Below are 115,343 nucleotides of genomic sequence, written 5' to 3'. Positions count from 1 at the left end.
GCTCACTGTCACCGCTGGGCGCTGCGTCGAAGGCTTGGTCCCAGGTATCGTTTTTCCGGGTGGGCGACGCCTCGAAGCGGGCCTTGCGAGTGGCCGGGTTCTTCAGGATTTCACTGAATGAGCGTTCGCCGCCAAGGTAATAATGCAAGGCGCTCATGCCCACGCACAGGGTCAGTGTGCCGTTGCCCTCGGTGCGCTGGAAACTGCGCTCGGCAGCTTCGCCCCAGGCGGCTTGCAGATGATGCAAGGTGTCGGCGCTCATGCCGGCCGGTACCGTCAACGTCGACTCGACCGGTTGCGCCAAGTGGGTGGTAATGGCACGCACCAGCGGCTGTGGGTCGAAACCCAGCAGGGTGGGTTGCTGTTCCGCCCGGAATTTCGAGCGGTAGCGCGGACCGACATCCAGCTGCGGCGCGACCGCGAACAGGCTGGAGGCGGTCACGGCCGGGTCCAGCTTGACCCCTTGGCTCCAGGGTTCGAGCACTTCGGCCAATCGGGCAATCTGGCTCTGGCGCAATTGGTTGCTGCGCGAGGCGCCCAGCAATAGCGCGACGACGTAGGTTTGCTCGACGTTCAGTTGGTGAACCTGACTGGCCAGTTCATCGCTGACGGCCAGGTGCTGCAGTTTATGCTGGCAAGCGATCCGGTACAGCTGATGCAGATCGAGCCAGAGCCCCTCGGGCACAGGGCTGTACAACTGGCTGGAGCGTAGCAACGTGCTATTGAGCGCGTGGACTGCCCGTTGCGCTGCGGTAGCCAGCAGGCGCGCCCGGTCCTTGGAAAATTTCGACGAGATACGCCCGACGATCTGTTTGTAGCCCATCGCCAGGTGGGCTTGCAGGGCCTGGCACAGGTTGACGATCTTGCGCGATCGCTCATCCAGCACGATGGCCTGCTGCAGGAAGTGCCGCTCAAGGTGCTTGCAGACGTAATAAACCTCTGGTCGCAGCAGCTCCAGCAGTTGCAGGCGATTATCGCTGGGGGTCAGCAGTTGGTTCAGCTCGCCGAGTGCCTGGTACAGCAGGCGAGCGGTTTCGCCGATGTTGGCCTTGGGCAGGTTGGCGATCCAACGCTTGAGGTCGCGTGGCGCGGCATCGCAGAAAGACAGGCGCGACTGGGTCGGTGTCAAGACGCGCAGTAGCTGGAGAGGGCTGGTCTCATTCATGCCGTGGACGGGCTCCGGCGGGAAATGAAAAGGATGTTTCCAACTCTAGCAGCTGTAGGCGAAAGAGGTGCTCTGTGATTGTCGGATACCCAGTGGGAGCGAGTTTGCTCCCACTGGGTGAGCTTTTGGATCAGGCGTTCGGCAGTGCCAGGGCCTGGCCCATCTGCACCGGCGAGCCCGCCACGAGGTCTTCGGCCCATTTCACCTGGTCTGGTCCAAACAGCACGATAGCGGTTGAACCCAACTTGAACCGGCCCAGTTCGGCGCCTTTTTCCAGGTGGATCGGCGCGCGAGCGGCCTCATCGTAGCGGAAAGTCTTCAACTCGCGCTTGGGCGGTGTCACCAGGCCGGCCCAGACGGTTTCGATGGAGGCGACGATCATCGCGCCCACCAGCACCACGGCCATCGGCCCGCGCTCGGTGTCGAAAATGCACGCGACGCGTTCGTTGCGGGCGAACAGCTCCGGGACGTTTTCGGCGGTGGTCTGGTTGACCGAGAAAATCCGTCCTGGGATGTAGACCATTTCCCGCAGGGTGCCGGCCAGCGGCATGTGTACGCGGTGGTAGTCCTTGGGCGACAGGTAGATGGTAGCGAAGTCGCCGCCCATGAATGGCGCCGCGTTGGCCGCATCCCCGCCCAGCAGTTCCAGCACGCTGAAACTATGGCCCTTGGCCTGGAACACCCGGCCATGCTCGATCGGGCCGAGCTGGCTGACGGCGCCGTCGGCGGGGCTGAGGATCGCGCCGGGCGTTTCGTCCAGGGGACGCGCACCGTCTTTCAATGCGCGGGTGAAAAACGCGTTGAAGTGTTCATAGGCAGTGAGGTCTTCCACCAGCGCCTGGGACATGTCCACCTGGTAACGCTTGGCGAACCAGGCCGTGAAGGCGTTCTTGAACCAGCGAACGCGACACTCGGCGATGCAGCCGGCCAGCCGCGACAGCAGGTGGTGCGGCAGCAGGTATTGGGAGAGGATGAACAAGCGGTTTTTCATTAACTGTCCTTAAATCTTCAAAGCTCGATGGGCGTGTCGGGATGATTGCCCCATTCGCCCCATGAACCGGCATAGCCCTTGACCCGCGGATAACCGAGCGCCTTGGCCACCAGATAGGTGAAGCCAGAGCGGTGGTGGGTCTGGCAGTGGGTGATGACTTCTTTATCGGGCGTGATGCCCAGCTGTTCGAGAATCTGCGGCATGTCCTTGCGGATGCGCAGGCTGCGCGCAGGATCCATGCCGGCCGTCCATTCGAAATTGACCGCGCCGGGGATGTGTCCGCCCCGGGCCGCCACGACTTTTTCACCGGAATATTCCAGCGGGCCGCGCGCATCCCAGATCGCCAGGTCTTTCGAGCCAAGACGGCTTTGCAGGTACTCGCGAGTGGCGGTGGGTTCGTCGTGCAGCACCAGGCTGACATCGCCGGCGGCCGGCGCCGGGGTGTCGATCGACACCGGCAGGCCCTGGTCCAGCCAGGACAACAGCCCGCCGTCGAGATAGTGGTAGTTGGAGTGCCCGATCACGTCGAGCAGCCAGATAAAACGCCCGGCCCAGCCGCCGCCTTCGTCGTCATACACCACATAGACCGCGCCAGGGTTATGCCCGAGTTCGCCGAACAGCGTTTCCAGGTCGGCCTTCGCCGGCAACAGTCCCGGCGCCGGGGGCTGGCCCAGTTGCGTGCGTTTGGGATCGACGAAGCGCGCGCCAGGAATATGGCCGGTGCTGTAGCGCGCCGCGCTGGTCAGGTCCACCAGAATCAGATTGGGAGCATCGAGGCGCGGCAAGAGCTCGTTGGGCTCGATTACCAGCGGCAAGCCAGAGAAGTCAGGCATGTGAGGTCTCCTGGGGCGCAAAGGGAAGGGATTGTAGCAAGTTCAGCGGCCACGGTTGGTAAAGCTGTGCAGGGCCCTTTCGATGCATTGCACGGTTTTGCCGAAAGCCTGAACGGTCACGTCCGAGAACGGACCGCCACCCTGGTCCGCGACCACTAGCATGATCACCCGTCCATTACACGTCAGTGAGCGCAACAGCAGGTGCTCGCCCCGGAACAGGGCGCGAAGGGCCGGAGGCAGCAAGGCGGAGAACTGGGCGTTGTTCTCTGGAGTCAGGCGAACCTGGGCCTGTTGAGCCAGTAGCCGCTGCAAGACCTTGCTTTGGCTGATGGAGAAGCTCATCGCCGCTGCTTCCTTGGGCAGGCCGGCGGTCTGATGTACACGAACACTGGTCTGGCTGCGATCGGGCATTAAAATCATCACCCGGCGCATGCCGCACGCCACCAGGGTATCTCGCGCCGAAGTGGTCAGGTGCATGGCGTTGCTGAAAGGGCTCGGTTCCACCAGCAGCGCGGCGCATTGCTTGCGCCATTGGGACAGGTCCTGGGCGCTGGGCGGGGCGGAGGGCAACAAGCCGGGATGCACGCGGCGGCTGCCCAGGGGCCAGATCAGTGCCACGGCGGGGTGCCAGAGGTCCGGCATGGTGTGCTGGCGAGCACTGTTGGCGGCTTGTTGGTGCAGTTGCTGCTGAAGTTCGTCCATCTGCATCTGTAGATACAGGCTGGTGAGGTATTGCCAGCGAGCGCTGTGCGGGCTTTCCCAGGCCTCTTGCGCCGACAGTGCCAGACCATTGGCCAGCAGCACTGTATTGGCGGGTTGATTGAGCCAGCGCCGCAGCGTCGGGTCGTCGTCTAGGCGATTTTGCTGGCGTAGCGGATGTTCGCTGTCGCGGGCGATGCGCAGCACTTTCATCAGTTCGCGGCGTTCATTCAGCAGCAGGCGATAGCCTTGCGCCACCCAGATGGGCAGGCGCCACGCCTCCACCAACGCGAGGCAGATGTTCAGCAGGCTGACGCCGAACAGTTCGCGCTCGACCTGTCTGGCCGGCTGGCGTTTATGGACGACCCGCAGCTCCCATTCCGCCAGCAGGCGTGGATGGGTCAGGGCCAAGGGCCAGAGCGGCGACAGGAACAACAGGCTGCCCCAGTGGATGTCCTGCCACAGCCGCGCCAGGCGGCTGGCGAAAAAACCATTGGCCTGTTGTGTGGCGTGCTGGCTGATCAATTGCAACTGGCGCAGGGCGACCGGTATCTGGTGCGCCGGTAGCGAAGGCAGGCGCGCGAGCAATTCCTCGGTGCGCTTGAGGCCGAGGCGGTTGATCGCCACTTCGAGGTTCTCAGCCGGCTCCGCCAGGCTGCCGTGGGTGTGATGGTTGGCTTCGCGGATGACGCTCAGGGCCAGCGCGGGGCTGTCCTGCATCAATTCGGCGATGTCGCGCAACGAGCGGCGGCTGTCGGAAATGGCCTTGCAGACCAGGTCATGACTGGCCTGGGGCACCGGTAAATGGACGCCTTCGAGCAGCTTTACCCAGCCTTCGATCGTGGTCGGTCTTGGAGTTGGAACGTTCGTTTCGTTAGCCATGGTTGGACGTGATCTTCGCATGAGGTATCTACGCCCGGAACGGGGCAAATTGGCTTTTCGCCGGAACTGGCTATAGTCTGGCGCAGTTTTGCCGATAAGTAGAAGAAGAGATTTTTCAGCTTCCGAATATGACCTTGAACCCGACTTAAATAAGTACTTTCTATCTATGGCTAAAATTATCGGCATCATTGTCGTGTTCGCGAGCGTGCTCGGCGGATACGTGCTTTCCCATGGCAAGATCGCTGCGCTGATCCAACCGTTCGAGGTGATGATCATCGGCGGTGCGGCTCTTGGCGCATTCCTCCAGGCGAACCCTGGCTATATGACCATGCATGTGCTCAAGAAATCCTTGAGCATGTTCGGCTCGCGCTTCAGCCACACCTTCTATCTTGAGGTGCTGGGGCTGGTCTACGAGATCCTCAACAAGAGCCGCCGCGAAGGCATGATGGCGATCGAGGGCGACATCGAAGACGCCGCCGCCAGCCCGATCTTCGCCAAGTACCCTTCGGTGCTGAAAGACGAGCGCATGACCGCGTTCATCTGCGATTACCTGCGCATCATGTCGTCCGGCAACATGGCGCCCCATGAGCTGGAAGGCTTGTTCGACATGGAGCTGTACAGCCTCAAGGAAGACCTGGAGCACCCATCCCACGCAGTCAACGGCATCGCCGACGGCATGCCCGGCTTCGGTATCGTTGCGGCGGTATTGGGTATCGTGGTGACCATGGCGTCCCTGGGTGAAGGCGACCAGGCTTCCATCGGCCTGCACGTGGGTGCGGCACTGGTGGGTACCTTCTTCGGTATTTTGGCCGCGTATGGTTTCTTCGGCCCGCTGGCCCACTCCCTGGCCCATGACGCCAAGGAAGAACTCAATGTCTATGAAGCCATCAAGGCTTCCCTGGTGGCCTCGGCCTCGGGCATGCCACCGTCCCTGGCGGTGGAGTTCGGCCGCAAGGTCCTGTACCCGGCGCACCGTCCAAGCTTTGCCGAGCTGGAACAAGCGGTTCGCGGTCGATAGTGCTCTGCTTTGCAGATACGTTCCTTTTTTGGCGAGTGACTGTTGCTGCCAGACAAGGCGCCGCGACGAGTCATAGCCCGCTATGGCGAGGAGCGGCAATACAGTATGGCAGCAACAGGCACCGTCAAAATGGAACAGTATTTGTGAAGCAGAGCACTCGTTATGGAGAATAACCAACCGATCATCGTCAAGCGCGTCAAGCGTATAGCTGGCGGGCATCACGGCGGCGCCTGGAAAATCGCTTTCGCTGACTTTGCCACGGCGATGATGGCGTTCTTCCTGGTGCTGTGGCTGCTGTCCACGGCGACGCCGGAACAGAAGATCGCGATCGCCGGTTACTTCAAGGACCCGGTGGGTTTTTCCGAGAGCGGCACGCCGTACATCATCGATCTGGGCGGCTCGCCTGTCCTGGCACCGGAAAATACCCTCAACCCCGAGGTCAAGTCCCAGCCCCAGCCCGACAAGGCGACCGTCGACGCCAATGAGGCCGAGGGCATGGCCGAGCAGGTCGAGCGCGAGCGTCTGGAATTGCTCCTGCAAGAGTTGCAGAACAAGGTCGAAGAAAATCCCGAATTGCAGAAGTTCAAGGACCAGATCCTGTTCGAGATCACGCCGAACGGCCTGCGCATCCAGATCATGGACGCCGACAACCGGCCGATGTTCGACTCTGGCAGCGCGCGGCTCAAGCCGTATTTCGAAGACATCCTGCTGGCCATGGCCGACACCATCAAGGCGGTGCCGAACAAGATCAGTATCAGCGGCCATACCGATGCCAAGCCGTACGTGGGCAAAGGCGATTTCGGTAACTGGGAACTCTCGGCCAACCGCGCCAACGCGGCACGTCGCGCCCTGGTGGCGGGCAGCTATCCGGATGAGCAAGTGGCGCGGGTGGTCGGTTATGCGTCTTCGGCACTGTTCGATCGCCAAGACCCTTTCAATCCGGTCAACCGGCGTATCGATATCGTGGTGTTGACCAAGAAGGCCCAAAAAGCCATCGAGGGTTCACAAGCAGACGATTCGGTGCCCGATTCGGTGCCCGGTTCGGTGCCCGATTCGGCCCAAGGCGAGGGCGCGCCAGGTGAAGTGTCGGTGCCACCGGCCGCGCCAGGTGCAGCGGTCGATCCGAACGCCTTGCCGGCGGACCAGCAGCCGGTGCCGGCCCACGAGTTGCGCGAACGCCTGAACCTGTTCGACGACGCCGCACCGAAACCGGCCGAGCCGCCGGCGCAGTGATCCACAAAAAAGCCGACATCATTGTCGGCTTTTTTGTGGGTATCGGTTTACTTGAGACTCGTCACCATAGTGATCAGCTGTCAGTAACTGCTTTCCGGCAGGCTGGCAATGATCGAGCGGTAACTGTTCATACGTTGCTGGTGCACGCGGCCTTCTTCCAGTGCCTTGAGCAAGGCGCACCCGGGTTCGCGATCATGCTTGCAGTCGCGGAAGCGGCAGGTGCCGATCAGCTCGTTGAATTCGATGAAGCCGGCTTCGACATCCGCCCGGCTGACGTGGCCCAGGCCGAATTCGCGGATGCCCGGCGAGTCGATCAGTTCGCCGCCGCCGGGAAAGTGGAACAGCCGCGCGGTGGTTGTGGTGTGTGTGCCCTGGCCGGACAGCTCGGACAACGGCCCGACGCGGGTCTCGACCTCCGGCAGCAGGCTGTTGACCAACGAAGACTTGCCGACGCCGGACTGGCCGACGAACACGCTGATGCGTCCGTCCAGTTGCCGCTGCAATTGTTCCATGCCGTTGCCGTGATGGGCCGAGACCTCCAACACTGGGTAACCCAGGTCCCGATAGACCGACAGCAGTGCGTTCAGCGCCGGGGCGTTGTGCTCATCGATCAGGTCGAACTTGTTGAGCAGCAGCAGCGGACGGATGCCGGCGTGTTCGGCCGCTACCAGGTAACGGTCGATCAGGTTGGCGTGGGGCTCGGGCAACGGAGCGAACACGATGACGATCATGTCGACGTTGGCGGCCACTGGCTTGAGTTGGCCCCGGCTGTCGGGACGGCACAGCTCGGTGTGCCGGGGCAGTTGCGCGACGATCACGCCGATGCCCTGGTTGCCGGCACGCCAGACCACTTGGTCGCCGGTCACCAGCGCTGGCAGGTTGGCGCGCAGGTGGCAGCGGAACACCTGGCCGGCCAGTTCGCCTTCCTGGGCCTCGACCTCGACCTGCACACCGAAGTGAGCGATCACCAGGCCGGTCTGCTCGGGGCCCAGGTCGCCGCCTTCCAAGGCTTCGACAGCGCTGGATTCGCGCTTGGCGGCACGGGCGGCACGCTCGCCCTGGATCTTTTCGATGCGCCAGTTCTGACGACGATTGAGTTGGCGTTTGGCCATGGGTGTTCCGTATGAAGAAATACATCGATTGGTTTAAAACGGCGGCGAGTTTAGCACGCCCAAGGGGCTGCCTAAGCTAAACTGCGCAGCTAAGCCGAGGAGCTCCCCCATGCAAAACCTGCAAAACCCGCAGAACCTGATCTGGATCGACCTGGAAATGACCGGTCTGAACCCTGACACCGACGTCATCATCGAAATGGCCACCATCGTCACCGACAGCGATCTCAATACCTTGGCCGAAGGGCCGGTGATCGCGATCCATCACAGTGACGAGATCCTGGCCGGCATGGACGAGTGGAACACCCGCCAACACGGCGGCTCGGGCCTGACCCAACGGGTGCGCGAGAGCAAGATCAGCATGGCCGAGGCTGAAGCCCAGACCATCTCTTTCCTCGAGCAATGGGTGCCGAGGGGCAAGTCGCCGATCTGCGGCAACAGCATCTGCCAGGACCGTCGCTTCCTGTACACCCACATGAAATCCCTGGAAAGCTATTTCCATTACCGCAACCTTGACGTCTCCACGCTCAAGGAACTGGCCGCTCGCTGGGCTCCCGAAGTGCGCGACAGTTTCCAGAAAGGCAGTACGCACCTGGCCCTGGACGACATCCGCGAATCCATCGCCGAGCTGAAGCATTACCGCAAGCACTTCATCAAGTTCTGAGCCAACCCCAAGCGATCGGCGGGCAAGCTTTTGTGGCGAGGGGATTTAGCGAAACGTCGCACCGCCCCGTTGGGCTGCGGAGCAGCCCCTTGACCTGATGTCTGGTTGTGTCAGGCCGGTCGGTGTTGGTTGTATTTGGGGCTGCTTTGCAGCCCAGCGGGGATAAATCCCCTCGCCACGCTCCGGCAGCCGGCGGATCTTGCCCTCTTTTGGTGCCCGCCCAAACTGGCTAGACTGCGCGCCTTCCCGCAAGGACCGCCACCATGTTGCTGATGCTGTATCTGATCGCCATTACCGCCGAAGCCATGACCGGCGCGCTATCCGCCGGGCGGCGTGGCATGGACTGGTTTGGTGTGGTGCTGATCGCCTGCATCACGGCGCTGGGTGGTGGCTCGGTGCGCGACGTGTTGCTCGGTCACTACCCGCTCACATGGGTCAAGCATCCGGAATACCTGGTGCTCACCACCGCGGCTGCGATGCTCACGGTGTTCCTGGCGCGCTGGATGCGTCACCTGCGCTCGCTATTTTTGGTGCTCGATGCCGTGGGGTTGGTGGCATTTACGCTGATTGGCTGCATGACTGCGCTGGAAATGGGCCATGGCATGTTGGTCGCCTCGGTGAGCGGCGTGATCACGGGGGTATTTGGCGGCATCCTGCGGGATATCTTCTGTAACGATATTCCGCTGATCTTCCGTCGCGAGCTCTACGCCAGCGTCTCGTTTGCCGCCGCGTGGTGCTATTTGTTATGCGTCTACCTGCAATTGTCCAGCGAGCAGTCGATCCTCATCACATTGTTTGGCGGTTTTCTGCTGCGGCTCCTGGCGATTCGTTTTCACTGGGAAATGCCTAAATTCGTCTATAACGACGAAGTCTGACGCGTGGCGTGCTGGCGCAGCGCCCATTCCACGTGTTCGCGCACCAGTTCCGACGGATAATCGCGCCGCGCCTCCAGCGCTTGCAGCACGGGAATCGTTGACGGCGCGTTGCCCAGGCCCACCGCCAGATTGCGCAGCCAACGTTCGTACCCAGCACGGCGCAACGGTGAACCTTCGGTACTGCTGAGGAATTTTTCCTCGTCCCACATGAACAGCTCCGCCAGCCCGGCGTTGTCCAGGTTGTGCCGTGGCTTGAAGTCGCTTTCGCCGGATGGCCGGGCGAAGCGGTTCCATGGACAAACGATCTGGCAGTCATCGCAACCGAACACCCGGTTGCCGATCAAGGGCCGCAGATCCTCCGGAATGGCGTTCTTCAACTCGATAGTGAGGTATGAAATGCACCGTCGGGCATCCAGTACATAAGGGCCGACGAAGGCATTGGTCGGACAGATGTCCAGGCAAGCGGTGCATTTCCCACAATGCTCGGTGCCGTGGGGCGGGTCCACCGGTAAAGGCAGGTCGACAAAAAGCTCGCTGAGGAAAAAATAACTGCCGGCCTTGCGGTTCAGGACCAGGGTGTTCTTGCCGATCCAACCCAGGCCGGCCTGTTCGGCAATGGCTTTTTCCAGCACCGGCGCGCTGTCGACGAAGGCGCGATAGCCGAAGGGGCCGATGGCCTCTTGGATTTTTTCCGCCAGTTGCTGCACGCGCTTACGGATCAATTTGTGGTAATCGCGGCCCAACGCATAACGCGAAACGTAGGCTTTTTCCGGTTCGCCAAGTAATTGGGCCATTTGGGTGTCGCCCGCCAGGTAATCCATGCGCAGCGACACCACCCGCAGCGTGCCGGGCACCAGTTCTTCAGGGTGCGAGCGTTTGCTGCCATGGGCGCCCATGTAGTCCATTTCGCCGTGGTAGCCGGCCTCGAGCCAGCGTTGCAGATGTTGTTCATGCTCGGCCAGGTCCAGGCCGCTGATGCCGACCTGCTGGAAACCCAGCTCGCGGCCCCATTCCTTGATGGATTGGGCGAGGGTGGCAAGGTCTGTGGGAATGGCAGGCATGAGGCGAGAGAAACCGGAGCTGAGATGCGTATAATTCTGCCAGACATCGGAGCCCGAAGACGCATGCCGCAGACTAAAGATGATTTTCCCGACGCGCTGTACAGCGCCGCGCAGGTCCGGGCCTTGGATGCACAGCTGATCGCGGCAGGCACCAGCGGCTTCGAACTGATGCAGCGTGCCGCCCGCGCCACGTGGCGAGCAGTCGTGCGACGTTGGCCGCAAAGCGCTGAATTGACCGTGCTGGCGGGGCATGGCAACAACGCCGGCGATGGCTACCTGGTCGCTGCCCTGGCCCGCCGAGCCGGCTGGTCGGTACGGGTCCTGGCCGTGGGCGAGCCCCGGCGCCTGTTGGGTGATGCCGCCAATGCCCATGCAGAGGCCGTGGCCGTGGGTGTGCCGGTGGAGCCTTGGTCGGACGATAGCGAGCTGCGGGGAGTGCTGCTCGACGCGCTGCTCGGCACCGGGACCACCGGCGAAGTGCGCGAGCCTTATATCCGGGCGATCGATACGGTCAATGTCAGCGGTTTGCCGGTCGCGGCGGTGGATATACCGTCGGGGCTGTGTGCGGACACCGGCCGAGTGCTCGGGACCGCCGTGGCGGCTGACCTGACCGTGACGTTCATCGGCTTGAAGCTTGGCTTGTTCACCGGAGATGCGGCGGATCGAGTCGGTGAGTTGGTGTTCAACGACCTGCACGCCGACCCTGACATTGTTGAGTCGGCGCCTTCCAGTGCCCGCCTGCTCCTGCCTGTTAATCTGCCGCGCCTGACGCCTCGCCCGCCCACGTCCCACAAAGGCAAGTTCGGTCACGTGCTGTTGATCGGCGGCGACCGGGGTTTCGGCGGCGCGATCCAGATGAGCGCCGAAACTGCGCTGCGCTGCGGCGCGGGCATGGTTTCGATGGCCACCCGCAGCGAGCACGTCGCCTCGGCGCTGGTCCGTTTGCCTGAGGTGATGGTGCAGGGCACTCATTCGGCCAATCAATTGATGGGCTTGCTCAAGCAGGCCAACGTCCTGGTGGTCGGCCCGGGCTTGGGCCAGGCTGCCTGGGGACGCAGCCTGCTGTCGGCGGCGGCCAATGCTGCGCTGCCCCAGGTGTGGGACGCCGATGCTCTGAATCTGTTGAGCCTTGGCGCGGTCAGCCTGCCCGAACATTGCGTCATTACCCCGCATCCGGGCGAGGCGGCGCGATTGCTGGGGATATCCACGGCTCAGGTGCAGGCCGACCGCTCGGCGGCGGCCCACGCGTTGAGCCAGAAATACACAGCTACCGTGATCCTCAAGGGGGCCGGCAGCTTGATCGCCAGCCCGGACGGCCGCCTGGCGGTTTGTACCCAAGGCCACCCGGCCATGGCCACCGCCGGCCTGGGGGATGTGCTCGCCGGGGTCGTCGGCGCGTTGCTGGCCCAGGGGCTGGAAGCGTTCGAGGCCGCATGCCTGGCGGTCTGGCTGCATGCCAGCGCGGGCGTCCAGTGCGGTCGCTCGGGCCGGGGATTGGCGGCGACCGATCTGATCCCGGCCATTCGTCAGTTGTTGGAGGAGCATTCACCGTGTCTGAAGTAACCCTGTACTTGGCGGACGAACAAGCCATGACACAATTTGGCGCGCGTATCGCGCAAATCACCGCAGGGCATGGCTTGATCTTTCTCGAGGGCGACCTCGGCGCGGGAAAAACCACCTTGTCCCGTGGCATCATCCGTGGTCTCGGGCACGTCGGCTCAGTCAAGAGCCCTACTTTCACCCTGGTCGAGCCCTACGAGATCGGCGACATCCGAGCGTTTCATTTCGATCTGTATCGGCTGGTCGATCCCGAAGAGCTGGAGTTCCTCGGCATCCGTGATTACTTCGAAGATGACGCCTTGTGCCTGATCGAATGGCCCCAGAAAGGTGCAGGCTTTTTGCCAAAGCCGGACCTGACCATTACCATTGGCGCGCAGAATGGCGGGCGTTCGCTGAAACTGACACCGCAAGGCTCGCGTGGCGAGTCGTGGTGTGCCGCCTTGGCTTTGGAAACTAATTAAATGATGGGGTTTGGTATGCGCTTTCGCGCGGTGGTTGCTGTCGTAGGACTGTTGCTTACGGCACTGGCCGTCGATGCTGTGGCTGAGACAAAGGTCAACAGCGTTCGCCTCTGGCGGGCGCCGGACAATACCCGGCTGGTGTTCGACCTGACAGGCCCGGTGCAGCACAGCGTATTCACCCTGACCGCCCCGGATCGCCTGGTGATCGACATCAATGGCGCGTCCTTGGGCGCGCCGCTGAACGTGCCCACCGCCAACACTCCGATTACCGCCATGCGCTCGGCCCAGCGTACGCCGACCGACCTGCGGGTGGTCGTCGACCTGAAACAAGCGGTGACCCCGAAGAGCTTCACCCTGGCGCCCAACGCCCAGTACGGCAACCGGCTGGTGGTGGACCTGTTCGATAACCCGGCCGATGCCGCGCCGACACCGCCGCCGCCGACCAAAGTCGCCACGGTGCCCGCCGTGCCGGTCACGCCCACTGAACCCGCGATCAAGCTGCCACCGGCCCCGGCCGGCAAACGCGACATCATTGTGGTTATCGACGCCGGCCACGGTGGCGAAGACCCTGGCGCCTCGGGTTCGCGCGGGCAGCGTGAGAAGGACGTGGTGCTGTCCATCGCCCGCGAACTGCAACGCCAGGTCAACGGCATGAAAGGCTTCCGCGCCGAACTGACCCGCACGGGCGACTATTTCATTCCCCTGCGCGGACGCACGGAAATCGCCCGCAAGAAGGGCGCGGACCTGTTCGTCTCGATCCATGCCGACGCCGCACCCTCCAAGGCTGCGTTTGGCGCCTCGGTATTTGCCTTGTCCGACCGTGGTGCCACTTCCGAGACCGCCCGCTGGCTGGCCGACAGTGAAAACCGTTCCGACCTGATCGGCGGTGCTGGCAACGTCAGCCTCGACGACAAGGACCGGATGCTCGCCGGTGTGTTGCTGGACTTGTCGATGACCGCCTCGTTGACCTCCAGCCTGAACGTCGGCCAAAAAGTGCTGAGCAACATCGGCCGCGTCACGCCATTGCACAAGCAGCGGGTCGAGCAGGCCGGGTTCATGGTGCTCAAGTCGCCGGACATCCCGTCGATCCTGGTGGAAACCGGGTTCATTTCCAACGCCAACGAAGCCTCTAAACTGTCGTCGTCAAGCCACCAGCAGGCCTTGGCCCGATCCATCAGCAGTGGCGTGCGGCAGTTCTTCCAGCAGAATCCACCGCCCGGCACCTACATCGCCTGGCTGCGCGATTCGGGCAAGATCGCCCAGGGCCCGCGCGACCATCGAGTCAACCCGGGCGAAACCCTGGCTATGATCGCCGTGCGCTATCAGGTGTCGCCCGCGACCTTGCGCAGCGCCAACAATCTGCAAAGTGACGAGCTGAAGATCGGGCAGACCCTGACCATTCCTGGCAACGAAGTGGCGGCCAAGCAATGAGCGATGACGTGATCGACAGCACCGCCCGCATCGAACTGCTCAGCCCTCGGCTGGCGAACCAGATCGCCGCCGGCGAAGTGGTCGAGCGCCCCGCGTCGGTCATCAAGGAGCTGCTGGAAAACAGTCTCGACTCCGGGGCCAGGCGTATTGACGTCGATGTCGAGCAGGGCGGGGTCAAGCTGTTGCGGGTGCGCGACGACGGTCGCGGCATTCCCGCCGATGACCTGCCGCTGGCCCTGGCGCGTCACGCGACCAGCAAGATTCGTGACCTGGAAGACCTCGAACGGGTCATGAGCCTGGGGTTTCGTGGCGAGGCGCTGGCGTCCATCAGTTCGGTGTCGCGCCTGACGCTCACGTCCCGCACCCGAAACGCCGATCAGGCCTGGCAGGTCGAGACCGAAGGCCGCGACATGGCTTCCCATGTGCAACCCGCCGCTCATCCGGTGGGCACGTCGGTTGAAGTACGGGACTTGTTCTTCAATACTCCGGCCCGGCGCAAGTTCCTCAAGGCCGAGAAAACCGAATTCGATCATTTGCAGGAAGTCATCAAGCGCCTGGCCCTTGCACGGTTTGACGTGGCGTTTCACCTGCGCCACAACGGCAAGACCATCCTCAGCCTGCACGAGGCCAACGATGATGCGGCTCGCGCCCGGCGTGTGGGCGCGGTGTGTGGCGCGGGTTTTCTGGAGCAGGCCTTGCCCATCGAGGTGGAGCGCAATGGCTTGCACCTGTGGGGTTGGGTCGGCTTGCCGACGTTTTCCCGCAGCCAGGCGGACCTGCAATATTTCTACGTGAACGGCCGTGCGGTGCGCGACAAATTGGTGGCCCATGCGGTGCGCCAGGCCTACCGCGATGTGCTGTTCAACGGTCGGCATCCCACCTTCGTGCTGTTCTTCGAAGTCGACCCATCGGTGGTGGACGTCAACGTCCACCCGACCAAGCACGAAGTGCGTTTCCGTGATGGACGCATGGTCCACGATTTCCTCTATGGCACGTTGCATCGAGCCCTGGGCGATGTTCGGCCGGAAGATCAGTTGGCGGCCCCGGCGGCCGTGGCCGGCATGGTCCGGCCGACCGGGCTGGAGGCCGGCGAGTTTGGCCCCCAGGGGGAAATGCGCCTGGCGGCCCATGCCCTGCTGGAGCAACCCCAGCCCCAACCAGCCTACGCCACAGGCGGAAGCGGCGCTGGCAGCGGTTATCAGTATCAATACACGCCGCGCCCACAATCCAATGTGCCGGCAGCCGAGGCCCAGGCCGCGTATCGCGAGTTCTTCAAGCCTCTGCCTGAAACCGCTGCGGCGACATTGCCCGACGGTCAGGGAGATATACCACCGTTGGGTTATGCCCTGGCGCAGCTAAAAGGCATCTACATCCTTTCCGAAAACGCCCAGGGCCTGGTCCTGGTGGATATGCACGCCGCTCACGAGCGGATCATGTACGAGCGATTGAAGATCGCCATGGCCAGCGAAGGCTTGAGCGGCCAACCGTTGTTGGTTCCCGAATCCCTGGCCGTCAGCCAGCGCGAAGCCGATTGCGCTGAAGAGCACATGAGCTGGTTCCAGCGCCTGGGCTTCGAGCTACAGCGCCTGGGCCCGGAAACCCTGGCGATCCGGCAGATCCCGGCCTTGTTGAAACAGGCCGAGGCCAATCGCCTGGTCAGCGACGTGCTGGCGGACCTGATGGAATATGGCACCAGCGACCGGATCCAGGCGCACTTGAACGAATTGCTCGGCACCATGGCCTGCCACGGCGCGATCCGCGCCAACCGGCGCCTGGCCTTGCCGGAAATGAACGGCCTGTTGCGGGACATGGAAAACACCGAACGCAGCGGTCAATGCAACCATGGCCGGCCGACCTGGACTCAACTGGGCCTGGACGACCTGGACAAACTGTTCCTGCGCGGTCGTTGATGAGCCAGTTGCCACCCGCGATTTTCCTGATGGGGCCGACGGCCGCCGGCAAGACCGACCTGGCCATCGAACTGACCAAGGTCTTGCCCTGCGAGTTGATCAGCGTCGATTCGGCGCTGGTCTACCGGGGCATGGACATCGGCACCGCCAAACCGTCGAAAGCTTTGCTGGCTGAATATCCACATCGACTGATCGACATCCTCGACCCGGCCGAAGCCTATTCGGCGGCTGATTTTCGGCGTGATGCGCTCCAGGCCATGGCCGAGATCACTGCGCGAGGCAAGATTCCGCTGCTGGTGGGCGGTACGATGCTGTACTACAAAGCCCTGGTCGATGGCCTGGCGGACATGCCGGCGGCCGATCCCGAGGTGCGCGCACAGATCGAAGAAGAGGCTGCGCGCCTTGGCTGGCAAGCGCTTCATGAACAATTGGCGGTGATCGATCCTGAATCGGCGGCGCGCATTCACCCCAACGACCCGCAGCGGCTCAGCCGGGCCCTGGAGGTTTATCGGGTGAGCGGCCAGAGCATGACGGCCCTGCGGCAGCGACAATCTGCGCAAAGTACTGAAGCAGCCGCTTCGGGACTGCAACAATTGCCCTATACTGTCGCGAATCTGGCCATCGCTCCGGCGAACCGGCAAGTGCTGCATCGGCGAATTGAACAAAGATTCACATTAATGTTGGAACAGGGATTCATAGACGAGGTCGTAGCCCTGCGTGAGCGAAGTGACCTGCATGCCGGGTTGCCGTCTATACGTGCGGTGGGTTATCGACAAGTCTGGGACTACCTGGACGGCAAGCTGACGTCAGCCGAGATGCGCGAGCGTGGAATCATTGCCACGCGCCAATTGGCGAAACGCCAGTTCACCTGGCTGCGCAGCTGGACTGACTTGCATTGGCTTGACAGCCTTGATTGCGACAATCTGCCACGCGCCTTGAAATACCTCGGGACCATCTCCATATTGAGCTGAGTCCTTGCAATTGCCGTCTATCCTTGGGGGTGTGACGGCCCAAGCCATCTGAATTCCGATTTTTATAATTGATCCTTAAAGGAGTGCGGCACATGTCAAAAGGGCATTCGCTACAAGACCCTTACTTGAACACTTTACGTAAAGAGAAAGTTGGGGTGTCCATCTATCTGGTCAACGGGATCAAACTGCAAGGCACGATCGAGTCGTTCGACCAGTTCGTCATCCTGCTGAAGAACACCGTCAGCCAGATGGTCTACAAACACGCTATCTCGACAGTGGTGCCGGTTCGTCCGATTCGTCTGCCTAGCGCAACCGAATCCGAAGGCGGTGACGCTGAGCCGGGTAACGCTTGATAGGAGCCTCCTTTGTTCTTTGAGCGCCACGGTGGTGGTGAGCGGACCATTCTCGTTCACTTGGAAGGACAGGACCCTGAGGCGCGCGAAGATCCGCAGGAGTTTCAGGAATTGGCAATTTCGGCCGGCGCCGAGACCGTCGCGTTTTTCAACGTGCCGCGTCATCGGCCAACCGCCAAATTCCTGATCGGCAGTGGCAAGGTCGAGGAGTTGCGCGACCTGGTCAAAGCCGAGCACATCGATCTGGTGATTTTCAATCACATCCTCACGCCCAGTCAGGAACGCAACCTCGAACGTGTCTTCGAGTGCCGCGTGATCGACCGCACCGGGCTGATTCTCGATATTTTCGCCCAACGCGCGCGTACCCATGAAGGCAAGCTCCAGGTCGAACTGGCCCAGCTTGAGCACATGAGCACGCGGCTGGTCCGCGGCTGGACTCACCTTGAGCGCCAGAAAGGCGGTATCGGCCTGCGGGGCCCAGGTGAAACCCAGCTCGAAACCGACCGGCGCCTGCTGCGGGTTCGCCTGCGCCAGATCAAAGGGCGGCTGGAGAAAGTCCGCAGCCAGCGCGAGCAATCGCGGCGCGGCCGCAAGCGGGCCGACATCCCGACGGTTTCACTGGTGGGTTATACCAACGCCGGCAAATCGACCCTGTTCAACAACGTCACCCAATCCGATGTCTATGCCGCCGACCAGTTGTTCGCCACGCTCGACCCGACCTTGCGTCGGCTCGACCTGAGCGACCTCGGGCCCATCGTGCTGGCCGATACCGTGGGTTTCATCCGGCATTTGCCGCATAAGCTGGTCGAGGCTTTCCGGGCTACGCTCGAAGAGTCGAGCAACTCCGACCTGCTGCTGCACGTGATCGATGCCGCCGAACCGGACCGGATGCTGCAGATCGAACAGGTCATGGTGGTGCTGGGAGAGATCGGGGCCCAGGACTTGCCGATCCTCGAGGTATACAACAAACTCGATTTGCTCGAAGGCGTGGAGCCGCAGATCCAGCGCGATGCTGACGGAAAGCCGCAGCGGGTCTGGCTTTCGGCCCGTGATGGCAGTGGCCTGGACCTGCTCAAACAGGCCGTGGCGGAACTGCTGGGCGATGACCTGTTTGTGGGCACCTTGAAGCTGCCGCAGCGTTTTGCCCGGCTGCGTGCGCAGTTTTTCGAGTTGGGGGCGGTGCAGAAAGAAGAACACGACGAAGAAGGCATCTGCCTGCTGGCCGTTCGCCTGCCTCGGTCGGAACTGAACCGGCTGGTCAGTCGCGAAGGGCTCCAGCCGATGGAATTCATCGAGCAACACACTTTGCAATAAAAGCCTGAGAAAGCTGTGTCAGGCATTCTGTAGCATTGGCCGGCGCGCCGTGGGTGCGTCTTTGCTTTATCAGATGGAGAGCGCTATGGCTTGGAATGAGCCGGGTGGCAACTCGAATAACCAGGATCCCTGGGGCGGCAAGCGTCGTAACAACGGCGACCGCAAGGGACCACCGGATCTCGACGAGGCCTTCCGCAAGCTGCAGGACAGCCTGAACGGTTTGTTCGGTGGTGGTAGGAAACGCGGTGACGATGGCGGCAGCCGTCCGGGCAAGGGCGGCGGTTTCGGCCTGCTCGGCATCGGCCTTGTCGTGCTCGCGGCTGTCTGGCTGTACAGCGCGGTGTATGTCGTGGACGAGCAGGAGCAGGCCGTGGTGCTGCGCTTCGGCAAATACTACGAAACCGTCGGCCCGGGCCTGAACATCTATTTCCCGCCGATCGACCAGAAGTACATGGAGAACGTCACGCGCGAGCGTGCCTACTCCAAGCAGGGCCAGATGCTGACCGAAGACGAGAACATCGTCGAAGTGCCGCTGACCGTGCAGTACAAGATCACCAACCTGCAGGACTTCGTGCTCAACGTCGACCAGCCGGAGATCAGCCTGCAACACGCGACTGAAAGCGCCCTGCGCCACGTGGTGGGTTCCACCGCCATGGACCAGGTGCTGACCGAAGGTCGTGAGCTGATGGCCAGCGAAATCAAGGAGCGCCTGCAACGGTTCCTCGATACCTATCGCACCGGTATCACGGTCACCCAGGTCAACGTACAGAGCGCAGCGGCACCGCGCGAAGTGCAGGAAGCCTTTGACGACGTGATCCGCGCCCGTGAAGACGAGCAACGCTCGCGCAACCAGGCCGAAACCTATGCCAACGGCGTTGTGCCGGAAGCCCGTGGTCAGGCCCAGCGCATCATCGAAGATGCCAACGGTTATCGCGACGAAGTGGTTTCCCGCGCCAAGGGTGAGGCTGATCGCTTCACCAAACTGGTAGCCGAGTATCGCAAGGCGCCTGAAGTCACGCGCCAGCGCCTGTACCTGGACACCATGCAGGAAGTCTTCAGCAACACCAGCAAGGTCCTCGTTACCGGCAACAAGGACGGCCAGAGCAATCTGCTGTACCTGCCGCTGGACAAGATGGTCGAGAGTGGTCGCAACACCGGCACACCGCCAACCGGCGCGGCGGCAGCCGCCAGCAATGAAGCCAATGCCCGCGCGGCGGCGGACCTGCAGCAACAGCAAGCACGTACCAGGGAGAGTCGCTGATGAGCAATAAATCGCTGATCGCCCTTATTGTCGGCGTCGTCGTGGCGATCGCTGCCTGGAACTGCTTCTATATCGTGGCTCAGACCGAGCGCGCGGTGTTGCTGCAATTCGGTCGCGTGGTCCAGGCTGATGTCCAGCCAGGGCTGCATGTGAAGGTGCCGTACGTTAACAAGGTGCGCAAGTTCGATGCGCGCTTGATGACGTTGGACGCACCGACGCAGCGCTTCCTGACGCTGGAAAAGAAAGCCGTGATGGTCGATGCCTACGCCAAGTGGCGCGTGAAGGATGCCGAGCGCTTCTACACCGCGACCTCTGGTCTCAAGCAGATCGCCGACGAACGTTTGTCCCGTCGCCTGGAGTCGGGCCTGCGTGACCAGTTCGGTAAACGTACCCTGCACGAAGTGGTGTCCGGTGAGCGCGACGCGCTCATGGCAGACATCACCCGCTCGCTGAACGCGATGGCGGAAAAAGAGCTGGGTATCGAAGTGGTCGACGTGCGTGTCAAGGCCATCGACCTGCCGAAGGAAGTGAACCGCAGCGTGTTCGAGCGCATGAGCACCGAGCGTGAGCGTGAAGCCCGCGAGCACCGCGCAAAAGGTAACGAGCTGGCCGAGGGCATCCGTGCCGACGCCGATCGTCAACGCCGCGTGCTGCTGGCCGAAGCCTATCGTGAATCGGAAGAGGTCCGTGGTGATGGTGATGCCCAGGCCGCTGCGATCTACGCCAAGGCCTATGGCCAGGACCAGGAGTTCTACGCGTTCTACCGTAGCCTGCGTGCCTACCGTGAAAGCTTCGCGAACAAATCCGACGTCATGGTCCTGGACCCAAGCAGTGACTTTTTCCATTACCTGGAAAAGGCCAAGCCTTGATGCGACGTTGACCTGAAGCACTCCGCCCGGCGGCTAAAACGTCGGGCGGGGTGATCCTTTGGGAAAACGTGTGTATGATGCGGCAGCCGGGAAATTCCCGGCTTTTTTGCGTCTGCGCGTTCGATTGTGGTTTATACGGTGCAGGCGTCGGGTTGAATGGCCCGACAGGTTTTTCGAGGAAAGTGCTTGGCGAGGCCGATCCAGGGCCATTCGTCACGTCGCCCTTGCGCGTTGTTTGCGGTTTTTCGCATGACGCGGGCATTTTCTGCTTCACTCAAGGCCAGCCCGAAAGCTGGCCGCCCGGACCATAGGGGAATGGCGTAATGGCAACGGTAGACCGCTGGCTGCTGCCAGATGGCATCGAAGAAGTACTGCCACCGGAAGCCGCGCGTATCGAAGTAGCGCGTCGGCAGGTGTTGGATCTGTTCCAGAGCTGGGGTTACGAATTCGTCGTTACCCCGCATATCGAGTACCTGGAATCCTTGCTGACCGGCGCGGGCCAGGACCTGGATTTGCGCACCTTCAAGGTTATCGACCCGCAATCGGGCCGGCAGATGGGCTTTCGGGCCGACATCACGCCACAAGTGGCACGCATCGATGCCCACACCTTGCGCCGCGAAGGCCCGAGCCGTCTGTGCTACGCCGGCAGTGTCCTGCATGCCCAGCCGCGTGCCTTGTCGTCTTCGCGCAGCCCGATCCAGTTGGGCGCCGAACTTTATGGCGACGCCAGCCCAGTCAGTGACGTGGAAGTCATCAGCCTGATGTTGGCCATGCTGCAACTGGCCGACGTGCCGGATGTCCACATGGACCTGGGCCATGTCGGCATCTACCGTGGCCTGGCCCGTGCGGCCGGTTTGTCCGGTGAAGTGGAGCAGCGGTTGTTCGACGCCTTGCAGCGCAAGGCCATCGATGAAGTCATCAGCCTGACCGAAGGGCTGCCGAGCGACCTGTCCGGCATGTTGCGGGCATTGGTGGATCTTTGCGGCGGCCGTGAAGTGCTGGGCGCGGCCCGCGAACGCTTGGCCGGCGCGCCGGCACCGGTGTTGGCGGCGCTGGACGACCTGTTGGCGATTGCCGAGCGTCTGTCGGTGCGTTTCCCTGAGTTGCCGCTGTATTTCGATCTGGGTGAGCTGCGCGGCTATCACTATCACACTGGCGTGGTGTTCGCAGTGTTTGTACCGGGCGTTGGTCAGTCCATCGCCCAGGGCGGTCGCTACGACGACATTGGCGCCGACTTCGGTCGCGCCCGTCCGGCGACCGGCTTCTCTACCGATTTGAAAACCCTGGTGACCCTGGGGCGTGCTGAAATCGAGTTACCGTCCGGCGGTATCTGGATGCCTGACAGTACGGATGCGGCACTCTGGCAGATGGTCTGCCAGTTGCGCAGTGAGGGTCAGCGTGTCGTCCAGGCCTTGCCTGGGCAACCTTTGGCCGCCGCCCGTGAAGCGGACTGCGACCGGCAATTGATTCAGCAGAACGGGCTTTGGCAAGTATTGCCGCTGGCTTCTTGAGTTTTCCTGCCGGCCTGGAGCCGGCACCAAGTTTGCGCGAATGAGGACAAGTGTTATGGGTAAGAATGTCGTAGTCCTGGGCACCCAGTGGGGTGATGAGGGCAAAGGCAAGATCGTTGATCTGCTGACCGAACATGCTGCCGCCGTAGTGCGCTACCAAGGTGGCCACAACGCCGGTCACACCCTGGTGATCGACGGTGAAAAAACCGTTCTGCACCTGATTCCATCGGGCGTGCTGCGCGAAGGCGTGCAGTGCTTGATCGGCAACGGTGTGGTGGTGGCGCCCGACGCCCTGCTGCGGGAAATCATCAAGCTGGAAGAGAAAGGCGTACCGGTGCGCGAGCGCCTGCGCATCAGCCCGTCCTGCCCGCTGATCCTGTCCTATCACGTTGCGCTGGACCAGGCCCGTGAAAAGGCCCGTGGCGAGCTGAAGATCGGCACCACCGGCCGCGGCATCGGCCCGGCCTATGAAGACAAGGTGGCCCGTCGTGGCCTGCGGATCGGTGACCTCTTCCACCGTGAGCGTTTCGCCGCCAAGCTGGGCGAGTTGCTGGATTACCACAACTTCGTGCTGGTCAATTACTACAAAGAGCCGGCCATCGACTTCCAGAAGACCCTGGACGAGTGCATGGAATACGCCGAGTTGCTCAAGCCGATGATGCTCGACGTCACCGCCGAGCTGCACGAGCTGCGCCGCGCCGGTAAGGACATCATGTTCGAAGGTGCCCAGGGCTCGCTGCTGGACATCGACCACGGCACCTATCCGTACGTCACCAGCTCCAACACCACCGCTGGCGGCATCGCCACCGGTTCGGGTTTTGGCCCGATGTACCTGGACTACATCCTGGGCATCACCAAGGCCTACACCACCCGCGTCGGTTCGGGGCCGTTCCCGACTGAGCTGTTCGACGACGTCGGTGCGTTCCTGGCCAAGCGTGGCCACGAGTTCGGTGCAACCACCGGTCGTGCCCGTCGTTGCGGCTGGTTCGACGCCGTCATCCTGCGTCGCGCCATCGACGTCAACAGCATCTCGGGCCTTTGCCTGACCAAGCTGGACGTGTTGGACGGCCTGGAAACCATCAACATCTGCGTGGGTTACAAGAACCAGGACGGCGCTGTCATCGACGCACCGACCGACGCCGACAGCTACATCGGCCTGGAGCCGGTTTACGAGCAGATGCCAGGCTGGACCGAGTCCACCGTGGGTGCCAAGACCCTGGAAGAGCTGCCAGTGGCCGCGCGCAACTACATCAAGCGCGTCGAAGAGTTGGTCGGCGCGCCGATCGACATTATTTCGACGGGGCCGGACCGCAACGAAACCATCGTTCTGCGTCATCCATTTGGCTGATAAGTCGTTGATGTAACAAGCAAAGGGCTCCGTATGGAGCCCTTTGTCGTTTCTGCCTGTCGGGCGGCATGACACTTGCTACGCATCTCCATTAAGGCACCCTTCCAGGCGTGCCATCAAATTAATGGCGTTTGGTAGAGGGATTTCACGTGTCGGCCGTTCTCTCACTGTTACAAAGCCGTTTGCTGCGGCCTGTTTTCGTTACCCTCGGTATCGCCCTTTTGGTGCAGGTGCTGGTGGCCGTTGCGCTGACCCGAAGCACGGTCACCGCGCTTGAGTCCGACCTGGGCGCGCGCCTGGGCGTTGACAGCCAGAAACTGGCGGGTGAGTTGGAGCAGGCTGGGCGAGAAGTCACCTCCAGCCTGGACAGCTTGTCCACCAGTACCCGCCAGCGATTGACCGCGGGGTTGTCTTCCCGTCTGAAGGAAGAGCAGGCTCAACTGCGTGCGACCCTGGAAAAAGACCTGAGGGATTCCGCCAATGATATGGCGCAGCTTCTGGCCTCGGTCGCGCCCCGGGCAATGTGGGACAGCGACGTGCCCACCCTGTCCGAATTCGCCCGTCGGGCCCAGCGCAATCCCAATGTACTGTTCGTCATCTATGACGACGCCGCAGGGGAACACCTGACTCGCTACCTGAACCGGGAAAATCCGATCAACAAGGCCCTGCTGGAAAAGGGCAAGGGCGATCGGGCGTTGGATAAAGTATTGGATGCGGCGAAGAACGATCCATCGGTTTATTACCTCGAAGCGTCGATCAACCCCAATGGCGTCGAGATCGGCAAGGTGCTGATGGGCGTTTCCACCGCCTCGGTGGAAACCGACCTCAAGGCGCTCGACCAGCGCTTCTCCGCGCTGATTGCCAGCAGCGATCAATTGGTGGGCGACAGCCTCAAGGGCGCGGCTGCCGACAGTGCCGCAGCCATGCGTGGCCGCCTGGGCTCGGCGCAGGCCACCGCCACCGATATGCAGACCAATACCGCCGTCACGGTTCAAGAAGCCGCAGAGACCTTGCGTTGGCGCATCGGCCTGGGCCTGGCGTTGGTAGGGTTGGGCGTGTTGGTGTTGTTGGCCGTGGTGCTGGGGCGTCGGGTGGTCAATCGCTTGAAGTTGTTGATCGCCGCGATGAACGATCTGGCGGCGGGCGAGGGTGACCTGACCAAGCGCGTGCAAATCAACAGCAAGGACGAAATCGGCGACATGGCTTCGGCGGTCAACCGCTTTGTGGATAAATTGCAACCCATCGTGCGCGAGGCGGGCGATGTGGCCCAGCGTACCGGTCAGGAGATCGGCGCGATGACGCTGCGCAACTCGGGCGCCGACGCGGCGGCCGGCATGCAGCGCGATGAAGTGGCCGAAAGCCTGCGTGCGCTGTCGCAGATGGCCGATGAGGCTCAATCGGAAAGCCAGGCGATGCAGGCGGCCTTGCAACAGGTAGCGGAGATCCGTCAGGCCACCGATGAAACCACCCGCACGTCAGCCAAGGTCGGCGGCTTGATCGAAGCGTTGGCCGGGCAGGTCGACACGGGGGCGAAAGTCATCGAACGGCTGGCCCAGCAGAGCGAGCAGATCGAAGTCGTGTTGACGGTGATCCATGGTATTGCCGAGCAAACCAACCTGTTGGCCCTGAACGCGGCCATCGAGGCGGCGCGCGCCGGGGAGACCGGACGCGGCTTCGCGGTGGTGGCGGATGAAGTGCGGGCGCTGGCAAGCAAGACCCAGAGCTCGACGGGCGATATCCAGGCGCACATCGTGGCCTTGCAACAAGGCGCGCGCGAAGCCGTGGCGGCAATCGGCCAAGCGGGACGGCAGGCCAATGAAGGTCTGTCAGTGTTGCGTGACAGCGCGCGGCTGCAGCAGTCGGTGCAGGCGTCGGTCGAGCAGGTTCACGCGGCCATCGGCTTGGCGACTCAAGCAGCCGCGCATCAAGCCCAGGGCGCGCAAGCGGTACGCGGCCGGGTTGAGACCATCCATGCCCAGGCCGAGAAGGCTGCCCAGGCGGTGGTCGAGACCACGGCCAGCGGCAAGGTGCTGGATAAACTGGCGGCGCAGTTGAAGGCCAGCCTGGGTCAGTTCAGGGCTTGATTCGAGGTTGTGGCGGGCCCTTCGCGAGCGGGCTCGCTCCCACAGGTTTATTGCCGTTTACAAAACGGGTGTCCACACCAACTTTGTGGGAGCGAGCCTGCTTGCGAAAGCGGACTCAGCGACTCAGATACATCCGCGTCGTCAGCAAATAGACTGGCAACCCCGACACCAGAATCAACAGCGCCGCATAGGGCGCCGCCGCTGCGAATTCCACATTCGACGTATGTGCCCAGACCGCCGTCGCCAACGTATTGAGTCCGGTCGGGCTCAGCAACAGCGTCGCGGTCAATTCCTTCATCGCATCCAGGAACACCAGGGCGAACGCCGCGCCCAGGGCCGGGAAGATGATCGGCAGGGTCACCCGACAAAACGCTCCGAACGACGAAGCCCCCAACGTCCGCGCCGCTTCTTCCAGTTGTGGGGCGGCCTTGTTCAGCGCCGTACGCACCGGTGCTTGGGCCAGCGGCAGGAAAAGCAGCGCATAGGCAATCAGCAGCAGGCCGGAAGTCTGGTACAGCGCGGGCACGTAGTGCAGGGCGAAATACACCAGGCTCAGGGCGATGACCAGGCCCGGCAGCGCGTGCAGCAAGTAGGGCAGGCGCTCGGCCCAAATCGCCAGCCGCCCCTTGTGGCGCACCACCAGCAGGCCCACCGGTACCGCCAATACGAGGCAGAGGGCGGCGCCGCCCAGCGAAAGCGCCAGGGACGACAGCAGCGCTTCGCCGATCTCGCCCGCCGGGAACGCCGCGGAAGTGCCCACGGCCAGCCAATACGCCAGCATTCCCAGCGGGATACCGCTGCCGATGATCGCCAACGCCAGGCAATACAGTTGACCGCAAAGCATCCACCGGCCCAGGCGTACTTGTTCGGCCTGGCGTGCCGCGCCTTGCCCGGTGCGCACATGGCGCCCCTTGCCGCGCACCCGCAGTTCCAGCCACAACAGGACCAGGCACAGCGTCAGCAATACCGCCGACAACATGGCGGCATTGGCGTTACTGAATTCCAGCTCGAATTGTTGATAGATGGCTGTGGTGAAGGTCTGCAGCCCGATGATTGACAGTGCGCCGAACTCCACCAGCATGTGCAGGGCAATCAGCAACGAACCGGCCAGCAGCGAAGGCCAGAGCAGCGGGAGCGTGACGCGAAAGAACACGCCCCAGCGATTTTGCCCCAGGGTGCGGGCAGACTCTTCGAGGGACGGGTCGAGGTTGCGCAGCGTTGCGGCCACGGGGAGGAAAATCAGTGGGTATTTGGACAGGGTCATCACCAGGATTGCCCCGCCCAATCCCTCGAATTGCGCACTGAGGGATACCCAGGTGAAGCTGCTGACAAACGCCGGCACGGCGAACGGCAGGCACAAGACAACGCCCCAGATACGACGCCCCGGCAGGTTGCTGCGTTCCAGCAGCCAGGCCAGGGACAGGCCGACGATGCCGCAGGCCAGCGTGACGCCGGCCATCAACGCCAAGGTGTTGCGCAGCAAGCCGAATACATAGGGCCGCCACAACAGATGCAGTGCCTCGGTCCAGCCGGCCTGCCAGGTCTTGGTGACGACGTAGAGCAGTGGCAGCAGGCTCAGCAAAACGAGCAGCAGCACGGGCAGCAGCAACCCGATCGAGGGGCGCTTGCGCCGGGGCACGTAGACCCCGGCTGGAGGAGAGGCGCTCAGCGACGACATCATCAGTTCAAGCCGACTTCACGTTCCAGCTCCAATGCTTCTTCGGCGTTACCCAGGTCGGCGGGCGTCACTTTTGGCGGCTCCAGTTCATTGAACGGCTTGAGGCCGCGATCCGACGTCATGCCCTTGTGCAAAGGATATTCGGCGGACGTCTGGGTAATCACCCGCTGCCCCTCCTCGCTGGCCATATAGGCAAGCAACTGTTGGGCCTCCTTGGGGTGTTTGCTGGATTTCAGTGCCGCGGCGCTGGAGACGGTGACCAGGCCACCGGCATCACCGCCAGTGAAGTAATGCAGCTTGGAATCCAGCTGTCCCTTCTCCCGCTGCAGGGCGAACCAGTAGTAATTGTTCACCAGGACCGTCGCCACTTCACCGTTCTCCACGGCTTTGAGGGCGACCATGTTGTTGCTGTAGACCTTGCCGAACGCACGTAGCCCGGTGAGCCATTCTTCGGCGGCTTCCTTGCCGTGCAATTTGATGATCGCAACGGCTTGTTCCTGGAATGCGCCGCTGGTCGGTACGAAGCCGACCTTGCCTTGCCATTGTGGCTGGGCGAAATCGAGGACGGTTTTCGGGAGGTCCTTTTCATCGATCAGTTTGGGGTTATAGGCAACCACGCGAACGCGAGCGGTCACGCCCATCCAGGAGCCGTTGCTGGCGACATAATCCTTGGGAAGCACGTTGAGGGTCGCATCGTCGATCTTCGCCAGCAGACCTTGTTCACCAAGTTTGTTCAGCGGCGGCGATTCTTCGGTATAGATCACATCGGCCGGGGAGCGGTCGCCTTCCTCGACGACTTGGCTGGCGAGCTGGTTGCTGCTGCCCTTGCGAACGTTGACGTGGATACCAGTCTTGGCTTCGAAGGCCTTGGCCAGTTCATCGCCGACTTCTTTGTGTTGGCCGTTATAGAGTGTCAGTTCAATTTTGTCGGCGGCTTGGGTGAGGGGTATTGCGAGGGTCAGGCCGAGCAGGGTGCAGGTCAGGGCGCGGCGCAGGGTGGTTCGAAACATCATTCGCGGGGTTCCTCACTGTCGTGTAGCAAAAACTTGTAACAATGATAAACGATATTGTTTCTCATGTGCGTTGTGGCGAGGGAGTTTTCGGGTGCCGGAAACGCAAAAACCCGCTTTCGCGGGTTTCTGTGAGGTTCAAGGCGTATAACCTTGAAGCTTGAATTTGGTGCCCAGAAGAAGACTCGAACTTCCACGACCTTGCGGTCACCAGCACCTGAAGCTGGCGTGTCTACCAATTTCACCATCTGGGCAGCATCTGCAGCGTTGCCGCTGTTGATGTGGCGCACTATACGGAGCGCGTTTTGATCTGTAAACCCCTGTTTTTATTTTGATAATTGCCAAACACATTCCAGGGGCCTGAAACGCAAAAACCCGCTTTCGCGGGTTTTTGTGAGGCTGGCAGGCCGTTGACCTGCTGCTCGAAATTGGTGCCCAGAAGAAGACTCGAACTTCCACGACCTTGCGGTCACCAGCACCTGAAGCTGGCGTGTCTACCAATTTCACCATCTGGGCAATATCGGCAACGTGAGTGCGTCGTCGATGGCGCGCACTATACGGAGCGTGTTTTTAACTGTAAACCCCCAGGAACAAAAAAAACGCTAAATTTCACGAGCGGTGCAATCAGGGGCTTCAAAGGCCGGTCGAAAGACTTTAGAAAAGGCATCTGCTGCTTGAAATTTCCCGTTTCATTACGCCTATGCCAAACTAACCCGCATATAGACAAGGTGAAAACTCTCTAATGGCCGATTGGCAGTCCCTCGATCCCGAGGCCGCTCGTGAAGCGGAAAAATATGAAAACCCTATTCCTAGCCGCGAACTGATCCTGGCGCATCTCGCCGATCGGGGTTCGCCTGCTAGCCGTGAGCAGCTGGTCGAAGAGTTCGGCCTGACCACCGAGGACCAGCTCGAAGCCCTGCGCCGCCGTCTGCGTGCCATGGAGCGCGATGCTCAACTGATCTACACCCGGCGTGGCACTTATGCTCCGGTCGACAAGCTCGACCTGATCCTGGGCCGTATCGCCGGTCACCGCGACGGTTTCGGTTTCCTGATCCCCGACGATGGCAGCGACGATCTGTTCATGAGCCCGGCGCAGATGCGCCTGGTGTTCGATGGCGACCGTGCGCTGGCCCGGGTGTCCGGCCTGGACCGGCGCGGGCGCCGTGAAGGCGTGATCGTCGAAGTGGTGTCCCGTGCGCACGAAACCATCGTGGGGCGTTATTTCGAGGAAGGTGGCATCGGCTTCGTCGTCGCCGACAACCCGAAGATCCAGCAGGAAGTGCTGGTCACCCCAGGTCGCAACGCCAACGCGCAGATCGGGCAGTTCGTCGAGGTGAAGATCACTCACTGGCCAACCCCGCGCTTTCAGCCTCAGGGCGATGTGGTGGAAGTGGTCGGCAACTACATGGCGCCGGGCATGGAAATCGACGTTGCCCTGCGCACCTACGACATTCCTCACGTCTGGCCTGAAGCGGTCCTGAAAGAGGCCGCCAAGCTCAAGCCGGAAGTTGAAGAGAAGGACAAGGAAAAGCGCATCGACCTGCGTCACCTGCCGTTCGTCACCATCGACGGTGAAGACGCCCGGGACTTCGACGATGCGGTCTACTGCGAAGCCCGGCCCGGCAAGTTGCGCCTGTTCTCCGGCGGCTGGAAGTTGTACGTGGCCATTGCCGACGTTTCCAGCTACGTGAAGCTCGGCTCGGCGCTGGACGCTGAAGCCCAGGTGCGCGGCAACTCGGTGTATTTCCCCGAGCGCGTCGTGCCGATGTTGCCAGAGCAACTGTCCAACGGCTTGTGCTCGCTCAACCCCCATGTCGATCGCCTGGCCATGGTTTGCGAGATGACCATCTCCAAAGCCGGCGAGATGACTGACTACTGCTTTTATGAAGCCGTGATCCATTCCCACGCGCGCCTGACCTACAACAAGGTCAGCGCGATGCTGGAAACTCCGAAGCTGGCCGAGTCGCGCAAGCTTCGTGGTGAATACACGGATGTGCTGCCGCACCTCAAGCAGCTCTATTCGCTGTACAAGGTATTGCTGGCGGCGCGTCACGTACGGGGCGCGATCGATTTCGAAACCCAGGAAACCCGGATTATCTTCGGTACCGAGCGCAAGATCGCCGAAATCCGGCCGACCGTGCGCAACGATGCCCACAAGCTGATCGAGGAATGCATGCTGGCGGCCAACGTCGCTACCGCCGAGTTCCTGAAGAAGCATGAAATCCCTGCCTTGTACCGGGTCCACGACGGCCCGCCGCCGGAGCGCCTGGAAAAATTGCGGGCCTTCCTCGGTGAGCTTGGCTTGTCCCTGCACAAAGGCAAGGAAGGTCCGACGCCGAAGGATTACCAAGCCCTGCTGGCGAGTATCAAGGATCGTCCGGACTTCCACCTGATCCAGACTGTGATGCTGCGTTCTTTGAGCCAAGCGGTGTACAGCGCCGATAACCAGGGCCACTTCGGCCTCAACTACGAGGCGTACACCCACTTCACGTCGCCGATCCGTCGCTATCCCGATCTGCTCACGCACCGGGCCATCCGCAGCGTGATCCATTCGAAGATGAACACCCCGCACGTCAAGCGTGCCGGTGCGATGACCATTCCGAAGGCGCGTATCTACCCGTACGACGAAGCGGCTCTGGAGCAACTCGGCGAGCAGTGCTCGATGAGTGAGCGGCGCGCCGACGAAGCGACTCGCGACGTGGTGAACTGGCTCAAGTGCGAGTACATGAAGGATCGCGTTGGCGAGTCGTTCCCGGGCGTGATCACCGCCGTGACCGGGTTTGGCCTGTTCGTCGAGTTGACCGATATCTACGTCGAAGGCCTGGTGCATGTCACCGCGCTGCCGGGTGACTACTACCACTTCGACCCTGTGCATCACCGCCTGGCCGGCGAACGCACCGGTCGCAGCTTCCGTCTTGGCGATACCGTCGAAGTACGGGTGATGCGCGTCGACCTGGATGAACGCAAGATCGACTTCGAGATGGCGGAAAAAACCATCAGCGCACCGATCGGCCGCAAGAAGCGTGGCGCCGAAACCACAGCGCCTGCCGCCAAGACCGCCGCCGAGCCCGCACCGTCCAAATCCGGACGTCGCGGTCCGGCCAAGGAAAAGGCCGGCGAAGCCTATCGTCCGAGCGATGCGGCGGCGAAAAACGCCGAATTGCGTAAGAGTCGCGAAATGAAACAGGCCTTGCTGGCCGAAGCCAAGAGCGGCGGTAAAGCGGCGTCCGGGGGCAAGGCCGGCCGGTCGGCTCCGGAGAAGGCGAGCAGCAAGCCGAGCAAACACCGTAAAGGCCCGCCGAAAGCAGGCTCGGCCCCTGCCAAGAGTGGCGGGGCGCGTAAACCCAAGGCCAAATCATGAGTCAGTTGGAAAAAATCTACGGCGTGCATGCCGTGGAGGCGTTGTTGCGTCACCACCCCAAGCGGGTCAAGCAGATCTGGTTGGCGGAAGGTCGTAGCGACCCGCGGGTCCAGACCTTGGTCGAGCTGGCCGGCGAAAACCGCGTTGCGGTCGGTCAGGCCGAGCGGCGCGAGATGGACGCCTGGGTCGAAGGGGTGCATCAAGGCGTCGTGGCCGAGGTCAGCCCGAGTCAGGTATGGGGCGAGGCGATGCTCGACGAGCTGCTCGATCGCACCGAAGGCGCGCCGTTGTTGCTGGTACTGGATGGCGTGACCGACCCGCACAACCTCGGCGCCTGCCTGCGTTCGGCGGACGCCGCCGGTGCGTTGGCGGTGATCGTGCCCAAGGACAAGTCCGCGACATTGACGCCGGTCGTGCGCAAGGTCGCTTGTGGCGCTGCGGAAGTTATCCCGTTGGTGGCAGTGACCAACCTGGCGCGCACCCTGGAAAAGCTCCAGCAGCGCGGCTTGTGGGTTGTCGGCACGGCGGGCGAGGCCGAGGTCAGTATTTATGACCAGGACTTGACCGGCCCTACCATCCTGATCATGGGCGCCGAAGGAAAGGGCATGCGCCGTCTGACCCGCGAGCATTGCGATTACCTGGTCAAGCTGCCGATGGCCGGCAGCGTCAGCAGCCTCAATGTCTCGGTCGCCACCGGTGTGTGCCTGTTCGAGGCCCAGCGCCAGCGTGGCGCCAAGTCGGCCGCCAAAAAGCCCTGATCCAGACGCGGTCAAAATGTGGGAGCGAGCTTGCTCGCGATGACGGTGTATCAGTGACGGAAATGTCGACTGACACGGCGCTATCGCGAGCAAGCTCGCTCCCACAGTGTTTTGTGTAGGGCCAGGAACGGCGCTGTTCAAATAATCACCAATTGCCTTGCGCCGCCCTCGGCCCTTCTCTACAATTGCGCCCCTTGCTGTGATGGCAGGCACTTATGTGTCTAGCGTCCTCAAGTCCATAAGTGTCATTCACTCCTTGTCTGACCGTTTTTGAGCGGCAGGCTACAACCCGTAAGGAGCATTCATGCGTCATTACGAAATCATCTTTTTGGTCCACCCGGATCAAAGCGAGCAAGTCGGCGGCATGGTTGAGCGTTACACCAAGCTGATCGAAGAAGACGGCGGCAAAATCCACCGTCTGGAAGATTGGGGCCGTCGTCAACTGGCCTACGCAATCAACAATGTTCACAAGGCTCACTACGTGATGCTGAACGTTGAGTGCACCGGCAAGGCCCTGGCCGAGCTGGAAGACAACTTCCGCTACAACGATGCAGTGATCCGTAACCTGGTCATCCGTCGCGAAGAAGCCATCACTGGCCAATCCGAGATGCTCAAGGCTGAAGAAAACCGCAGTGAGCGCCGTGAGCGTCGCGACCGTCCTGAGCATTCTGACAGCGCCGAAGGCGATGACAGCGATAGCGACAGCGACAACAGCGATAACGCTGACGAGTAATCCACGGACCTTTTAAGGAGCCAATCACATGGCACGTTTCTTCCGTCGTCGTAAATTCTGCCGCTTCACCGCTGAAGACGTGAAAGAGATCGATTACAAAGATCTCAACACTCTGAAAGCCTACGTATCCGAGACCGGCAAAATCGTTCCAAGCCGTATCACCGGTACCAAAGCTCGTTATCAGCGTCAGCTGGCCACCGCTATCAAGCGCGCCCGCTTCCTGGCCCTGCTGGCCTACACCGACAGCCACGGCCGCTGAGACCGGGCAGTCGACAAGTAGTAAGGGATTGAATGCATGCGCGCCTTAGCTGACTTCATCATGCGGGGACGTATGCAGGCCACTCTTGTAGTGGCTGGATGTGCGGCATTGCCGTTGTTGTACTGGTTGGGTGCTGCCGCCGGGAGTCTTGTACTCCTGCGGCGCGGATTGAGGGACGCCTTGGGCGTTCTTGCTCTGGGACTTCTGCCGGCCTTGCTCTGGTGGATGTATTCCGCGGACCCGCGTGCAGTCATGGTGCTGCTGGGGTCTTCGGCGCTGGCGTTGGTGTTGCGCGCCAGCGAATCCTGGAACCGCGTGCTGCTGGTCAGCATAGCGATAGGTGTGGTGTTTTCAGTGGTGCTCGGGGTGGCTTTTGCGCCCCAGATCGAGATGCTGTCGCAGGCTTTGATAAAAATCCTGCCCGAGGCACTCGGTGATCTCTACCAACGGATGTCGGTAGAAGAGCAGGCGCGTTTCGCGTCCCTGATCGCCCCCGTCCTGACCGGACTGATTGCGGCCTTGTTGCAGATCGTCAGTGTGCTGAGCCTGGTTATCGGGCGCTACTGGCAGGCGTTGTTGTACAACCCGGGTGGTTTTGGTCGCGAGTTTCGCGCCATCCGTTTCCCGCTTGGGCTGGCGATGTTGCTGTTGGCGGGCATGCTTCTGGGGCCGAACTTCGGTCCGCAGATGGCAATGCTCACGCCGTTGTGCAGTGTACCGCTGGTCTTTGCCGCCCTGTCCCTGATTCACGGGCTGGTGGCGCAAAAGCGACTGGCCAGATTCTGGCTGGTGGGGTTGTACGTCACGTTGCTGCTGTTCATGCAGCTGATCTATCCGTTGCTGGTGGTCCTGGCCATCGTCGACAGCCTGATTGATTTTCGCGGTCGTATGGCGCCGAAAGACGCCGACAACGCGAACGGTGAAGGTTAAAAGTTAGAGGATTTTCACATGCAACTGATCCTTCTGGAAAAAATCGCCAACCTGGGCAACCTGGGCGACAAAGTAAACGTTAAGGCCGGCTACGGTCGTAACTACCTGCTGCCTTTCGGCAAGGCCACCGCTGCGACCGCTGCCAACCTGGCTGCGTTCGAAGAGCGTCGCGCCGAGCTGGAAAAAGCCGCCGCAGACCGTAAGGCATCGGCTGAAAGCCGTGCTGCCCAACTGGCCGAGCTGGAAGTGACCATCACTGCCACCGCTGGCGACGAAGGCAAGCTGTTCGGTTCGATCGGTACTCACGACATCGCTGACGCACTGACCGCCTCCGGCGTTGAAGTTGCGAAAAGCGAAGTTCGTCTGCCGAACGGCACCATCCGCAACGTAGGCGAATTCGACGTAGCCGTGCACCTGCACGCCGAAGTTGAAGCCACCGTACGCGTTGTCGTGGTAGCAGCCTAAGCAACACCTGTCGGCTGGCACCCTCGGGTGCTTGCCGGTAACATCGGGCACGATCCTGTCTACAGGTCGTGCCCTTTGTCTTTCTGCAATTGCTGAATTTCATAACCAGACGTGGCCATGAACGAAATCACCGCCCCCGAGCAATATGATCTGCAAACCGCTGCCCTGAAGGTGCCTCCACATTCCATCGAGGCCGAACAGGCCGTGCTCGGTGGCCTGATGCTGGACAACAACGCCTGGGAGCGTGTGCTCGATCAAGTTTCCGACGGCGATTTCTACCGGCATGACCACCGCCTGATTTTCCGCGCGATCGCCAGGCTGGCCGACCAGAACATGCCGATCGACGTCGTGACCCTGGCCGAGCAATTGGACAAGGAAGGGCAGACGTCCCAAGTCGGCGGCCTCGGTTACCTGGGCGAACTGGCGAAAAACACACCGTCGGTCGCCAATATCAAGGCGTACGCACAGATCGTGCGCGAGCGGGCAACCTTGCGTCAGCTGATCGGCATCAGCACCGAGATCGCTGACAGCGCGTTCAACCCGGAAGGACGCACCGCCGCCGAGATCCTCGACGAAGCCGAGCGGCAGATCTTCCAGATCGCCGAGGCACGACCGAAAACCGGCGGCCCGGTGAGCGTCAACGACCTGTTGACCAAGGCCATCGACCGCATCGACACCTTGTTCAACACCGACAACGCCATTACCGGTTTGTCCACTGGCTACACCGACCTCGACGAGAAGACCAGCGGCCTGCAGCCGTCCGACCTGATCATCGTCGCCGGCCGTCCGTCCATGGGTAAGACGACCTTTGCGATGAACCTGGTGGAAAACGCCGTGCTGCGCAGCGACAAAGCGGTGCTGGTGTACTCCCTCGAGATGCCAGGCGAATCGCTGATCATGCGTATGCTCTCGTCCCTGGGGCGTATCGACCAGACCAAGGTCCGTTCCGGCCAACTGGAAGACGACGATTGGCCGCGCCTGACCTCGGCGGTCAACCTGCTCAACGACCGCAAGCTGTTCATCGACGACACGGCGGGGATCAGCCCATCGGAAATGCGCGCCCGGACCCGCCGCCTGGTGCGTGAGCACGGCGACATCGCGCTGATCATGATCGACTACCTGCAATTGATGCAGATCCCCGGGTCCAGCGGTGACAACCGGACCAACGAGATTTCCGAGATCTCCCGTTCCCTCAAGGCCCTGGCCAAGGAATTCAACTGCCCGGTGGTGGCCCTGTCCCAGTTGAACCGCTCGCTGGAACAGCGTCCGAACAAACGCCCGGTGAACTCCGACTTGCGGGAATCCGGAGCGATCGAGCAGGACGCCGACGTGATCATGTTCGTCTACCGTGACGAGGTGTATCACCCCGAGACCGAGCACAAGGGTATCGCCGAAATCATCATCGGCAAGCAGCGGAACGGCCCGATCGGCTTTGTTCGCCTGGCCTTCATCGGCAAATACACACGCTTCGAGAACCTGGCGCCGGGTAGCTACAATTTTGATGATGACGAGTAAGTTCTTCGTCGCCTGATCCGCCCCTATCGCGAGCGGGCTCGCTCCCACCCTGGAATGCATTCCTCTGTGGGAGCGAGCCTGCTCGCGATAGGAGCGCCACCAATTTCCGACCATAGCCGTCGGAATTGGTTATTTTTTGTGCTATATTCCGCGCCCGCGATTTTTCATCCTTTATACCGGTCATCGACATGCAAGCAGCCAAGCCGTTATTTGACTATCCCAAGTACTGGGCCGAATGTTTCGGCCCGGCGCCGTTCCTGCCCATGAGCAGGGAGGAGATGGATCAGCTCGGCTGGGATTCGTGCGACATCATCATCGTGACCGGTGATGCCTACGTCGATCACCCGTCGTTTGGCATGGCGATCATTGGTCGTTTGCTGGAAGCCCAGGGCTTTCGTGTCGGTATCATTGCGCAGCCGAACTGGCAGTCCAAAGACGATTTCATGAAGCTCGGCGAGCCCAACCTGTTTTTCGGTGTCGCGGCCGGCAACATGGACTCGATGATCAACCGCTACACCGCCGACAAGAAAATCCGTTCCGATGACGCCTACACCCCAGGTGGCCTGGCGGGCAAGCGGCCGGACCGTGCGAGTCTGGTCTATAGCCAGCGCTGCAAGGAAGCCTATAAGCACGTACCCATTGTGCTGGGCGGTATCGAAGCGTCCCTGCGCCGCATTGCTCACTACGATTATTGGCAGGACCGGGTGCGCAACTCGATCCTGATCGACGCCTGCGCCGACATCCTGCTCTACGGCAACGCCGAGCGAGCGATCGTCGAAGTCGCCCAGCGCCTGTCCTACGGCCACAAGATCGAAGACATCACCGATGTGCGCGGCACCGCCTTCATCCGCCGTGACACGCCGCAAGGCTGGTATGAAGTCGATTCCACGCGCATTGACCGTCCGGGCAAGATCGACAAGATCATCAACCCGTACGTGAATACCCAGGACACCGCTGCTTGCGCCATCGAGCAAGAGAAGGGGCCGGTTGAGGACCCGAGCGAAGCCAAGGTCGTGCAGATCCTGGCGAGCCCGAAGATGACCCGCGACAAGACCGTGATCCGCCTGCCGTCGGTGGAAAAGGTCCGTGGCGACGCGGTGCTCTACGCCCACGCCAACCGTGTGTTGCACCTGGAAACCAACCCGGGGAACGCCCGTGCGCTGGTGCAGAAGCACGGCGAAGTCGACGTCTGGTTCAACCCGCCGCCCATTCCGATGACCACCGAAGAAATGGATTACGTGTTTGGCATGCCTTACGCACGTGTTCCTCATCCAGCGTACGGCAAGGAGAAAATCCCGGCCTACGAGATGATCCGTTTCTCGGTGAACATCATGCGCGGCTGCTTTGGTGGCTGCACCTTCTGCTCGATCACCGAGCACGAAGGGCGGATTATCCAGAACCGTTCCGAAGAGTCGATCATTCGCGAGATCGAAGAGATCCGCGACAAGGTTCCAGGCTTCACCGGTGTCATCTCCGACCTCGGCGGCCCGACCGCGAACATGTACCGCATCGCCTGCAAGAGCCCGGAAATCGAATCCGCGTGCCGCAAGCCGTCCTGCGTGTTCCCCGGCATCTGCCCGAACCTGAACACCGACCATTCTTCGCTGATCCAGCTGTACCGCAGCGCCCGGGCCTTGCCTGGGGTGAAGAAGATCCTGATTGCCTCCGGCCTGCGTTACGACCTGGCGGTCGAGTCGCCGGAATACGTCAAGGAGCTGGTGACGCACCACGTCGGCGGTTACCTGAAGATCGCCCCGGAGCATACCGAGGAAGGCCCGCTCAACCAGATGATGAAGCCGGGCATCGGCAGCTATGACAAGTTCAAGCGGATGTTCGAGAAGTACACCAAGGAAGCGGGGAAAGAGCAGTACCTGATTCCGTACTTCATTGCCGCCCACCCAGGCACCACCGACGAAGACATGATGAACCTGGCGCTGTGGCTCAAGGGCAACGGCTTCCGCGCCGACCAGGTGCAGGCGTTCTATCCGTCGCCGATGGCCACGGCCACCGCCATGTATCACTCGGGCAAGAACCCGTTGCGCAAGGTGACCTACAAGAGCGACGCGGTGACCATCGTCAAGAGCGAGGACCAGCGCCGTCTGCACAAGGCCTTCCTGCGCTATCACGACCCGAAAGGCTGGCCGATGCTGCGCGAGGCGCTGACCCGCATGGGTCGCGCCGACCTGATCGGGCCGGGCAAGCATCAGTTGATCCCGCTGCATCAGCCTTCGACCGACAGCTACCAGAGCGCTCGTCGCAAGAACTCGACGCCGGCTGGCAGCCACAAAGTGGGCAAGGAAACCACGAAGATCCTGACCCAGCACACCGGCCTGCCTCCGCGCGCCAGTGATGGCGGCAATGCCTGGGACAAGCGCGAGCAGGCCAAGGCCGCCGCGTTCGCCCGCAACCAGAAGGCCGCCAAGGAGCGCAAGGACGCGGCCAAGGGCAAGGGGCCCAAGCCGGCGCGCAAGCCTGTCGTGCCGCGCTGATCATCCGCCACCTAAAACGCCAGCTTAAATGCTGGCGTTTTGCTTTCTAGCGGGCGTGCTGGCTGTTTGTTATCGTGGCGACCGCCAACGGCGTGACGGCGGATGCATAGCTTTTTGTGGCGAAGGAGCTTGCTCCCGCTGGGCTGCGAAGCGGCCCCAACAATCCCATGCAATGTTCCCAGGCAGACCGTGCCGGCCGGTTTACGACGGCTTCGCCGCCGAGCGGGAGCAAGCTCCCTCGCCACAGGGGTTCTGTGTGGAAAGAATTAAATCCATCAATTTTCAAGGACGATTCATATGAGCAGCGCTACAACGGGCATCGGCATGGACCTGAACTTCTCCCAGTTCATGGCCCGCAAACGCATTGAAAGCCAAGTCAACCTGCCACGTCTGTTCGCCGCCATCGATGCCGACCCCAACATTGCCGGGGCGGGCGTGGTGTACATCGATTCCGAGTACAACGTAGTGACGCTGCGCGAATTCAAGCCGATTTGCAGCATCGCGCCCAAGCGAATCATCTTGCGCGAGGCCAAGAAGTACATCGCCCCGCAGCAATTCATCGATCAGGTAAAAAGCAGCCCGCGTGAGTCAAAGCTCGGGACTGAGTCGATGAATGCCGGTTTTTCCTGTGTCGCCGCTGTCATCGGTTGGGTGGTGGTGTTCAGTGGGAGCGTCGCTGTGCCGTTTACGGCGGGGGCCAGTGCCTTTGTCGTTGCGCTGGGCGCCGCTGCCGCGACGGCCAGTACCGCGCAATGCGTCATAGGCGGGATGCGGGTGGCGAATGAGTTGACCAATCCTACTGGCAACGATGAGATGAACGACGCCGATTGGTACAACATCGTAAGCCCCATTCTTGACGGTGTTTCCCTTGTCGGCGTCGGTGGCTCGGCTCTCACGACTGTTCGGCTGCTAAAGGCCAGCAAAGCAGCGGGCACCGGGAAGAGCTGGTATCAGTTGCTCAAAGGCCTGAGTCGTCAGGAGCGCAGCAAACTGACAAAGGAATTGTTGACCCTGAAAGATCCGAGTCTTACCGCCAAGCTGCTTAAACTGCAGCAACGAGCGGGCGCCTTGCCCAAGCGTTATTCCTCCGCTGAAATCAGGCATGCCACGCTGACTCAGATAAAGGATTCTCTCGGCGGCGCTTTGGGGATCATCGGCAGTTATACCGGTGATGGCGCCGTGAAGACTGTTGCCGTCGGGCTGTATGAGGAGTTCACGGAATGATCGGCGGCGGATCACTGAGGCAGTTCCTCGCCCGTTATTTTCCGGTGTTCATGGGGGCGATCTTTCTGGGCTGCTTTTCCGGGTCTACGCTGCTCGTTTTGTGCGCAGGTACTTATTGGCGTGCCTTGGAGCCTTCCGTCAGGAGCAACTACGTTGGTCTCGGCACTTTGGCTCTAGTAAGTGTCCTGGTCTTGGGCAATCTCATGATCGCACGCGGGCGCGCCTGGGCGATCTGGTGCGTGGCGGGTTATTTCCTCGCTTGCCTGGCGGCGGTGCTGCCGACGTTCGCTTATGGACCGCACCAAGGTGTTTACGTGTTTGCAGTGCTGTTGCCGCTACTGGGGCTATTGCTGCTCAATAGCAAACGCCACCGGGAAATGCGCAGCGAACTCATCGAAATCCGTCACCAACGCGAACGCATCATCCAGTCCGCCAAGGCCTCGCGCCCGCGCCGCTGAGTCGATTCGCTACCCTCTGCGCCGCATTTATGTGCGGCCTTCGCAGATCAATACAGGCATCGCGCGGTTTTAGTGCTCTACTGCCCTGAGTAGAGGTTGAAAGTGTCCGGCCTGCCTGCATGGCATAAGTCTTGCGCCGCTTTCGATAACGCCCAGGCTCCGCAGGAGGCACGCCGTGTCGATCCATGTCGCTTTGCACCATGTCACACACTATCGCTACGAGCGCGCTGTCGAACTCGGTCCACAGATCGTTCGCCTGCGTCCGGCGGCCCATAGCCGCACGCGCATTCTTTCGTACGCGCTGAAGGTTTCCCCCGATCAGCATTTCATCAATTGGCAGCAGGATCCCCAGGGCAATTACCTCGCGCGGCTGGTGTTCCCGGAAAAGACAGATGAGCTGCGGGTGGAGGTCGATCTGGTCGCCGAGATGGCGGTGTTCAATCCGTTCGATTTTTTCCTCGAGCCTTACGCCGAGAAAATCCCGTTCACCTATGCGGCTGACGAAAAACACGAGCTGATGCCCTACCTGGAAAAGCTTCCGCTGACGCCGAAATTCAAGGCGTATCTGGACAGCGTCGACCGCACGCCGTTGCCAGCGGTGGACTTTCTGGTGGCGCTCAACCAGCGCTTGAGCGAAGACATCAACTACCTGATCCGCATGGAGCCGGGCGTGCAGACGCCGGAGCATACGTTGGAGCACGCGTCCGGCTCCTGTCGCGACTCGGCCTGGCTGCTGGTGCAGCTGTTGCGTCACTTGGGCCTGGCGGCGCGTTTTGTCTCCGGTTACTTGATCCAGCTGACCGCCGATGTGAAAAGCCTCGACGGCCCGTCCGGTACGGAAGTGGATTTCACCGACCTGCATGCCTGGTGCGAAGTGTACCTGCCCGGCGCCGGATGGATCGGCCTCGATGCCACGTCCGGGTTGTTCGCCGGCGAAGGGCATATCCCATTGGCGTGTAGTCCTGATCCGTCCTCGGCGGCGCCCATCAGTGGCCTGGTGGAACCGTGCGAGTGTGAGTTCAGCCACGAGATGTCCGTCGAGCGAATCTGGGAAGCGCCACGGGTCACCAAACCCTACACCGAAGAACAATGGCTGGCGATCCAGGCGTTGGGTCGGCAGATCAATGCGGACCTGCAGGAAGGTGACGTGCGCCTGACCATGGGCGGTGAGCCGACCTTCGTTTCCATCGATGACCCGGACGGCGCCGAGTGGAACACCGCGGCGCTTGGACCGGACAAGCGCCGCCTCAGCGCCGAATTGTTCCAGCGCATGCGCGAACATTACGCGCCGCAGGGGCTGGTGCATTTCGGCCAGGGCAAGTGGTACCCCAGCGAGCAATTGCCGCGTTGGTCGCTCAACTGCTATTGGCGGCGTGACGGGGTGCCGATCTGGCACGACAGCGCGTTGATTGCCGACGAGAAAAAAGACTACGGCGCCGATGGCGAATTGGCTGGGCGTTTTCTGGCGAGTGTCGCTGAACGCTTGAAAATTCCCACGCAATTCGTGTTTCCCGCCTACGAGGATAATTTCCATTATCTCTGGCGCGAAGGCTCGTTGCCTTCGAACGTGACGGCTGAGGATTCCCGTCTGGAAGACCCGTTGGAGCGGGCGCGATTGCGCAAGGTCTTCAGCCAGGGGCTGGGCAAGGTGATCGGTCAGGTCCTGCCGCTGGCACGCACCGCCAAGGGCGACCAATGGCAAAGCGGGCGCTGGTACCTGCGCGACGATCATTGCCGGCTGGTGCCGGGGGATTCGCCACTGGGCTACCGCCTGCCGCTGGCGTCTCAGCCGTGGGTGACGGCGGCCGAATATCCGTTCATCCACCCCACCGACCCGAACCAGGATTTGCCCGAGCTACCCGACACCGAGCAGTTGAAGCATCACGGCGAGCCGGCGCTGGAACAGGAGCGCGTGCCAAAGGTCGACGAATCGGCCGATTGGCTGACCCGCACCGCCTTCTGCGCAGAGGCCAGGGAAGGGCGGCTGTACCTGTTCATGCCACCGCTGGAGCGGGTCGAGGATTACCTGGAGTTGGTCAGCGCCATCGAAGCGACGGCGCAGGAACTGGGTTGCCCTGTTTTGTTGGAGGGCTACGAGCCACCGAGCGATCCGCGCCTGAGCAATTTTCGTATCACGCCAGACCCAGGTGTCATCGAGGTCAACGTGCAGCCTTCGGCAACTTGGGAAGAATTGGTCGAGCGCACCGAGTTTCTTTACGAGCAAGCGCGACTGAACCGGCTGACCACCGAGAAATTCCTGATCGATGGCCGGCACACCGGTACCGGTGGCGGTAACCATTTCGTACTGGGCGGCGCGACACCGGCAGATTCACCGTTCCTGCGGCGCCCGGACTTGCTGCGTAGCCTGATCAGCTACTGGCACAACCACCCGTCATTGTCCTACCTGTTTTCCGGATTGTTCATCGGCCCGACATCCCAGGCACCGCGCGTGGACGAGGCGCGCAACGATGCGTTGTATGAGTTGGAAATAGCCTTTGCGCAAATGCCACAGCCTGGCGACGAATGCCCGCCGTGGTTGGTGGATCGGCTGCTGCGCAACCTGCTGATCGACGTCACCGGCAACACCCATCGCGCCGAGTTTTGCATCGACAAGCTCTATTCGCCGGACGGCGCCACCGGACGGCTCGGCTTGCTGGAGCTGCGCGCTTTCGAAATGCCGCCCCACGCGCGCATGAGCCTGACCCAGCAATTGCTGTTGCGGGCGCTGGTGGCGCGGTTCTGGCGCGAGCCCTATGCACCGGCCAAACTGGCGCGCTGGGGCACCGAGCTGCATGATCGTTTCCTGTTGCCGCACTTCATCGAGCAGGATTTTGCCGAGGTCATCGAAGAGTTGAATGGCGCCGGCTACCCGCTGCGTGCCGAGTGGTTCGCCGCGCACCTGGAGTTTCGCTTTCCCAAAGTGGGCGACTACGCAGTCAACGGTGTCGAGCTGCAGTTGCGCCAGGCGCTGGAGCCTTGGCATGTGCTGGGGGAAGAGGGCTCGGCGGGCGGCACGGTGCGTTATGTGGACTCGTCCCTGGAGCGGTTGCAGATCAAGCTTACGGGGCTGGCGCCACAACGTTACCTGCTGACCTGCAATGGCGTGCCGGTGCCGTTGCAGCCCACCGGCCGGGTGGGGGAGTTTGTCGCCGGGGTACGTTTCCGTGCGTGGCAACCGTTCAATTGCTTGCAGCCGACCATCCCGGTCCATGCGCCGTTGGTCTTCGATGTGCTCGACACCTGGATGCAGCGCTCCCTGGGCGGCTGCCAATACCACGTGGCGCATCCGGGCGGGCGCAACTATGACAGCCTGCCTGTCAACGCCAACGAAGCGGAGAGCCGGCGGATGGCGCGATTCTTCCGTATCGGACATACGCCCGGAAAATTGCCGATACCCAGCCTTGCGGTGGATGACGAGTTTCCCTTCACGCTCGATCTGCGACGCTTTCACCGGACCTCAAAAAGCTAGCTGGACCTTGTGGCGGGGGATAAATCCCCTCGCCACGATTGCACTCTGAAAACCCAGGTCGGATCCAACACAAACACACCTATCCGGGCGTCATGCGCTTGCGCTAGTCTCACCTATCATCGCTGTCCTGCCGAGCTTTCCATGCCTGACCTGCTTGACCGTTACCCGCTGACGACGGGGACCTATCACGAACTGCTGGACGGCAGCGGCGCGGTGCGTGCGCACTGGCAACGGCTGTTCGACCAGTTGCAGCGCAGCACGCCGGGCCAATTGGTCCAGCGCCAGGCACTGCTGGCACGGCAGATCCAGGAAAACGGTGTCACCTATAACGTCTATGCCGACCCTAAGGGCGCCGACCGGCCGTGGGAGCTGGACCTTCTGCCCCACGTCATCGACGCCCAGGAATGGAAGCTGTTGTCGGCCGGCATTGCCCAGCGCGCGCGTTTGCTCAATGCGGTACTGGCCGACCTGTACGGACCGCAGCGGCTGATCAGTGAAGGGCTGCTGCCAGCGGAGCTGGTCTTCGGACACAACAATTTCCTCTGGCCTTGCCAGGGCATCGCTCCGCCGGACGGTGATTTCCTGCACTTGTATGCCGTGGATCTGGCGCGTGCGCCCGACGGCCGCTGGTGGGTCACCGCCGATCGGACCCAGGCGCCCTCAGGGGCGGGTTATGCGCTGGAAAACCGCATGATCGTCTCTCGTGCCTTTCCCGATCTCTATCGCGACCTGAAGGTGCGGCATCTGTCCGGTTTCTTCCGCACCTTGCAGGAAACCCTGGCGCGACAGGCCCCCAGCGATGGCGAGCCGCCGCTGGTGGTATTGCTCACGCCGGGACGATTCAACGAAAGCTATTTCGAACATCTCTACCTGGCGCGCCAACTCGGCTATCCCCTTGTGGAGGGCGGTGACCTGACCGTTCGGGACGCCACGGTGTACCTCAAGACCCTCAGCGGCCTGCGCCGGGTTCACGCGATCATGCGTCGGCTCGACGACGATTTCTGCGACCCCCTGGAGTTACGCACCGATTCGGCCCTTGGCGTACCCGGATTGCTGGACGCGGTGCGCCAGGGCCGGGTATTGGTGGCCAATGCCCTGGGCAGTGGCGTGCTGGAATCGCCAGGTCTGCTGGGCTTCCTGCCGCGGATCAACCAGTATCTGTTCGGCGAAGAACTGCTGCTGCCCTCCATCGCTACGTGGTGGTGCGGCGAGCCGCCGGTGCTGGCCCAGGCGCTGGAGAAATTGCCCCAGTTGTTGATCAAGCCGGCGTTTCCTTCCCAGAGTTTCGCACCGGTGTTCGGCCGCGATCTGAACGAGGAGCAGCGCGGCCAGCTGGCGGCGCGCATGCAGGCGCGGCCCTATGCGTATGTCGCGCAAGAGTTGGCGCAACTGTCCCAGGCTCCGGTGTGGCAGGCCGAACACGGCCAGCTCCAGCCCCGGGCGATCGGCATGCGCGTGTATGCCGTAGCGGGAAAAGACGATTATCGGGTCTTGTCCGGCGGCCTGGCCCGAGTGGCCGCCGAGGCCGATGCCGAAGTGGTATCGATGCAGCGCGGCGGTGCCAGCAAGGACACCTGGGTGCTTGGAGAGCAGGCACCCGGCGGCGAGCAATGGAAGGCCCAGCGTACCGTGGGTGTTCACGATCTGGTGCGGCGTGATCCGTACCTGCCCTCCCGGGTGGTGGAAAACCTGTTCTGGTTCGGTCGCTACTGCGAGCGTTGCGATGACAGTGCGCGTCTTTTGCGGATCATGTTGGCGCGGTACGTCGATGGCGATGACCCCCAGGCCTTGCAATCGGCGGTGTCTCTGGGCGAAAGCCTGATGTTGTTGCCTGAGGAGGGGGCATTGCCCGAGCGCTTGCTGGCTGCGGTCCTGGGGGATGACTGGTCGTTCAGCCTGCGCTCCAACCTGCAGCGCTTGCAGTGGGCGGCCTCGCAGGTGCGCGGCAAGCTGTCACGGGAGAACTGGCAGGCACTGGTGGAGTTGCAGCGGGAAGCCATGGAGCTGGAAACCAGCGAGCCGGATTTCGGCGAGCTGTTGGATTTCCTCAACCGCCTGGTGATGTCCCTGGCCGCATTGTCGGGGTTCGCCCTGGACGACATGACGCGCGACGAGGGTTGGCGTTTTCTCATGATCGGCCGACGCCTGGAGCGCTTGCAATTTCTCAGCAGCAGCCTGGCGGCGTTCCTGCGGGGCGAGGCGGTATTCGATCAGGCCGGGCTGGAATGGTTGTTGGAATTGGGCAACAGCAGTATCACGTACCGCTCGCGCTACCTGGCGGTGGCGCAGTTGATTCCGGTGCTCGACCTGTTGTTGCTGGACGAACAGAACCCCCATGCGGTGCTCTTCCAATTGAAACTGGTGGCACGCACCCTCAAGCGCTTGAACGATGATTTTGCCGCGCCGAGGGAAACCGCCCTGCCGGAGTTGGTGGCGCGCCTTTCGCGGTTCGACTTGCGGTGCCTGGAGAATCCGCTGTTCGGTGAGGCCAGCTTGCGCGCGGCGGTCGATGGCCTGGCCGATCTGTTACAGGAAGTCGCCGACGTCAGCGCCCAGGTCTCCGATCGCCTGGCCTTGCGACACTTCGCCCACGTTGACGATGTCAGCCAACGCACGGTATCCGTCTGATGAGTGCCCGTTACCAGATCCTCCACGACACCCATTATCACTACGACAGCCCGGTGTCCCTCGCGCAGCAACTGGCTCATCTATGGCCGAGACACTGCGAATGGCAGCGTTGTACCGAGCAACAGCTGTCCATCAGCCCGGAGCCGACGACCCGCCGTGACGAACACGATGTATTCGGCAACCCGCTGACCCGCCTGGCTTTCGAGCGGCCTCACGATGAGCTGCTGGTCAACGCCCGGCTGAGCGTCGAGGTGCTCGCGCGGCCCGCGCTGGATTTCAACCTGTCGCCGGCCTGGGAGTCGACCGGTAACGCCTTGACCTACAGCGGCCGGCCCCTGACGGCACAATGGATGGACGCGTGCCGCTACCGTTTCGAATCACCCTACGTGCATCTCAAGCGCAGCTTCGTGGAGTTTTCCGAGAGCTGTTTCCCGGCCGGCCGACCGTTGATGGTCGGTGTGCGGGCGCTGATGGAAAAAATCTTCGAGGAGTTCACCTTCGATGCCGAGGCCACCCAGGTCGCGACACCGCTGGTAGAAGTGCTGGAGCGACGCCGGGGTGTCTGTCAGGATTTCGCCCATCTGATGTTGGCCTGCGTGCGTTCCCGCGGGTTGGCGGCGCGGTATGTCAGTGGCTACCTGCTGACCCAGCCACCGCCCGGCCAGGCCCGGCTGATCGGGGCCGATGCGTCACACGCCTGGGTCTCGGTGTTCTGCCCGGTGCTGGGCTGGGTGGACTTCGACCCGACCAACAACGTGCAGCCGGCGCTGGAACACATCACCTTGGCCTGGGGGCGGGATTTTTCCGATGTGTCGCCGCTGCGCGGGGTGATCCTGGGGGGCGGTACCCATGATCCGGATGTTCGGGTGACGGTGATGCCGCTGGAGTCATAAGAAGATCCATCGTGGGAGCGAGCCTTCTCGCCAAAGCGGCGGTTCAGCCAGCATGGAAGGGCCAGGCAAACCGTCATCGCGAGCAAGCTCGCTTCCACAGGGCATCGGCGGAACGCTGAATTCAGGCGTCGGGTGCCTGGTCTTTCGGCACATCCACATCGTGTTCTGCCGCCACGTCGCCGTCGCCGTCGCTGTCCGGGTTCAGGGCCGCTTCTTCAGCCGAAGCCTTCTTGCGCTGGAGCTTTTCCTCTTTCTTCTGCTCCTTGGCCAGGTCTCTTTGACGTTTGGCGAAGGAATAATTGGGTTTAGCCATGGGCGATCCTCTGGGGTCGAAGGTGAGGTTGAGCGGCGCGTATTCTGCCCTGTATCGGGACCGAGCCGTTAGCTTGGTTTTTGTTCGGCCCACTTTGGCTGCACGGACGGTTGCCATTCGTCCAGCGCATCGAGCAGTGTGTGCGCAGATTCGCTCACCTGCAGCATGTCACGATGCGGCGCGCGGACGAAGCCTTCGCCGACGATATGATCGAGGAAGCCGGTGAGCTTGCTGTAGAAACCGTTCACTTCCAGCAGCCCCAGCGGCTTGCCGTGATAACCGAGCTGACCCCAGGTCCAGACTTCGAACAGTTCCTCCAGGGTGCCGAGCCCGCCGGGCAAGGCGATGAAGGCGTCGCTGAGCTCAGCCATGCGGGCCTTGCGCGCATGCATGCCGTCTACCACTTCAAGGCGCGTCAGGCCGCTGTGACCGATTTCCTTGTCTTTCAAACTTTGCGGGATGATGCCAATCACTTCGCCGCCAGCGGCGAGGGCTGCATCGGCAACGACACCCATAAGACCGACCGCGCCACCGCCGTAGACCAAGGTGAGTTTTCGTTCGGCCAAAGCACGGCCCAGGGCCTGGGCCGCTTCCAGATAGGCCGGGTGGCTGCCGGTGCTGGCGCCGCAAAATACACAAACAGACGCTATGGACATGCTTCACTCCGCGATTCGATGACCGGACCAGAGTAAAGCCTGCCCTTTGTTGCGCAAAGAATTAAACCTCGCGGCGAGTTTTTTCATAGGTGCCACTGGCACCGCAGGCGTAGGCGGCGAGCAAGCTGCATAACAGGCTGTTGAGGTTCATGACCAGCACTCCAGGGTTGATGGGACAGATCTTAGAGGTGCGTCATACTTCTGGCCGGTTGATTCTGTCCATCAGGCTGATAGTCTTAAGTTGTATACAATCTTTGACTCAGGTCATAGGAACTTGCCAGAAAATCAGGCAGTCTTCCCCTCTGACGGATTTCGTTAACCATGCCTTGGAGATTCATGATGTTCGCCAAACTTGTAGCAGTATCCCTGTTGACGCTGGCCAGCAGCCAACTGATGGCAGCGGAGTGCAAGACCACCATCGATTCCACCGACCAGATGACCTTCAGCACCAAGGCCATCGAAATCGATAAGAGCTGCAAGACGTTCACCGTTGAGCTGACTCACTCGGGTAACCTGCCGAAAAACGTGATGGGTCATAACTGGGTGCTGAGCAAAGAGGCCGACATGCAGCCGATCGCCACCGATGGCCTGGGCGCCGGTATCGACAAGAACTATCTCAAGGAGGGTGACGCCCGCGTTATCGCACACACCAAGGTTATCGGCGCCAAGGAAACCGACTCGGTGACTTTCGATGTCTCTAAGCTGGACGCTGCCGAGAAGTACGGTTTCTTCTGCTCGTTCCCGGGCCACATCTCGATGATGAAAGGCACGGTTACCCTGAAGTAACAAATTTCAGGCAGAAAAAAGCGCCCCCGTGCAGGGCGCTTTTTTTATACCAGGCCAAAACCCGCCCCTGTGGGAGCGAGCTTGCTCGCGATGACGGCAGTACATTCAGCAGCGATGCAAGCTGATCCACCGCTATCGCGAGCAAGCTCGCTCCCACAGGGCCTGTCCACCAAATGGTGGTCAAGGAGCGTACGGCATCACTCGCTTGTGCTCGGTCTTGCGGTAGGTGTCGCAAATAATCTTCGCCGCTTCTTCGCGAATCGGTTGGCCATGCAGGAACGCGTCGATCTCGGCGTAGGTCACGCCGTGGGCCGCTTCGTCCGGCTTGCCAGGCGACAGGTCTTCCAGGTCGGCGGTGGGGACTTTTTCCACCAGCGATTCCGGCGCGCCAAAGTCGCGGGCGATGGCCCGGACCTGGTTTTTCACCAGCCCACTCAGCGGCGCCAGGTCGCAGGCGCCGTCACCGAACTTGGTGAAGAACCCCATCACCGCTTCGGCCGCATGATCGGTGCCGATCACCATGCCCTGTTCGGCGCCGGCGATGGTGTATTGCGCCACCATGCGCATCCGCGCCTTGGTATTGCCCAACACGAAATCCCGCGAGCCCGGCGCCTTGCCCTCGAACGCGAGGACTTCCTTGGCCAATGCCTTGACCGCCGGGCCGATATTGACGGTATGGCGCTCGTCTGGCTCGATGAAATCGACACAGGCCTGGGCTTCGTGTTCGTCGAACTGGGTCTCGTACGGTAAGCGCACGGCAACGAACTTGTACGCCGCATTGCCGGTTTTTTCCCGCAACTCGCGCACGGCACGCTGGGCCAACAGGCCGGCGGTCAACGAGTCGACCCCGCCGCTGATGCCCAGTACCAGGCTCTTGAGCCCGGAGTTGACGAGGCAGTCCTGGATGAAGCTCACCCGACGAGCGATTTCGGCCTTGAGGGCGGCGTCATCGGCAAATGGCGGTTGGACCTTGAGCTGTTCAGCAATCTCACGCTGTACGGCTTGCATGAATTCACTCCTTGCTTGATGTGCCAGAAAGGGCGGCAGGTACTTGGAAAACATGTCGCATATAGGCGACGAAATTCGGGTCCTTGCAGTGGGTCTTACCGGGCTCGTCTGAAATCTTGGCCACGGGTTGCCCGTCACAACTGATCATTTTAAGCACGATGCTCATGGGCTCCACGCCTGGAATGTCACAGGTCAGGTTGGTCCCGATACCAAAGCTCACATTAATGCGACCACGCAAGGCGCGGAAAATCTCCAGGCATTTTGGCAATGTCAGGCTGTCGGAGAACACCAGGGTCTTGCTCATCGGGTCGATACCCAGCTTGTGATAGTGGGCAATGGCTTTCTCGGCCCAGATGACCGGGTCACCCGAATCATGGCGCAAGCCGTCAAACAGCTTGGCGAAGAACAGATCGAAATCCTTGAGGAAGGCGTCCATGGTGATGCAATCGGTCAGCGCGATGCCCAGCAGCCCTCGGTATTCGCGCACCCAGCAGTCGAGCGCGGCGATCTGACTGTCGATCAGCCTTGGGCCCAGTTGCTGGTGAGCCATGATCCACTCATGGGCCATGGTGCCCAAGGGTTTCATGTCCAGTTCACGGGACAGATGCACGTTGCTGGTGCCGACGAAGCGTCCCGGAAAGTCGTGCTTGAGCACGTTGACCACTTCTTCCTGGGTTCGGTAGGAGAACCGACGGCGGGTGCCGAAATCGGCCACTTGAAGTTCGGACAATTCCTCGGCACTGGCATTGGCGTTCAGCCAGTCGAACTTGCGATAAAGCTGTTCCCGCGCCTGTTCCAGAACGATTTCACGGTAGCGATAGCGGTTGCGCACTTCGCTGACAATGGCCAGCAAAGGCACTTCGAACAGGATGACGTGCAGCCATGGCCCGCGCAGGCGGATAAACAGCTCGCCGTTTTCGATGCCCGTGTGCACATAGCGCAGGTTGAAACGGAACAGGCCCAGAAAGCGCAGGAAGTCCGGTTTCAAGAAGCAGATGCGTTCGAGAAAACCCAGCTGGTCGGCGCTCAGGCTCAGCTCGGCCAAGCGTTCGATCTGGAAGCGGATCTCCGCAAGGTAGGGCCGCAGGTCTTCGCTGTTTCGGCAGCGGAACTCCCACTCCACTTCGACGTTGGGGTAGTTATGCAGCACCGCCTGCATCATCGTCAGCTTGTAGAAGTCGGTGTCGAGCAGGTTCTGCACGATGCGATCGGCAAATACACTCTCGCTCATAACGTGAATCTCCAGACAGGTGGCTGCGGCGGGCAGCGGCGTACGGCAGTTCGTAGTGAAAGGGCTAGTGGCGCATAACCGTGGTGGGTTTTGCCAGTGTTTTTTGCCTCACACGCCTTCGTGGCGAGGAGCCCTCTTATTGTTGCGCAATATCAGCACCGTCGATCTGCTCCAACATCCACTCCACGAACATCCGCACCTTGGGCACTTCCGCCGAATGTTCCGGATAAGCCAGATAATAGGCATTGGTGCTGGGCATCGCATGCTGCCAGGGAATGACCAGCTTGCCGTCGGCCAGTTCTTCTTCCACCAGGAACCTGGGCAGCAGGGCCACGCCGCAGCCGACCTGGGCTGCGCGGATGCACATATAGAAGGTTTCGAAGCGCGGCCCGTGGTAGCTGTGTTCGGTGTGATAACCCAGGTCTTCGAACCAGTCGTGCCAAGCCTGTGGGCGCGAGGCGTTTTGCAGCAGGACCAGATCGGTCAGTTGCGTCGGGTCGGTGAAAGGCTGGTCCGGCAGGCTGCCCGGCGCGCAGACTGGCACCAGTTCTTCGCCGAACAGTTTCAAGGATTCAGTTCCGGGTCGTGAGGCTTGGCCAAAATAGAACGCCAGGTCACTGCGACCTTGCTGTAGGTCATCGGCCTCTTGCTCGCTGCACAGGTCCAGATGAATGCTGGGATGGCGCAGGCGCCAGCCCTTGAGCCGTGGGACCAACCAGCGCGCGCCGAACGTTGGTGGCGTAGACACGCGCAGGACTTCGGTGTCACCACCGTAGGAACGCAGGTAATGAGTGGACATCTCAACTTGGGTGAGGATTTTTCGTACTTCTCCCAGGTACAAATCCCCTGCGGGAGTCAATTGCAGGCGTCGACGCACGCGACGGAACAGCAAGTGCTGGAGCAACTCTTCCAACTGCGCGACCTGTTTGCTGACGGCGCTCTGGGTCAGGTTCAATTCTTCGGCGGCGCGGGTGAAGCTCAGGTGACGGGTCACTGCTTCGAAGCACTGCAGCGCGGTGATCGACGGCAAATAGCGTTTATTGAGCATGATGGAGCCTTATTTTTTGTCGCTCTGCTTTTGTGCTGAAGAGTCTGCTTCAGGGGCAGCATGAATAAACGGAATGATATCTCGCTTAAAGGTCGTTTGTTGGCAAGTCTCGGGCCAGCTACAACTACAGGTCTGATCAGCCGTGTTCGTCCGGCTGCCAACCCATTGTCTTTCGCTTGAGGAATTTACCCATGGTTGCTGCATTGCTTGATCGTCTGGGTGTCGACCCGGCCTTGTACCAGAACGGCACACAGCCAGTGCATTCGCCCATCGATGGCAGTCGCATCGGCGCGGTGAACTGGGAAGGCGCCGCCGAGGTCGAGCAGCAGGTCAGCCGGGCCGAGCATGCCTTTGACCTGTGGCGCAAGGTGCCGGCCCCCCGTCGTGGCGAGCTGGTGCGCCAGTTCGGCGATCTGTTGCGTGAATACAAGGCCGACCTCGGTGAACTGGTGTCCTGGGAAGCCGGCAAAATCACCCAGGAAGGCCTGGGCGAAGTGCAAGAGATGATCGACATCTGCGATTTCGCCGTCGGCCTGTCCCGCCAGCTTTACGGCCTGACCATCGCGTCGGAGCGCCCCGGCCATCACATGCGTGAGACCTGGCACCCGCTGGGCGTGGTCGGCGTAATCAGCGCCTTCAACTTCCCTGTTGCAGTCTGGGCCTGGAACACCACGTTGGCCCTGGTCTGCGGCAACCCGGTGATCTGGAAGCCTTCGGAAAAGACTCCGCTGACCGCCCTGGCGTGCCAGGCCTTGTTCGAGCGCGTACTGAAGAACTTCAGCGACGCGCCACCGTACCTGAGCCAGGTGATCATCGGCGGTCGCGATGCCGGCGAAGCCTTGGTGGACGACCCGCGCGTGGCGTTGATCAGCGCCACCGGCAGCACCCGCATGGGGCGTGAAGTGGCGCCGAAAGTCGCGGCGCGCTTCGCCCGCAGCATTCTCGAATTGGGCGGTAACAACGCCATGATTCTGGCCCCGAGCGCCGACCTGGACATGGCGGTGCGCGCGATCCTGTTCAGCGCCGTCGGCACCGCCGGCCAGCGCTGCACCACCTTGCGCCGGCTGATCGCCCATGAGTCGGTGAAGGAAGAAATCGTCACCCGGCTCAAGGCTGCCTACTCGAAAGTGCGCATCGGTCATCCGTTGGAAGGCAATCTGGTGGGCCCGCTGATCGACAAGCAAAGCTTCGAGAACATGCAGGACGCACTGGAGCAGGCCCTGAGCGAAGGCGGGCGGGTGTTTGGCGGCAAGCGCCAGCTCGAAGACCAGTTCCCGAATGCCTATTACGTTTCGCCCGCCATCGTCGAGATGCCGGAGCAAAGCGACGTGGTGCGCCATGAAACGTTCGCACCGATCCTTTATGTGGTCGGCTACAAGGATTTCGCTGAAGCGCTGGACTTGAACAACTCTGTGCCCCAGGGCCTGTCCTCCTGCATTTTCACCACCGACGTGCGTGAAGCCGAGCAATTCATGTCGGCGGTGGGCAGCGACTGCGGCATCGCCAACGTCAACATCGGCCCGAGCGGCGCGGAAATCGGCGGCGCCTTCGGTGGCGAAAAGGAAACCGGCGGCGGTCGCGAATCCGGCTCCGATGCATGGCGCGCCTACATGCGCCGTCAGACAAACACCGTGAATTACTCGTTGGAGTTGCCGTTGGCGCAGGGGATTACGTTCGACTGAGAACCGGTCAAGTGTCCCTGTGGGAGCGAGTCTGCTCGCGATAGCGGTGTGCCAATCACTTCTGATGTGACTGATTCGCCGCCATCGCGAGCAGGCTCGCTCCCACATTGAATTGTGTGTTTGTTGGGTTTCTGTTGGAGTCTGGCAATGCCGTTACGCGAAGAATGTCTGTGGGAAAAACTGACGCCGCAAAGGCCTGAAAACACTGCGCTCACTGGCGAGATCAAGGTGGACGTCTGCGTCATCGGCGCAGGTTTTACCGGCCTGTCGGCGGCGGTGCATTTGCTGGAGCAAGGCAAGCGTGTCGCGGTGCTTGAAGCTCATCGGGCCGGGCATGGCGGATCGGGGCGTAACGTTGGGCTGGTGAATGCCGGCCTGTGGATTCCACCGGACGAGATCGAGGCTGGGTTTGGCGCGGCAGTGGGCAGCCAGCTCAACCGTATGCTGGGCGCCGCGCCGGCGTTGGTGTTCAGCCTTGTCGACAAGTACGCCATCGATTGCCAGCTGCGCCGCGAAGGCACCTTGCACATGGCCCATAACGCCCGGGGCGAGGCGGACCTGCGCAGCCGCGAAGAACAATGGAAGCGCCGTGGCGCGCCGGTTGAGCTGCTCACCGGCCAAGCCTGTGTCGATGCCACCGGCACCGACAAGATCGCCGCGGCGTTGCTCGATCGCCGGGCCGGCACGCTCAATCCGATGGCCTATGCCAGTGGACTGGCCAAAGCCGCCAAGGATCTTGGCGCCCAGATGTTCGACCATTCGCCGGTGACGCGGTTGGAGCGCCAAGGCCAGCGTTGGTCGGTTCAGACCGCCCAGGGCTCGGTGCTGGCCGAGCAAGTCGTGATCGCCTCCAACGCCTATACCGAGGGCGACTGGACCGAATTGCGGCGCAATTTTTTCCCCGGTTATTACTACCAGGTGGCCTCGGTCCCGCTGGACGACGAGGCGGCCCGACGCATCCTGCCGGGCGGGCAGGGCTCTTGGGATACCCGCCAGGTGTTGAGCAGCATTCGCCGGGACAAGGACGGTCGCCTGCTGCTGGGCAGCCTGGGCAACGGTAACCGCAAGCCAGCCTGGTTCCTCAAGGCCTGGGCTGACCGGGTGCAGCAGCACTATTTCCCTTACCTGAAGCCGGTGGAATGGGAATGCACCTGGACCGGTTGCATCGCTTTCACGCCTGATCATTTGATGCGTCTGTTCGAACCGGCACCCGGCCTAGTGGCAGTGACCGGTTACAACGGGCGGGGCGTGACCACCGGCACTGTCGTGGGCAAGGCATTTGCCGATTACCTGTGCCACGGCGATGCCAAGGCGCTGCCGATCCCCTTCGCGCCGATGCAGCCTTTGGCGGGTGTCGGCCTGCGCAGCTGCTTGTATGAAGCGGGCTTTTCGCTGTACCACGCGGGCCAGTGCTTGCGCATCGTCATCTGATTGTTGAAAAGTGTTTCTGATGGCGGCGTTTTTTAGTTGAACGTCTAGCCTGTTATGGTGCGGGTTGTAGCAGCCGCGCACCGACAGTGTGCAGTTCGGTGACGTAGGTTGTTACACAGTGGTTGCACGCCGTTTCATGCGGCGGTTGCAATGATGGCTCATGGAGGGTTTTACCTACTTTTAAATCAGGTTGCACCTCGTGCGGTTTAGACGGTTGCACGCCCTGTGAAAAAGGGCCCGAAACAGTCGAAATAACAATAAAGCAGCGACTTTTTTAAGAATAAAAAACCGATGGCACGGCCCTTGCTCTGAGCTTTTCAGTGAAGTGAAGTCGCAGTGCCAACTAAAAAAAACCTTGGAGCACCACCTCATGTCCCAGACGTTTTACAAGAAAGGCTTTCTGGCCCTCGCAGTGGCAACTGCGCTGGGTGTTTCTGCGTTTGCTCAAGCTGATGTGAAATTCGGTGTGGCGGGGCCGATGACCGGTGCCAACGCTGCGTTTGGCGAGCAATACATGAAAGGTGCGCAGGCAGCGGCCGATGTCATCAACAAAGCGGGTGGCGTCAACGGCGAAAAAATCGTACTGGTAGCCGGCGACGACGCCTGCGAACCCAAGCAAGCCGTGGCCGTGGCCAACCGTCTGGTTGACCAGGACAAGGTCATCGGTGTGGTCGGGCACTTCTGCTCGTCCAACACCATCCCGGCTTCCGAGGTCTATGACGAAGCCGGCGTCATCGCCATGACCCCCGGTTCGACCAACCCGGCCGTGACCGAGCGTGGCCTGAGCGCGATGTTCCGTATGTGCGGTCGTGACGACCAGCAAGGCATCGTGGCCGGCGACTACATCGTCGATGTCCTCAAGGGCAAGAAAGTCGTCGTGCTGCACGACAAGGACACCTACGGCCAAGGCCTGGCGGATGCCACCAAGGCACAACTGGCCAAGCGTGGTGTGACCCCGGTGTTGTACGAAGGCCTGACCCGTGGTGAAAAAGACTTCAGCGCCGTGGTCACCAAGATCCGTTCGGCCGGTGCCGACGTGGTCTACTTCGGCGGCCTGCATCCGGAAGCCGGCCCGTTGGTTCGCCAGCTGCGCGAACAAGGCCTCAAGGACGTGAAATTCATGTCCGATGACGGCATCGTCACCGACGAACTGGTCACCACCGCTGGCGGCGCGCAATACGTCGATGGCGTGTACATGACCTTTGGCGCCGACCCACGCCTGCTGCCCGACAGCAAGGCCGTAGTAGACGCTTTCCGTGCCCAGGGCGTCGAGCCTGAAGGCTACACGTTGTACGCCTATGCGTCGGTCCAGGCCTTGGCCGCCGGCTTCAACGGCGCCAAGTCCAACAAGGGCGAAGACGCTGCCAAGTGGCTGAAAGCCAACCCGGTGAAAACCGTCATGGGCGAAAAAACCTGGGATTCCAAGGGTGACCTGAAAGTCTCCGACTACGTGGTCTACCAGTGGGACAAGGATGGCAAATACCACCAGTTGGAAAAACAGAAGTAATTTGAAGGGATGACTAGCCTGTGGCGAGGGAGCAAGCTCCCTCGCCACGGAGACTGTGCTCACCCTGTCCTGATTGGCATTAGCCAACGGCCCGTCTGTTTTTTTCTACGAGCCGCACATTTTTGGGCGCTGGGCTTCGAACCCGTCGTCGCGTCCCCGGGATGTGCTGTCTCACTGCGTGAGATTGCGTTATGGATGGTATTTTCCTGCAGCAACTGATCAATGGCCTGACCCTCGGGTCGGTCTATGGTCTGATCGCCATCGGCTACACAATGGTCTACGGCATCATCGGCATGATCAACTTCGCCCACGGCGAGGTTTACATGATTTCCGCTTACCTCGCGGCAATCAGTCTGGCTCTGCTGGCTTACTTCGGTATCGAATCCTTTCCGCTGATGATCCTTGGCACCCTTGTGTTCACGGTCGTGGTCACCGGGGTCTACGGCTGGGTCATCGAACGCGTCGCCTACAAACCCCTGCGCAACTCAACCCGGCTGGCACCGCTGATCAGTGCCATCGGCATTTCGCTGATCCTGCAAAACTATGCACAGATCAGCCAGGGCGCCCGTCAACAGGGTGTTCCGACACTGCTTGAAGGCGCCATGCGCGTCGACATCGGTACCGGTTTCGTGCAGCTCACCTACACCAAGATCTTCATTCTGATCGCCGCGTTCGCCGGCATGGCGCTGCTGACCTACATCATCAAGTACACCAAGCTCGGACGCATGTGCCGCGCCACCCAGCAAGACCGCAAGATGGCCTCGATCCTGGGGATCAACACCGACCGGGTGATTTCCTACGTGTTCATCATCGGTGCAGCCATGGCGGCCCTGGCCGGTGTGCTGATCACCATGAACTACGGCACCTTCGACTTCTATGCCGGCTTCATCATCGGCATCAAGGCGTTCACCGCGGCGGTACTCGGCGGCATCGGCTCCCTGCCTGGGGCGATGCTCGGCGGGATCATCCTCGGGATTTCCGAGTCGCTGTTCTCCGGTCTGATCAACTCCGACTACAAAGACGTGTTCAGTTTCTCGCTGCTGGTGCTGATTCTGATCTTCCGTCCCCAAGGCCTGTTGGGTCGCCCACTCGTGGCGAAGGTGTAAGTATGTCTGCTGCCAATAAACCGCTTGATATCAAACAGAGCGTCATCGACGCGATCCTGGCCGGCCTGATCTCGCTGATTGTGTTCGGGCCGATCGTCGGCGTGGTGCTCGATGGCTACAGTTTCAACCTGCAGCCGGCCCGCGTCGGCTGGCTGGTGGCGATCGTAATGGTCGGGCGCTTTGCCCTGAGCCTGTTCCTGCAAACCCCCAAGGGACTCAAGATTCTCCAGGGCTTCGAGAGCACCGGCTCCGGCGTGCATGTGCTGCCTCCGGACTACAAGTCGCGCCTGCGCTGGATCATCCCGGCGCTGATCGTGATCGCCATCGTGTTTCCATTCTTCGCCAACAAGTACGTGCTGACGGTGGTCATCCTCGGGCTGATCTACGTGCTGCTGGGCCTGGGCCTGAACATCGTGGTCGGCCTGGCCGGGCTGCTCGACCTGGGTTATGTGGCGTTCTACGCCATCGGTGCCTATGGGCTGGCGCTGGGCTACCAATACCTGGGGCTGGGTTTCTGGACCGTGTTGCCGCTGGCCGCCATCGCTGCGGCGATGGCCGGGTGCATATTGGGCTTCCCGGTGTTGCGAATGCACGGCGACTACCTGGCCATCGTGACCCTGGGGTTTGGCGAAATCATCCGGTTGGTGCTCAATAACTGGCTGTCGTTCACTGGCGGACCGAATGGCATGCCGGTGCCTTCCCCGACCTTCATGGGCCTGGAATTTGGCAGGCGGGCGAAGGACGGTGGGGTGCCGTTCCATGAGTTCTTCGGCATCGCCTACAACCCCAACGTCAAATTCCTGTTCATCTACATCGTGCTGTTCATCACCGTCCTGTTGGTGCTGTATATCAAGCATCGCCTGACCCGCATGCCGGTCGGTCGCGCCTGGGAAGCCTTGCGCGAAGATGAAATTGCCTGCCGCTCCATGGGCCTGAACCATGTGCTGGTCAAGCTCTCGGCCTTCACCATCGGTGCCTCCACCGCGGGCCTGGCGGGTGTGTTTTTCGCCAGCTATCAGGGCTTCGTCAACCCATCCTCGTTCACCTTCTTCGAGTCGGCGCTGATTCTGGCCATCGTCGTTCTGGGTGGCATGGGATCGACGGTGGGTGTGGTGATCGCGGCATTCGTGCTCACCGTGGCACCGGAGCTTCTGCGCAGTTTCTCTGAATACCGGGTGCTGCTGTTCGGCGTGTTGATGGTGCTGATGATGATCTGGCGCCCGCGAGGCCTGATTCGTATCAGCCGTACCGGCGTGACGCCGCGCAAGGGGGTAGCGCCATGAGCGAAGTCGTACTCAAAGTCGAAAACCTGATGATGCAGTTTGGTGGCATCAAAGCCCTCAGCGACGTGAGCCTGCAGGTCGAGCGCAATTCGATCTTCGCCCTGATCGGCCCCAACGGCGCGGGCAAGACCACCGTGTTCAACTGCCTGACCGGCTTCTACAAGGCCTCGGGCGGCAAGATCGAACTCAACGTACGCGGCGAACAGACCAACGTGATCAAGCTGTTGGGCGAAGCGTTTCGTCCTACTGATTTTGTCTCGCCGAAATCCTTCGCCAGCCGGCTGTACTACAAGATGTTCGGCGGCACCCACCTGGTGAACCGCGCCGGCCTGGCGCGCACCTTCCAGAACATTCGCCTGTTCAAGGAAATGTCGGTACTGGAAAACCTGCTGGTGGCCCAGCACATGTGGGTCAACCGCAGCCTGATCGCGGGCATCCTCAACACCAAGGGCTATCGCAAAGCTGAAAGCGACGCCCTGGACCATGCCTTCTATTGGCTGGAAGTGGTGGACTTGGTGGATTGCGCCAACCGCCTGGCCGGCGAGCTTTCCTACGGCCAGCAGCGCCGCCTGGAAATCGCCCGGGCCATGTGCACGCGTCCGCAGATCATCTGCCTCGACGAACCCGCCGCCGGCCTCAACCCCCAGGAAACCGAAGCGCTGAGCGCAATGATTCGGCTGCTGCGCGACGAGCATGATTTGACCGTGGTGCTGATCGAACACGACATGGGCATGGTGATGAGTATTTCCGACCACATCGTGGTGCTGGACCACGGCAACGTGATCGCCGAGGGTGGTCCCGAGGCGATTCGCAACGATCCGAAGGTGATCGCGGCCTACCTGGGCGCCGACGAAGAGGAGCTGGTATGAGTGGACCTATCCTCGAACTCAAGGAACTGGACGTATTTTACGGGCCGATCCAGGCCCTGAAGAAAGTCTCGATGCACATTGGCGAAGGCGAAACGGTGAGCCTGATCGGCTCCAACGGCGCGGGCAAATCCACGCTGCTGATGTCGATCTTCGGCCAGCCCCGCGCTGCGGGCGGGCAGATCATCTACCAAGGCGTGGACATCACCCACAAGTCGTCGCACTACATCGCCTCCAACGGTATCGCCCAATCGCCGGAAGGACGGCGGGTATTCCCGGACATGACCGTCGAGGAAAACCTGCTGATGGGCACCATCCCCATTGGCGACAAATATGCCAGCGAAGACATGCAGCGCATGTTCGAGTTGTTTCCCCGGCTCAAGGAGCGGCGCAACCAGCGGGCCATGACCATGTCCGGCGGCGAGCAACAAATGCTCGCCATTGCCCGGGCACTGATGAGCCGGCCGAAGTTGTTGCTGCTCGATGAGCCGAGCCTGGGGCTGGCGCCGATCGTGGTGAAACAGATCTTCGCCACCCTGCGTGAATTGGCTTCCACCGGGATGACTATTTTCCTGGTGGAACAGAACGCCAACCACGCGCTCAAGTTGTCGGACCGGGCCTATGTCATGGTCAACGGCGAAATCCGCCTGACCGGTACCGGCAAGGAACTGCTCGCCAACGAAGAGGTGCGTAACGCGTATCTCGGCGGCCATTGAGGCGGCGGCTGCAACAAAAAAACCGGCGAGTGATCGCCGGTTTTTTTATCTCTCCAAAACGCCACCAACCCCTGTGGGAGCGAGCCTGCTCGCGAAGGCAGTGGATCAGGCGACATTCATGTATCTGATACGCCGCCTTCGCGAGCAGGCTCGCTCCCACAGTGAAATTTGTAGGGCTTCAGCAATTGTGGACAACAATCCTGACCCTCTGTGAAACCGCGACATAAAGTCGCCGCAAACAGTTGTTTTGTCACGGTTTTGACTTGTCCCCGTTTGCTGTGGAACTGGCTGTGGGTAACGTGGGAGTAGCTGGCTGTAAGCCTTTGAATACGTGCCTTTCAGGCCTGTGATCGTTTTTTGATCAGGCATCTTTGGTTAAAGGGGAGCGGCTGTTGTCAACAGTTTTATGTGGGTGGAAATGGGCTCGAAAGTCTGGGGGCAAGCCTGTGGATAAGTCTGTGACTAAACTCTGGAAAGACGGCGCTCAGCGGCGTGATTGCTGGCTTGGAGCCATCGCGACATCAAGCGCCGCCTTATAGCAGATAACCTGATCTGCACAACCTGACTTGCCAGGTCAAGCGAAAAAATATTCCAAAACCCGCGCAAAGCCTTGTGCACAAAGGGTTACCGGTTTTTCACTTGCCCCCGTTTATTGTGGACCTACCTGTGGATAAGGTGCGGGCAACCCGCTGCGGCCCTTGCTGGACAAGGCCTGACGCTCATTGTTTGTTTTTTGAGCAATCGCAGGATTAAAGCGTTGATCAAGCCTTGCCCCTGGCGGGCCAGCCCGGGCATGCTGTGGGCCGATTTCCATTCAATGGCTGTTTGAAGCCCAAGCAAGGAGAACACGATGTCTGACACCCTGTTTATCACTGGCGCGACGTCCGGTTTTGGTGAAGCCTGTGCCCGTCGTTTCGCCGAGGCCGGTTGGAAGCTGGTGCTGACCGGCCGTCGTGAAGAACGCCTCGATGCCCTTTGTGCCGAGCTGTCGAAGCAGACCGAGGTCCATGGCCTGGTGCTGGATGTGCGTGATCGCAAGGCCATGGAAGAAGCCATCGGCAACCTTCCGCCATCCTTTGCCACGCTGCGCGGGCTGATCAACAATGCCGGCCTGGCCTTGGGCGTCGATCCGGCGCCCAAGTGCGACCTTGATGATTGGGACACCATGGTCGACACCAATGTGAAAGGTCTGATCTACAGCACGCGCCTGCTGCTGCCGCGCCTGATCGCCCATGGTCGTGGCGCTGGCATCATCAACCTGGGTTCCATTGCCGGTAATTACCCGTATCCAGGCAGCCATGTTTATGGCGCGAGCAAGGCGTTCGTCAAACAGTTCTCCCTGAACCTGCGTTGCGACTTGCAAGGCACGGGTGTGCGGGTGAGCAACATCGAGCCGGGCCTGTGCGAGAGCGAGTTCTCGCTGGTGCGTTTTGGTGGCGACCAGGCGCGCTACGACGCGACCTACGCCGGCGCCGAGCCGATCCAGCCGCAGGACATCGCCGACACCATTTTCTGGGTGCTCAACACCCCGGCGCACATCAACATCAACAGCCTCGAACTGATGCCGGTGAGCCAGACCTGGGCCGGGTTCGCCATCGAACGCAACAAGGCCTGACCGCTGGCCTTATTGAGCTGGAATTGATGAGCTGTTGTGGCGAGGGTGCAAGCTCCCTCGCCACGAAAAGTGTTACGCCAGGTAGTCGGCCAGACCGCGGTAGCAGGTCAGAAGATGATAAGGGGTGGTCGAAGGCATGTCCCGGCGGCTGACGATGCCGTCGGCGTCAAGACATTCATTCCAGCCCCGGGGATGCAGGAAATGCTGCTGCAGCGCTTGCAGTTGACGCAGCAAGGCATTGTCGCTTCCCGGGCGCAACGTCAATGCCCGCAGGTATTCCGCTTGGGCCCAGATGCGTTGAGTGGCGTCGCGTGGGGTCGATTGCGGCGCCAGGCTCAGCATCGCGCGTACCGCGCTGGAGTCCGGATCGACACCTTGTCGCTCGGTAAAACCAAAGCTGTGCTCTAGCGCCGTGTGCAGCTTGCCACCACGCAACAAGGGCGATGAGGCCAGCAGGAAATACCATTCGAATTGATGGCCTGGCTCGAACCAGTTATCCACAGCCTTGAGTGGTTTCTCCATCATGGCCTTCTGTTCCGGGTCCACGAAGTGCCGGTACATCCCATCGCAAAGGCTCAGCAACGCCTGGCGCACGGTGGCATCGTCGCGAACCGAGAGGGTTGCCAGGAACGCTTCGGCCAGGTGCATCAGCGGATTCTGCAACGGGCCGGATTGGCAGGTCGACCAGTCACGCCCCAGGCTGGCTTCGTAGAGACCGTCCCCGGTGGCGAAGCGCCGGCTGATCACTTCCAGCGCGGCGTTCAACGTCGATTCCACCAACGGCTCGCGAACCTTGCCCCAGTAATGGGCGCAGGCGAACAGGATAAACGCGTGGGTATAAAGGTCTTTGCCCGTGTCCAGCGGCGCGCCCTGCGGGTCGATGCTGTAGAACCAGCCGCCATGTTCGGCGTCGTGGAAATGCCGCTGCAATGAGCGGAACAATGCGGCGGCGCGCTCCTCGGCCTGCGGCACCTCACCGATCAGGCTGGCGAACACATACAGCTGCCGCGCACAGGCCATGGCCCGGTAACGCTGGGGCGGCAGCGGCTGGTGCTGGCTGTCGAGGGATTCATAGGGCAACGCCAGTTCGGCATTCCAGCCCGGGCCCTGCCACATCGGCACGATCACGTCGTGAAAATGCTGGCGCACCGTGGCGAACAGGGCGGTCAATTCAGGCTGGGGAGCGGGGCGGGAAGCATCAGGCATTGGCGGACGTCGTCACGGCGGGGGCGAATGCGCGACATGGTAGCAGAGTGACCGACTCCAGAGAGATGACGCCTGTAAGTCCGTCATCGCGAGCAAGCTGGCTCCCACAGGGCGGGGCGTACACCGATCAAAGTGGGGGAGCGAGCTTGCTCGCGATGAGGGCCGGCTGGGCGCTAGAGAATCAACCCGCCAACAGCCAAACCCCGGCCGCCGCCGAAGCCGCCCCAGCCAACCGCACCAATGGCGCCGCCGCTCGCGGCAACACCCGCACCAGCGCAAAACCTGCGCCGTGCAACGCCGCTGTCGCTGCGACAAAGCCTACGGCGTAAGCCCAGGGGCTGGACATGTCCGGCAGCTCCAAGCCATGGGCCACGCCATGGAACAGCGCAACCACCGCAGTCGCAGCGACAGCCAGGCCCAGCGGTGGACGCACGGCCAGTGCCACCGCCAGGCCCAGGGCGAGTACCGAGGCGGCGATCCCGCTTTCCAACGCCGGAAGGTGCAGGCCTTCAAAACCCAGCACGCCGCCAAGCAGCATTGCGCCGACGAAGGTACACGGCAGTGCCCAGCGCGCAGCGCCTTGTTGTTGGGCGGCCCACAAACCGACCGCGAGCATCGCCAGCAAATGATCGAGCCCGCCGATCGGGTGGCCCAGCCCGGCGATCAGGCCATTATCGCCGTGGCCGGGGTGGGCGAAGGCAAGCGCCGGGGTCAATAGCAGGGCGAGGGCGCCGCAGATACGTTTGCATGTCATGGAGAAGCTTCCTTGTTGGAATGGGAGAGATCACGCGGCCGTCAACAGGCCTTGGCGCTCGATGAAGGCGATGATGTCGTCCAGGCCCTGGCCGGTCTTCTGGTTGCTGAAGACGAACGGCTTGCCGTTGCGCATTCGCTGGGTATCGCTGTTCATCATTTCCAGGGACGCGCCGACCAGTGGCGCCAGGTCGATTTTGTTGATCACCAGCAAATCGGACTTGCAGATACCCGGCCCGCCTTTGCGCGGCAGCTTGTCGCCCGCCGAAACGTCGATGACATAGATGGTCAGGTCCGACAGTTCGGGGCTGAAGGTAGCCGACAGGTTGTCACCGCCGGACTCCACCAGGATCAGGTCCAGGCCTGGGAAACGCCGGTTCAACTGGTCCACTGCTTCCAGGTTGATCGACGCGTCTTCACGGATCGCCGTGTGTGGGCAGCCGCCGGTTTCGACGCCAATGATCCGTTCCGGCGCCAGGGCTTCGTTGCGCACCAGAAAGTCGGCGTCCTCGCGGGTATAGATGTCGTTGGTGACCACCGCGAGGTTGTAACGCTCGCGCAGGGCCAGGCACAGGGCAAGCGTGAGCGCGGTCTTGCCGGAGCCCACCGGGCCGCCGATACCCACGCGCAGAGGTTGTGTGTTCATATGTGTCTCCTAGGAACGAAACAGGCGGCTGTACTGGCGCTCATGAGCCATGCACGCCAGGGACAGGCCAAACGCGGCGCTGCCGTAATGATCGGGATCGATGTTCGAGGCGATGTGCTGGGCTTGTTGCAGCACCGGCAGCAACTCGCTCGTCAGACGCTGGGCGGCTTGTTGACCCAGGGGCAGGGTTTTCATCAGCACCGCCAATTGGTTTTCCAGCCAGCTCCACAACCAGGCGGCGAGGGCGTCCTGCGGGCCGATGTTCCAGGCGCGCGCCGCCAAGGCCCAGCCCAGCGCCAGGTGGGGTTCGCCGCGCTGCTGCAGAAAGTCGCGGGCCGCACTGTCGAGTTCCGGCAGGCCGGCGAGCAGCTGCTGCAACGAGTAACCCATCTGCCGGCTTTCCTGAAACAGCTCGCGGGTTTCTCGGCTGGCGCGGTGTTGTTCGCAAAGTTGCCGCAGCCCGTCCCAATCGTCAGCCGCGGCGGCTGTGCAATGGGCCAGCAGTAGAGGCGCTTCGAAGCGCGCCAGGTTCAGCAGCATTTGGTCGCTGAGCCATTGGCGTGCGTCGTCGGGCGTCCGAACCTGGCCGTTATCCACCGCCATTTCCAATCCCTGGGAATAGCTGTAGCCGCCAATCGGCAGTTGCGGACTGGCCAGGCGCAGCAGCGCCCAGGCCGGGTTCATGTGCGCACACCAAACTGGTGCAGGCGCGGCGCGTAGTTGAAATCTTCATCGCCGTGCCGGGAATGATGGTGGCCGCCGCCGTAGGCGCCGTGTTCTGGCTGGAATGGGGCTTCGATGGATTCGGCGGTGGCGCCCAACTGTTCGAGCATCGCCTTGAGCACGTAGTCATCCAGCAAGCGCAGCCAGCCATCGCCTACTTGCAGGGCCACGTGGCGATTACCCAAGTGGTAGGCCGCGCGGGTCAGCTCGAACGCATTGGCGCAGGTGACATGCAGCAACTGCTCGGGACGCGCGCAGACACGCACGATGCGCCCGTCCTCGGCCTGCAGGCATTCGCCATCGTACAGCGGTGGCTGGCCTCGTTCGAGGAACAGCCCCACGTCCTCGCCTTCGGCACTGAAACAGCGCAGGCGGCTTTTGCTGCGTGCGTCGAAGGTCAGGTGCAACTCGGCGTCCCAGCCTGGTTGTGTGTCGATTCTGCGGTGAATCACCAGCATCGGAGTGCTTCCAGCAATGAACATTGCTGTGTTTAGAGCAAGGGGCTTGCCAATCGAAGATGGTGTAGGAAATACCTGGGGATGGCGTTTCAGGATGGGGCGGATTGCGTGCCGTTATGGTGCGCCTGGTGGTGTTGCGCACCATCTTGTAGCTTGCACGGAGCACTGTGGAGGCGAGCTTGCTCGCGATAGCGGTAGACCAGCCGACATCAGTGTTGCCTGACCTGCCCCCATCGCGAGCAAGCTCGCTCCCACACGAAAGCGCTGCTTAGTTCAAGCCTGACAGTGCCTTTCTGGCCATATGATGTGCTGACCATCGCGATCAGAGTTGAATCACAAGGCACAGGTCGAGCTATGGAACAGGAAGACTAAGTGAGACCAAACTTAACGAGCATGGCAAGAGCAATCATTACCGATAGAAGTGCGATAACACACCACTGCAATGCTACTAGCTTGCGCTTAAGGCTCGCGGGAAAACTATTTATGTCTTCGACATTAAGTCCGCCTCTTTTGAGGTAGAAATTGGGAAAGGTGATGAGTCCGGAAATACCGCCTACCAGCATCAATTTTCCCCAAGGACCACCATGGCGCAGTGATGCGATCGTCATGACGGCTGAACAATTTTTCAAGTGATCCAATATTAGGTCCATTTTTTTGTAAGCCAAGTACAGACACATTCCAATCCAAATGAAAATTCCTCCCAAATCAATTATCCCGACGACCATAAATAATTTTTCAGAGACGCTCACAGTCATTGGGCAGCCTCATAGATAAGTTCGCCTGTTTTTTCACCCAATATTCCTCCAAGGACACCCCCCGCAAGCGACCCCGTTCCGACCACCAGAAGACCGCACCCCACCATTGCCAACCCTCCTGTCGGCACACTTAACCCGATACAGATCGCTCCAACCACAGGCCCAGTCAGGGCGGCGCCTGCTGCTACACCACCTGCCACGCCACCAGCGAAGCTGCCAGTCTCAGCGAACTTAACTTTCTTACAAGCCTGCGCACTATCTGCCGTGCAAACATCCTGGACCTTCATATACGAAGCTCCACCACCAATAATCGGGCCAACCCACCCCCCGTACTTGATGATTTTGGCCGCTTTGGAGACACCCTCAATATGTGTCGCATAACCTGGAATCTGACCTGCGCCACCAGCCTTGGTCCAACGGTGGACCAAACTGCGACTGGAGATGCCCAAGGCGCTTTTCAAGTTTGGATGATCTGGCAGCCCGGTGCCCTTTCGCGTCAGGGTGGTCAGATGAGTGTCGAGCCTAGAGAGCAGTTGTTTGCGCTCTGCAAAAAAATCCGACGACCGTAAGTGCCCATCGCGCCGGAAAGTACGTTGATGCAACGCCTCGATATCCCGCAGAACGGTTTTAACGTCCTCCAGATTTTTGGCGAAGATGGCCTCACCAACACCGATGGCAGTCGAGCCTTGGGCGAAGAAGGTCTCGATTTCATCTCGATGCCGGGCCATGAAGTCGGCCTCGTCCGCGCTTAGCGGCTCAAGGGCATCGTTGATCCATATTGCTGTTTCCATCAACAGCGCCTCTTCGCGGGTGCATTGATGATTGTTCGGATCGCTCAGCACGATCATCGAACCGGCCTTGACCACATCGCGATAAGGATTGAGCGCGCGGAATTTGCGCATCACCGCCGGGTCGGGTGATTGGAACAGCGTCGCCTCCAGCGCTTCGCGGGTCACGCTTCTGGGCACAACGTAGAAGCCCGGTTCCAGGGGTTCTACGCGGGTGGATGTGCGGGGCGGCGGGCTGATTGACGGGGCGAGAAACGATTGGCGTGAAGCACTTGGTGCGTGGGTCGCGGTCGCGGGCTGTGGAGCCGGCTGAGCGGCTCGGTTGGCTTGCGGTGCAGAATTCGCACCTTCATAGGTGGCCCAGGATACCGAGGGGATCAGTTGCGCTTTGCAGGGGCAGGTACTGTGACTATCCAACGTGCCGGCCATTCGCTTGCCATGGCTGACCATGTGCGCTATGCCGCCCCTGATCTGATAGATTTTTCCGTCCTTTCCACACGAAACCCGGTCCCCTTCGCGGGCGTGCAGCAGGCCGAACATATTGACCCTGCCATCGCCATCCAGCACTTCACCACCACACGTGGTCTTGTCGCCCCGGCCAATGAAATAACCCCTGTTCATTGGGTGTTCTCCTTCATTTCATTGCGGCGCGCACGGCGGCCCACGGCTGGCTCTACCGTGGGCAAAAAATCTTCTGCGTTCATTTTCATGGCTCCTATACCAGTCCGTCTTACGCAAGGGCGCGTTGACAGTTCTCGGAAGCGATGAATAAGACGATGAGCCGCTGATTGAGCGCAATTCCGGCGCGGGTGGCATTTGCAGCGAATAGGAAAGTTCGCAGGCTCGGATGCGCCTTTTCCTACATCGCGGAACATCTGTCCCGTGGTTTTTCGGGAGGCGGTGTGTCAGGTAAGCAACCAGGGGACTGAGACTCCGCCATCGCGAGCAAGCGCCTTCCCACTAAGGAAACATCAGGCGCTATTCGGTACTGCCCAATCCACGCCAATGCTTGAGGCCAATGAAGATGAACCGCAGTTGCTGGGTAATCTTCGCCTGGGGCGTGAGGTGCTCGGGCAGGGCTTCGGCGGGCGGGTCGATGATGTCCGGCAAGGTGGCGAAGACACTCTTGACGATGAGATCGGCCATTACGTTGAGCCCGGCGAGGTCCAGGTGCTGGAGTTTCGGCATCAGCGCCAGGTCGGCGGCCAGGTCCGAGCTGATGTCTTCACGCAGCCTCGCGATGGCTTGTCGGACCGGCTGCGATCCACCGTATTGCTCGCGAGCCAGGAACAGGAACTGGGATCGGTTGGCATGAACCACGTCGAGAAAAATCCGCACTGACGCGTCGATGATGCCGCCCATGACGAACTCGTTGTGACGTACCAGTCGTATGGTTTCGCGAAAGGTCTGGCCGACTTCGCTGACGAGTGCCAGGCCCAATTGGTCCATGTCCTGGAAGTGTCGGTAGAACCCGGTCGGTACGATGCCTGCCGTCTTGGCCACTTCACGCAGGCTCAGGCTGCCGAACCCCCTGCCACATTCCATCAAGTGGCGGGCTGCGTCCATCAGGGCGTTTCGGGTCTGTTGTTTCTGTTCGGCGCGGGGCAGCATCGCAGGACTGACTTCCGAGTCATGGGAGCGACGCACTCTAGCAAATCGGCTTTGCCGTCGTCGAACGGTAGGAGGTAATCGGGGAAAACGAGGTGCTGGAAAATCAAAAGCCCGATTCAAGGAATCGGGCTTTTTTCATAACCACCATGGGCTCAGCTCACTTCGCCGCGGCGTTTGATGACGCGATCGCCGCCGTCCGCAGCAAGGAGTTGGCCTTGTGGAGTGCGACCGGAACCATCGGCAGCCAGGGTCTGGCCTTGTGGGGTGCGGTCGGAACCGTCAGCGGCCAGGGATTCGCCCAGTGGGGTGCGGTCGGAACCGTCAGCGGCCAGGGATTCGCCCAGTGGAGTACGGTCGGAACCATCGGCAGCCAAGGTCTGGCCTTGTGGAGTACGGTCGGAGCCATCGGCAGCCAAGGTCTGGCCTTGTGGAGTACGGTCGGAGCCATCGGCAGCCAAGGTCTGGCCTTGTGGAGTACGGTCGGAACCATCGGCAGCCAAGGTCTGGCCTTGTGGAGTACGGTCGGAGCCACCTTCAACCAGGCCTTTTTCTTCCAGGCGGTCACGGCCACCTTCGGCGACGGTTTGGCTGTAGACAGAGTGGCTGTCCTTGACCTGTGGAGTGGCTTGTTCGGAAGCTGGCAGGGCGAAAGCGGTAGAGGCCAGCAGTGAAAGGGAAAGGCTCATCAGTATTTGGCGTTTCATGATCGTTGCTCCTCGGGAGGGCTGAAAAGTGGGTACGAGGGCAATGCTACTCTCGATAAGTCGATATAAAAGTTCATAAAGACAATGGTAATAATCAACAGAATTGATTGTTCCGCGCAAAGGCTCTAGAACGGGGGTTTCAGGGCAGCAGTTTTGCCCTGAAGTGGGTAGTTTGTACTCACTCGCGCCCCGCAGATGTGCGGGGGCGGTAACAGGTAGCTGACGAATCGGTCAGGTTCGTGCGTGTTTTTTTAGTGCCGTTCGTCACCCTTGGTGGTAAACCTGTTGGCCGTTTTGCCTGTCCAACGATCATCGCAACGAGCCGGCTACAGGTTCGTGCTGCCCCAGACGTCGCGGTCCGGACGTCCATCTGCCTCAGGAGCCTTGTGCATGACGCGCACCTCAAAAATCTTCGCCTGGGGCTTTGCCTGCCTCGTTGTCCTGCTGACCGTGCTGGTGCTGTTCATCGCGTTCTTCGATTGGAACCGCATCAAGCCTGCGCTCAATGCCAAGGTTTCCGAAGAGCTGCATCGCCCATTCGCAATCAATGGCAACCTGGCGGTGATCTGGCGGCGCGAACCCGGCGAGGGCGGCTGGCGGGCATGGCTGCCATGGCCGCATGTGGTCGCCGAAGACCTGACCCTGGGCAACCCGGATTGGTCGAAGCTCCCGCAGATGGTCACGCTCAAGCGCGTCGAGTTGCGTATCTCGCCCCTGGCGTTGCTGGCGCGGCGGGTGGCCATCCCGCGTATCGACCTGACCGGCCCCGACGCCAGCCTGCAGCGCCTGGCCGATGGACGGGCCAATTGGACTTTCCAGTTCGATCCAAAGGACCCGGACGCCGAGCCGTCCAGTTGGGTGGTGGACATCGGCGCCATCGGTTTTGACAAGGGGCATGTCACGCTCAACGACCAGACGCTCAAGACCCGGCTCGACGTGCTGGTCGACCCGTTGGGCAAGCCCATTCCCTTCAGTGATATCGTCGGGGAAAAAACCGCGAAAAGAACCCGGGAACAGGGCTCGTCACCACAAGACTATGCCTTTGCCTTCAAGGTCGACGGGCAATATCACGGGCAGGGTCTCAGCGGATCCGGCAAGGTCGGCGGCCTGCTGGCGTTGCAGGATGCGGCACAACCTTTTCCATTGCAGGCCCAGGCGAAGATCGCCGACACCCGCGTCGAACTGGCCGGCACCCTGACCGACCCAAAGAACCTCGGCGCCCTTGACCTGCGTTTGAAACTGTCCGGCAACAGCCTGGCCAATCTTTACCCGCTGACGGGCGTGACCCTGCCGGATTCGCCACCGTATTCCACGGACGGCCGATTGATCGCCAAGCTCCACGAGCCGGACGGCGCACAGTTTCGCTACGAGGCGTTCAACGGCAAGATTGGCGACAGTGACATCCACGGTAACCTGGCCTATGTCGCCAGCCAGCCCCGGCCGAAACTCAGCGGTGCGCTGGTGTCCGACCAGTTGTTGTTCAGTGATTTGGCGCCGTTGATCGGCGCAGACTCCAATGCCGAACAAAAAGCCCGTGGCGGCGCCAGCAAACAACCGTCCGACAAGGTGTTGCCGGTGGAGGAGTTCCGCACCGAACGCTGGAGTGCGATGGACGCCGACGTGGAGTTCACCGGCAAGCGTATCGTTCACAGCGAGCAGTTGCCGTTCACCGATCTCTACACGCACCTGGTGCTCAACGACGGCCAACTGAGCCTGGAGCCCCTGCGCTTTGGCGTCGCCGGTGGCCGGCTCGATGCGCAGATCCGCCTCAACGGCCACACCCAGCCCCTCGAAAGCCAGGCGAAATTGACTGCGCGGGGCTTCAAGCTCAAGCAGTTGTTCCCGGGATTCGAGCCAATGAAGACCAGTTTTGGTGAACTCAATGGCGACGCGGATATTTCCGGGCGCGGCAATTCGGTGGCGGCGTTGCTGGGCACCTCCAATGGCACCCTGAAGATGCTCATCAACGACGGCGCCATCAGCCGCGAGCTGATGGAACTGGCGGGGCTCAACGTCGGCAATTACGTGGTGGGAAAAATCTTTGGCGACAAGGAAGTGAAGATCAACTGCGCAGCGGCTGATTTCGATATCAAGACCGGCCTGGCGACCACGCGCCTGTTCGTGTTCGACACCGAGAACGCGATTATCTATATCGACGGTACGGCGAACATGGCCACCGAACAACTGGACCTGACCGTCACGCCCGAGTCCAAGGGCTGGCGGTTGATTTCTCTACGCTCGCCGCTGTACGTGCGGGGCACGTTTGCCAACCCTGCCGCCGGCGTCAAGGCCGTGCCACTGATGTTGCGCGGTGCCGGGATGGTTGCCCTGGGTGTCATCGCCGCACCGGCGGCGGGGCTGTTGGCCCTGGTCGCGCCCAGCGGTGGCGAGCCGAACCAGTGCGCGCCGTTGCTTGAACAGATGAAGGCGGGCAAGGCGCCGGTCACGGTCAAGCCTACCCGGTAGCCGAGTAGTGATGCTACCGGCCTCACCGCGATCAGGCTCGCTCTCGCCTTCGATCGAGTTTCTTCAAAAGAAGAACGCGATCCCCTGTGGGGGCGAGCCTGCTCGCGAAAGGCGTATCAGAGATCGGCCAGGATATCGGCCATGTCATCAGCGTGCTCTTCTTCCTGGGCCAGGATGTCTTCGAAGATGCGCCGAGTGGTTGGGTCTTTTTCGCCGATGTATTGGACGATTTCCCGATAGCTGTCGATGGCGATACGTTCGGCGACCAAGTCTTCGAACACCATTTCCTTGAGCGTATTGCCTGCCACGTACTGGGCGTGGGAGTGCCGTGTCAACAGGTCGGGGTTGAATTCCGGTTCGCCACCCAGTTGCACGATGCGTTCGGCGAGCCTGTCGGCGTGCTCGGATTCCTGGTTGGCGTGTTCGAGAAACTCACTCGCCGCGACACCGGCCTTCAGGCCGGCGGCCATGAAATAGTGACGCTTGTAGCGCAGTGTGCAGACCAGTTCGGTGGCCAATGCTTCGTTGAGCAGGCGGATGATTTCCTGTCGATCGGCGTTGTAGCCTTCGGTGACCGCGCCGTTCTGGACGTTCTGGCGCGCACGTTCGCGCAGGGTCGTGACGTCGGATAAGTGCATGTCGCTCATCTCGTTCTCCTGGAGGCTGATCCGGTTAGGCGTCACGCTCTGCTGGCGCGATCGCTCTAGTTCTGAGTGATGCGATCCTGGAAAAGTTTTACCGGATTTTTCAAGGCGTGCCCGGACAAGCGTGCTTCCTCCTCCACCCATTGGAAAAAAGCCCGCACGGGCGGGTGCCGCTCTCGTCCCGGCACGCAAAGCGCGCTGTAGCCGGCACCGCTGACTTGGACCTTGGGGCGATAACCCACCAGCAACCCGCTGGCGACGCTTTGCGAAGCCAGGATATTGCTCGCCAATACCAGGCCCTGGCCGGCGATGGCCGCTTGCAGGGCGTAGTGCTCTTCATCGTATTCACGTATGCAAGGTTGCCGGGTCATCCAGCTTTCCCCCGCCTGGGCGCACCAGGCGTCCCAACCGTGGGCGTACAGCTTGGCGTTATGCCAGCGCACGCTGATCAGTGTCGGCGGCTGCCGGGTGGCCAGCGCGACTTGTTCCGGCGAGCCATACACGCCGAAGCTCTCTTCGAACAGGCACATGCCATAGAGGTTCGAGTAGCCGTCCAGGCTGTAGCGCACCACCAGATCGACGCTGGCGTCCTGAAGCAAGTCGATGACTTCGCAATGGGTGTCCAGGCGTACGTTGATGTTCGGATGGCGCGCGTAAAACCGCCCCAGGCGCGGCACCAGCCACAGGGCGGCAAACGCCGCCGTGGTGGATATCGTCAGGTGCGTGGTGCTGCGTTGCGGGCGCAGGCTGTCGACGCTTTGTGCAACTTCCAGCAATGCCCCGTGCAAGCTGTGGAACAGCCGCTGTCCCGCGTCGGTGAGGCGTACCCGGCGCGGCAAGCGTTCGAACAACTGCGCCCCCAGCCAGGTTTCCAGGGAGCGGATCTGGTGGGAAATCGCTGTCGGGGTGACCGCCAGCTCTTCGGCCGCCGCCTTGAAACTGAGCAGGCGTGCAGCCGCCTCGAAGGCTCGCAAGGCATTGAGGGGCAGGGTGGCAAACATTGGAAATCTCCGTATGGATGAAAACAACTCATCCGGATGAACTAACGCTCATTTGCGATCGAGGGCGACCGGGCTCCAACCTTAAAGCCACAGGCCGTTCCGATTGTAGTCGCATTAGAAGGAGTTACAGATGAGCAGCATTCTTGTCGTACAGGGTAGCCCACGCGGTGAGCGTTCCCATTCCCGACGTCTGACGGAGGCATTCATAGCGGCGTGGCAGGCCGCCAATCCACTTTGCCAACCGACTCGCCGCGAGGTGGGCCGCACCGTCATCCCTGCGGTCAACGAAGCCTTTATTGCGGCGGCGTTTTACTCCGAGCCCCAGGCGCGGCCATTGACCATGCAGGCCGACCTGGCGCTGAGCGATGCGCTGGTTGCCGAACTGCAAGCCCACGATCGCTTGGTAATCTCGGCACCCATGCACAATTTTGGCGTGCCCAGCGGCGTGAAAGCCTGGGTCGACCAGATCGTACGCATCGGCGTGACGTTCAACCACAGCCTCGACAACGGTGTTTCCCAGTACGAGCCGCTGGTGTCGGGCAAAAAGGCGCTGATCGTGACCAGCCGTGGGGACTTCGGTTTTGGCCCCGGTGGCCAATTGGAGGCCATGAACCACGCCGACACCTGGCTGCGGGCGGTGCTGGGCTTCATCGGTATCAACGACGTGACGGTGGTGGCGGCCGAAGGCGAAGAGTCCGCCGAGCACAGCTTCGCGCGTTCCTATGCCGAGGCCGAGCAACGCTTGCTAGCGCTCGCCCGAACCTTTTGAGGACCTGGGGCTTGCCGCGATCGGGCTGAAGTGCCTCGGGTGTCATAGACTGGTCATCATCGGTACTGATGCTGACCACCTCTTGATCGCAAGGATGTCGCCATGTCGCAACGCTGTGCCACTCGCTACCCCTTGGTGCTGGTCCCGGGCATGCTCGGTTTCATTCGCCTGGTGTTGTATCCGTACTGGTATGGCATCGCAGAGGCATTACGCCGGGGCGGGGCCGTGGTGATTCCTGTGAAGGTCTCGCCCTTGCATTCATCCGAGGTTCGCGGCGAGCAGCTGTTGGCCCGGATTGAGGAAGTGCTGCGGCAAACCGGCGCGCAAAAGGTCAACCTGATCGGCCACAGCCAGGGCGCCCTCACTGCCCGCTACGCCGCGGCCAAACGCCCGGACCTGGTGGCGTCGGTCTCTTCGGTGGCCGGTACGAACCACGGTTCCGAGCTAGCCGATTACCTGCAAACCCATTACCCGGCCGACAGCGCCAAAGGCCGGGTGCTCAGTGCTTTGCTGCGGCTGATCAACGCGATCATGAGCCTGCTGGACACCGGTTATCACGGGCCACGGCTGCCAGCCGACCTGAAGGCATCCCATGCTTCGCTCACCACTGCCGGGGTGGCGCTGTTCAACGAACGTTATCCACAGGGGCTGCCCCAAACCTGGGGCGGACACGGGCCGGAAGAGGTCAATGGCGTGCGTTACTACTCCTGGTCGGGGACGTTGCAGCCGGGCAAGACCGACAAGGGTCGCAACCTCTTCGATGGCACCAATCGAAGCTGCCGGTTGTTCGCCCGCACCTTCGTGCGCGAAGCCGGGCAGTGCGATGGTATGGTCGGGCGCTACAGTTCGCACCTGGGCACGGTGATCCGGGATGACTACCCGCTGGACCATTTCGACATCGTCAATCAGTCGCTGGGGCTGGTGGGCAGGGGGGCGGAGCCGATCCGGTTGTTTGTCGAGCATGCCGAGCGGTTGAAGGCGGCAGGCTTGTAGGACGCAGGGCGTCGCGCGTTATCGTTCGTTGCCGACATGCTCCAGACACTGGTAGTTCATGCTCGGGAAATCGAACAGATGAAGGTGTAACAGGCTTTGTCTACACTGCACCCCATCGCCACACCCTCGTGCGGCAACCAGGAGAAACACCATGAAGATGCTCCGTGTCCCTTTGTTGATGATGGGTTTGCTGCTGTGTTCCCAGGGGTTCGCCGCCACGGCCCAACAAACCAAGATGACCACCTGCAACGCCGACGCCACCGCCAAGGCCCTCAAGGGTGACGAACGCAAGGCCTTCATGAGCAACTGCCTCAAGGCGACCCCACAGGACCGCATGAAAAGCTGCAATGCCACTGCCACCGAGCAGGCGTTGAAGGGTGACGCTCGCAAGGCGTTCATGAGTGAGTGCCTGAAGAAAAAATAAGCGCCGGATCTTCTGAGCCCTGGGCCAAATCGGCCGATACAATCCCTAGTGCTGCCAGCGGATCGCTGGCAGACTGCCGATCCTTTCATGCCGTTTTGTCCTGGGGCTGTATGCCAACGTTTTCTCAGCGTCATGTGTTGTTGGTGATCAGTTGGGTGATCATTTTTGGTGGGCTGTTGCTGGTGTTGCCGCTGCGCCTGTTGCCGAGCCTGTTGGCCGGGTTGCTGGTGTTCGAGCTGGTCAACATGCTCACTCCGCAGTTGCAACGATTGATCGAAGGCCGGCGTGCCCGCTGGTTGGCGGTGGCATTGCTCGGCACGTTGGTGGTCAGTGTGCTGACCCTGATCTTTGCCGGCGCCTTCAGTTTCCTGCTGCACGAAGCGGAAAATCCCGGGGCCTCCCTGGACAAGTTCATGACCGTGGTCGATCGCGCCCGTGGGCAACTGCCGCCGTTCATCGATGCCTACCTGCCGGCCAGCGCCGCCGAGTTCCGGGTGGCGATCGGTGATTGGGTGAGCAAGCACTTGAGCGACCTGCAGCTGGTGGGCAAGGACGCGGCCCACATGTTCGTGACGCTGTTGATCGGCATGGTGCTCGGCGCCATCGTCGCCCTGCAGCGCATCCCCGACCTGACCAAGCGCAAGCCCCTGGCCGCTGCGCTGTTCGATCGCCTGAACCTGCTGGTCAAGGCCTTTCGCAACATCGTCTTCGCCCAGATCAAGATTTCCCTGCTCAATACGTTCTTCACCGGGATTTTCCTGGCGGTGGTGCTGCCGCTGTTCGGCATCCAGCTACCCCTGACCAAGACCCTGATCGTGATGACGTTCCTGCTGGGGCTGTTGCCGGTGATCGGCAACCTGATGTCCAACACCCTGATCACTGTGGTCGCCCTGTCATTGTCGATCTGGGTGGCGGTGGCCGCGCTGGGTTACCTGATCGTGATCCACAAGCTCGAATACTTCCTCAACGCCCGTATCGTCGGCGGACAGATCAGCGCCAAGTCGTGGGAATTGCTCATGGCGATGCTGGTGTTCGAAGCGGCATTCGGCCTGCCGGGGGTGGTGGCGGGGCCTATCTACTATGCGTATCTCAAGAGCGAGTTGAAGCAGGTGGGGATGGTTTGATCCGACCTTTGTATCGATTGATCTACCGCTTTCGCGAGCAGGCTCGCGAAGGGGGCGCCTCGGTCCTGAATCAGGCCTGACTCCCATACCGCTTCATCGCCTCGATCGCCAATCCACTGCCGATACTGCCAAAGATATTGCCTTCCACATGCCGCGCCTGGGGAAGCATCGCCGAGACGCTGTTGCGCAGCGCCGGGATGCCGCTGGAGCCGCCGGTGAAGAACACCGTATCGACCTGATCAACCCGCACGTTGGCATCGTTGAGCAACTGCGTGACGCTGCCGCGTACCCGCTCAAGCAAGCCGTCGATGGCCGACTCGAACAAGGCCCGGCTCAGATCGACGCTCAGGCCCGGCTCGATCCGATCCAGGGCCACGTGGCGCTGGTCGGCGTGGGTCAGGTGAATCTTGGTTTCTTCCACTTCCATCGCCAGCCAATGCCCGGCGCGCTGTTCGATCAGCTTGAACAGCCGGTCGATGCCCGCGGTGTCTTCGATGTCGTAGCGCATGCTGCCCAGGGCCAGGGTGGATTTCTGCGAATACACCGCGTTGATCGTGTGCCAGGTCGCCAGGTTCATGTGGTGGCTGGTGGGCATGTAGGCGCCGCTTTTCATGCGGCTGCCGTAGCCGAAAAGCGGCATCAGGCCTTGCAAGCTGAGTTGCTTGTCGAAGTCGGTGCCGCCGATGTGCACGCCACCGGTCGCCAGGATGTCGGCGTGACGGTTATCGTGGGTACGACGCTCGGGCGACAGGCGCACCAGGGAGAAGTCCGACGTACCACCGCCGATGTCGACGATCAGCACCAGCTCTTCTTTCTCGATGGTCGATTCATAGTCGAAAGCCGCCGCGATGGGTTCGTACTGGAACGACACTTCCTTGAAACCGATGGCCCGTGCCACATCGACCAAGGTGTTCTCGGCTTCCTGGTCGGCCATTTCGTCGTCATCGACAAAAAACACCGGGCGGCCCAGCACCACTTCTTCGAATTCTCGACCGGCAGTGGCTTCGGCGCGTTTCTTCAACTGGCCGATGAACAGCCCCAGCAGGTCCTTGAACGGCATCGCCGTGCCCAGCACGCTGGTGTCGTGCTTGATCAGCTTGGAGCCCAGCAGGCTCTTGAGCGAACGCATCAGCCGGCCTTCGTAGCCTTCCAGGTATTCGTGCAGCGCCAGGCGACCGTACACCGGACGGCGCTCTTCCTGATTGAAAAAGACCACCGAGGGCAAGGTGATCTTGTCGTCCTCCAGCGCGATCAACGTTTCCATGCCGGGGCGCAGCCAGCCGACAGTGGAGTTGGACGTGCCGAAGTCGATGCCGCAGGCACGGGCCGGGGATGCGTTTTTCATGTCTTTCAGATTCCGGTCGAAAAAACGGCCGCGCAGTGTATGCCAGTGCGGCGCGGATTCGAAGGCCGGTTATCCGCTAATTCCCAAACACGGGCCTTGAAAGACGACGTCACACCCCCAAACTTGCTGGCATGAGCCTGGCAGCCATCGGGCGGACACAAGAACCGCCACCCGCTGCCGATAAACTTCTGATGCGCCGCCCGGTCCCAATCTTGAGGCTGGTCAACCCGCTGTCCGGTCATCCGGGCATGCCGTGCGTGGCGGTGCGACATCGATAACGGATGGTGATGCTTAAGATGGACTTCAAAGACTATTACAAGATCCTGGGTGTCGAGCCGACGGCCGACGATGCCACGATCAAGGCTGCCTATCGAAAGTTGGCGCGCAAGTACCACCCGGACGTGAGCAAAGAGAAGGACGCCGAAACCAAGTTCAAGGACGTCTCCGAAGCCTATGAGGCGTTGAAAAGCGCCGACAAGCGTGCCGAGTACGACGACCTGCGCCGTTATGGTCAGCACGGACAGCCATTCCAGGGACCGCCGGGTTGGCAGAGCCGTGGCGGTTTTGGTGGCCAGGATACGGGTGACTTCTCGGACTTCTTCAGTTCGATCTTTGGCAATCGCGGGCCGGGTTTCGGTGGCCGTCAATCGGGTCGCAGCGCCGGCCGTCGGGGGCAAGACGTGGAAATGGAATTACCGATCTTCCTGGAAGAAACCCTGTCGAACGAGTCGAAGAAGGTCAGTTTCCAGGTGCCGCAATACAACGCGGCGGGCCAGCACGTGAGCAATACCAGCAAGAGCCTGAACGTGAAAATCCCGCTGGGCGTGACCGATGGCGAGCGCATCCGCCTCAAGGGCCAGGGCGCGCCCGGCATCGGCGGTGGCGCCAATGGCGACTTGTACCTGACCATTCGTTTCGCCCCGCACCCCAAGTTCGACGTCGAAGGCCAGGACCTGATCATCACCTTGCCCCTGGCGCCGTGGGAATTGGCCCTGGGGACCGAGGTGGCGGTGCCGACCCTCACCGGCAAGATCAACCTCAAGGTGCCGGCAGGCAGCCAGAACGGCCAGCGCATGCGCGCCAAGGGCCACGGCCTGCGCAACAAGGCCGGCGAGCGCGGCTACCTGTTCGTACAGCTCAAGGCCGTGATGCCCAAGGCCAGCGATGAATCGGTCAAGGCGTTGTGGGCCGAGTTGGCGAAGAAAGCTGCGTTCGATCCTCGGGAGCACTTCTGACCGGTAATCACAGGCCTGGCAACGCACGCCGTGGCGAGGGAGCTTGCTCCCGCTGGGCTGCGAAGCAGCCCCAAAACCATTCGACACGGTGCGCCAGGAAAAACCGGTAGGCAGGTTTTACGACTGCTGCGCAGCCGAGCGGGAGCAAGCTCCCTCGCCACAAAACCGGGTTTTCACAATCCTGGCTAGACTCGACAGTTGAAGCATTGGGAGAAGCAGACCATGAACGACCCGATCATCGAACTGAACCTGATGGAATTCTGTGAAGCCGCTGCGTTGGCGGATGTCCACGTGATTGAAATCGTCGAGCACGGCATCCTCGAGCCCCACGGCGCGGCCCCGACCGATTGGCGTTTCACCGATTACGAACTGGTCCTGGCCCGCCGGGCCGCCAAGCTGCGCCGTGAGTTGGAACTGGAATGGGAAGGTGTCGCCCTGGCCCTGGATCTGTTGGAGGAGGTCCAGCAATTGCGATCCGAGAACCGTCGGCTGCGCCAGCAGTTGGGCCGTTGGGTGAAGTAAGAACGGCAGGCGTGCTCGCCGGGTCTTGCAGAAAAAAACGATAGATAATTACCGCACTGGCCGGTGGTGCACTGGGTAGGCTCGGGTTTTCCACTCTCAAGGATGATCCGCATGCCAATACCTATTCCTGCCATTGCCGACCCCGGCATGACGCCGCGGCCTGAAAGTCGCGGCGTCCACTTCGACCTGCTCAAGCAGCGAGTTCCCGATTGGTACATCGGGGCCGCCCTGCGGCGCCAGCAAGCGTTGAGCGACCACGACCTGGAACTCCCGGCCTGGTACGCGAAGGCTTCCCACGCAACCCGAATCCGTCTCAAGGAACAGCATGCGCGCTACCGCGACAGCTTGAACCTGATCGACAGTGCCTTGGGCAGCATCGAGGACATCCGGGCCTTTGCCAAACCGCTACTGACCCAGGCCATCCAGGAGGAATTCAAGCGAACACTGGACGTGGAGGCGGTTTATTACGCGCGCCAGTACGGCCTCAAGACACGCAAGGACCTGGGCAGCACGCTGCTTCACCGTCTGACGGGAGAGGCCTGGGATACCTACGAATATCGAGGCGCTTCGTTGTTGGAAACCGCGCTGGCGAACTTCGAACCCGACGAAGAGCTTAAGCTCGATTGCGACGGCTGCCATGTCATCACCACCACGTCACTGTCCGCCAGTGGTACGGCTAAGTCCACGCTGGAAGCCGTCCGGGCGGGGGCATTGCCAATCGCCCCGCACGCCTTTGCCAGGCTGTGCCGCAAACTGGACCTCGGACGGCGCTACCAGCAACACATTCGCGCCATTGCCCGACCCGCTGACGACGACGCTCGCAAGCGGCTCGACCAGCAACTGCGTGATCACCACAAACAATCGTTGGCGCTGAGTGTCGAAGTCGCCTGTGCCAAGGCGGACATCAGCCAGGACACGTACCAGATGTTGCAGCAAGTGATTGGCAATCACGACGGGGTCATGCTCGACGGGCGGCCGGTGACATTCACTTCGCTGAAAATCTTCGACGTCGAACTGGTCGGCCCGCTGCTGATCGGCCCCGACCGCGAAAAGACCCGGCGCCTGGAGCGAATGGTGGCGTATCTCCCGGGCGATCCCGAGCACCCGCTCAAGGAATACGCGTCCAGTACCGAGTTCATGATTGAACTGCGCCGACGCCTCCATGGCATCGCCTATCGGCGGTTCTTCAGTCGCTTTATACCGCTGAGCCAGCAAGGGACTTTTTTCAAGCAGTTCGACCAGCTCTACCAACCGTCTCCCCAGGCCGATGCGCAGTCCGACTATCCGCTCAAGCCCTCGTTGAAAAATTTGCGCATGGCTTCGTCGCCCATCACCGGCGCCCTGTGGGAAGCCTTGCGCCGCGAACAACTCCAGAAGATCGAGATGGACGCGCGAGCGGTGGCGGTGCCCACCGCCGATGAAGACAAGGTTGCCCGTCTGGCGCGCCTGGAGAGTTGGAAGAACACGGTGATCGACGTGCTCAACCAACTGGCGTTCGTGGTGCCCGCGTTGGGGCCGCTGATGCTGACCGTGGCGGCCGTGCAGATGTTCGAAGAAGCGTTCGAAGGGATCGAGGCGTTCGAGCAGGGGGAGACTAAGGAGATGTGGGCGCATTTTTCCAGTGTGGCGCTCAATACCGCGTTTATCGCCGCGGGCGCCAAAGTGCTGCCCAAGATCCAGGCATCGGTCCGGGTGGATCAATTGGAGGCGGTGGAACGGCCCAACGGGCAAGCACGTCTCTGGCAACCGGACCTTGCCCCCTACCGCAGCCCATTGCGCCCACCGGAGGGCGTGGTCCCGGACGCCCAAGGGCTGTACCCAGTGTCGGGTCGGACGATCCTGCCGCTGGACGATCAGTATTACGAGGTGCAACAGGATCCGGTCACTCACCGTTATCGCATTCGCCATCCTTCCCGGCCGCAGGCTTATCAGCCCAAGTTGACCCATAACGGCAGCGGCGCCTGGAGCCATGAGCTGGAGCGGCCGCAAGGCTGGCAAGGAACAACGCTGATGCGCAGGCTCGGCCATCGCCTCAAGGACTTCAGTGATGTCGAGCTTGACCAGATCCGTATCGCCAGCGGCATCACGGAGGACGCGCTGCGACGCCTGCACGTGGAAGGCGAGCCAATGCCCGCTTTGCTGGCCGATACCATCCAGCGCTTTGACCTGGCCCGACACGTCGACATCTTCATCGGCCAACTGCAGAGCGAGGAACCGTTGCAACAGGACCAAGCCGATCCCATGACCCAGTTGCACCTGCTCGCCGGCTACGGTCCGTGGCCCAGCGGGCTGAGGTTGAAGGTGGTGGACGGGACGGGCAAGACGCTTTGGCAATACGCCCGACCTTCGGGCGGGGCGGCTCCAGTTCGCGATGTGATCCTCCCCGAGGAGAAAGTACGCACGCCATCGGTGTTAAAAAATCTGATCGAGGTCGTGGACGCGGCCGGTAAGGACCTGCTGGCCGGTACGAGCCCGCCGATCGCCAAAACGAACATGGAGGCTCGAATCCGCCAGTTCAGAAAGAACCTCGCCGAGGTGGCGAGGCTGGAAAAGGCGAACCTGCTGAGCGATTACTATGCCAGGCATCAAGTACCGGACGACGCTCGTGTCACACTGATCAAATCCCGTTTCCCCTCGGTCCCGACCGTGGCCATTGAACAGATGATCGCCCACGCCAGCACCGCCGAACTTCGGCAGATGGCGGCCTGGAATTACACCGACGCCACCCAGACCAAACCCATCCCGCTGCGTATTGCCGAGGAACTGCGCCATTGCCAGCGAGCGGTGCGATTGAACCGTGCCTATGAAGGCCTGTACCAGCCGGCGCTGGCCACGGCGGACACGCCCCGGCTGGCGCTGGCGACCCTCCAGACCTTGCCCGGCTGGAGCGACACGGTGCGCATCGAACTGCGTGATGACCATGGGGCAGGCAACTTGATCGACAGCATCGGGCCAGTGGACGCGGAACAAACCAAGGTGGTGGTCAGGGACGGCGACCGCTACAAGGCCTTTGATGACGGGGGCAATGAGTTGAGCCATTGGGGCAATGTCTTTGACGCGTTGCAACACGCCCTTCCGGATGCCGAGCGAGCAGCCATGGGGCGTCCTTCGATCCATCACGCCGCTTCGCTGGAAGCGGCGATCGGCGCCACGCCGTTGGAACGCAGCTCGCTGGCGCGGGTATTGAAGATGCAAACCACCCGATCCTCGTTCCGCTCACCGATGCGCCTGGTGTCGGGCAAGATCGGTTACCCGTTGAGCGGGCTGCGAGGGCTTTTGGGTCTGGGGCGTTCGCCGGAAAGTCGAGTGCTGGAGTTGTACCCGAACTTCACGAATGAGCAAGCCCGGGCGTTGGTGCGTTCCTTGGGCGAGGGCGCCGTGGCGGAACTCAAGCGCCGCAAGGTCGAGCTGGACATGCTTGAACGCGACCTTGACCGTTGGGCCAGTGCTACCACATGGATCGACACCGGCGACGATCGCGTCCAACAGGTGCCACTAGCGCGCAAACGTGGGGTGGCTGAGCAAATCAAGCGCTGCTGGAGGCGCCAGACGCCGACCGTGCGTACATCCGAAGGCCGCACCGCGGGGTATCAGCTTGACCTGGGCCGGTTGAGTGTCGGGCACCTGCCCGATCTGACGGCCGATTTCAGTCATGTGGCGTCGCTGAGGTTGGGAGGCATGGCGTTGACGCAGCAGGCCTGCGAGAGTTTTCTCTCGGGGTTCTCCGCGCTTCGCTGGCTGGACTTGTCCAATAACCGATTGACCGAGATTCCCCCCGCCGTGGAAACGATGAATGGCTTGACCAAGCTGTTGCTCGTAGACAACCACATCAGCCTGACGCCCCGAGGCGTTGAGCTCTTGGAGGGACTTGCCCAACTCAAAGTCCTCGAGCTGACGAACAACCCCGTGGGCCGACTGCCGGATTTTCGCCACATGCGCGATCTGCGCGGCTTGGGGCTCAAGGGCACCGGGATCGACACCTGGCCCGTCGGCCTGCAAGGCTTGCCGCTGGAGTTCGTTGATTTGCGCGACAACCGGCTGACCGACGTTCCGGACGAACGGGTCGCGCCAACGGCCGAGAACGCCCATGCCACGGCCCGCGTCAACGGCGTGACCTTCCTCCAGGGCAATCCACTGAGCGAAGCGACCCAGCAGCGCCTGGGTGATTACTGGGCCGGCCTGTTGCAGGACCATCCTGAGTGGGTGACCGTGCGTCAACACGGGGCGTTTGGCCACGCGGCCACGGGAACGGCAGCCAACGTGCAGCAATGGCTGGAAAACCTGCCCTCCGGCCAATTATCGGAAAAACGCGCGTTGTGGCAAAGCCTGGCGAGTGAGCCGCAATCCGGCGAATTCTTTGAACTGTTGAGCCGCCTGGCCACCTCCTATCAGGGCGAAGAAAACTACGCTGACCTCCAGTTGCGTGTCTGGCAAATGCTGGAAGCCGCCGCTGGTTCCACTGAGCTGCGTGGGGAATTGTTCGAACTGGCGGGAGCGCCGGCATGCGAAGACCGCGCCGCGTTGTCGTTCAGCTATTTGGAAATCCGATTGATGATCCACAACGCCAAGGCCGCAGCGAGCGGCGAGGAAGAAGCGACAACGTTGATCAGGCTGGCGAAGGGTTTGTTTCGTCTCGACGAAGTGGAGCGCATCGCGCTCCAGGATATTCAGAAACGACGTGACGCCATCACTGTCCGGTCGGACCTGACGCCCGCCCAGAGAGCCCGGCAACTGCAGAACATAGAAGAAGTCGAGGTGCGCCTGGCCTACCGCGTGGGGCTCAGGGACCGGCTGGCGCTACCGGGCCAGCCCGAAGGCGGGCGATTTATTCACATGGGTAACGTCACCCCGCAGATGCTCGATGACGCGGCGAAGCAGATAATGGCGCTGGATGATTCGCCCCGCCTGCTGCAGTCGATCGTCGGACGGGAGTTCTGGGTCGACTTCTTGAAACAACAGCATCAACCGGCCTTCGAGACCTTGGCTGACACGCTGGTTATCCGGCAGCTTGAACTCGATGAGGCGAAAGCGGCGGGGACCCTGGAGGAGGCTGACCATGCCAGCCAATCCGAGGCACTGGGCTTGCAGCACCGGGTCAAGGAGGCGGAGCTGGTCCAGTCGTTGACGGAGCAACAACTGGAGGCGCAGGAAAGTACCGACCTGTAGGGCGGACCTGGGTCGAGGATGCGGTCACTGCGATAGGGGGCACCCCCGTCATGACTCGTCGAAAAAGCGATAAATAGTTACCGCATCCAGGCTGCCGGCAAGGGATAGGCTCGGGTTTTCCAACCTCAAGGACGACCCGATATGCCAGACCCTACAGCCGCCAAGACCGATACGCCCCCGACCTCCCAGGAAAAGGGCGAGCATTACGATTTGCTCAAGGGGCGCATTCCCGATTGCTACATGAACGCCACCGTGCAGCGCCAGCAGGCGCTGCGCGATCATGAGCTGGACATTCCACATTGGTACCTGAACGCTTCCCACCAGACCTTGGCCAGCCTCAAGAACAGCCACGCGCAGTACTGCAAGATTTTCAACCAGGTCGACTATGCGCTGGGCAACGTCCAGGATATACGGGACTTTGCCGACCCCTTGCTCACTCAGGCCATCCAGCAAACCTTCCGGCGTACGCTCAAGGTCAGGGAGGTTTATTTTGCCCGCAAATTCGCCGTCAAGACACGTACCGACCTGGGGGCCAACCTGCTCCACCGTCTAACGGGCGAGGCCTACGATACTTACCAATACCGGGGCGGCTCGCTATTGGAGGTCGCGCTGGCGAATTTCGAGCCTGACGAAGAACGCAAGCTCGACTGCGATGACTGCCATCTGATCACGACGACACCGGTGTCTGCCGATGGCACCCTGGCCCATACCCTGGAATCGGTGCAAGCGGGGAAGTTGCCGATCGCCCCTGGAGCGTTCATCAAGTTGTGCCGCAAACTGGACTTGGGGCGCCAGTATCAGGAACACGTCAAGGCCATTGTGCAACCGGACGATAATCAGGCCCGCGAGCGGCTGGACAACCAGCTGCGCGAGCACCACAAGCAGTTGTTGGCAATCAGTACCGAGATCGCCCAGGCCAAGGGCGACATCCGGCAGGAAACGTACCGCATGCTGCAACGGGTGGTCGCTGATCAACCGGCAGGCGAACTGGACGGGCGCGCGGTGACGTTCACGTCGTTGAAGGTCTTTGACATAGAGCTGGTCGGCCCTTTGCTGATCGGGCCGGAGCGCGAGAAAAGCAACCGCCTGGAGCGCGTCGTGGTGTACCTTCCCGACGATCCTGAACACCCGGTGAAAGAGTACGCCTCCAGCGTCGAGTTCATGGTCGAGTTGCGGCGCCGCCTGCACCGTATCGACTACCGTCGCTTTTTCAGCCGCTTCGTGCCGCTGGGTGAGCAAGGCGCGTTTTTCGAACGCTTCAATCGCCTCTTCAAGCCCGCGTCGCAGGGCGATGCCAAGGGCGACTTCCTGCTCAAATCGGATCCGCCCAGGCTGCCGATGAGCGCCTCCGATATCCGTGGCGCCTTGTGGGAGACGCTGCGTCAAAATCAATTGCGCAAGATTCTCCAGGACGCGCGAACGGCGGCGGTGCCCACCGGTGATGAAGACAATAAGGCGCGTCTGGCGCGCCTGGAAAGCTGGGAAAACACGGTCGTCGATGTGCTCAACATGGCCGCGTTCGTGGTCCCCGGGCTCGGGCAGGTGATGATGGCGGTGTGGGCGTTGCAGATGCTGTACGAGGCGTTCGAAGGCGTCGAGGCGTTCGAACAGGGTGAAATCAAGGAAATGTGGGGGCATTTTTCAAGCCTGGCGCTCAACGCGGCGTTCATGGCAGCGGGCGCCAAGGTGCTTCCGCGCATCATGCCCTCCACGACGGTGGATCAGTTAACGCCCGTCACCTTGCCCAATGGAGAACCGCGTCTTTGGCGCCCCGACCTAACGCGCTACCAGAGCGCGCTGGAGCCGCCCGCGAACTCGGCGCCGGATGACCTGGGACTGCACCGTGTCAACGGTCGCGACGTCTTGCCGTTGGATGAAAGCCACTACGAAGTCCGGCAGGAACCAGCCACCGGGCGCTATCGCATTCGCCATCCGGCCCGACCCGATGCCTATCAGCCCGAGCTGACCCACAACGGCAGCGGGGCCTGGAACCATGAACTGGAGCAGCCGTGGACCTGGGAGGGAGCGACCCTCATGCGCCGGCTTGGCCACCGCGTCAGGGGTTTTAGCGACGTTGAGCTCGAACAGATACGTACCGTCAGCGGCACCAGCGAGGATGCGCTGCGGCGCATGCATGCCGAGGGGGAACCGGCTCCTGTCTTGCTGGAGGACACGATCAAGCGCTTCAGTATCGCGCGCCAGGTGGATGATTTTCTCCTGCATATGCACAGCGAGGATCCGCTGGAGTATGAAAAAGCCGATTCGATGACCCAGCTGCATTTGCTCACCGGCTACGGTCCATGGCCCAAAGGCTTGAAGCTGAAGGTGATCGACAGTTCAGGCAAGGCTCTTTGGGAGTACGCCCCGCGATCCGATGAAGTGTCTACCGTCCATGAAGTCATCGTCAGTGATCAAGAAGTTCATTCCTCGGCATTTCCTGAAAACCTGATCAAGGCCGTGGATGTGGCGGGGAGCGATTTGTTGGCCAGCACGCGCCCGCCGATTGCGAAAACCGACATGCCCGCGCGGGTCCAGCAGTTTCGCAAGAATCTTCTAAAAGTGGCGGTGCGTGAGAAAAGCCAATTGATCAACGACCACTACGCCAAGGGCGATGTGTCGCAAGATCCACGTGTCAGGCTGATCAAATCCCGTTTCCCTTCGGTTCCGGCGGCTGCCATCGACCAAGTATTGACCCACGCCAGCCCCGCGGAAGTCGAGCAGATGGCGGGCTGGGACTACACCGATGCCACACAGACCAAACCCATCCCGCTGCGCATCGCCGAGGAACTGCGTCACTTCCAGCGGGCGATCCGTTTGAACCGGGCCTATGAAGGCCTGTACCACGAGAGCCTGGCCATGGCGGACACTCCCCGGCTGGCGTTGGCGACGCTCAAGAGCTTGCCAGGCTGGAGCGATACGGTACGCATCGAACTGCGGGAAGATTTCACCTCAGGGCGGTTGATCGACAGTATCGGGCCGGAGGACTCGACCCAGGTCAAGATCCTGGTCAAGCGTGACGGTCTCTATCAAGCCCATGACGACAGTGGCAACGACCTGAGCGGCCAGGGAAGCTTCTATACCGCCTTGCAACATGCCCTTCCGGACGCCGAGCGCCAGGCCATGGGCCGCCCCTCGATTCATCATGGCGCGTTGCTGAAGACGGCTATCGGCGCGGCGCCGGTGAGGCGGGGTTCATTGGCAAAGGTCTTGAAGATGCCGGCAGTCAAACCGTTGCTCGTGTCGCCAATGCGCCTGGCCTCGGGCAGATACGGCTATCCATTGGGCGGGCCGCTGGAATGGCTGCGCCTGGGCCGGTCGCCGGAAAGACGGGTGCGAAATTTGTTCCCCGATTATTCCCCTCAGGAAGCCCGGGTCTTTGTGCGGGAATTGGGCGACGGAGCGGCCGCGGAGATCGGGCGCCTTGAAACCGAGTACCGTACGTTGCGCAACGAGCTGGACCGTTGGGTCGCTTCCACCGAGACGGATGAAGGGAACGACGATTTATCGGCGTCATGGCGACGAGTCAAGCAAATCACCGCCGATCGTATCCGTAAATGCTGGAGACGCCAGTCCCGGGCCATCATCGTGGTCGACGGCCGGCGTGTCGGGTATGAGCTTGATTTGAGCTGGATGCATCTGAGGTCGTTGCCGCAACTGTCGGCTGATTTCAGTCACGTGACCTTCCTGAAACTTTATAACATGGGTTTGTCGCAACAAACCTGCAACGGTTTCCTTACGCGTTTTCCTGCCCTTCGTTGGCTGGACATGAGCCATAACAACCTGACCGAAGTGCCGGAGGCGTTGGCGGCAATGCCCCGTCTGAGCAACCTCACGCTGGCATCGAACCAGATCGGCCTGACGCCGCGAGGTGTTGAGATCCTGGCCGGCCTGCCCGCCATGGAATTCCTTACCCTCAGCGACAATCCACTGGGTCGTTTGCCGGACTTCAGCACCATGCCGGCCCTGACGGAGCTGTCGCTTCGAAATACCAGGATCGACACCTGGCCCACGGGCCTGCTAGAACAGCCGCTGGAGGAACTGGACTTGCGCGCCAACCAACTGACCGAAGTGCCGGCACACGTGATCGATCCGCCCGCCGACCAGGCCCACGCCACGGCCCGGCTCAATGGCGTGACCTTTATCCAGGGTAATCCGATGAGCGAGGCGACTGGGCAGCGCTTGCGGGAATATTGGGCGAATCTTCAGCAGGCCCATCCCGAATGGGTCGCGCCGCGCAGGCCAGGAACACTCCAGCTGGCGGCCAACGCTGTGGTGGGCATGCGGCCAGACGTGCGGCCATGGCTGCGTGATCTGCCGTCCGAACAACGGGAGGATAAAAAGGCCCTGTGGCAGAGCCTGCAGGCAGATCCGTTATCCGGGGAGTTCTTCCAGTTGCTGAGTCGGTTGATCGGGTCCTATCAGGACGTGGCTGACTATTCGGACCTGCAGGCCCGCGTCTGGCAGATGCTGGAGGCTGCCAGGGATTCCACTGAATTGCGTCGTGAGCTGTTCGAACTGGCCGGCGAGCCGGCCTGTGAAGATCGGGCTTCGTTGTCATTCAGCAACCTGGAAATAAAGATGATGATCCACAACGCCAAGGCCCTGTCGGTGGAAGGGGATGAGGCTGCCACGCTGATTCGCTTGGCCAAGGGATTGTTCCGGCTGGATGAAGTGGAGCGGATTGCCCTGCGGGACATCCAGGGGCGCCGTGATGCAATCAACGGCCGTGAGGGGCTCACCGCCGCGCAAAAGGCCGAGCTGATCAGGCTGATCGAAGAAGTCGAGGTCCGCTTGGCCTATCGCACAGGGCTCCGGGACCGGCTGGAATTGCCGGGGCAACCGAAAGGTGGACGCTTCACCAGCCTGGGCAACGTCTCCAGCGCCATGCTCGATGCCGCGGCCGCCGAGGTGTTGTCCCTGGACGACTCGCCCCAACCAATGCAGTCACTGGTGGGCCGTGATTTCTGGATCGACTATTTGAAGCAGCAATACGCGGCAGACTTCCAGGCATTGACCGACGCCCTCACTGAGGATCTGCTGGCGCTGGATGAGCAGAAAGCGGACGGAACCCTGGAGGAAGCGGACTACAACATTCGAACCGACGCGCTGGGCTTGCAGCAAAGGGTCAAGGAAGCGGAGCTGATCCAGTCGTTGACCCAGGATGAACTGGATTCGCCCCAGGAGAGTACAGACCTGTAAGACGAACCGGCGACGAGGGCACTCGCCTCTCGCCGCCGGCCTCTGCTCAAAACAGGAAATAGCGCTGCGCCATGGGCAACACATCAGCCGGTTCACACCACAACAGCACGCCGTCGGCCTTGACCTGATAGGTCTGCGGGTCGACGTCGATGCTCGGCAGGTAGTCGTTGTGGATCAGGTCGGTTTTCTGCACGTCGCGGCAGCCTTTGACCACGGCGATTCTTTTCTTGAGCCCAAGCTGTTCCGGCAGCCCGGCCTCGGCGGCGGCCTGGCTGATAAAGGTCAGGCTGGTGGCATGCCGCGAGCCGCCGTAGCTGGCGAACATCGGCCGGTAATGCACCGGTTGCGGTGTCGGGATCGAGGCGTTGGCGTCGCCCATCAGGCTGGCGGCGATCGCGCCTCCCTTGAGAATCAACGTCGGCTTGACCCCAAAAAACGCTGGTCGCCACAGCACCAGGTCGGCCCACTTGCCCACTTCGATGGAACCCACTTCATGGCTGATGCCGTGGGTGATCGCCGGGTTGATGGTGTACTTGGCGATGTAGCGCTTGATGCGGAAGTTGTCGTTGCCTTCGCCGTCGCCGGGCAGGGCGCCGCGTTGCTTTTTCATCTTGTCGGCGGTCTGCCAGGTGCGCGTGATCACTTCGCCAACGCGGCCCATGGCCTGGCTGTCGGAGCTGATCATGGAGAAGGCGCCGAGGTCGTGGAGGATGTCTTCGGCGGCGATGGTCTCGCGTCGGATACGGCTTTCGGCGAACGCCACGTCCTCGGCGATGCTCGGGTCCAGGTGGTGGCAGACCATCAGCATGTCCAAGTGTTCGTCGATGGTGTTGCGGGTGAACGGCCGGGTCGGGTTGGTGGAGCTGGGCAGCACGTTGGGGAAACCGCAGGCCTTGATGATGTCCGGCGCATGGCCGCCACCGGCGCCTTCGGTGTGGTAGGTGTGGATGGTGCGGCCCTTGAACGCGGCCAGGGTGGTCTCGACGAAACCGGACTCGTTGAGGGTGTCGGTGTGGATCGCCACCTGCACGTCGTACTGGTCGGCCACGCTGAGGCAGTTGTCGATGGCCGCCGGCGTGGTGCCCCAGTCTTCGTGCAGCTTCAGGCCGATGGCGCCGGCCTTGACCTGTTCGACCAGCGGTTCCGGCAGACTGGCGTTGCCCTTGCCGGTGAAGCCCATGTTCATCGGGAAGGCATCGGCGGCCTGCAGCATGCGCGCCAGGTGCCACGGCCCGGAGGTGCAGGTGGTGGCGTTGGTCCCGGTGGCCGGGCCCGTGCCGCCGCCGATCATGGTGGTGACGCCGCTCATCAGGGCTTCTTCGATCTGCTGCGGGCAGATGAAGTGGATGTGGGTGTCGATGCCACCAGCGGTGAGGATCATGCCTTCGCCGGCAATCACTTCGGTGCTGGCGCCGATGGCGATGGTGACGTCGGGCTGGATGTCCGGGTTGCCGGCCTTGCCGATGGCCGCGATGCGTCCCTCTTTGAGGCCGACGTCGGCCTTGACGATGCCCCAGTGGTCGATGATCAGCGCGTTGGTGATCAGCGTGTCGACGACCTCGGCAGCCAACAGCTGGCTCTGGCCCATGCCATCGCGAATCACCTTGCCGCCGCCGAATTTCACCTCTTCGCCGTAGGTGGTGAAATCCTTTTCCACCTCGATCCACAGCTCGGTGTCGGCCAGGCGGACCTTGTCGCCGACGGTGGGGCCGAACATGTCGGCGTAGGCTTGGCGGGAGATTTTCATGTGCTTGCCTTGAGATTCAATTGAATGTTGAAGCCGTTCGCTGCGCTCACTCATCGCGAGCAAGCTCGCTCCCACAGTTTGATCGCGGTCCCCTGTGGGAGCGAGCTTGCTCGCGATGGGGCCAGAGCAGACACCGCATGACCTAAAGGTCGCCCATGATCCGCCCGGCAAACCCGAACACCCGGCGATGCCCGGCCAGGTCCACCAGTTCTACCTCTCGGCTCTGACCCGGCTCGAAGCGCACGGCGGTGCCGGCCGGGATGTTCAGGCGCATGCCACGGCTGGCGGCGCGGTCGAAGGCCAGGGCGTCGTTGGTCTCGAAAAAATGAAAATGCGACCCGACCTGGATCGGCCGGTCGCCGCTGTTGGCGACCTTCAGCGTCACGGTGCGGCGGCCGGCGTTGAGCTCGATATCGCCGGGCTGAACCTGGTATTGGCCTGGAATCATTGCGGTTGTCCCAAAGTCTTGTAGTAGATGGCGGTCGGGGTATAGGTCCCGTCCGGGCTCTGGCAGTAGTCGGGCAGTTCTCCGACGCGGGTGTAGCCCATGGCGCGGTAGAACGCCTCGGCTTCGGAACCGGCCTCGGTGTCGAGGTACAGCAGCCCACGCTTGTGCTGACGGGCGCCGAGCTCCAGGGCGCTCATCAATTGCTGGCCCAGGCCCCTGCGACGAGCGTCGCCGCGCACCAGCAGTTTTTGTACTTCGGCACGGTTGAGGCCGTTGGGCTTCTGGCACAGGGCGAGCTGGACGCTGGCCTGTACCTGTTCATCCTTGACCACCACCCACAACAGCAGGTGACCCTGATTGAGGCTGGCCTGGACTTCGTCGAAATAAGCCCTGGCCTGTACGGCATCCAGGTCGGCCATGAACCCCACGCTGGCGCCATGACCCACGGCGTCGAGCAACAGGTCGACCAGGCCCTGGCGATAATGCGCAAAGCTTTCAGCGTGGATTCGACGCAACTGGGCGGCGTTCATCGGTATCACTCCTTGTCCATGGCGGGCGGTGGCGCCCCGGGGTCGAGGACCAACTGCATGAAGGTCAGGTCCAGCCAACGGCCGAACTTGGTGCCCACCTGGGGCATCTGCCCGGTGGTGACGAAACCCGCCCGCTCATGGAGGCGAATCGACGCCGCGTTGCCGCTCTCGATAGCGGCGACCATGACGTGCTTGCCGCAGGCCCGGGCGCGCTCGATCAGGTCACTCATCAGCACAGGGCCAAGGCCCTTGCCGCGCTGGTCCCGGCAGACGTACACCGAATGCTCGACGGTGTGGCGGAAGCCGTCGAACGGCCGCCAGTCGCCGAACGAGGCATACCCAAGCACGTTGTCCTCGGCATCGATGACCACCCGTACCGGGTAGCCCTGGGAGCGCCGGGCACTGAACCAGGCCTGGCGATTGCCCAGGTCCACGGGCTGCTCGTTCCAGATCGCCGTGGTGTTGAGCACGGCATCGTTGTAGATGTCGCGGATCGCCGGCAGGTCGCGGTGCTGGGCGTCTCGGATCTGATAAGTCATGCCGTTGCCTCAGACGATGGGTTGGTGGACGGTTACCAGTTTGGTGCCGTCGGGAAACGTCGCCTCTACCTGGATTTCCGGGATCATTTGCGGGATGCCTTCCATCACCTGCTCGCGGCTCAGCAAGGTGGTGCCGTAGTGCATGAGCTCGGCCACGGTCTGGCCGTCGCGGGCGCCTTCGAGCAACGCGGCGGAAATGTAGGCCATGGCCTCTGGGTAATTGAGCTTCAAGCCCCGGGCCAGTCGCCGCTCGGCGACGAGGCCGGCGGTGAAGATCAGCAGCTTGTCTTTTTCGCGTGGGGTCAGGTCCATGTGCAATCCATAAGGGGCAGATAATTTTTTTCGCAGTAAACACCGATCCCTTGTGGGAGCGAGCTTGCTCGCGATGGCAATCGAACATTCAACATAATGGTTGGCTGATACACCGCTATCGCGAGCAAGCTCGCTCCCACAGGTAAAAGCAAATTCAGGTGCTCCAAATTCTAGGTGGCACAGCCTCTCGACCAAGCAACGCCGGGCGCAGGAGCCGCCACAACTCAATCAACCACCCCCGCGCCAACAATGCCTCGCTCGCCAGGCAGCGTGCCACGACCAGGCCGGGCAGTTGGGTCAGGTCGCCACGCACGGCATGGTCCAGGGAGCGGCAGCGCTCCAGCAGCTCGCTGTCGATCTCGCCGGTCACCAGCAAGGTGGCTAACACCGGGTCGCCGCCCAGGCCGATGGGGGAGTCGAGCAACCCATCGCCACCGGCGATGCGCTGACGCTCGTGCCAGAGCAACTGGCCGTCGCGGCGGATGTCCAGCCACGACTGAAAGTGTCCCACGTCGAACCGCTCGCCGCTGGCCGGCCGACCGAGGGCAACGATGTCCCAGTAGAACAAGCGGGCGTCGCCTTGCAGATCGATGTTCGTGCTGAGTTCGGCCTGGGCCGCGCTGAAGACGATGGTTTCCTGGGGCAGCCATTCCAGGGTCGCGCCGGGGGCCACGCTCAGGCTCAGTTGCTGGTACGCCGGGCCGGCGGCGCGGTACCACTTGGCCGCGCCGGGGCTGGTCAATTGCGCCCAGGCGCCCTGGCCGACCTGGGCCGAAATGTCCAACCGATCCCCACCGGCAATGCCGCCGGGCGGGTGGACGATGATGTGCTGGCACACCTCGGAACCTTCGGCGTACAAGTGCTTCTGCACCCGCAACGGGCCTTTGTGCCGGCGCCGGACCGGGCGCGTGCAATCACCGAATCGGGCATAGCCCAAGTCCAGCTCGGCGTGCCAGCTGGGGGTGAACAGGGCGGATGGCGATACAGGTAGATTCATGATTTTCTGATTGTCGTCGGGACGCTACAGACTAGATCGTAACCAATCCGCGCACACCCTCGGCTTCCATATTTTCTCCACGGCCCTGCTGCACGATCTCGCCCCGGGACATCACCAGGTACTGATCAGCCAGCTCGGCGGCGAAGTCGTAGAACTGCTCCACCAGCAAAATCGCCATGTCGCCCCGGGCCGCGAGTTTCTTGATCACCGCGCCGATCTCCTTGATCACCGACGGTTGGATGCCCTCGGTGGGCTCATCGAGAATCAACAGGCGCGGCCGACTGGCCAGGGCCCGGCCGATGGCGAGCTGCTGTTGCTGGCCGCCGGACAGGTCGCCACCCCGGCGTTGTTTCATCTGCAGCAGCACCGGGAACAATTCGTAGATGAAGGCCGGTACTTCCTTGGCTTCTGAGCCCGGAAAGCGCGACAGGCCCATCAGCAGGTTTTCTTCCACCGTCAGCCGCCCGAAAATTTCCCGGCCCTGCGGCACATAGGCGATGCCGGCGTGGACCCGCTGATGCGGCTTGAACGTGGTGATGGCCTTGCCTTCCCAATTCACCACGCCTTCCTTGGCCGGCAGCAGGCCCATCAAGCATTTGAGCAGGGTGGTCTTGCCCACGCCGTTGCGACCGAGAAGGCACGTCACCTCGCCGACCTTCACGTCGAACGACAGGCCGCGCAGGATGTGGCTACCGCCGTAGTATTGGTGCAGCTTGTCGACTTGCAGCATTTTCCAGATTCTCCTCAGGTCACTTGTGGGAGCGAGCTTGCTCGCGATAGCGGTGGGTCAGTTACATTGCATTCCAGCTGATCCACCGCTATCGCGAGCAAGCTCGCTCCCACATAAAAGCCAATTGCTTTCGCCTCAGCGACCGAGATACACCTCGATCACCCGCTCATCGGCCTGCACCTGTTCCAGCGACCCTTCGGCCAGCACGCTGCCCTGGTGCAGCACGGTGACGTGGTCGGCAATCGCGCCGACGAAGCCCATGTCGTGCTCCACCACCATCAGTGAATGCTTGCCCGCCAGGGATTTGAACAGCTCGGCGGTGAAGTCGGTTTCCGCGTCGGTCATGCCCGCCACCGGCTCGTCAAGCAGCAGCAGTTGCGGGTCCTGCACCAGCAGCATGCCGATCTCCAGGAACTGCTTCTGGCCGTGGGAAAGCAGCCCGGCGGCGCGGTTGACCGAAGGGGCGAGGCGGATCGTCTCGAGCACGTCGCTGATGCGGTCGCGTTGCTCGCCGGTCAGTCTTGCCCGTAGGCTGGCCCACACCGATTTGTCGGTCTTGAGCGCCAGCTCCAGGTTCTCGAACACGCTCAGGGCTTCGAACACCGTCGGTTTCTGGAACTTGCGACCGATGCCAGCCTGGGCGATCTGTACTTCGCTCATGGTCGTCAGGTCGAGGGTTTCGCCGAACCAGGCCTTGCCGTGGCTGGGACGGGTCTTGCCGGTGATGACGTCCATCAGCGTGGTCTTGCCGGCGCCGTTGGGGCCGATGATGCAGCGCAGTTCGCCGACGCCGATGTACAGGTTCAGGTCGTTCAGCGCCTTGAAACCGTCGAAGCTGACGCTGATGTCTTCCAGGGTCAGGATGGTGCCGTGGCGGGTGTTCAGGCCCACGCCGGCGGCCCGGCCGAGGCCGATGGCGTCGCGGCTGCTGCCTTGGTCCCGATTGGCATCGAGAGGGGGTTCAATAATCGGTTCGAGCATGAAATCCGCTGTCGGTGTGATTTTCATTGTTCGCCCCTTTTCTTCAACAGCCCGATAACGCCTTTGGGTAGATACAAGGTCACGACGATGAACAGGGCTCCGAGGAAGAACAGCCAATATTCCGGAAACGCCACGGTGAACCAGCTCTTCATGCCGTTGACCACCCCGGCGCCCAGCAACGGCCCGATCAGCGTGCCGCGCCCGCCGAGGGCCACCCACACGGCGGCCTCGATGGAGTTGGTCGGCGACATTTCGCTGGGGTTGATGATCCCCACCTGCGGCACGTACAGCGCCCCGGCCAGGCCACACAACACCGCGCTCAACACCCAGACGAACAGCTTGAAGCCACGGGGATCGTAGCCGCAGAACATCAGGCGGTTTTCCGCGTCGCGCAGGGCGGTCAGCACCCGGCCGAACTTGCTGCGAGCCAGGCGCCAGCCGATGAACAGGCTCGCCACCAACAGCAGCACTGTGGCAAAAAACAGCACCGCGCGGGTGCCCGGCTCGGTGATGCCAAAGCCCAGGATCGAACGGAAATTGGTGAAGCCGTTGTTGCCGCCAAAGCCGGTCTCGTTGCGGAAAAACAGCAACATCCCGGCGAAGGTCAGGGCCTGGGTCATGATCGAGAAGTACACGCCCTTGATCCGCGAGCGGAAGGCGAAGAAACCGAACACCAGCGCCAGCAAGCCCGGCGCCAGCACCACCAGGCACATCGCCCAGAGGAAGCTGTCGGTGCCGGCCCAGTACCAAGGCAGCTCGGTCCACGACAGGAACGTCATGAACGCCGGCACGCCATCGCCGGCGGCTTGGCGCATCAGGTACATGCCCATGGCGTAGCCGCCCAGCGCGAAGAACAGGCCGTGGCCCAGGGAGAGCAAGCCGGCGTAGCCCCAGACCAGGTCCAGCGCCAGGGCGACAATGGCGTAGCAGAGGATCTTGCCCACCAAGGTCAGGGTATATGCCGAGACATGCAGCGGGTTATCCACCGCCAACAGCGACAACACTGGCAGGCTCAGCAGCACGGCGAGGATCACCGCGCCGACGGCGAGGGTGACTTTGGGTCCGGCCTTTTGCGTGGCCGTAAGCATCAGGGGCTGGTTCATCAGTCGATTACCCGTCCTTTAAGCGCGAAGAGGCCTTGCGGACGCTTCTGGATAAACAGAATGATCAGCGCGAGGATCAGGATCTTGCCGAGCACGGCGCCGATCTGCGGTTCGAGGATCTTGTTGGCGATGCCCAGGCCGAACGCGGCGAACACACTGCCGGCCAACTGGCCGACGCCGCCGAGCACTACCACCAGGAACGAGTCGATGATGTAGCTCTGGCCCAGGTCCGGGCCGACGTTGCCGATCTGGCTCAGGGCAACGCCACCGAGCCCGGCGATGCCCGAGCCGAGGCCGAAGGCGAGCATGTCCACCCGCCCGGTGGGCACGCCGCAGCAGGCGGCCATGTTGCGGTTCTGGGTCACGGCGCGCACGTTCAGGCCCAGGCGCGTCTTGTTCAGCAGCAACCAGGTCAGCACCACCACGAACAGCGCGAAAGCAATAATCACGATGCGGTTGTACGGCAGCACCAGGTTCGGCAGCACCTGGATCCCGCCCGACAGCCAGGCCGGGTTGGCGACTTCCACGTTCTGCGCGCCGAACACCAGGCGCACCAGCTGGATCAGCATCAGGCTGATGCCCCAAGTGGCGAGCAGGGTTTCCAGGGGCCGTCCGTAGAGGTGGCGGATTACCGTGCGTTCCAGGGCCATGCCGATGGCGGCGGTGATGAAAAACGCCACCGGCAAGGCGATCAGCGGATAGAACTCGATGGCGTTCGGGGCGAAGCGCTGGAACAGCATCTGCACCACATAAGTGGAATAGGCGCCGAGCATGAGCATCTCGCCGTGGGCCATGTTGATCACCCCCAGCAAGCCAAAGGTGATCGCCAGGCCAAGGGCGGCCAGCAGCAGGATCGAGCCCAGGGACATGCCGCTGAACGCCTGGCCCAGCAGCTCGCCGATCAGGAGTTTGCGCTTGACCTGGCCGAGGCTGGTTTCGGCGGCGGTGCGCACGGCGGCATCGGTTTCGACACCGGGTTCGAGCAGGTTTTCGAGGCGAGTGCGGGCCAGCGGGTCGCCGGTTTCCCCCAGCAGTCGCACGGCCGCCAGGCGCACGGCGGGGTTGGTGTCCACCAGTTGCAAATTCGCCAGGGCCAGGCTCAGGGCGGCGTGGACATCTTCGTCCTGCTCGCCGGCCAGTTGCCGATCAAGGAACGCCAGTTGCGCCGGGCGGGCGCTTTTTTGCAGCTGTTGCGCGGCAGCCAGGCGCACGCCGGCATCGACGGCGAGCAGTTGATGGCTGGCCAGGGCGGTTTCGATCAGCCCTCGCAAGCGGTTGTTCAGGCGCAGGGTCTTGGGTTGGCCATCGACGGTCAACTGGCCTTGCTGCAAGGCGTTGATCAGTTCGACACGCTCAGGCTCCGGCTGCGCGGCCCAGGTTTCCAGGAGCTTGGCCTGCTGGGTCGGGTTGGCGGCGACGAAGTCTTCGGCGTCGCCGGCATGGGCGCCCAGTGGCAACAGCAGGGCCAGGGCGAGGATGAGGCGGTAAAGGGCGGTGGGCATATGCTAGGCCTTGCGCAAACTTCTTTCTTTGTGGGAGCCAGCTTGCTCGCGATAGCGGTGTGTCAGTCACATGTCTTCTGGCTGATCCGCTGCTATCGCGAGCAGGCTCGCTCCCACAAGGGGTGTGTGTCGGCCCGGGGATCAGGGCCGACTCCCATGGGCTCAGTTGCTCTTCACCGCGTAGTCAGGCTTCTTGTCGTTGCCAGCGATGAACGGGCTCCACGGTTGCGCGCGGATCGGCCCTTCGGTCTGCCAGACCACGTTGAACTGACCGTCGGCCTGGATCTCGCCGATCATCACGGGCTTGTGCAGGTGATGGTTGGTCTTGTCCATGGTCAGGGTGTAGCCCGACGGTGCGGCAAAGGTCTGGCCGGCCAGGGCTTCGCGGACTTTGTCGACGTCGGTGGACTTGGCTTTTTCCACCGCTTGGGCCCACATGTGGATGCCGACGTAGGTGGCTTCCATCGGGTCGTTGGTCACGGCTTTGTCGGCACCCGGCAAGTTCTTGGCCTTGGCGTAGGCTTTCCAGGAGTCGACGAACTTCTTGTTCGCCGGGTTATCCACGGACTCGAAGTAGTTCCACGCCGCCAGGTTGCCGATCAAGGGTTTGGTGTCGATGCCGCGCAGTTCTTCCTCGCCCACCGAGAACGCCACGACCGGTACGTCGGTGGCCTTCAGGCCCTGGTTCGCCAGCTCCTTGTAGAACGGCACGTTGGAGTCGCCGTTGACGGTGGAAATCACGGCAGTCTTGCCGCCGGCGGAGAATTTTTTGATGTTGGCCACGATGGTCTGGTAATCGCTGTGGCCGAATGGGGTGTAGATTTCTTCGATGTCCTTGTCCGCCACGCCTTTGGAGTGCAGGAACGAGCGCAGGATCTTGTTGGTGGTGCGCGGGTAGACGTAGTCGGTGCCCAGCAGGAAGTAGCGCTTGGCGCTGCCGCCTTCTTCGCTCATCAGGTATTCCACCGCCGGAATCGCCTGCTGGTTCGGCGCCGCGCCGGTGTAGAAGACGTTCGGCGACATTTCTTCGCCTTCGTATTGCACAGGGTAGAACAGCAGGCCATTGAGCTCTTCGAACACCGGCAACACGGATTTACGCGACACCGAGGTCCAGCAGCCGAACACCACGGCGACCTTGTCCTGGGTCAGCAATTGCCGGCCCTTTTCGGCGAACAGCGGCCAGTTCGACGCCGGGTCCACGACCACCGCTTCGAGCTTCTTGCCGTTGACCCCACCCTTGGCGTTGATCTCGTCGATGGTCATCAATGTCATGTCCTTGAGGGACGTCTCGGAGATCGCCATGGTCCCGGACAGCGAATGCAGGATGCCAACCTTGATGGTCTCGGCGGCCTGGACGGTCCAGGTCATGCCCATCGCGGCAATGCTTGCCGAGAGTGTAAAAGCCTTGATCAAGCTACGACGCTTCATTGTGCGATCTCCGTGGACTTATGATTTTTAAGGGCAGATGCAAACGCTGGAAGCGCTTTTGCAAGGGGTGTGCCCAGTTGGAGAAAGGCGTTGAAACGCGGGGATGGCGGCGAGGCAGGAAAATGACAATGCACCATCAGTGACCGTATCGCGGGTGTTGGTGCAATGTGCCGCTCCGCATTGGGGCGTGGATCGGGGTTGACTCAAGGTGAAATTTTCAACTGCCCGACTATGCTGACGCTTCTGCCATTCTGAAGTAGGGGAATCCGTTTGAATGACGCTGGCGTTGCGAACCATTTTCTTTTGGACGAGACGGCTGTTTTTGACGTGCTGCCTGAAGTCAGACGGGCCGAGCATCCCCGATGGATGCATGTGACGCATTTGAGGGAAGGACGGTATTCGCTGATTCTCACCGCTGGTGAACGCCTTCGAAGTAGCACGCTGAGGGTGTCTTCTGATTCAAGGTTATACGTTCGCTTTTCGGCTGCCCTGCCCAGCATCAGTTTGGATGGGCTCACCTGTGCCTTTGTTTTTTTGGATGATGGGGCCCAAGCCGAATGTCCACTTGGCATGTTTCATTTTGGAGGAGGGCCTACGCCGTCGGAATGCAGGACGGTAACGCTGGATCTGGCTTGGTTGGCCGGCAAACGTGGCCGTCTCTTGATAGAGTGCGGGCCAGGTGCGCAGAACGATCCTACCGCCGACTGGCTAGCGATATCTGACTTGTGCATCGCCAGGGAGGAGGAGATGAAGGCCCTTCTGGCGAAGACACATCATTCAATGCGCATGAAAAACGAGATAGCGCATTTCAGTAGCGTCTACCGGAACGAGTTCTACTCCAAAGTGCAGGAACAACAGCGTGCTAATGCAATGGGCGTTGCTCGCAACGTGCGCCGATTGGATGGAATGGCTCCTGCGCCAGAGCGTGGTGCGCAGGCTGATGTTGTGATCCTCGAACCGTTCGAAGGTGAGGCAGCCTACTCCTATGCGACTCGTCTCCTGAGGGCGAATGTCCCGCAAACTCCGCCTGATTTCCAAGCGAGGCTGCGCCAGAAAGTCAGGGATCATGGGGAAATAAAAGTCTTGTCGATCTGCAGTGGCGCCGCGCGGATAGAGGCGGGCCTGTCGGCGGCTATTCCCGAAGGGGTGCAGTGGTCGCTGTTGGATATCAATGAGGACCTGCTGCAGATCGCTGCAAAGCAGTTTCCGCCAGGCATCAGCCTCGACTTGATCGTGGCGGATGCGAACAACCTGGTGCCTACCGGTGAGCAGTGGGATGTCATTATTTGTGTTTCGGCATTGCATCATTTGGTAGAGCTGGAAAAGGTCATGTTCTTTATCTCCCGCAGTTTGAAAAATGACGGCGAGTTCTGGAGTGTCGGGGAGGCGGTGGGACGTAATGGCAATCGCTTGTGGCCCGACGCGATAGTCGCTGCTGATGCGGCGTTCTCAGCCTTGCCGGCGCGTTATCGGTTAAATGCCGATACCCAGGTCGTCGATTCAGTCATTCCAGACAAGGACCACTCGATTGGGTGTTTCGAGGGGATTCGAAGCGAGGACATTACCGCGCTGCTTGAACGCTGGCTCAAGCCTGTGGATGTTTACCGTACCAACTGCTTCCTCTGGCGAATGGTCAATCTGGCCTACAGTGGAAATTTCAATCTTGAACAAGCGCAAGATCGGGCGCTGGTCATTGATATGGTCCGAGCGGAGCTTGAGCATTTTCGTCATGGAGGGCTGGGGACCGAGCTGTTCGGCGTGTACAAAAAGAAGCATCTTTTCAACGACGGCGCATCAAGCCAATGAAGAAAAGCCCGCCGATGGCCGCGGTAGCGACCCCAATCGGCAAATCCTCCGGCGCGATCAGCGTGCGGGCCGCCACGTCCACCCACACCAGGAACAGGCTGCCGAGCAGCACGCAGGCAGGCAACAACCGACGGTGCTCGGCGCCCACCAGGCGCCTGGCGATGTGCGGCACCATCAACCCGACAAAGCCGATCGAGCCGCTGATGGACACCAGCACGCCGGTCATCAAGGACGCGATCAGGAAAATCCACAGCCGCACCTTCGCCGCGTTCAGGCCCAGGGTCACGGCGGTCTGCTCGCCGGCCATCAGCGCGTTCAAGGGCCGGGCCATGCCCAGCAGCAACACCAGCCCCAACAGCACGCTGGCGGCTGGCACGGCCAGCAGTTCCCAGCGCGCCAGGCCCAGGCCACCGAGCATCCAGAACATCACCGCCGAACTGGCGCGATGATCACCGAGGAATAACAGCAGGTTGGCCGCCGCCATCATCACGAAGGACACCGCCACGCCACACAGCAATAGCCGATCGCTCTCCAGGCGACCGTGGCGGGCAGCGATGGCCAGCACCAGCAACATGCTCAGCAATGCACCGATGAACGCGGCGAGGGGCAGGGTCAGCAGGCCGATGATTTCACCGACATGCAACACCACGATCACCGCACCCAGGGTCGCGCCGGAGGTGACGCCCAGCAGATGCGGATCGGCCAGTGGGTTGCGCGTGACCGCTTGCAGCACCGCGCCGATCAACGCCAGCCCCGCGCCCACCAGGGCTCCGAGCAGCAGGCGCGGGACGCGTATCAGCCAGACGATATGTTCCTGGCCGGGCGTCCAATACACCTCGCCGACACCGAAGGCCTTGTGCAGCAACAGGTCCCAGACCACGGCCACCGGCACCCGCGCCGGCCCGAAGCCCAGGGACACCACGCACGACACCAGCAACAGCGCGCCGAGAGTCATCAGCAGGGCGGCGTAGCGACGATCGTTCATTGGCCGTGGAAACCCCGCGCCAGGGTTTGCACCGCCAGCACGTTATCGATGCCCGGGGTGGCCTGCACGTAGGGGATCACGATGAAGCGCCGGTGCTTGATCGCATCCACCGATTGCAGCGCCGGGTTCGCCAGCAAGAACTGCTGCTTCTGCTCGGCACTGACTTCGCCATAGTCGACGATCACGATGACCTGGGGGTTGCGCTCCACCACGTTCTCCCAGTTCACCCGGGTCCAACTGGTTTCCACGTCATCGAGGATGTTGCGTCCGCCGGCAGCGTCGATCAGGGCCTGGGGCATGCCCAGGCGCCCAGAGGTCATGGCGCGATCTTCGCCGCTGTCATACAGGAACACGCGCTGTCTTTGGGTTGGAAGATGCTTGCGCACCTCGGCCACCTGGGCCTGCATCGTGGCGATCAGCGCATCGGCGCGGTCCTGCACGTCGAAAATTTTCCCCAGGTTGCGCAGGTCGTTGTAGGTGTCTTCCAGGGAAGCCGGCGGACGTTTCATCACGAAGGCGCAGGATTCGGTCAACTCGTACACGTTGATGCCCAGTGGTTGCAGGGTTTGCGGGGTCAGGTCGCCGCCCACGCGCATGCCGTAGTCCCAGCCGGCGAAGAAGAAATCGACGTTGGCATCGAGCAGGGTTTCCACCGAGGGGTATTTGGCGGCCAGTTCCGGCAGGCCTTCGAGGATCTTCGCCATCTCGGGTGTCACCGATTTCCAACCGCTGATGCCGCTGTAGCCGACCATGCGCGGCTTGAGGCCCAAAGCGAGCATCATCTGCGTCATGTTGATGTCATGGCTGACGGCGTGGCGAGGGGCCTCGTTGAACACCACCTGGCGATTGCAGCTCTGGATCGTCAAGGGGTAGCGGGTGGCTTCGGCCAGGGCATGGGCACTGCCCAGCAGCAGGGGTAGCAACAGCAGCAAGCGCAAGGTCATGGTTGGGTTATCCAAGTGATTCGTGGGTAGCCGGACAGGGGATGTTCGTCCACCAGGGCTTCGACGCCGAACACCTCGCGCAACAGCTCGGCGGTGAGGACATCCCTGGGCGTGCCGCTGGCGACGATGCGCCCATGTTCGATCACGTACAGGCGATCGCAGAAGGCGGCCGCCAGGTTGAGGTCGTGGAGGCTGGCGAGGGTGCCGATGCCCAGCCCCTTGATCAGCTGCAGCAATTGCAATTGATAGTGCGGGTCGAGGTGGTTGGTCGGTTCGACGAGGATCAACAACTGCGGTTGTTGGGCCAGGGCGCGAGCAAGGATCACCCGCTGTTTTTCCCCGCCCGACAACGTGGCGAAGGCATGATCGCCAAAGCCTTCGAGCCCCGCCGATTCCAACGCCTGGAGCACCCATCTGCGGTCTTCTTCGTTGTCGCCGTCGAACAGGCCCTTGTGGGGCGTGCGGCCCATGGCGACCACTTCTTCCACCGTCAGGCCGAAGGCGTCGGGAAACTCTTGCAGCACCACGGCGATGCGCTGTGCGCACCAGCGCGAGGATTGTTGCCAGAGGTTGTGATGCTCGAGTCTGACCTCCCCCTGTTCCGGCCGGCTGAAGCGATAGGCGCAGCGCAACAGGCTGGTCTTGCCGCTGCCATTGGGGCCGATCAATCCGACAAACTCCCCGGCCGCCACCTGCAGCGTGGCGTCACGCAGCTGGAACTGGTGATGGCAATGGCCATGGCCCAGGGGCGTCCAGGCGAGATTGGAAAGGGTCAGGGAGGTCATGCGTTCACTCAAGTTATTGGCTCGCAACCCCAGTCCATTGTCGGAGCGAGCCTGCTCGCGATCGCGGTGGGTCAGCCGATTAAGATGCGACTGACCGATTGCGATCGCGAGCAGGCTCGCTCCTACAGGGGAAGGTATTCATCCTTTGGGAAGCGGGCGCGATTGTAGAGGTTTCGCGCCGCTTTTCGTTAACGCGCGGTCTTCAGCTTGAAGATGAGACGATCTCAGGTTGACGATTCAAGCGTGTGAGGAGCCGGTCCAGCAACCACACCACCACCAGCGAAAACCCCACCAGCGGGAACACCACCGCCAGGGCCAGCATGATGAACACCCCGGTCTTCCACGTCGGCAGGTCGTGGCGCAGCGGCGGGACGCCGAACTTGCCCAGGGGCCGGCGCTTCCACCAGATCACCACGCCGCTCACGGCGCTGAGCAGGATCATCAGGCAAACCAGCAGCACAAGGATCTGGTTCAGCGGGCCGAACATCTTGCCTTCGTGCAGCATCACGCCGGTTTCGGTGGCGCGGGCCACGACGCTGTAATGTTCCCAGCGCACATCGGCCAGGACCTTGCCGGTGTATTGGTCCACGTGCAGAGTCGCGTCGTTGCGCGGGTCATCGGCGAACACGGCGATGGTGAACACGCCCGAGGCGGTCGTTGGGAAGGTGATGCTGTAGCCGGGCTCGACCTGGCGTTCGGCGGCGATGTCCTGCACCGCCTGCAGGCTGACGGTTGGCGCGGCGGGGCCTTCGTGCATGCCGCCGTGGGCCATGTGTTCGGCATGGTCGCCGGACATCGGCATCGGCGTGTTCTCCATGGCCCATGGCACGGTCTGGCGGTGAGCGTTGTTGAGGCTGCCGGCTTCGACGTCGGACTTGGGCACGTCATTCCACATCGCCGCCGGGAAGCGGTTCCAGAGGTCCGCGTATTGCTTGCCCCAGAAGCCGGTCCAGGTCATGCCGCTGAGCAACATCACCAGCAGGAACGCGGCGCCCCAGAAGCCGACGACGACGTGCAGGTCACGCCAGAACACCCGCCCGCGCGCGCTCCAGCGCGGCCAGAGGACGCCGGCCGACGACTGCCCGCGCGGCCACCACAGGTACAGGCCGGAAACCACCAGCACCACGCCCCAGCCGGCGGCCATTTCCACCAAGCGGTCACCCACCGTGCCGATCAGCAACTCGCCATGGATCGCCCGGGCCATGGCTTGCAGATTGTTTTTTGCATCCTGCTCGCCGAGTACGTTGCCACGGAAGGGGTCGATGAAGACGTTCAGCTCGTGGCCCTTGTCGATCACCACGAATTGCGCGCTGCGTTCGGCGCTGACCGGTGGCAGGTACTGCGTGACCTGGCCTTCGGGGTAGGCCTGGCGGACCTGCTTGAGCAGATCGTCGGCTGCCAGGGTGTGATGCCCGGCCGGTACGTTCAACAGGTTGCCGTACATCAATGGGTCGAGTTGCGGCTTGAACAGGTAAATGATGCCGGTCAGGGCCAGCATGACCATGAACGGCGCCACGAACAGCCCGGCATAAAAATGCCAGCGCCAGGCCAGGTTGTAGAAGTTCGGTTTCGGTAGGCTCATTGCAAAGCGCTCCGCAGGGCAAATTCGGTTCTTCAAATGGGGGCTGAACGATGCAATCGATGTGGGAGCGAGCCTGCTCGCGAAAGCAGACCAGCCAACAATGATGTGAATGACCATCACTTTCGCGAGCAGGCTCGCTCCCACAGTTTTTTATGTTTGCTTCGGCCAAGCTGTCAGGCGCTCATACCCGCATGCAGGACAGCCTTGGGCTGTCCCGCATGCGGGTGAGCAAGCGTCAGGCTTACGCGTCGAGGGGCGGTGCGCGGGTGCGGGCGCCAGGGAAGAGCGCCGGTCGGGCATGGCCCAGGCGCGGGAAAGGGCTCGTGTAGGTGCGGGTAAACGGTGTGGCGAAGACGGTGAACGTGTGGCCGCCAGGCAACGCGGGGCAGTTGAACAGCAGGCTGCAATAACCGCATTTCTCCCACAGCGCATGATGGTCGCTCTGGGGCGGGCAATCGTCATCTGCTGGCGCTTCGTGCGCCGACATGTCCATGCCCATCTCCATGTCCATGCCTATGGATACAGGCGTGGACATGGACATGCGCTGATCCATCGGCATCGACTGGGAAACCAGCGGGCCGATAAAAATCATCAGCATGGCGAACAGGCTGATCCAGCTACCGCGGGTCAGGCTCAATGGCTGACGGCGGTGCATGGAAAGGCTGGCGCGACGAAGTTGCATGGGCGGCTATGTCTATTGGGCGTGCATGTGCGTTTGGGTGCCGTCGGGGGCTTTTTTCTGCACCGTGACGTTCACCGTGACATCCCCGGCCTTTTCGAAATGCAAGGTCATGGGGAAACGTTTGCCGTCGCTGAGCAGGCTACGGTCCTTCAGGTCCAGCAGCATTACGTGGTACGCCATCGGTGCGAAGGTCACCGTTGCGCCTGGAGCGATAACTATGCCGTCCACCGGTTGCATTTTCATCAAGTCGTTTTGCATCACATGTTCATGGAGCTCGGCCTTGCCGGCGATGGGTGAGTCGACACTGAGCAGTTTATCCTCGGACCTGCCGCTGTTGTGGATAATGAAGTAGCCGGCGACGGTCGGCGCATTGGGCGGCAATTCCTGGGACCACGGGTGGGCGATCTCAAGCTCCCCGGCCTTGTACTGGTGAGCTTGGGCGAAGCCAACGGGAAGCAGCAGGGCGACCAACAGGATGAGTCTGTTCAACATGGCAATTCTCCGGAACGATTCAGGGCGCAGGTGGGTGCGGAAGAATCAGGCCAGAGGCGAGGCGCGGGGATTTAGACTGGGCCATTGTTGGCGTGGCGTGGGGCTGTCGAGCTTCGAATGGACGACATTGCGATGGGCCAGTTGCGCATCCAGATACAACTGCGGGGCGTGCCCGGCAATCGCCACCAACGGCGCCGGGCCTGAGCAGCACCAGCAATGCTGCATGGTCGAGTGAGGATCCTGTCGCGGCGTTCCCTGTTCGAACTTACCCAGGGAAATCGCCACCAGTTTTGTTCCGCCGGAAGAGCAGAAACTGCCCCAGAGCAATTGTTCGGTTGGCGTGTCGGCGGTCGTACCGCTGCCATTGGAAAGCGGCATGGCGAGCATGTTGAACAGCACTGCGAAGCAGGCGATCCAGGCAAATGCAAGCCGTTGTCGGGACATGGGGCAATCCGCTCGGTTGGGCGATCAGGTGGCCGGTATTTAGCCTGATCGGGAGGCAGAAGTAAAAAAGCCACGTGCGGTGTAGGGTCGCAGGGCTTTTGAGTAACAGTAGCAAAATATTTTCAGATGAGTGGTGCTGACAGGACAGGCTTGTAGGACTGTGCAGGTTTCTGTCAGGCCTACTGCCGCAGCCCCTGCAACACCTCATCCGCCGTCCCAAACTCCCGATCCACCTCCGGCAACACTGGCCGCTTCAGTACCAATACCGGCACTCCTCGCTCCCGCGCCACGTCCAGCTTCGGTTCAGTCGCGGTGCTGCCGCTGTTCTTGCTCACCAGCACATCGATCCGCCGCCGTTCGAACAGCTCACGCTCGCCCTCGATATGAAACGGCCCCCGGGCTCCAATCACTTCGCAGCGCTCATTGCCGGGGTAAACGTCCAACGCCCTCAAGGTCCAGAATTGCTCTGGCGGGATTTCATGCATGTGTTGCAGCGGCTCTCGGCCAAGGGTGAACAGAGGCCGGTGGAAGGGGCGCAGGGCTTGGATCAGTTCGGCCCAGTCGGCGACTTCGCGCCAGTCATCGCCGGCCCGGGGCTGCCAGGCCGGACGGCGCAGGGCCCAGCAGGGGATGGCACAGGCGTGGGCCGCATGGGCGGCGTTGTGGCTGATTTGGGCGGCGTAGGGGTGAGTTGCATCCAACAGCAGGTCGATGCCCTCGGCGCGGATGAATTGCGCCAATCCTGCGGCGCCGCCATAGCCGCCGACGCGCACCTGGCAGGTCAGGTCGGTGGGGATGCGGCCGATGCCGGCCAAGCTGTAGATGTGCTGGGGGCCAAGCGTGCGGGCGATGGCCAGGGCTTCGGTGACGCCACCGAGGAGCAGGATGCGTTTCATTTCAAGGCTCTTTATGACAAGGCTCCCGCGTGACCGACGATCCCACCCTGACGGTCGATGGCGAAGACTTCGACCTGGACCTGGGCCGGCACCACGCTGCGGGCGAACGCCAGCGCGTGCTCGCACACTGCATCGCCGAGGGCGATGCCGGCGGCGCTGGCCATTGCCAGGGCTTGCTGGCTGGTATTGGCTTGCCGGATGCCCTGTTGCAAAACCTCATCGGCGCCGAGGGCGGCGGCCCATTCGGCCAGTTGTGGCAGGTCGATGCTCGAATGGCGGCTGTGCAGGTCCATGTGGCCGGCGGCAAGTTTGCTGATCTTGCCAAAGCCGCCGCAGAGGCTGAGTTTTTCCACGGGTACCTTGCGCACATGCTTGAGCACGGCGCCGACGAAATCGCCCATTTCGATCAGGGCGATTTCCGGCAGATTATAGACCCGGCGCATGGTGTCTTCGCTGGCGTTGCCGGTGCAGGCGGCGATGTGCAGGTAGCCGTTGGTTTTCGCCACATCGATGCCCTGGTGGATCGAGGCGATGTAGGCCGCGCAGGAAAAGGGCCGGACGATGCCGCTGGTGCCAAGGATCGACAGGCCGCCGAGAATGCCCAGTCGCGGGTTCATGGTTTTCAGCGCCAAGGCTTCGCCACCCTCGACATTGACCGTGACTTCGAAGCCACCGGCGTAGCCGCTTTCCTCGGCCAGCCGGCCCAGGTGATCGTTGATCATCTGGCGTGGCACCGGGTTGATTGCCGGCTCACCGACGCCCAGCACCAGCCCCGGTCGCGTCACCGTGCCCACGCCGCGACCGGCGACGAAGCGCACGCCGGGTTCGGCTACCAAGCGCACTTGGGAAAACAGCAGGGCGCCGTGGGTTACGTCCGGGTCATCGCCAGCGTCCTTGATCGTCCCGGCCTCGGCGCCTTGCTCGGTCAATCGGCAGAACTCCAGGCGCATCTGCACCTGCTTGCCCTTGGGCAAGACGATTTCCACGGCGTCGGCCTCGGTGCCGCGCAACAACAAGCGGGCCGCCGCCAGGCTGGTGGCGGTGGCGCAACTGCCGGTGGTCAGGCCGCTACGCAGGGGGGCGGGTTGTTCGGCGGTTTCGTCACGCATCGAGGGGCTTCGTCAGGTCCAGCAAGGTAATCGGCAGCGCCTGGCGCCAGGTGTCGAACTCACCCAACGGCTGCGCCTGGGCAATGTGGATGCGGGTCAGCTCACCGCCATGGCGTTCGCGCCAGCCCATGAGGGTCATTTCGCTCTGCAGGGTCACGGCGTTGGCGACGAGCCGCCCGCCGGGCTTGAGGTGGGCCCAGCAGGTGTCGAGTACGCCTTCGCGGGTGACGCCGCCGCCGATGAATACCGCGTCCGGCCGCTCCAGGTTTTCCAACGCTTGCGGGGCGCTGCCGCGAATCAATTGCAGGCCCGGCACGCCGAGTGTGTCGCGGTTGCGTTCGATCAAGCCTTGGCGGCCCTCGTCGACTTCGATGGCCAGGGCCCGGCAACTGGGGTGGGTGCGCATCCATTCGATGCCGATGGAGCCGCTCCCGGCACCGACATCCCACAGCAATTCACCAGGCGTGGGGGCGAGGCGGGCGAGGGTGATGGCGCGCACGTCGCGCTTGGTCAATTGGCCGTCATGTTCGAACGCGGTGTCCGGCAAACCGGCCAGGCGTGACAGGCGCTGTGTCGATGGTTCGGCCCGGCATTCGATGGCGATCAGGTTCAGGTCGGCGACGGTTTCATCGGACCATTGCGCGGCGCAACCGTCGATCCGGCGTTCTGCCGCACCGCCGAGATGCTCCAGCACAGTCATGGCGCTCGGGCCGAAGCCGCGCTCGCGCAGCAAGGTCGCCACCGCGCCGGGGCTGTGGCGATCATTGCTCAGCAGCAACAGCCTCACGCCTGTGGATAAATACCCATTGAGCACCGCCAGGGGGCGCGCCACCAGCGACAGCGGGACCACGTCCTGCAGCGGCCAGCCCATGCGCGCCGCCGCCAGCGAACAAGAGGACGGCGCGGGGATGACCAGCATCTGATCACCCGGCACTTGTTTCGCCAGGCTGGCGCCCACGCCATAGAACATCGGATCGCCGCTGGCCAGCACGCACACTGCTTCGCCCTTTCGAGCCAGCAGCGGCTCCAGGGAGAACGGGCTGGGCCATAGCTCCCTTTCGCCGCGAATACACAGTGGCAACAGTTCCAACTGACGAGCGCTGCCCAGAATCCGCGGCGCCCGCAGCAATGCATGGCGAGCCGTTCGGCCCAGGCCCTTGAAGCCATCTTCACCGATGCCCACTACAGTCAGCCAGGGGGTCATCTCTGTTCCTCGAATAAATGGGGTTGTTCGGCGCACTGGTTGCGTCCGCGAACCGGGCCGCCATCATACCGCGCCCTGGCGGATCAGGCGTGGACCATCCCTCGTGGGAGCGAGCCTGCTCGCGATGCCGGCGTCACATTCAACACTCATTTTTTCAGGCACACCGCTATCGCGAGCAAGCTCGCTCCCAAGTGTTCGCCTTTACTGAACAGCATTGCTCCCACAGTGGGATGTGTGATGGATACAGGATTTGTGTATGCACGATCGGCAATCCGACCAGCAAGCTTTTCATGACCCCAGGCAAAGCAGGCATAATGGCGGCCTTTCGCCGATGCGGCGCTCCTACTTGCCGGTTATAACTTGAACGAACGTCCGTCCCGCCACGTCATACGCCCCTCGGGTTGCCCCGGGTTGCTGCGTGTCGTCCAGGCGCTGGACGGTGGGATCTGTCGGATCAAGCTCGATGGCGGTTCGATCCAGGCGGACCAGGCCGAGGCCGTGGCATTGGTGGCCGAGCGGTTCGCCGGCGGTGTGATCGAGGCGACCAACCGAGCCAACCTGCAAGTTCGTGGGATCGGCCCCGAGCGCGACGCGCTGATCGAGTCTTTGCTGGCTGCTGGGCTTGGCCCTCGCAATCCGGCCGGCGATGACGTGCGCAATCTCATGCTCAGCCCCTCGGCCGGCATCGATCGGCGGATGCTCATCGACACTCGCCCATTGGCCGAACAGATCCTCACTACGTTGCAAACCCACGAACGTTTCCATGAACTGTCGGCCAAGTTCGCCGTGCAACTGGACGGTGCAGAAGCACTGGCGATGCTGGAACATCACCACGACCTGTGGTTGTCGGCGTTGGTACGCGATGGTGAGCCCTGGCTGGCCTTCGGCTTCGCTGGCGTCCCGCTGGACGAGCCGGCGGGACGGGTACCCCTGGCCGAAGGGCACGCCTTGGTGGTGGCGGTACTTGAGCTGTTCCTCGACCTGGCCCGCCCCGACCAGAACCGCATGCGTGAGTTGCTGGCTGAACTCTCCGCGGATGAATTCGTCACGCTTTTGGCCCGCCGGGTACCGCTGCAACCCTGCCCGGATTGGCGGCGGGTTGCTTCGACTGATGGCTTGCACATCGGTATTCATCCCCAGCAAGACGAGGGCGTTTTCGTTGGCGCCGCGGTTCCCCTGGGCCGGCTCGATGCCGCCATGCTGCGCGGCGCGGCGCGGCTGGCGCGGGAGAAGGGCGACGGCAGCCTTCGTTTCACCCCTTGGCAAAGCCTGTTGCTGCCTAACGTTCGCGCCGATAACGCCGCCGGTGTACTGGCGCGGCTTCAGGCGCTGGGCCTGTTGGTTTCGGTCGATCAGCCCCTGGCGCAGCTCATCGCGTGCACCGGGTCCAGTGGCTGCGCCAAGGCCATGGCCGACACCAAGGCCGACGCTCACCAATTGGCGGAGCGGCTGCACCGCCGTGGCCAGGCGCTGAGCATTCATTTGTCCGGTTGCCCGCGTTCCTGCGCGGCGGCCCATATCGCGCCCGTCACCTTGTTGGCGGTCGCCCCCGGTCGTTATGACCTGTATTTTCGCGATGCGACGCTGCCGGGTTTCGGCGCGTTGCAGGCGCATAATCTGACTATCGAAGCGCTCGACCACTGGCTCGACGCTCATCCCCGGAGCCCCCTTGATGCTTGATTACATCCGCGACGGTCAGGAGATCTATCGCAACTCCTTCGCGATCATCCGCGCCGAGGCCAACCTGGCGCGCATACCGGCCGATCTGGAAAAACTCGCGGTGCGGGTGATCCACGCTTGCGGCATGGTCGAGGCGGTCGATGGCCTGCAGTTTTCCGAGGGCGCGGGCACGGCCGGTCGCCAGGCGCTGGCGGCCGGCGCGCCGATCCTGTGCGACGCGCGGATGGTTTCCGAGGGCGTGACGCGGGCTCGCCTGCCGGCTAACAATCCGGTGATCTGCACCTTGCGCGACGAGCGCGTGCCGGCGTTGGCCCTGGAGCTGGGCAACACCCGCTCGGCGGCGGCCCTTGAGCTGTGGCGTCCACACCTGGAAGGCAGCGTCGTGGTCATCGGCAATGCTCCAACGGCACTCTTCTACCTGCTGGAAATGCTCGACGCCGGGGCGCTCAAACCGGCCCTGATCCTCGGCTTTCCGGTGGGGTTTGTCGGCGCCGCCGAATCCAAGGCGGCGCTGGCGGCCAACAGCCGGGGCGTGCCGTTCGTGATCATGCAAGGGCGGCTCGGCGGCAGCGCCATGGCCGCCGCCGCCGTCAACGCCCTCGCCACGGAGGTGGAATGATGCAGCAGCCTGGACGCCTGATCGGCCTCGGCGTAGGGCCCGGTGACCCCGAACTGATCACGGTCAAAGCCTTGCGCCTGCTGCGCGAATCGCCCGTGGTGGCGTACTTCGTCGCCAAGGGCAAGAAGGGCAACGCTTTCGGCATCATCGAGGCCCATTTGCAGGACGCGCAAACGTTGCTGCCGCTGGTCTATCCAGTCACCACCGAGGTGCTGCCAGCGCCGCTGTCCTATGAAGAGGTGATCGCCGACTTCTACGACACCGCCGCCGAACAGTTGGCCGTACACCTGCACGCCGGTCGCGACGTGGCGGTCATCTGCGAGGGCGACCCGTTCTTCTACGGCTCCTACATGTACCTGCACGATCGGCTGGCCGAGCGTTATGTCGCCGAAGTCATCCCGGGCGTGTGCTCGATGCTCGGTGGTGCCTCGGTGCTCGGCGCGCCGCTGGTCTATCGCAACCAGAGCTTGTCGGTGCTTTCGGGGGTATTGCCCCACGAGGAACTCAAGCGCCGGCTGGCCGACGCCGACGCGGCGGTCATCATG

The 115,343-nt window shown here is 61.8% G+C and carries 97 protein-coding genes, 2 tRNA genes and 1 pseudogene (2 of these 100 cut by a window edge); 52 read left to right on the top strand and 48 right to left on the bottom strand.

The features are described 5' to 3' along the window. The 4 genes from DOCECA_RS19750 to DOCECA_RS19735 all read right to left on the bottom strand — a co-directional run. A protein-coding gene (locus tag DOCECA_RS19750; protein ID WP_434560978.1) for a molecular chaperone crosses the window boundary here: on the bottom strand, nt 1-1,165 show its 5' portion. Its footprint begins 596 nt before the window's first position; only the first 1,165 of its 1,761 coding nucleotides appear in the window; it begins with the start codon at nt 1,163-1,165; its stop codon lies beyond the left edge, outside the window. 130 nt (nt 1,166-1,295) lie between these two features. Further along, nucleotides 1,296-2,156: an archaetidylserine decarboxylase gene (gene asd, locus DOCECA_RS19745; protein ID WP_420766178.1), complete on the bottom strand. Its 861-nt coding sequence runs from the start codon at nt 2,154-2,156 to the stop codon at nt 1,296-1,298. 17 nt (nt 2,157-2,173) lie between these two features. Next, nucleotides 2,174-2,989, bottom strand: coding sequence for a rhodanese-like domain-containing protein (locus DOCECA_RS19740; RefSeq protein WP_420766179.1), 816 nt, complete (start codon nt 2,987-2,989; stop codon nt 2,174-2,176). A 42-nt stretch (nt 2,990-3,031) separates the two neighbouring features. Then, on the bottom strand, nt 3,032-4,570 hold the full coding sequence (locus tag DOCECA_RS19735; protein ID WP_445570959.1) for an HDOD domain-containing protein: 1,539 nt from the start codon (nt 4,568-4,570) through the stop codon (nt 3,032-3,034). 166 nt (nt 4,571-4,736) lie between these two features. Here DOCECA_RS19735 and motA point away from each other — a divergent pair, with 166 nt between their 5' ends. Both motA and motB read left to right on the top strand, forming a co-directional pair. Further along, on the top strand, nt 4,737-5,588 hold the full coding sequence (motA, locus tag DOCECA_RS19730) for a flagellar motor stator protein MotA (protein ID WP_198797221.1): 852 nt from the start codon (nt 4,737-4,739) through the stop codon (nt 5,586-5,588). A gap of 162 nt (nt 5,589-5,750) precedes the next feature. After that, nucleotides 5,751-6,821 carry a flagellar motor protein MotB gene (gene motB, locus DOCECA_RS19725; RefSeq protein WP_434608092.1) on the top strand — a complete coding sequence of 357 codons (1,071 nt, stop codon included), beginning with the start codon at nt 5,751-5,753 and terminating at the stop codon, nt 6,819-6,821. 80 nt (nt 6,822-6,901) lie between these two features. On the opposite strand, the gene rsgA is transcribed toward motB, so the two are convergent. After that, the gene (gene rsgA, locus DOCECA_RS19720; RefSeq protein WP_053117887.1) at nt 6,902-7,933 is read right to left on the bottom strand and encodes a small ribosomal subunit biogenesis GTPase RsgA; all 1,032 of its coding nucleotides are present in this window, start codon (nt 7,931-7,933) and stop codon (nt 6,902-6,904) included. A 118-nt stretch (nt 7,934-8,051) separates the two neighbouring features. Between rsgA and orn the strand changes: the two genes are divergently transcribed. Further along, nucleotides 8,052-8,594: an oligoribonuclease gene (gene orn, locus DOCECA_RS19715; protein ID WP_434651190.1), complete on the top strand. Its 543-nt coding sequence runs from the start codon at nt 8,052-8,054 to the stop codon at nt 8,592-8,594. Between the two features lie 263 nt (nt 8,595-8,857). Next, nucleotides 8,858-9,469 carry a trimeric intracellular cation channel family protein gene (locus DOCECA_RS19710; RefSeq protein WP_445570958.1) on the top strand — a complete coding sequence of 204 codons (612 nt, stop codon included), beginning with the start codon at nt 8,858-8,860 and terminating at the stop codon, nt 9,467-9,469. On the opposite strand, the gene queG is transcribed toward DOCECA_RS19710, so the two are convergent. Then, a complete protein-coding gene (gene queG, locus DOCECA_RS19705) occupies nt 9,451-10,530 on the bottom strand; it encodes a tRNA epoxyqueuosine(34) reductase QueG (protein ID WP_420766183.1) in 1,080 nt (359 codons plus the stop codon). The two genes, DOCECA_RS19710 and queG, sit on opposite strands and share 19 nt — an antisense overlap. Nucleotides 10,531-10,593: 63 nt before the next feature. On the opposite strand from queG, the gene DOCECA_RS19700 reads away from it, so the two are divergent. From DOCECA_RS19700 to DOCECA_RS19640, 13 genes and pseudogenes are all read left to right on the top strand, one after another. Beyond that, a complete protein-coding gene (locus DOCECA_RS19700) occupies nt 10,594-12,093 on the top strand; it encodes an NAD(P)H-hydrate dehydratase (RefSeq protein WP_445570957.1) in 1,500 nt (499 codons plus the stop codon). Further along, nucleotides 12,081-12,551 carry a tRNA (adenosine(37)-N6)-threonylcarbamoyltransferase complex ATPase subunit type 1 TsaE gene (gene tsaE / locus DOCECA_RS19695; protein ID WP_434608087.1) on the top strand — a complete coding sequence of 157 codons (471 nt, stop codon included), beginning with the start codon at nt 12,081-12,083 and terminating at the stop codon, nt 12,549-12,551. The genes DOCECA_RS19700 and tsaE overlap by 13 nt, the downstream gene beginning before the upstream one ends. Next, nucleotides 12,552-13,982, top strand: a complete 1,431-nt coding sequence (locus tag DOCECA_RS19690) for an N-acetylmuramoyl-L-alanine amidase (protein ID WP_434560970.1) — start codon at nt 12,552-12,554, stop codon at nt 13,980-13,982. It abuts the gene before it with no gap. Continuing rightward, nucleotides 13,979-15,892, top strand: coding sequence for a DNA mismatch repair endonuclease MutL (gene mutL / locus DOCECA_RS19685; protein WP_445570956.1), 1,914 nt, complete (start codon nt 13,979-13,981; stop codon nt 15,890-15,892). The genes DOCECA_RS19690 and mutL overlap by 4 nt, the downstream gene beginning before the upstream one ends. Further along, on the top strand, nt 15,892-16,863 hold the full coding sequence (gene miaA / locus DOCECA_RS19680; protein ID WP_420766188.1) for a tRNA (adenosine(37)-N6)-dimethylallyltransferase MiaA: 972 nt from the start codon (nt 15,892-15,894) through the stop codon (nt 16,861-16,863). Before mutL ends, miaA begins: the two co-directional genes overlap by 1 nt. 92 nt (nt 16,864-16,955) lie before the next feature. After that, entirely contained in the window at nt 16,956-17,216 is a 261-nt protein-coding gene (gene hfq, locus DOCECA_RS19675) for an RNA chaperone Hfq (protein WP_003186419.1), read from the top strand. Nucleotides 17,217-17,228: 12 nt separating this feature from the next. Continuing rightward, nucleotides 17,229-18,530 carry a ribosome rescue GTPase HflX gene (gene hflX / locus DOCECA_RS19670; protein WP_420766189.1) on the top strand — a complete coding sequence of 434 codons (1,302 nt, stop codon included), beginning with the start codon at nt 17,229-17,231 and terminating at the stop codon, nt 18,528-18,530. Nucleotides 18,531-18,615: 85 nt separating this feature from the next. Further along, complete coding sequence (gene hflK, locus DOCECA_RS19665; RefSeq protein ID WP_420766190.1) at nt 18,616-19,791, top strand: FtsH protease activity modulator HflK; 1,176 nt, start codon at nt 18,616-18,618, stop codon at nt 19,789-19,791. Continuing rightward, on the top strand, nt 19,791-20,660 hold the full coding sequence (hflC, locus tag DOCECA_RS19660) for a protease modulator HflC (protein WP_420766191.1): 870 nt from the start codon (nt 19,791-19,793) through the stop codon (nt 20,658-20,660). The genes hflK and hflC overlap by 1 nt, the downstream gene beginning before the upstream one ends. A 323-nt stretch (nt 20,661-20,983) precedes the next feature. Beyond that, nucleotides 20,984-22,171 (top strand): ATP phosphoribosyltransferase regulatory subunit, encoded by a 1,188-nt coding sequence (locus DOCECA_RS19655; RefSeq protein ID WP_420766192.1) that lies wholly within the window; start codon nt 20,984-20,986, stop codon nt 22,169-22,171. Between the two features lie 55 nt (nt 22,172-22,226). Then, the gene (locus DOCECA_RS19650) at nt 22,227-23,519 is read left to right on the top strand and encodes an adenylosuccinate synthase (protein WP_039592540.1); all 1,293 of its coding nucleotides are present in this window, start codon (nt 22,227-22,229) and stop codon (nt 23,517-23,519) included. Nucleotides 23,520-24,004: 485 nt separating this feature from the next. Next, a pseudogene (locus tag DOCECA_RS19645) lies at nt 24,005-24,697 on the top strand (methyl-accepting chemotaxis protein); the annotation flags it as partial. 21 nt (nt 24,698-24,718) lie between these two features. Then, the gene (locus tag DOCECA_RS19640; protein ID WP_434564156.1) at nt 24,719-25,603 is read left to right on the top strand and encodes a methyl-accepting chemotaxis protein; all 885 of its coding nucleotides are present in this window, start codon (nt 24,719-24,721) and stop codon (nt 25,601-25,603) included. 115 nt (nt 25,604-25,718) lie between these two features. Here the strand turns inward: DOCECA_RS19640 and DOCECA_RS19635 are convergent, their stop codons facing one another. The 4 genes from DOCECA_RS19635 to DOCECA_RS19620 form a co-directional block, all read right to left on the bottom strand. Beyond that, complete coding sequence (locus tag DOCECA_RS19635; protein WP_445570955.1) at nt 25,719-27,284, bottom strand: ABC transporter permease; 1,566 nt, start codon at nt 27,282-27,284, stop codon at nt 25,719-25,721. Further along, entirely contained in the window at nt 27,284-28,294 is a 1,011-nt protein-coding gene (locus tag DOCECA_RS19630; protein ID WP_445570954.1) for an extracellular solute-binding protein, read from the bottom strand. The genes DOCECA_RS19635 and DOCECA_RS19630 overlap by 1 nt, the downstream gene beginning before the upstream one ends. 164 nt (nt 28,295-28,458) lie before the next feature. Continuing rightward, nucleotides 28,459-28,545 (bottom strand) — tRNA-Leu (locus tag DOCECA_RS19625). Nucleotides 28,546-28,720: 175 nt separating this feature from the next. Further along, a tRNA-Leu gene (locus DOCECA_RS19620) sits at nt 28,721-28,807 on the bottom strand. 226 nt (nt 28,808-29,033) lie between these two features. Here DOCECA_RS19620 and rnr point away from each other — a divergent pair. The 13 genes from rnr (at nt 29,034) to DOCECA_RS19555 (ending at nt 47,473) form a co-directional block, all read left to right on the top strand. Continuing rightward, nucleotides 29,034-31,652, top strand: coding sequence for a ribonuclease R (gene rnr / locus DOCECA_RS19615; protein ID WP_434560964.1), 2,619 nt, complete (start codon nt 29,034-29,036; stop codon nt 31,650-31,652). Beyond that, on the top strand, nt 31,649-32,410 hold the full coding sequence (gene rlmB / locus DOCECA_RS19610; protein ID WP_434560962.1) for a 23S rRNA (guanosine(2251)-2'-O)-methyltransferase RlmB: 762 nt from the start codon (nt 31,649-31,651) through the stop codon (nt 32,408-32,410). The genes rnr and rlmB overlap by 4 nt, the downstream gene beginning before the upstream one ends. Before the next feature lie 304 nt (nt 32,411-32,714). Continuing rightward, the gene (gene rpsF, locus DOCECA_RS19605; RefSeq protein ID WP_420766197.1) at nt 32,715-33,143 is read left to right on the top strand and encodes a 30S ribosomal protein S6; all 429 of its coding nucleotides are present in this window, start codon (nt 32,715-32,717) and stop codon (nt 33,141-33,143) included. A gap of 28 nt (nt 33,144-33,171) precedes the next feature. Then, nucleotides 33,172-33,402 (top strand): 30S ribosomal protein S18, encoded by a 231-nt coding sequence (gene rpsR, locus DOCECA_RS19600; RefSeq protein ID WP_002551829.1) that lies wholly within the window; start codon nt 33,172-33,174, stop codon nt 33,400-33,402. 36 nt (nt 33,403-33,438) lie between these two features. Then, nucleotides 33,439-34,332 (top strand): hypothetical protein, encoded by an 894-nt coding sequence (locus DOCECA_RS19595; protein WP_420766198.1) that lies wholly within the window; start codon nt 33,439-33,441, stop codon nt 34,330-34,332. Between the two features lie 18 nt (nt 34,333-34,350). Continuing rightward, complete coding sequence (gene rplI, locus DOCECA_RS19590) at nt 34,351-34,797, top strand: 50S ribosomal protein L9 (protein ID WP_003186385.1); 447 nt, start codon at nt 34,351-34,353, stop codon at nt 34,795-34,797. 117 nt (nt 34,798-34,914) lie between these two features. Beyond that, nucleotides 34,915-36,312, top strand: a complete 1,398-nt coding sequence (gene dnaB, locus DOCECA_RS19585) for a replicative DNA helicase (protein WP_420766199.1) — start codon at nt 34,915-34,917, stop codon at nt 36,310-36,312. A gap of 188 nt (nt 36,313-36,500) precedes the next feature. Continuing rightward, nucleotides 36,501-38,801, top strand: a complete 2,301-nt coding sequence (locus tag DOCECA_RS19580; RefSeq protein WP_420766200.1) for a YgiQ family radical SAM protein — start codon at nt 36,501-36,503, stop codon at nt 38,799-38,801. A 297-nt stretch (nt 38,802-39,098) separates the two neighbouring features. After that, the gene (locus tag DOCECA_RS19575) at nt 39,099-40,025 is read left to right on the top strand and encodes an NAD synthetase (protein ID WP_420766201.1); all 927 of its coding nucleotides are present in this window, start codon (nt 39,099-39,101) and stop codon (nt 40,023-40,025) included. Then, entirely contained in the window at nt 40,022-40,483 is a 462-nt protein-coding gene (locus DOCECA_RS19570; protein WP_420766202.1) for a hypothetical protein, read from the top strand. The genes DOCECA_RS19575 and DOCECA_RS19570 overlap by 4 nt, the downstream gene beginning before the upstream one ends. A 175-nt stretch (nt 40,484-40,658) precedes the next feature. After that, nucleotides 40,659-43,952: a transglutaminase family protein gene (locus tag DOCECA_RS19565; protein WP_445570953.1), complete on the top strand. Its 3,294-nt coding sequence runs from the start codon at nt 40,659-40,661 to the stop codon at nt 43,950-43,952. Between the two features lie 141 nt (nt 43,953-44,093). Further along, nucleotides 44,094-46,580 carry a circularly permuted type 2 ATP-grasp protein gene (locus DOCECA_RS19560; protein WP_434608069.1) on the top strand — a complete coding sequence of 829 codons (2,487 nt, stop codon included), beginning with the start codon at nt 44,094-44,096 and terminating at the stop codon, nt 46,578-46,580. Further along, entirely contained in the window at nt 46,580-47,473 is an 894-nt protein-coding gene (locus DOCECA_RS19555) for a transglutaminase family protein (protein ID WP_420766205.1), read from the top strand. Before DOCECA_RS19560 ends, DOCECA_RS19555 begins: the two co-directional genes overlap by 1 nt. Before the next feature lie 121 nt (nt 47,474-47,594). Here the strand turns inward: DOCECA_RS19555 and DOCECA_RS19550 are convergent, their stop codons facing one another. Further along, complete coding sequence (locus tag DOCECA_RS19550) at nt 47,595-47,786, bottom strand: hypothetical protein (RefSeq protein ID WP_434649113.1); 192 nt, start codon at nt 47,784-47,786, stop codon at nt 47,595-47,597. A gap of 68 nt (nt 47,787-47,854) precedes the next feature. Continuing rightward, entirely contained in the window at nt 47,855-48,442 is a 588-nt protein-coding gene (locus tag DOCECA_RS19545) for a TIGR00730 family Rossman fold protein (protein ID WP_434608065.1), read from the bottom strand. Nucleotides 48,443-48,781: 339 nt separating this feature from the next. On the opposite strand from DOCECA_RS19545, the gene azu reads away from it, so the two are divergent. Then, complete coding sequence (azu, locus tag DOCECA_RS19540; protein WP_434560950.1) at nt 48,782-49,228, top strand: azurin; 447 nt, start codon at nt 48,782-48,784, stop codon at nt 49,226-49,228. Nucleotides 49,229-49,408: 180 nt separating this feature from the next. Here the strand turns inward: azu and nadE are convergent, their stop codons facing one another. The 3 genes from nadE to DOCECA_RS19525 all read right to left on the bottom strand — a co-directional run bounded on the left by nadE (nt 49,409) and on the right by DOCECA_RS19525 (nt 52,515). After that, entirely contained in the window at nt 49,409-50,236 is an 828-nt protein-coding gene (nadE, locus tag DOCECA_RS19535) for an ammonia-dependent NAD(+) synthetase (RefSeq protein ID WP_420766209.1), read from the bottom strand. A gap of 4 nt (nt 50,237-50,240) precedes the next feature. Further along, nucleotides 50,241-51,467 carry a nicotinate phosphoribosyltransferase gene (pncB, locus tag DOCECA_RS19530; protein ID WP_420766210.1) on the bottom strand — a complete coding sequence of 409 codons (1,227 nt, stop codon included), beginning with the start codon at nt 51,465-51,467 and terminating at the stop codon, nt 50,241-50,243. Nucleotides 51,468-51,603: 136 nt separating this feature from the next. Then, complete coding sequence (locus DOCECA_RS19525; protein ID WP_420766211.1) at nt 51,604-52,515, bottom strand: LysR family transcriptional regulator; 912 nt, start codon at nt 52,513-52,515, stop codon at nt 51,604-51,606. A gap of 191 nt (nt 52,516-52,706) precedes the next feature. Between DOCECA_RS19525 and amaB the strand changes: the two genes are divergently transcribed. The 8 genes from amaB (at nt 52,707) to DOCECA_RS19485 (ending at nt 62,721) form a co-directional block, all read left to right on the top strand. Continuing rightward, nucleotides 52,707-54,197 carry an L-piperidine-6-carboxylate dehydrogenase gene (gene amaB, locus DOCECA_RS19520; protein WP_420766212.1) on the top strand — a complete coding sequence of 497 codons (1,491 nt, stop codon included), beginning with the start codon at nt 52,707-52,709 and terminating at the stop codon, nt 54,195-54,197. Between the two features lie 147 nt (nt 54,198-54,344). Next, nucleotides 54,345-55,628 (top strand): L-pipecolate oxidase, encoded by a 1,284-nt coding sequence (gene amaA, locus DOCECA_RS19515; RefSeq protein ID WP_445570952.1) that lies wholly within the window; start codon nt 54,345-54,347, stop codon nt 55,626-55,628. A gap of 370 nt (nt 55,629-55,998) precedes the next feature. Further along, entirely contained in the window at nt 55,999-57,135 is a 1,137-nt protein-coding gene (locus DOCECA_RS19510; RefSeq protein WP_420766214.1) for an ABC transporter substrate-binding protein, read from the top strand. 191 nt (nt 57,136-57,326) lie between these two features. Further along, on the top strand, nt 57,327-58,241 hold the full coding sequence (locus DOCECA_RS19505; RefSeq protein ID WP_420766215.1) for an ABC transporter permease subunit: 915 nt from the start codon (nt 57,327-57,329) through the stop codon (nt 58,239-58,241). A 2-nt stretch (nt 58,242-58,243) separates the two neighbouring features. Continuing rightward, nucleotides 58,244-59,524, top strand: coding sequence for a high-affinity branched-chain amino acid ABC transporter permease LivM (livM, locus tag DOCECA_RS19500; protein WP_420766216.1), 1,281 nt, complete (start codon nt 58,244-58,246; stop codon nt 59,522-59,524). Beyond that, a complete protein-coding gene (locus DOCECA_RS19495; protein ID WP_420766217.1) occupies nt 59,521-60,393 on the top strand; it encodes an ABC transporter ATP-binding protein in 873 nt (290 codons plus the stop codon). Before livM ends, DOCECA_RS19495 begins: the two co-directional genes overlap by 4 nt. After that, entirely contained in the window at nt 60,390-61,106 is a 717-nt protein-coding gene (locus DOCECA_RS19490) for an ABC transporter ATP-binding protein (RefSeq protein ID WP_053117959.1), read from the top strand. The genes DOCECA_RS19495 and DOCECA_RS19490 overlap by 4 nt, the downstream gene beginning before the upstream one ends. Before the next feature lie 850 nt (nt 61,107-61,956). Continuing rightward, on the top strand, nt 61,957-62,721 hold the full coding sequence (locus DOCECA_RS19485; RefSeq protein ID WP_434608057.1) for an SDR family oxidoreductase: 765 nt from the start codon (nt 61,957-61,959) through the stop codon (nt 62,719-62,721). Nucleotides 62,722-62,793: 72 nt separating this feature from the next. Here the strand turns inward: DOCECA_RS19485 and DOCECA_RS19480 are convergent, their stop codons facing one another. The 9 genes from DOCECA_RS19480 to DOCECA_RS19440 form a co-directional block, all read right to left on the bottom strand. Further along, the gene (locus tag DOCECA_RS19480; RefSeq protein WP_434649105.1) at nt 62,794-63,927 is read right to left on the bottom strand and encodes an AGE family epimerase/isomerase; all 1,134 of its coding nucleotides are present in this window, start codon (nt 63,925-63,927) and stop codon (nt 62,794-62,796) included. Between the two features lie 181 nt (nt 63,928-64,108). Then, nucleotides 64,109-64,681: a HupE/UreJ family protein gene (locus tag DOCECA_RS19475; RefSeq protein ID WP_434649103.1), complete on the bottom strand. Its 573-nt coding sequence runs from the start codon at nt 64,679-64,681 to the stop codon at nt 64,109-64,111. 30 nt (nt 64,682-64,711) lie between these two features. Further along, on the bottom strand, nt 64,712-65,326 hold the full coding sequence (ureG, locus tag DOCECA_RS19470) for an urease accessory protein UreG (protein WP_420766222.1): 615 nt from the start codon (nt 65,324-65,326) through the stop codon (nt 64,712-64,714). A 9-nt stretch (nt 65,327-65,335) separates the two neighbouring features. After that, on the bottom strand, nt 65,336-66,010 hold the full coding sequence (locus DOCECA_RS19465; RefSeq protein WP_420766223.1) for an urease accessory protein UreF: 675 nt from the start codon (nt 66,008-66,010) through the stop codon (nt 65,336-65,338). After that, entirely contained in the window at nt 66,007-66,507 is a 501-nt protein-coding gene (gene ureE, locus DOCECA_RS19460; protein WP_434649100.1) for an urease accessory protein UreE, read from the bottom strand. The genes DOCECA_RS19465 and ureE overlap by 4 nt, the downstream gene beginning before the upstream one ends. Before the next feature lie 368 nt (nt 66,508-66,875). Then, nucleotides 66,876-67,262 carry a hypothetical protein gene (locus DOCECA_RS19455; protein WP_445570951.1) on the bottom strand — a complete coding sequence of 129 codons (387 nt, stop codon included), beginning with the start codon at nt 67,260-67,262 and terminating at the stop codon, nt 66,876-66,878. Then, nucleotides 67,259-68,671, bottom strand: coding sequence for a PAAR domain-containing protein (locus DOCECA_RS19450; protein ID WP_434608047.1), 1,413 nt, complete (start codon nt 68,669-68,671; stop codon nt 67,259-67,261). The genes DOCECA_RS19455 and DOCECA_RS19450 overlap by 4 nt, the downstream gene beginning before the upstream one ends. A gap of 357 nt (nt 68,672-69,028) precedes the next feature. After that, nucleotides 69,029-69,661 carry a TetR family transcriptional regulator gene (locus DOCECA_RS19445; RefSeq protein WP_039592574.1) on the bottom strand — a complete coding sequence of 211 codons (633 nt, stop codon included), beginning with the start codon at nt 69,659-69,661 and terminating at the stop codon, nt 69,029-69,031. Nucleotides 69,662-69,813: 152 nt separating this feature from the next. Beyond that, entirely contained in the window at nt 69,814-70,365 is a 552-nt protein-coding gene (locus tag DOCECA_RS19440) for a hypothetical protein (protein WP_434608045.1), read from the bottom strand. Nucleotides 70,366-70,755: 390 nt separating this feature from the next. On the opposite strand from DOCECA_RS19440, the gene DOCECA_RS19435 reads away from it, so the two are divergent. Further along, a complete protein-coding gene (locus DOCECA_RS19435) occupies nt 70,756-72,831 on the top strand; it encodes an AsmA family protein (RefSeq protein WP_445570950.1) in 2,076 nt (691 codons plus the stop codon). A gap of 116 nt (nt 72,832-72,947) precedes the next feature. Here DOCECA_RS19435 and DOCECA_RS19430 read toward each other — a convergent pair whose 3' ends face one another. Together DOCECA_RS19430 and DOCECA_RS19425 are read right to left on the bottom strand one after the other, a co-directional pair. Beyond that, nucleotides 72,948-73,478, bottom strand: coding sequence for a ferritin-like domain-containing protein (locus DOCECA_RS19430; RefSeq protein WP_445570949.1), 531 nt, complete (start codon nt 73,476-73,478; stop codon nt 72,948-72,950). A 56-nt stretch (nt 73,479-73,534) separates the two neighbouring features. Next, a complete protein-coding gene (locus tag DOCECA_RS19425; protein WP_420766230.1) occupies nt 73,535-74,476 on the bottom strand; it encodes a LysR substrate-binding domain-containing protein in 942 nt (313 codons plus the stop codon). Nucleotides 74,477-74,606: 130 nt separating this feature from the next. On the opposite strand from DOCECA_RS19425, the gene DOCECA_RS19420 reads away from it, so the two are divergent. From DOCECA_RS19420 to DOCECA_RS19405, 4 genes are all read left to right on the top strand, one after another. Further along, on the top strand, nt 74,607-75,245 hold the full coding sequence (locus DOCECA_RS19420; RefSeq protein ID WP_434560922.1) for an FMN-dependent NADH-azoreductase: 639 nt from the start codon (nt 74,607-74,609) through the stop codon (nt 75,243-75,245). A gap of 102 nt (nt 75,246-75,347) precedes the next feature. Next, on the top strand, nt 75,348-76,238 hold the full coding sequence (locus DOCECA_RS19415; protein WP_434649089.1) for an alpha/beta fold hydrolase: 891 nt from the start codon (nt 75,348-75,350) through the stop codon (nt 76,236-76,238). 151 nt (nt 76,239-76,389) lie between these two features. Next, nucleotides 76,390-76,662, top strand: a complete 273-nt coding sequence (locus DOCECA_RS19410; protein WP_420766233.1) for a PsiF family protein — start codon at nt 76,390-76,392, stop codon at nt 76,660-76,662. Nucleotides 76,663-76,772: 110 nt separating this feature from the next. Then, nucleotides 76,773-77,786, top strand: coding sequence for an AI-2E family transporter (locus tag DOCECA_RS19405; protein ID WP_420766234.1), 1,014 nt, complete (start codon nt 76,773-76,775; stop codon nt 77,784-77,786). A gap of 70 nt (nt 77,787-77,856) precedes the next feature. Here DOCECA_RS19405 and DOCECA_RS19400 read toward each other — a convergent pair whose 3' ends face one another. Further along, entirely contained in the window at nt 77,857-79,131 is a 1,275-nt protein-coding gene (locus DOCECA_RS19400; protein WP_434608031.1) for an Hsp70 family protein, read from the bottom strand. Between the two features lie 296 nt (nt 79,132-79,427). Here DOCECA_RS19400 and DOCECA_RS19395 point away from each other — a divergent pair, with 296 nt between their 5' ends. From DOCECA_RS19395 to DOCECA_RS19380, 4 genes are all read left to right on the top strand, one after another. Then, on the top strand, nt 79,428-80,366 hold the full coding sequence (locus DOCECA_RS19395) for a DnaJ C-terminal domain-containing protein (protein WP_420766236.1): 939 nt from the start codon (nt 79,428-79,430) through the stop codon (nt 80,364-80,366). Between the two features lie 222 nt (nt 80,367-80,588). Beyond that, nucleotides 80,589-80,888, top strand: coding sequence for a chaperone modulator CbpM (locus tag DOCECA_RS19390; RefSeq protein ID WP_434649086.1), 300 nt, complete (start codon nt 80,589-80,591; stop codon nt 80,886-80,888). 111 nt (nt 80,889-80,999) lie between these two features. After that, nucleotides 81,000-86,054, top strand: a complete 5,055-nt coding sequence (locus DOCECA_RS19385; RefSeq protein ID WP_445570948.1) for an NEL-type E3 ubiquitin ligase domain-containing protein — start codon at nt 81,000-81,002, stop codon at nt 86,052-86,054. 141 nt (nt 86,055-86,195) lie between these two features. Then, entirely contained in the window at nt 86,196-91,253 is a 5,058-nt protein-coding gene (locus tag DOCECA_RS19380; RefSeq protein WP_445570947.1) for an NEL-type E3 ubiquitin ligase domain-containing protein, read from the top strand. Nucleotides 91,254-91,299: 46 nt separating this feature from the next. Here the strand turns inward: DOCECA_RS19380 and ureC are convergent, their stop codons facing one another. The 11 genes from ureC to urtA all read right to left on the bottom strand — a co-directional run bounded on the left by ureC (nt 91,300) and on the right by urtA (nt 101,570). Then, nucleotides 91,300-93,000 carry an urease subunit alpha gene (ureC, locus tag DOCECA_RS19375; protein ID WP_434608025.1) on the bottom strand — a complete coding sequence of 567 codons (1,701 nt, stop codon included), beginning with the start codon at nt 92,998-93,000 and terminating at the stop codon, nt 91,300-91,302. A gap of 142 nt (nt 93,001-93,142) precedes the next feature. Continuing rightward, nucleotides 93,143-93,448 (bottom strand): urease subunit beta, encoded by a 306-nt coding sequence (locus DOCECA_RS19370; RefSeq protein WP_420766241.1) that lies wholly within the window; start codon nt 93,446-93,448, stop codon nt 93,143-93,145. After that, nucleotides 93,445-93,978, bottom strand: a complete 534-nt coding sequence (locus DOCECA_RS19365; protein ID WP_434560911.1) for a GNAT family N-acetyltransferase — start codon at nt 93,976-93,978, stop codon at nt 93,445-93,447. The genes DOCECA_RS19370 and DOCECA_RS19365 overlap by 4 nt, the downstream gene beginning before the upstream one ends. Before the next feature lie 5 nt (nt 93,979-93,983). Then, a complete protein-coding gene (locus DOCECA_RS19360) occupies nt 93,984-94,517 on the bottom strand; it encodes a GNAT family N-acetyltransferase (protein WP_420766243.1) in 534 nt (177 codons plus the stop codon). 9 nt (nt 94,518-94,526) lie between these two features. Then, entirely contained in the window at nt 94,527-94,829 is a 303-nt protein-coding gene (ureA, locus tag DOCECA_RS19355; protein WP_420766244.1) for an urease subunit gamma, read from the bottom strand. A gap of 154 nt (nt 94,830-94,983) precedes the next feature. Next, complete coding sequence (locus DOCECA_RS19350) at nt 94,984-95,826, bottom strand: urease accessory protein UreD (RefSeq protein WP_434649081.1); 843 nt, start codon at nt 95,824-95,826, stop codon at nt 94,984-94,986. A 31-nt stretch (nt 95,827-95,857) separates the two neighbouring features. Continuing rightward, nucleotides 95,858-96,556 (bottom strand): urea ABC transporter ATP-binding subunit UrtE, encoded by a 699-nt coding sequence (urtE, locus tag DOCECA_RS19345; protein WP_434560905.1) that lies wholly within the window; start codon nt 96,554-96,556, stop codon nt 95,858-95,860. Nucleotides 96,557-96,691: 135 nt separating this feature from the next. Further along, nucleotides 96,692-97,564, bottom strand: coding sequence for an urea ABC transporter ATP-binding protein UrtD (gene urtD / locus DOCECA_RS19340; protein ID WP_445570946.1), 873 nt, complete (start codon nt 97,562-97,564; stop codon nt 96,692-96,694). Next, entirely contained in the window at nt 97,561-98,640 is a 1,080-nt protein-coding gene (gene urtC, locus DOCECA_RS19335; RefSeq protein WP_420766248.1) for an urea ABC transporter permease subunit UrtC, read from the bottom strand. The genes urtD and urtC overlap by 4 nt, the downstream gene beginning before the upstream one ends. Continuing rightward, entirely contained in the window at nt 98,640-100,142 is a 1,503-nt protein-coding gene (gene urtB / locus DOCECA_RS19330; RefSeq protein ID WP_434608014.1) for an urea ABC transporter permease subunit UrtB, read from the bottom strand. Before urtB ends, urtC begins: the two co-directional genes overlap by 1 nt. A 162-nt stretch (nt 100,143-100,304) precedes the next feature. Then, complete coding sequence (gene urtA, locus DOCECA_RS19325) at nt 100,305-101,570, bottom strand: urea ABC transporter substrate-binding protein (RefSeq protein WP_445570945.1); 1,266 nt, start codon at nt 101,568-101,570, stop codon at nt 100,305-100,307. A gap of 270 nt (nt 101,571-101,840) precedes the next feature. Here urtA and DOCECA_RS19320 point away from each other — a divergent pair, with 270 nt between their 5' ends. Continuing rightward, a complete protein-coding gene (locus DOCECA_RS19320) occupies nt 101,841-103,376 on the top strand; it encodes a class I SAM-dependent methyltransferase (protein WP_434701473.1) in 1,536 nt (511 codons plus the stop codon). Here DOCECA_RS19320 and DOCECA_RS19315 read toward each other — a convergent pair. The 10 genes from DOCECA_RS19315 to cbiE form a co-directional block, all read right to left on the bottom strand. Then, entirely contained in the window at nt 103,351-104,361 is a 1,011-nt protein-coding gene (locus DOCECA_RS19315; RefSeq protein ID WP_434608009.1) for a FecCD family ABC transporter permease, read from the bottom strand. The genes DOCECA_RS19320 and DOCECA_RS19315 overlap by 26 nt on opposite strands. After that, a complete protein-coding gene (locus tag DOCECA_RS19310; RefSeq protein WP_445570944.1) occupies nt 104,358-105,305 on the bottom strand; it encodes an ABC transporter substrate-binding protein in 948 nt (315 codons plus the stop codon). Before DOCECA_RS19310 ends, DOCECA_RS19315 begins: the two co-directional genes overlap by 4 nt. Then, nucleotides 105,302-106,090: an ABC transporter ATP-binding protein gene (locus DOCECA_RS19305; RefSeq protein WP_445570943.1), complete on the bottom strand. Its 789-nt coding sequence runs from the start codon at nt 106,088-106,090 to the stop codon at nt 105,302-105,304. Before DOCECA_RS19305 ends, DOCECA_RS19310 begins: the two co-directional genes overlap by 4 nt. A gap of 202 nt (nt 106,091-106,292) precedes the next feature. Beyond that, nucleotides 106,293-107,672, bottom strand: a complete 1,380-nt coding sequence (locus tag DOCECA_RS19300) for a PepSY-associated TM helix domain-containing protein (RefSeq protein WP_434649074.1) — start codon at nt 107,670-107,672, stop codon at nt 106,293-106,295. A gap of 241 nt (nt 107,673-107,913) precedes the next feature. After that, complete coding sequence (locus DOCECA_RS19295; RefSeq protein ID WP_434560887.1) at nt 107,914-108,354, bottom strand: DUF2946 domain-containing protein; 441 nt, start codon at nt 108,352-108,354, stop codon at nt 107,914-107,916. A 12-nt stretch (nt 108,355-108,366) separates the two neighbouring features. Further along, the gene (locus DOCECA_RS19290) at nt 108,367-108,846 is read right to left on the bottom strand and encodes a copper chaperone PCu(A)C (protein WP_434560885.1); all 480 of its coding nucleotides are present in this window, start codon (nt 108,844-108,846) and stop codon (nt 108,367-108,369) included. Nucleotides 108,847-108,891: 45 nt separating this feature from the next. Beyond that, complete coding sequence (locus DOCECA_RS19285; protein ID WP_434607998.1) at nt 108,892-109,290, bottom strand: DUF2946 domain-containing protein; 399 nt, start codon at nt 109,288-109,290, stop codon at nt 108,892-108,894. 179 nt (nt 109,291-109,469) lie between these two features. Further along, a complete protein-coding gene (locus tag DOCECA_RS19280) occupies nt 109,470-110,186 on the bottom strand; it encodes a cobalt-precorrin-6A reductase (protein WP_434675812.1) in 717 nt (238 codons plus the stop codon). Between the two features lie 11 nt (nt 110,187-110,197). Beyond that, nucleotides 110,198-111,295, bottom strand: coding sequence for a cobalt-precorrin-5B (C(1))-methyltransferase (locus tag DOCECA_RS19275; RefSeq protein ID WP_434560883.1), 1,098 nt, complete (start codon nt 111,293-111,295; stop codon nt 110,198-110,200). After that, nucleotides 111,288-112,499, bottom strand: a complete 1,212-nt coding sequence (cbiE, locus tag DOCECA_RS19270; RefSeq protein WP_434607996.1) for a precorrin-6y C5,15-methyltransferase (decarboxylating) subunit CbiE — start codon at nt 112,497-112,499, stop codon at nt 111,288-111,290. The genes DOCECA_RS19275 and cbiE overlap by 8 nt, the downstream gene beginning before the upstream one ends. A gap of 360 nt (nt 112,500-112,859) precedes the next feature. On the opposite strand from cbiE, the gene cobG reads away from it, so the two are divergent. The 3 genes in view from cobG to DOCECA_RS19255 are tightly spaced (each overlapping or abutting the next) and all read left to right on the top strand, a layout consistent with a single transcriptional unit that may run on beyond the window. Then, nucleotides 112,860-114,179: a precorrin-3B synthase gene (gene cobG, locus DOCECA_RS19265; protein WP_445570942.1), complete on the top strand. Its 1,320-nt coding sequence runs from the start codon at nt 112,860-112,862 to the stop codon at nt 114,177-114,179. Continuing rightward, the gene (locus tag DOCECA_RS19260) at nt 114,172-114,798 is read left to right on the top strand and encodes a precorrin-8X methylmutase (RefSeq protein ID WP_445570941.1); all 627 of its coding nucleotides are present in this window, start codon (nt 114,172-114,174) and stop codon (nt 114,796-114,798) included. Before cobG ends, DOCECA_RS19260 begins: the two co-directional genes overlap by 8 nt. Further along, nucleotides 114,798-115,343 carry the 5' portion of a precorrin-2 C(20)-methyltransferase gene (locus DOCECA_RS19255; protein WP_445572179.1) on the top strand. The gene runs 186 nt beyond the window's last position, so only the first 546 of its 732 coding nucleotides appear in the window; it begins with the start codon at nt 114,798-114,800; its stop codon lies off the right edge, out of view. The genes DOCECA_RS19260 and DOCECA_RS19255 overlap by 1 nt, the downstream gene beginning before the upstream one ends.

The organism is Pseudomonas sp. E102 (assembly GCF_052660185.1).
This window is presented reverse-complemented; position numbering and strand designations above follow the sequence as displayed.

Bases quoted from the DNA above. Each gene is read 5' to 3' on its own strand.
- asd (WP_420766178.1), bottom strand. From the start codon at position 2,156: ATGAAAAACCGCTTGTTCATCCTCTCCCAATACCTGCTGCCGCACCAC.
- DOCECA_RS19740 (WP_420766179.1), bottom strand. From the start codon at position 2,989: ATGCCTGACTTCTCTGGCTTGCCGCTGGTAATCGAGCCCAACGAGCTC.
- DOCECA_RS19735 (WP_445570959.1), bottom strand. From the start codon at position 4,570: ATGGCTAACGAAACGAACGTTCCAACTCCAAGACCGACCACGATCGAA.
- motA (WP_198797221.1), top strand. From the start codon at position 4,737: ATGGCTAAAATTATCGGCATCATTGTCGTGTTCGCGAGCGTGCTCGGC.
- motB (WP_434608092.1), top strand. From the start codon at position 5,751: ATGGAGAATAACCAACCGATCATCGTCAAGCGCGTCAAGCGTATAGCT.
- rsgA (WP_053117887.1), bottom strand. From the start codon at position 7,933: ATGGCCAAACGCCAACTCAATCGTCGTCAGAACTGGCGCATCGAAAAG.
- DOCECA_RS19710 (WP_445570958.1), top strand. From the start codon at position 8,858: ATGTTGCTGATGCTGTATCTGATCGCCATTACCGCCGAAGCCATGACC.
- queG (WP_420766183.1), bottom strand. From the start codon at position 10,530: ATGCCTGCCATTCCCACAGACCTTGCCACCCTCGCCCAATCCATCAAG.
- DOCECA_RS19700 (WP_445570957.1), top strand. From the start codon at position 10,594: ATGCCGCAGACTAAAGATGATTTTCCCGACGCGCTGTACAGCGCCGCG.
- DOCECA_RS19690 (WP_434560970.1), top strand. From the start codon at position 12,552: ATGATGGGGTTTGGTATGCGCTTTCGCGCGGTGGTTGCTGTCGTAGGA.
- mutL (WP_445570956.1), top strand. From the start codon at position 13,979: ATGAGCGATGACGTGATCGACAGCACCGCCCGCATCGAACTGCTCAGC.
- miaA (WP_420766188.1), top strand. From the start codon at position 15,892: ATGAGCCAGTTGCCACCCGCGATTTTCCTGATGGGGCCGACGGCCGCC.
- hfq (WP_003186419.1), top strand. From the start codon at position 16,956: ATGTCAAAAGGGCATTCGCTACAAGACCCTTACTTGAACACTTTACGT.
- hflK (WP_420766190.1), top strand. From the start codon at position 18,616: ATGGCTTGGAATGAGCCGGGTGGCAACTCGAATAACCAGGATCCCTGG.
- hflC (WP_420766191.1), top strand. From the start codon at position 19,791: ATGAGCAATAAATCGCTGATCGCCCTTATTGTCGGCGTCGTCGTGGCG.
- DOCECA_RS19655 (WP_420766192.1), top strand. From the start codon at position 20,984: ATGGCAACGGTAGACCGCTGGCTGCTGCCAGATGGCATCGAAGAAGTA.
- DOCECA_RS19650 (WP_039592540.1), top strand. From the start codon at position 22,227: ATGGGTAAGAATGTCGTAGTCCTGGGCACCCAGTGGGGTGATGAGGGC.
- DOCECA_RS19640 (WP_434564156.1), top strand. From the start codon at position 24,719: ATGGCTTCGGCGGTCAACCGCTTTGTGGATAAATTGCAACCCATCGTG.
- DOCECA_RS19635 (WP_445570955.1), bottom strand. From the start codon at position 27,284: ATGATGTCGTCGCTGAGCGCCTCTCCTCCAGCCGGGGTCTACGTGCCC.
- DOCECA_RS19630 (WP_445570954.1), bottom strand. From the start codon at position 28,294: ATGATGTTTCGAACCACCCTGCGCCGCGCCCTGACCTGCACCCTGCTC.
- rnr (WP_434560964.1), top strand. From the start codon at position 29,034: ATGGCCGATTGGCAGTCCCTCGATCCCGAGGCCGCTCGTGAAGCGGAA.
- rlmB (WP_434560962.1), top strand. From the start codon at position 31,649: ATGAGTCAGTTGGAAAAAATCTACGGCGTGCATGCCGTGGAGGCGTTG.
- rpsF (WP_420766197.1), top strand. From the start codon at position 32,715: ATGCGTCATTACGAAATCATCTTTTTGGTCCACCCGGATCAAAGCGAG.
- rpsR (WP_002551829.1), top strand. From the start codon at position 33,172: ATGGCACGTTTCTTCCGTCGTCGTAAATTCTGCCGCTTCACCGCTGAA.
- DOCECA_RS19595 (WP_420766198.1), top strand. From the start codon at position 33,439: ATGCGCGCCTTAGCTGACTTCATCATGCGGGGACGTATGCAGGCCACT.
- rplI (WP_003186385.1), top strand. From the start codon at position 34,351: ATGCAACTGATCCTTCTGGAAAAAATCGCCAACCTGGGCAACCTGGGC.
- dnaB (WP_420766199.1), top strand. From the start codon at position 34,915: ATGAACGAAATCACCGCCCCCGAGCAATATGATCTGCAAACCGCTGCC.
- DOCECA_RS19580 (WP_420766200.1), top strand. From the start codon at position 36,501: ATGCAAGCAGCCAAGCCGTTATTTGACTATCCCAAGTACTGGGCCGAA.
- DOCECA_RS19575 (WP_420766201.1), top strand. From the start codon at position 39,099: ATGAGCAGCGCTACAACGGGCATCGGCATGGACCTGAACTTCTCCCAG.
- DOCECA_RS19570 (WP_420766202.1), top strand. From the start codon at position 40,022: ATGATCGGCGGCGGATCACTGAGGCAGTTCCTCGCCCGTTATTTTCCG.
- DOCECA_RS19560 (WP_434608069.1), top strand. From the start codon at position 44,094: ATGCCTGACCTGCTTGACCGTTACCCGCTGACGACGGGGACCTATCAC.
- DOCECA_RS19555 (WP_420766205.1), top strand. From the start codon at position 46,580: ATGAGTGCCCGTTACCAGATCCTCCACGACACCCATTATCACTACGAC.
- DOCECA_RS19550 (WP_434649113.1), bottom strand. From the start codon at position 47,786: ATGGCTAAACCCAATTATTCCTTCGCCAAACGTCAAAGAGACCTGGCC.
- DOCECA_RS19545 (WP_434608065.1), bottom strand. From the start codon at position 48,442: ATGTCCATAGCGTCTGTTTGTGTATTTTGCGGCGCCAGCACCGGCAGC.
- azu (WP_434560950.1), top strand. From the start codon at position 48,782: ATGTTCGCCAAACTTGTAGCAGTATCCCTGTTGACGCTGGCCAGCAGC.
- nadE (WP_420766209.1), bottom strand. From the start codon at position 50,236: ATGCAAGCCGTACAGCGTGAGATTGCTGAACAGCTCAAGGTCCAACCG.
- pncB (WP_420766210.1), bottom strand. From the start codon at position 51,467: ATGAGCGAGAGTGTATTTGCCGATCGCATCGTGCAGAACCTGCTCGAC.
- DOCECA_RS19525 (WP_420766211.1), bottom strand. From the start codon at position 52,515: ATGCTCAATAAACGCTATTTGCCGTCGATCACCGCGCTGCAGTGCTTC.
- amaB (WP_420766212.1), top strand. From the start codon at position 52,707: ATGGTTGCTGCATTGCTTGATCGTCTGGGTGTCGACCCGGCCTTGTAC.
- amaA (WP_445570952.1), top strand. From the start codon at position 54,345: ATGCCGTTACGCGAAGAATGTCTGTGGGAAAAACTGACGCCGCAAAGG.
- DOCECA_RS19510 (WP_420766214.1), top strand. From the start codon at position 55,999: ATGTCCCAGACGTTTTACAAGAAAGGCTTTCTGGCCCTCGCAGTGGCA.
- DOCECA_RS19505 (WP_420766215.1), top strand. From the start codon at position 57,327: ATGGATGGTATTTTCCTGCAGCAACTGATCAATGGCCTGACCCTCGGG.
- livM (WP_420766216.1), top strand. From the start codon at position 58,244: ATGTCTGCTGCCAATAAACCGCTTGATATCAAACAGAGCGTCATCGAC.
- DOCECA_RS19495 (WP_420766217.1), top strand. From the start codon at position 59,521: ATGAGCGAAGTCGTACTCAAAGTCGAAAACCTGATGATGCAGTTTGGT.
- DOCECA_RS19490 (WP_053117959.1), top strand. From the start codon at position 60,390: ATGAGTGGACCTATCCTCGAACTCAAGGAACTGGACGTATTTTACGGG.
- DOCECA_RS19485 (WP_434608057.1), top strand. From the start codon at position 61,957: ATGTCTGACACCCTGTTTATCACTGGCGCGACGTCCGGTTTTGGTGAA.
- DOCECA_RS19480 (WP_434649105.1), bottom strand. From the start codon at position 63,927: ATGCCTGATGCTTCCCGCCCCGCTCCCCAGCCTGAATTGACCGCCCTG.
- DOCECA_RS19475 (WP_434649103.1), bottom strand. From the start codon at position 64,681: ATGACATGCAAACGTATCTGCGGCGCCCTCGCCCTGCTATTGACCCCG.
- ureG (WP_420766222.1), bottom strand. From the start codon at position 65,326: ATGAACACACAACCTCTGCGCGTGGGTATCGGCGGCCCGGTGGGCTCC.
- DOCECA_RS19465 (WP_420766223.1), bottom strand. From the start codon at position 66,010: ATGAACCCGGCCTGGGCGCTGCTGCGCCTGGCCAGTCCGCAACTGCCG.
- ureE (WP_434649100.1), bottom strand. From the start codon at position 66,507: ATGCTGGTGATTCACCGCAGAATCGACACACAACCAGGCTGGGACGCC.
- DOCECA_RS19455 (WP_445570951.1), bottom strand. From the start codon at position 67,262: ATGACTGTGAGCGTCTCTGAAAAATTATTTATGGTCGTCGGGATAATT.
- DOCECA_RS19450 (WP_434608047.1), bottom strand. From the start codon at position 68,671: ATGAACAGGGGTTATTTCATTGGCCGGGGCGACAAGACCACGTGTGGT.
- DOCECA_RS19445 (WP_039592574.1), bottom strand. From the start codon at position 69,661: ATGCTGCCCCGCGCCGAACAGAAACAACAGACCCGAAACGCCCTGATG.
- DOCECA_RS19440 (WP_434608045.1), bottom strand. From the start codon at position 70,365: ATGAAACGCCAAATACTGATGAGCCTTTCCCTTTCACTGCTGGCCTCT.
- DOCECA_RS19435 (WP_445570950.1), top strand. From the start codon at position 70,756: ATGACGCGCACCTCAAAAATCTTCGCCTGGGGCTTTGCCTGCCTCGTT.
- DOCECA_RS19430 (WP_445570949.1), bottom strand. From the start codon at position 73,478: ATGAGCGACATGCACTTATCCGACGTCACGACCCTGCGCGAACGTGCG.
- DOCECA_RS19425 (WP_420766230.1), bottom strand. From the start codon at position 74,476: ATGTTTGCCACCCTGCCCCTCAATGCCTTGCGAGCCTTCGAGGCGGCT.
- DOCECA_RS19420 (WP_434560922.1), top strand. From the start codon at position 74,607: ATGAGCAGCATTCTTGTCGTACAGGGTAGCCCACGCGGTGAGCGTTCC.
- DOCECA_RS19415 (WP_434649089.1), top strand. From the start codon at position 75,348: ATGTCGCAACGCTGTGCCACTCGCTACCCCTTGGTGCTGGTCCCGGGC.
- DOCECA_RS19410 (WP_420766233.1), top strand. From the start codon at position 76,390: ATGAAGATGCTCCGTGTCCCTTTGTTGATGATGGGTTTGCTGCTGTGT.
- DOCECA_RS19405 (WP_420766234.1), top strand. From the start codon at position 76,773: ATGCCAACGTTTTCTCAGCGTCATGTGTTGTTGGTGATCAGTTGGGTG.
- DOCECA_RS19400 (WP_434608031.1), bottom strand. From the start codon at position 79,131: ATGAAAAACGCATCCCCGGCCCGTGCCTGCGGCATCGACTTCGGCACG.
- DOCECA_RS19395 (WP_420766236.1), top strand. From the start codon at position 79,428: ATGGACTTCAAAGACTATTACAAGATCCTGGGTGTCGAGCCGACGGCC.
- DOCECA_RS19390 (WP_434649086.1), top strand. From the start codon at position 80,589: ATGAACGACCCGATCATCGAACTGAACCTGATGGAATTCTGTGAAGCC.
- DOCECA_RS19385 (WP_445570948.1), top strand. From the start codon at position 81,000: ATGCCAATACCTATTCCTGCCATTGCCGACCCCGGCATGACGCCGCGG.
- DOCECA_RS19380 (WP_445570947.1), top strand. From the start codon at position 86,196: ATGCCAGACCCTACAGCCGCCAAGACCGATACGCCCCCGACCTCCCAG.
- ureC (WP_434608025.1), bottom strand. From the start codon at position 93,000: ATGAAAATCTCCCGCCAAGCCTACGCCGACATGTTCGGCCCCACCGTC.
- DOCECA_RS19370 (WP_420766241.1), bottom strand. From the start codon at position 93,448: ATGATTCCAGGCCAATACCAGGTTCAGCCCGGCGATATCGAGCTCAAC.
- DOCECA_RS19365 (WP_434560911.1), bottom strand. From the start codon at position 93,978: ATGAACGCCGCCCAGTTGCGTCGAATCCACGCTGAAAGCTTTGCGCAT.
- DOCECA_RS19360 (WP_420766243.1), bottom strand. From the start codon at position 94,517: ATGACTTATCAGATCCGAGACGCCCAGCACCGCGACCTGCCGGCGATC.
- ureA (WP_420766244.1), bottom strand. From the start codon at position 94,829: ATGGACCTGACCCCACGCGAAAAAGACAAGCTGCTGATCTTCACCGCC.
- DOCECA_RS19350 (WP_434649081.1), bottom strand. From the start codon at position 95,826: ATGAATCTACCTGTATCGCCATCCGCCCTGTTCACCCCCAGCTGGCAC.
- urtE (WP_434560905.1), bottom strand. From the start codon at position 96,556: ATGCTGCAAGTCGACAAGCTGCACCAATACTACGGCGGTAGCCACATC.
- urtD (WP_445570946.1), bottom strand. From the start codon at position 97,564: ATGAAAATCACACCGACAGCGGATTTCATGCTCGAACCGATTATTGAA.
- urtC (WP_420766248.1), bottom strand. From the start codon at position 98,640: ATGAACCAGCCCCTGATGCTTACGGCCACGCAAAAGGCCGGACCCAAA.
- urtB (WP_434608014.1), bottom strand. From the start codon at position 100,142: ATGCCCACCGCCCTTTACCGCCTCATCCTCGCCCTGGCCCTGCTGTTG.
- urtA (WP_445570945.1), bottom strand. From the start codon at position 101,570: ATGAAGCGTCGTAGCTTGATCAAGGCTTTTACACTCTCGGCAAGCATT.
- DOCECA_RS19315 (WP_434608009.1), bottom strand. From the start codon at position 104,361: ATGAACGATCGTCGCTACGCCGCCCTGCTGATGACTCTCGGCGCGCTG.
- DOCECA_RS19310 (WP_445570944.1), bottom strand. From the start codon at position 105,305: ATGACCTTGCGCTTGCTGCTGTTGCTACCCCTGCTGCTGGGCAGTGCC.
- DOCECA_RS19305 (WP_445570943.1), bottom strand. From the start codon at position 106,090: ATGACCTCCCTGACCCTTTCCAATCTCGCCTGGACGCCCCTGGGCCAT.
- DOCECA_RS19300 (WP_434649074.1), bottom strand. From the start codon at position 107,672: ATGAGCCTACCGAAACCGAACTTCTACAACCTGGCCTGGCGCTGGCAT.
- DOCECA_RS19295 (WP_434560887.1), bottom strand. From the start codon at position 108,354: ATGCAACTTCGTCGCGCCAGCCTTTCCATGCACCGCCGTCAGCCATTG.
- DOCECA_RS19290 (WP_434560885.1), bottom strand. From the start codon at position 108,846: ATGTTGAACAGACTCATCCTGTTGGTCGCCCTGCTGCTTCCCGTTGGC.
- DOCECA_RS19285 (WP_434607998.1), bottom strand. From the start codon at position 109,290: ATGTCCCGACAACGGCTTGCATTTGCCTGGATCGCCTGCTTCGCAGTG.
- DOCECA_RS19280 (WP_434675812.1), bottom strand. From the start codon at position 110,186: ATGAAACGCATCCTGCTCCTCGGTGGCGTCACCGAAGCCCTGGCCATC.
- DOCECA_RS19275 (WP_434560883.1), bottom strand. From the start codon at position 111,295: ATGCGTGACGAAACCGCCGAACAACCCGCCCCCCTGCGTAGCGGCCTG.
- cbiE (WP_434607996.1), bottom strand. From the start codon at position 112,499: ATGACCCCCTGGCTGACTGTAGTGGGCATCGGTGAAGATGGCTTCAAG.
- DOCECA_RS19260 (WP_445570941.1), top strand. From the start codon at position 114,172: ATGCTTGATTACATCCGCGACGGTCAGGAGATCTATCGCAACTCCTTC.